Source organism: Amycolatopsis sp. NPDC101161 (assembly GCF_044768185.1).
Lineage (GTDB): Bacteria > Actinomycetota > Actinomycetes > Mycobacteriales > Pseudonocardiaceae > Amycolatopsis.
In genome coordinates this window covers 146,198-257,780 of the sequence record NZ_JBIWPI010000008.1, presented here as the reverse complement: position 1 = coordinate 257,780, position 111,583 = coordinate 146,198, and the positions used below count along the sequence as shown (strand labels likewise).

Annotated in this window: 106 protein-coding genes, 2 tRNA genes and 1 riboswitch (1 of these 109 only partly in view); of the genes, 53 read left to right on the top strand and 55 right to left on the bottom strand. The window is 71.2% G+C overall.

Annotated elements, in window-relative coordinates; genetic code table 11:
• Positions 1-598: the 3' end of a peptidyl-prolyl cis-trans isomerase gene (locus ACIRSS_RS47785; RefSeq protein ID WP_400908421.1), read on the top strand. Its footprint begins 635 nt before the window's first position; 598 of the gene's 1,233 nt are visible here — the last part of the coding sequence; its start codon lies off the left edge, out of view; it ends in the stop codon at positions 596-598.
• A complete protein-coding gene (locus ACIRSS_RS47780) occupies positions 595-804 on the top strand; it encodes a hypothetical protein (protein WP_400908418.1) in 210 nt (69 codons plus the stop codon). Before ACIRSS_RS47785 ends, ACIRSS_RS47780 begins: the two co-directional genes overlap by 4 nt.
• Before the next feature lie 67 nt (positions 805-871).
• On the opposite strand, the gene ACIRSS_RS47775 is transcribed toward ACIRSS_RS47780, so the two are convergent.
• Both ACIRSS_RS47775 and ACIRSS_RS47770 read right to left on the bottom strand, forming a co-directional pair.
• On the bottom strand, positions 872-2,032 hold the full coding sequence (locus ACIRSS_RS47775) for a LuxR C-terminal-related transcriptional regulator (protein ID WP_400908415.1): 1,161 nt from the start codon (positions 2,030-2,032) through the stop codon (positions 872-874).
• A 77-nt stretch (positions 2,033-2,109) separates the two neighbouring features.
• Positions 2,110-3,054, bottom strand: coding sequence for a 3-carboxyethylcatechol 2,3-dioxygenase (locus tag ACIRSS_RS47770; protein WP_400908413.1), 945 nt, complete (start codon positions 3,052-3,054; stop codon positions 2,110-2,112).
• A gap of 104 nt (positions 3,055-3,158) precedes the next feature.
• Here ACIRSS_RS47770 and ACIRSS_RS47765 point away from each other — a divergent pair, with 104 nt between their 5' ends.
• The gene (locus ACIRSS_RS47765) at positions 3,159-4,298 is read left to right on the top strand and encodes a lytic transglycosylase domain-containing protein (RefSeq protein WP_400908411.1); all 1,140 of its coding nucleotides are present in this window, start codon (positions 3,159-3,161) and stop codon (positions 4,296-4,298) included.
• 103 nt (positions 4,299-4,401) lie between these two features.
• Here ACIRSS_RS47765 and ACIRSS_RS47760 read toward each other — a convergent pair whose 3' ends face one another.
• The 8 genes from ACIRSS_RS47760 to ACIRSS_RS47725 form a co-directional block, all read right to left on the bottom strand.
• Positions 4,402-5,391, bottom strand: a complete 990-nt coding sequence (locus ACIRSS_RS47760) for a dihydrodipicolinate synthase family protein (protein ID WP_400908408.1) — start codon at positions 5,389-5,391, stop codon at positions 4,402-4,404.
• A 93-nt stretch (positions 5,392-5,484) separates the two neighbouring features.
• On the bottom strand, positions 5,485-6,360 hold the full coding sequence (locus ACIRSS_RS47755; RefSeq protein ID WP_400908405.1) for a VOC family protein: 876 nt from the start codon (positions 6,358-6,360) through the stop codon (positions 5,485-5,487).
• Between the two features lie 7 nt (positions 6,361-6,367).
• Complete coding sequence (locus tag ACIRSS_RS47750; protein ID WP_400908402.1) at positions 6,368-6,844, bottom strand: cupin domain-containing protein; 477 nt, start codon at positions 6,842-6,844, stop codon at positions 6,368-6,370.
• A gap of 10 nt (positions 6,845-6,854) precedes the next feature.
• Positions 6,855-7,619 (bottom strand): SDR family oxidoreductase, encoded by a 765-nt coding sequence (locus ACIRSS_RS47745; RefSeq protein ID WP_400908400.1) that lies wholly within the window; start codon positions 7,617-7,619, stop codon positions 6,855-6,857.
• Positions 7,616-9,094: a 4-hydroxyphenylacetate 3-hydroxylase family protein gene (locus ACIRSS_RS47740; protein ID WP_400908398.1), complete on the bottom strand. Its 1,479-nt coding sequence runs from the start codon at positions 9,092-9,094 to the stop codon at positions 7,616-7,618. The genes ACIRSS_RS47745 and ACIRSS_RS47740 overlap by 4 nt, the downstream gene beginning before the upstream one ends.
• Positions 9,094-9,951, bottom strand: coding sequence for an alpha/beta fold hydrolase (locus ACIRSS_RS47735; RefSeq protein WP_400908395.1), 858 nt, complete (start codon positions 9,949-9,951; stop codon positions 9,094-9,096). The genes ACIRSS_RS47740 and ACIRSS_RS47735 overlap by 1 nt, the downstream gene beginning before the upstream one ends.
• A gap of 149 nt (positions 9,952-10,100) precedes the next feature.
• Positions 10,101-10,730, bottom strand: coding sequence for a GntR family transcriptional regulator (locus ACIRSS_RS47730; RefSeq protein ID WP_400908393.1), 630 nt, complete (start codon positions 10,728-10,730; stop codon positions 10,101-10,103).
• Positions 10,731-10,969: 239 nt separating this feature from the next.
• Positions 10,970-11,368: an SCP2 sterol-binding domain-containing protein gene (locus ACIRSS_RS47725; RefSeq protein WP_400908391.1), complete on the bottom strand. Its 399-nt coding sequence runs from the start codon at positions 11,366-11,368 to the stop codon at positions 10,970-10,972.
• 167 nt (positions 11,369-11,535) lie between these two features.
• Between ACIRSS_RS47725 and ACIRSS_RS47720 the strand changes: the two genes are divergently transcribed.
• The 8 genes from ACIRSS_RS47720 (at position 11,536) to ACIRSS_RS47685 (ending at position 18,147) form a co-directional block, all read left to right on the top strand.
• Entirely contained in the window at positions 11,536-12,921 is a 1,386-nt protein-coding gene (locus ACIRSS_RS47720) for a Rieske 2Fe-2S domain-containing protein (RefSeq protein ID WP_400908390.1), read from the top strand.
• A 5-nt stretch (positions 12,922-12,926) separates the two neighbouring features.
• Positions 12,927-13,445, top strand: coding sequence for an aromatic-ring-hydroxylating dioxygenase subunit beta (locus ACIRSS_RS47715; protein WP_400908388.1), 519 nt, complete (start codon positions 12,927-12,929; stop codon positions 13,443-13,445).
• Between the two features lie 13 nt (positions 13,446-13,458).
• Positions 13,459-13,731: a dihydrodiol dehydrogenase gene (locus tag ACIRSS_RS47710; protein WP_290057904.1), complete on the top strand. Its 273-nt coding sequence runs from the start codon at positions 13,459-13,461 to the stop codon at positions 13,729-13,731.
• A 5-nt stretch (positions 13,732-13,736) separates the two neighbouring features.
• Positions 13,737-14,552 (top strand): 3-(cis-5,6-dihydroxycyclohexa-1,3-dien-1-yl)propanoate dehydrogenase, encoded by an 816-nt coding sequence (hcaB, locus tag ACIRSS_RS47705; protein WP_400908385.1) that lies wholly within the window; start codon positions 13,737-13,739, stop codon positions 14,550-14,552.
• Positions 14,553-14,640: 88 nt separating this feature from the next.
• Positions 14,641-14,898 (top strand): rubredoxin, encoded by a 258-nt coding sequence (locus ACIRSS_RS47700; protein WP_285994591.1) that lies wholly within the window; start codon positions 14,641-14,643, stop codon positions 14,896-14,898.
• Positions 14,895-16,682, top strand: a complete 1,788-nt coding sequence (locus tag ACIRSS_RS47695) for an electron transfer flavoprotein (protein ID WP_400908383.1) — start codon at positions 14,895-14,897, stop codon at positions 16,680-16,682. The genes ACIRSS_RS47700 and ACIRSS_RS47695 overlap by 4 nt, the downstream gene beginning before the upstream one ends.
• Before the next feature lie 25 nt (positions 16,683-16,707).
• Positions 16,708-17,271 carry a flavin reductase family protein gene (locus ACIRSS_RS47690; RefSeq protein ID WP_400908380.1) on the top strand — a complete coding sequence of 188 codons (564 nt, stop codon included), beginning with the start codon at positions 16,708-16,710 and terminating at the stop codon, positions 17,269-17,271.
• A 15-nt stretch (positions 17,272-17,286) separates the two neighbouring features.
• Positions 17,287-18,147 carry a 2-keto-4-pentenoate hydratase gene (locus ACIRSS_RS47685; RefSeq protein ID WP_400908378.1) on the top strand — a complete coding sequence of 287 codons (861 nt, stop codon included), beginning with the start codon at positions 17,287-17,289 and terminating at the stop codon, positions 18,145-18,147.
• Positions 18,148-18,224: 77 nt separating this feature from the next.
• Here the strand turns inward: ACIRSS_RS47685 and ACIRSS_RS47680 are convergent, their stop codons facing one another.
• On the bottom strand, positions 18,225-19,127 hold the full coding sequence (locus ACIRSS_RS47680) for an ArsR/SmtB family transcription factor (RefSeq protein WP_400908376.1): 903 nt from the start codon (positions 19,125-19,127) through the stop codon (positions 18,225-18,227).
• A 196-nt stretch (positions 19,128-19,323) separates the two neighbouring features.
• Here ACIRSS_RS47680 and ACIRSS_RS47675 point away from each other — a divergent pair, with 196 nt between their 5' ends.
• On the top strand, positions 19,324-20,517 hold the full coding sequence (locus ACIRSS_RS47675; RefSeq protein WP_400908374.1) for an MFS transporter: 1,194 nt from the start codon (positions 19,324-19,326) through the stop codon (positions 20,515-20,517).
• Between the two features lie 126 nt (positions 20,518-20,643).
• Positions 20,644-22,005 (top strand): M14 family zinc carboxypeptidase, encoded by a 1,362-nt coding sequence (locus ACIRSS_RS47670; RefSeq protein ID WP_400908371.1) that lies wholly within the window; start codon positions 20,644-20,646, stop codon positions 22,003-22,005.
• 294 nt (positions 22,006-22,299) lie between these two features.
• Here ACIRSS_RS47670 and ACIRSS_RS47665 read toward each other — a convergent pair whose 3' ends face one another.
• Both ACIRSS_RS47665 and ACIRSS_RS47660 read right to left on the bottom strand, forming a co-directional pair.
• Positions 22,300-23,406, bottom strand: coding sequence for a hypothetical protein (locus tag ACIRSS_RS47665; RefSeq protein WP_400908827.1), 1,107 nt, complete (start codon positions 23,404-23,406; stop codon positions 22,300-22,302).
• A 610-nt stretch (positions 23,407-24,016) separates the two neighbouring features.
• Positions 24,017-24,628 (bottom strand): TetR/AcrR family transcriptional regulator, encoded by a 612-nt coding sequence (locus ACIRSS_RS47660; RefSeq protein WP_400908369.1) that lies wholly within the window; start codon positions 24,626-24,628, stop codon positions 24,017-24,019.
• Between the two features lie 147 nt (positions 24,629-24,775).
• Between ACIRSS_RS47660 and ACIRSS_RS47655 the strand changes: the two genes are divergently transcribed.
• The 3 genes from ACIRSS_RS47655 to ACIRSS_RS47645 are packed head-to-tail and all read left to right on the top strand — an operon-like array spanning position 24,776 to position 26,897.
• Complete coding sequence (locus tag ACIRSS_RS47655) at positions 24,776-25,372, top strand: NADPH-dependent F420 reductase (protein ID WP_400908366.1); 597 nt, start codon at positions 24,776-24,778, stop codon at positions 25,370-25,372.
• Between the two features lie 4 nt (positions 25,373-25,376).
• Complete coding sequence (locus tag ACIRSS_RS47650) at positions 25,377-26,378, top strand: zinc-binding alcohol dehydrogenase family protein (protein WP_400908363.1); 1,002 nt, start codon at positions 25,377-25,379, stop codon at positions 26,376-26,378.
• Between the two features lie 57 nt (positions 26,379-26,435).
• The gene (locus ACIRSS_RS47645) at positions 26,436-26,897 is read left to right on the top strand and encodes a nitroreductase/quinone reductase family protein (RefSeq protein ID WP_400908362.1); all 462 of its coding nucleotides are present in this window, start codon (positions 26,436-26,438) and stop codon (positions 26,895-26,897) included.
• A gap of 200 nt (positions 26,898-27,097) precedes the next feature.
• Here the strand turns inward: ACIRSS_RS47645 and ACIRSS_RS47640 are convergent, their stop codons facing one another.
• Positions 27,098-27,535, bottom strand: a complete 438-nt coding sequence (locus ACIRSS_RS47640; protein WP_400908359.1) for a hypothetical protein — start codon at positions 27,533-27,535, stop codon at positions 27,098-27,100.
• A gap of 261 nt (positions 27,536-27,796) precedes the next feature.
• On the opposite strand from ACIRSS_RS47640, the gene ACIRSS_RS47635 reads away from it, so the two are divergent.
• Positions 27,797-28,414 (top strand): transcriptional regulator, encoded by a 618-nt coding sequence (locus ACIRSS_RS47635; protein ID WP_400908356.1) that lies wholly within the window; start codon positions 27,797-27,799, stop codon positions 28,412-28,414.
• Here ACIRSS_RS47635 and ACIRSS_RS47630 read toward each other — a convergent pair.
• Complete coding sequence (locus ACIRSS_RS47630; RefSeq protein ID WP_400908354.1) at positions 28,299-28,889, bottom strand: TetR/AcrR family transcriptional regulator; 591 nt, start codon at positions 28,887-28,889, stop codon at positions 28,299-28,301. The genes ACIRSS_RS47635 and ACIRSS_RS47630 overlap by 116 nt on opposite strands.
• A 145-nt stretch (positions 28,890-29,034) precedes the next feature.
• Between ACIRSS_RS47630 and ACIRSS_RS47625 the strand changes: the two genes are divergently transcribed.
• Both ACIRSS_RS47625 and ACIRSS_RS47620 read left to right on the top strand, forming a co-directional pair.
• Positions 29,035-29,985 (top strand): alpha/beta hydrolase, encoded by a 951-nt coding sequence (locus tag ACIRSS_RS47625; protein WP_400908351.1) that lies wholly within the window; start codon positions 29,035-29,037, stop codon positions 29,983-29,985.
• A gap of 26 nt (positions 29,986-30,011) precedes the next feature.
• A complete protein-coding gene (locus ACIRSS_RS47620) occupies positions 30,012-30,479 on the top strand; it encodes a cupin domain-containing protein (protein ID WP_400908349.1) in 468 nt (155 codons plus the stop codon).
• Positions 30,480-30,541: 62 nt separating this feature from the next.
• Here ACIRSS_RS47620 and ACIRSS_RS47615 read toward each other — a convergent pair whose 3' ends face one another.
• Positions 30,542-31,168: a TetR/AcrR family transcriptional regulator gene (locus ACIRSS_RS47615; RefSeq protein WP_400908346.1), complete on the bottom strand. Its 627-nt coding sequence runs from the start codon at positions 31,166-31,168 to the stop codon at positions 30,542-30,544.
• 61 nt (positions 31,169-31,229) lie between these two features.
• Here ACIRSS_RS47615 and ACIRSS_RS47610 point away from each other — a divergent pair, with 61 nt between their 5' ends.
• The gene (locus ACIRSS_RS47610) at positions 31,230-32,723 is read left to right on the top strand and encodes an FAD-dependent oxidoreductase (protein ID WP_400908343.1); all 1,494 of its coding nucleotides are present in this window, start codon (positions 31,230-31,232) and stop codon (positions 32,721-32,723) included.
• Between the two features lie 97 nt (positions 32,724-32,820).
• Here ACIRSS_RS47610 and ACIRSS_RS47605 read toward each other — a convergent pair whose 3' ends face one another.
• Complete coding sequence (locus ACIRSS_RS47605; RefSeq protein WP_400908341.1) at positions 32,821-33,276, bottom strand: MarR family winged helix-turn-helix transcriptional regulator; 456 nt, start codon at positions 33,274-33,276, stop codon at positions 32,821-32,823.
• Positions 33,277-33,373: 97 nt separating this feature from the next.
• On the opposite strand from ACIRSS_RS47605, the gene ACIRSS_RS47600 reads away from it, so the two are divergent.
• The 4 genes from ACIRSS_RS47600 (at position 33,374) to ACIRSS_RS47585 (ending at position 36,603) form a co-directional block, all read left to right on the top strand.
• Positions 33,374-34,243, top strand: a complete 870-nt coding sequence (locus ACIRSS_RS47600; protein WP_400908338.1) for an alpha/beta fold hydrolase — start codon at positions 33,374-33,376, stop codon at positions 34,241-34,243.
• Positions 34,244-34,314: 71 nt separating this feature from the next.
• Positions 34,315-34,479 carry a hypothetical protein gene (locus ACIRSS_RS47595; RefSeq protein ID WP_400908336.1) on the top strand — a complete coding sequence of 55 codons (165 nt, stop codon included), beginning with the start codon at positions 34,315-34,317 and terminating at the stop codon, positions 34,477-34,479.
• Between the two features lie 293 nt (positions 34,480-34,772).
• Entirely contained in the window at positions 34,773-35,642 is an 870-nt protein-coding gene (locus ACIRSS_RS47590) for a hypothetical protein (protein ID WP_400908334.1), read from the top strand.
• Positions 35,643-36,141: 499 nt separating this feature from the next.
• Positions 36,142-36,603 (top strand): hypothetical protein, encoded by a 462-nt coding sequence (locus tag ACIRSS_RS47585; protein WP_400908332.1) that lies wholly within the window; start codon positions 36,142-36,144, stop codon positions 36,601-36,603.
• A gap of 305 nt (positions 36,604-36,908) precedes the next feature.
• Here the strand turns inward: ACIRSS_RS47585 and ACIRSS_RS47580 are convergent.
• Positions 36,909-36,981, bottom strand: a tRNA-Lys gene (locus tag ACIRSS_RS47580).
• A gap of 166 nt (positions 36,982-37,147) precedes the next feature.
• Between ACIRSS_RS47580 and ACIRSS_RS47575 the strand changes: the two genes are divergently transcribed.
• Positions 37,148-38,326 carry an Ig-like domain-containing protein gene (locus tag ACIRSS_RS47575; protein ID WP_400908329.1) on the top strand — a complete coding sequence of 393 codons (1,179 nt, stop codon included), beginning with the start codon at positions 37,148-37,150 and terminating at the stop codon, positions 38,324-38,326.
• On the opposite strand, the gene proP is transcribed toward ACIRSS_RS47575, so the two are convergent.
• The 3 genes from proP to orn all read right to left on the bottom strand — a co-directional run bounded on the left by proP (position 38,323) and on the right by orn (position 40,680).
• Positions 38,323-39,747: a glycine betaine/L-proline transporter ProP gene (gene proP, locus ACIRSS_RS47570; protein ID WP_400908327.1), complete on the bottom strand. Its 1,425-nt coding sequence runs from the start codon at positions 39,745-39,747 to the stop codon at positions 38,323-38,325. The two genes, ACIRSS_RS47575 and proP, sit on opposite strands and share 4 nt — an antisense overlap.
• Positions 39,748-39,918: 171 nt before the next feature.
• Positions 39,919-39,994 (bottom strand) — tRNA-His (locus ACIRSS_RS47565).
• 77 nt (positions 39,995-40,071) lie between these two features.
• Complete coding sequence (gene orn, locus ACIRSS_RS47560) at positions 40,072-40,680, bottom strand: oligoribonuclease (RefSeq protein ID WP_400908325.1); 609 nt, start codon at positions 40,678-40,680, stop codon at positions 40,072-40,074.
• Positions 40,681-40,782: 102 nt separating this feature from the next.
• Here orn and ACIRSS_RS47555 point away from each other — a divergent pair, with 102 nt between their 5' ends.
• Positions 40,783-42,318: a helicase HerA-like domain-containing protein gene (locus tag ACIRSS_RS47555; protein ID WP_400908322.1), complete on the top strand. Its 1,536-nt coding sequence runs from the start codon at positions 40,783-40,785 to the stop codon at positions 42,316-42,318.
• Positions 42,319-42,385: 67 nt separating this feature from the next.
• On the top strand, positions 42,386-42,763 hold the full coding sequence (locus ACIRSS_RS47550) for a DUF3224 domain-containing protein (RefSeq protein WP_400908319.1): 378 nt from the start codon (positions 42,386-42,388) through the stop codon (positions 42,761-42,763).
• A 120-nt stretch (positions 42,764-42,883) separates the two neighbouring features.
• On the opposite strand, the gene ACIRSS_RS47545 is transcribed toward ACIRSS_RS47550, so the two are convergent.
• From ACIRSS_RS47545 to ACIRSS_RS47535, 3 genes are all read right to left on the bottom strand, one after another.
• Complete coding sequence (locus tag ACIRSS_RS47545) at positions 42,884-43,921, bottom strand: trypsin-like peptidase domain-containing protein (RefSeq protein WP_400908316.1); 1,038 nt, start codon at positions 43,919-43,921, stop codon at positions 42,884-42,886.
• A gap of 98 nt (positions 43,922-44,019) precedes the next feature.
• On the bottom strand, positions 44,020-45,342 hold the full coding sequence (locus ACIRSS_RS47540; protein ID WP_400908313.1) for a M20 family metallopeptidase: 1,323 nt from the start codon (positions 45,340-45,342) through the stop codon (positions 44,020-44,022).
• Between the two features lie 39 nt (positions 45,343-45,381).
• Positions 45,382-46,134, bottom strand: a complete 753-nt coding sequence (locus tag ACIRSS_RS47535) for a class I SAM-dependent methyltransferase (RefSeq protein ID WP_400908310.1) — start codon at positions 46,132-46,134, stop codon at positions 45,382-45,384.
• Between the two features lie 143 nt (positions 46,135-46,277).
• Here ACIRSS_RS47535 and ACIRSS_RS47530 point away from each other — a divergent pair, with 143 nt between their 5' ends.
• From ACIRSS_RS47530 to ACIRSS_RS47520, 3 genes are all read left to right on the top strand, one after another.
• The gene (locus ACIRSS_RS47530; RefSeq protein WP_400908307.1) at positions 46,278-47,180 is read left to right on the top strand and encodes a DNA-3-methyladenine glycosylase family protein; all 903 of its coding nucleotides are present in this window, start codon (positions 46,278-46,280) and stop codon (positions 47,178-47,180) included.
• Between the two features lie 361 nt (positions 47,181-47,541).
• Positions 47,542-48,309: a M50 family metallopeptidase gene (locus ACIRSS_RS47525; RefSeq protein WP_400908305.1), complete on the top strand. Its 768-nt coding sequence runs from the start codon at positions 47,542-47,544 to the stop codon at positions 48,307-48,309.
• A gap of 55 nt (positions 48,310-48,364) precedes the next feature.
• On the top strand, positions 48,365-49,597 hold the full coding sequence (locus ACIRSS_RS47520; protein ID WP_400908302.1) for an aldehyde dehydrogenase family protein: 1,233 nt from the start codon (positions 48,365-48,367) through the stop codon (positions 49,595-49,597).
• A 389-nt stretch (positions 49,598-49,986) separates the two neighbouring features.
• On the opposite strand, the gene ACIRSS_RS47515 is transcribed toward ACIRSS_RS47520, so the two are convergent.
• Positions 49,987-50,238 carry a hypothetical protein gene (locus ACIRSS_RS47515; RefSeq protein WP_400908299.1) on the bottom strand — a complete coding sequence of 84 codons (252 nt, stop codon included), beginning with the start codon at positions 50,236-50,238 and terminating at the stop codon, positions 49,987-49,989.
• Between the two features lie 86 nt (positions 50,239-50,324).
• Here ACIRSS_RS47515 and ACIRSS_RS47510 point away from each other — a divergent pair, with 86 nt between their 5' ends.
• On the top strand, positions 50,325-51,416 hold the full coding sequence (locus ACIRSS_RS47510) for a dihydrofolate reductase family protein (protein ID WP_400908296.1): 1,092 nt from the start codon (positions 50,325-50,327) through the stop codon (positions 51,414-51,416).
• Positions 51,417-51,427: 11 nt separating this feature from the next.
• On the opposite strand, the gene ACIRSS_RS47505 is transcribed toward ACIRSS_RS47510, so the two are convergent.
• The 9 genes from ACIRSS_RS47505 to ACIRSS_RS47465 all read right to left on the bottom strand — a co-directional run bounded on the left by ACIRSS_RS47505 (position 51,428) and on the right by ACIRSS_RS47465 (position 65,341).
• On the bottom strand, positions 51,428-52,636 hold the full coding sequence (locus ACIRSS_RS47505; protein ID WP_400908293.1) for a chitinase: 1,209 nt from the start codon (positions 52,634-52,636) through the stop codon (positions 51,428-51,430).
• A gap of 264 nt (positions 52,637-52,900) precedes the next feature.
• Positions 52,901-53,983 carry a sensor histidine kinase gene (locus tag ACIRSS_RS47500; RefSeq protein ID WP_400908290.1) on the bottom strand — a complete coding sequence of 361 codons (1,083 nt, stop codon included), beginning with the start codon at positions 53,981-53,983 and terminating at the stop codon, positions 52,901-52,903.
• The gene (locus ACIRSS_RS47495) at positions 53,980-54,636 is read right to left on the bottom strand and encodes a response regulator transcription factor (RefSeq protein WP_400908287.1); all 657 of its coding nucleotides are present in this window, start codon (positions 54,634-54,636) and stop codon (positions 53,980-53,982) included. Before ACIRSS_RS47495 ends, ACIRSS_RS47500 begins: the two co-directional genes overlap by 4 nt.
• A 35-nt stretch (positions 54,637-54,671) precedes the next feature.
• Positions 54,672-56,483 (bottom strand): ArnT family glycosyltransferase, encoded by a 1,812-nt coding sequence (locus ACIRSS_RS47490; RefSeq protein WP_400908284.1) that lies wholly within the window; start codon positions 56,481-56,483, stop codon positions 54,672-54,674.
• Positions 56,484-56,522: 39 nt separating this feature from the next.
• Positions 56,523-60,086, bottom strand: coding sequence for a cobaltochelatase subunit CobN (cobN, locus tag ACIRSS_RS47485; RefSeq protein ID WP_400908282.1), 3,564 nt, complete (start codon positions 60,084-60,086; stop codon positions 56,523-56,525).
• A gap of 49 nt (positions 60,087-60,135) precedes the next feature.
• A riboswitch (cobalamin riboswitch) is annotated at positions 60,136-60,207 on the bottom strand.
• A 72-nt stretch (positions 60,208-60,279) separates the two neighbouring features.
• Entirely contained in the window at positions 60,280-61,287 is a 1,008-nt protein-coding gene (locus ACIRSS_RS47480; protein WP_400908279.1) for an NlpC/P60 family protein, read from the bottom strand.
• Between the two features lie 7 nt (positions 61,288-61,294).
• Positions 61,295-61,777, bottom strand: coding sequence for a poly-gamma-glutamate biosynthesis protein PgsC/CapC (locus ACIRSS_RS47475; protein ID WP_400908276.1), 483 nt, complete (start codon positions 61,775-61,777; stop codon positions 61,295-61,297).
• Positions 61,777-62,955, bottom strand: coding sequence for a poly-gamma-glutamate synthase PgsB (gene pgsB, locus ACIRSS_RS47470; RefSeq protein WP_400908274.1), 1,179 nt, complete (start codon positions 62,953-62,955; stop codon positions 61,777-61,779). Before pgsB ends, ACIRSS_RS47475 begins: the two co-directional genes overlap by 1 nt.
• Before the next feature lies 1 nt (position 62,956).
• Positions 62,957-65,341: a HAMP domain-containing protein gene (locus ACIRSS_RS47465; protein ID WP_400908271.1), complete on the bottom strand. Its 2,385-nt coding sequence runs from the start codon at positions 65,339-65,341 to the stop codon at positions 62,957-62,959.
• Between the two features lie 157 nt (positions 65,342-65,498).
• On the opposite strand from ACIRSS_RS47465, the gene ACIRSS_RS47460 reads away from it, so the two are divergent.
• Positions 65,499-66,401 (top strand): hypothetical protein, encoded by a 903-nt coding sequence (locus ACIRSS_RS47460; protein ID WP_400908268.1) that lies wholly within the window; start codon positions 65,499-65,501, stop codon positions 66,399-66,401.
• Here ACIRSS_RS47460 and ACIRSS_RS47455 read toward each other — a convergent pair.
• Genes ACIRSS_RS47455 through ACIRSS_RS47445 form a run of 3 tightly spaced genes read right to left on the bottom strand, consistent with a single transcriptional unit; the run spans position 66,398 to position 68,402 of the window.
• Positions 66,398-66,631 carry a helix-turn-helix transcriptional regulator gene (locus tag ACIRSS_RS47455; RefSeq protein ID WP_086676495.1) on the bottom strand — a complete coding sequence of 78 codons (234 nt, stop codon included), beginning with the start codon at positions 66,629-66,631 and terminating at the stop codon, positions 66,398-66,400. The two genes, ACIRSS_RS47460 and ACIRSS_RS47455, sit on opposite strands and share 4 nt — an antisense overlap.
• Positions 66,632-66,633: 2 nt before the next feature.
• Complete coding sequence (locus ACIRSS_RS47450) at positions 66,634-67,479, bottom strand: ABC transporter permease (RefSeq protein ID WP_400908264.1); 846 nt, start codon at positions 67,477-67,479, stop codon at positions 66,634-66,636.
• On the bottom strand, positions 67,476-68,402 hold the full coding sequence (locus ACIRSS_RS47445) for an ABC transporter ATP-binding protein (protein ID WP_400908262.1): 927 nt from the start codon (positions 68,400-68,402) through the stop codon (positions 67,476-67,478). The genes ACIRSS_RS47450 and ACIRSS_RS47445 overlap by 4 nt, the downstream gene beginning before the upstream one ends.
• Before the next feature lie 109 nt (positions 68,403-68,511).
• On the opposite strand from ACIRSS_RS47445, the gene ACIRSS_RS47440 reads away from it, so the two are divergent.
• The 7 genes from ACIRSS_RS47440 to ACIRSS_RS47410 all read left to right on the top strand — a co-directional run bounded on the left by ACIRSS_RS47440 (position 68,512) and on the right by ACIRSS_RS47410 (position 73,454).
• Positions 68,512-68,826 (top strand): DUF6191 domain-containing protein, encoded by a 315-nt coding sequence (locus ACIRSS_RS47440; protein WP_400908260.1) that lies wholly within the window; start codon positions 68,512-68,514, stop codon positions 68,824-68,826.
• 5 nt (positions 68,827-68,831) lie between these two features.
• Complete coding sequence (locus ACIRSS_RS47435; RefSeq protein ID WP_400908259.1) at positions 68,832-69,905, top strand: precorrin-3B synthase; 1,074 nt, start codon at positions 68,832-68,834, stop codon at positions 69,903-69,905.
• Positions 69,902-70,525, top strand: coding sequence for a precorrin-8X methylmutase (locus tag ACIRSS_RS47430; RefSeq protein ID WP_400908257.1), 624 nt, complete (start codon positions 69,902-69,904; stop codon positions 70,523-70,525). Before ACIRSS_RS47435 ends, ACIRSS_RS47430 begins: the two co-directional genes overlap by 4 nt.
• Positions 70,522-72,012: a precorrin-2 C(20)-methyltransferase gene (locus ACIRSS_RS47425; RefSeq protein ID WP_400908255.1), complete on the top strand. Its 1,491-nt coding sequence runs from the start codon at positions 70,522-70,524 to the stop codon at positions 72,010-72,012. The genes ACIRSS_RS47430 and ACIRSS_RS47425 overlap by 4 nt, the downstream gene beginning before the upstream one ends.
• Positions 71,991-72,704, top strand: coding sequence for a hypothetical protein (locus ACIRSS_RS47420; protein WP_400908252.1), 714 nt, complete (start codon positions 71,991-71,993; stop codon positions 72,702-72,704). Before ACIRSS_RS47425 ends, ACIRSS_RS47420 begins: the two co-directional genes overlap by 22 nt.
• 94 nt (positions 72,705-72,798) lie before the next feature.
• The gene (locus tag ACIRSS_RS47415) at positions 72,799-73,128 is read left to right on the top strand and encodes a hypothetical protein (protein WP_400908250.1); all 330 of its coding nucleotides are present in this window, start codon (positions 72,799-72,801) and stop codon (positions 73,126-73,128) included.
• Positions 73,122-73,454 (top strand): hypothetical protein, encoded by a 333-nt coding sequence (locus ACIRSS_RS47410; RefSeq protein WP_400908247.1) that lies wholly within the window; start codon positions 73,122-73,124, stop codon positions 73,452-73,454. Before ACIRSS_RS47415 ends, ACIRSS_RS47410 begins: the two co-directional genes overlap by 7 nt.
• 42 nt (positions 73,455-73,496) lie before the next feature.
• On the opposite strand, the gene ACIRSS_RS47405 is transcribed toward ACIRSS_RS47410, so the two are convergent.
• Genes ACIRSS_RS47405 through cbiE form a run of 6 tightly spaced genes read right to left on the bottom strand, consistent with a single transcriptional unit; the run spans position 73,497 to position 80,905 of the window.
• Entirely contained in the window at positions 73,497-76,592 is a 3,096-nt protein-coding gene (locus ACIRSS_RS47405) for an arabinosyltransferase domain-containing protein (RefSeq protein WP_400908244.1), read from the bottom strand.
• 18 nt (positions 76,593-76,610) lie between these two features.
• Positions 76,611-77,270 carry a 5,6-dimethylbenzimidazole synthase gene (bluB, locus tag ACIRSS_RS47400; RefSeq protein WP_400908242.1) on the bottom strand — a complete coding sequence of 220 codons (660 nt, stop codon included), beginning with the start codon at positions 77,268-77,270 and terminating at the stop codon, positions 76,611-76,613.
• Positions 77,267-77,986 carry a cobalt-precorrin-6A reductase gene (locus tag ACIRSS_RS47395; RefSeq protein WP_400908240.1) on the bottom strand — a complete coding sequence of 240 codons (720 nt, stop codon included), beginning with the start codon at positions 77,984-77,986 and terminating at the stop codon, positions 77,267-77,269. The genes bluB and ACIRSS_RS47395 overlap by 4 nt, the downstream gene beginning before the upstream one ends.
• Positions 77,983-78,999, bottom strand: coding sequence for a Gfo/Idh/MocA family protein (locus tag ACIRSS_RS47390; RefSeq protein ID WP_400908237.1), 1,017 nt, complete (start codon positions 78,997-78,999; stop codon positions 77,983-77,985). The genes ACIRSS_RS47395 and ACIRSS_RS47390 overlap by 4 nt, the downstream gene beginning before the upstream one ends.
• A complete protein-coding gene (gene cobM, locus ACIRSS_RS47385; protein ID WP_400908234.1) occupies positions 78,996-79,757 on the bottom strand; it encodes a precorrin-4 C(11)-methyltransferase in 762 nt (253 codons plus the stop codon). The genes ACIRSS_RS47390 and cobM overlap by 4 nt, the downstream gene beginning before the upstream one ends.
• Positions 79,754-80,905 (bottom strand): precorrin-6y C5,15-methyltransferase (decarboxylating) subunit CbiE, encoded by a 1,152-nt coding sequence (cbiE, locus tag ACIRSS_RS47380; RefSeq protein WP_400908231.1) that lies wholly within the window; start codon positions 80,903-80,905, stop codon positions 79,754-79,756. Before cbiE ends, cobM begins: the two co-directional genes overlap by 4 nt.
• A 68-nt stretch (positions 80,906-80,973) precedes the next feature.
• Here cbiE and ACIRSS_RS47375 point away from each other — a divergent pair, with 68 nt between their 5' ends.
• The 5 genes from ACIRSS_RS47375 (at position 80,974) to ACIRSS_RS47355 (ending at position 86,309) form a co-directional block, all read left to right on the top strand.
• A complete protein-coding gene (locus ACIRSS_RS47375; protein ID WP_400908228.1) occupies positions 80,974-82,923 on the top strand; it encodes a putative cobaltochelatase in 1,950 nt (649 codons plus the stop codon).
• Positions 82,923-83,537 carry a cob(I)yrinic acid a,c-diamide adenosyltransferase gene (gene cobO, locus ACIRSS_RS47370; protein ID WP_400908225.1) on the top strand — a complete coding sequence of 205 codons (615 nt, stop codon included), beginning with the start codon at positions 82,923-82,925 and terminating at the stop codon, positions 83,535-83,537. Before ACIRSS_RS47375 ends, cobO begins: the two co-directional genes overlap by 1 nt.
• Before the next feature lie 5 nt (positions 83,538-83,542).
• On the top strand, positions 83,543-84,862 hold the full coding sequence (locus ACIRSS_RS47365; RefSeq protein ID WP_400908222.1) for a cobyrinate a,c-diamide synthase: 1,320 nt from the start codon (positions 83,543-83,545) through the stop codon (positions 84,860-84,862).
• Entirely contained in the window at positions 84,855-85,871 is a 1,017-nt protein-coding gene (gene cobC, locus ACIRSS_RS47360) for an Rv2231c family pyridoxal phosphate-dependent protein CobC (RefSeq protein ID WP_400908219.1), read from the top strand. Before ACIRSS_RS47365 ends, cobC begins: the two co-directional genes overlap by 8 nt.
• Before the next feature lie 81 nt (positions 85,872-85,952).
• Positions 85,953-86,309, top strand: coding sequence for a VOC family protein (locus ACIRSS_RS47355; RefSeq protein WP_400908217.1), 357 nt, complete (start codon positions 85,953-85,955; stop codon positions 86,307-86,309).
• Here ACIRSS_RS47355 and ACIRSS_RS47350 read toward each other — a convergent pair.
• The 4 genes from ACIRSS_RS47350 to ACIRSS_RS47335 are packed head-to-tail and all read right to left on the bottom strand — an operon-like array spanning position 86,293 to position 89,414.
• The gene (locus tag ACIRSS_RS47350; RefSeq protein WP_400908214.1) at positions 86,293-86,979 is read right to left on the bottom strand and encodes a helix-turn-helix transcriptional regulator; all 687 of its coding nucleotides are present in this window, start codon (positions 86,977-86,979) and stop codon (positions 86,293-86,295) included. The two genes, ACIRSS_RS47355 and ACIRSS_RS47350, sit on opposite strands and share 17 nt — an antisense overlap.
• A 32-nt stretch (positions 86,980-87,011) precedes the next feature.
• Complete coding sequence (locus ACIRSS_RS47345; RefSeq protein ID WP_400908824.1) at positions 87,012-87,725, bottom strand: adenosylcobinamide-GDP ribazoletransferase; 714 nt, start codon at positions 87,723-87,725, stop codon at positions 87,012-87,014.
• Positions 87,726-87,748: 23 nt separating this feature from the next.
• Positions 87,749-88,762, bottom strand: a complete 1,014-nt coding sequence (gene cobT / locus ACIRSS_RS47340) for a nicotinate-nucleotide--dimethylbenzimidazole phosphoribosyltransferase (RefSeq protein ID WP_400908211.1) — start codon at positions 88,760-88,762, stop codon at positions 87,749-87,751.
• Between the two features lie 13 nt (positions 88,763-88,775).
• Entirely contained in the window at positions 88,776-89,414 is a 639-nt protein-coding gene (locus tag ACIRSS_RS47335) for a bifunctional adenosylcobinamide kinase/adenosylcobinamide-phosphate guanylyltransferase (protein WP_400908209.1), read from the bottom strand.
• Positions 89,415-89,450: 36 nt separating this feature from the next.
• On the opposite strand from ACIRSS_RS47335, the gene ACIRSS_RS47330 reads away from it, so the two are divergent.
• Together ACIRSS_RS47330 and ACIRSS_RS47325 are read left to right on the top strand one after the other, a co-directional pair.
• On the top strand, positions 89,451-90,404 hold the full coding sequence (locus tag ACIRSS_RS47330) for a cobalamin biosynthesis protein (RefSeq protein WP_400908206.1): 954 nt from the start codon (positions 89,451-89,453) through the stop codon (positions 90,402-90,404).
• Positions 90,401-91,882 carry a cobyric acid synthase gene (locus ACIRSS_RS47325; protein WP_400908203.1) on the top strand — a complete coding sequence of 494 codons (1,482 nt, stop codon included), beginning with the start codon at positions 90,401-90,403 and terminating at the stop codon, positions 91,880-91,882. Before ACIRSS_RS47330 ends, ACIRSS_RS47325 begins: the two co-directional genes overlap by 4 nt.
• 3 nt (positions 91,883-91,885) lie before the next feature.
• Here the strand turns inward: ACIRSS_RS47325 and ACIRSS_RS47320 are convergent, their stop codons facing one another.
• From ACIRSS_RS47320 to ACIRSS_RS47310, 3 genes are read right to left on the bottom strand one after another with little or no spacing between them, the layout of a single operon-like run.
• A complete protein-coding gene (locus tag ACIRSS_RS47320; protein WP_400908200.1) occupies positions 91,886-92,521 on the bottom strand; it encodes a septum formation family protein in 636 nt (211 codons plus the stop codon).
• Between the two features lie 55 nt (positions 92,522-92,576).
• Positions 92,577-93,338, bottom strand: coding sequence for a CbtA family protein (locus ACIRSS_RS47315; protein ID WP_400908197.1), 762 nt, complete (start codon positions 93,336-93,338; stop codon positions 92,577-92,579).
• An 18-nt stretch (positions 93,339-93,356) separates the two neighbouring features.
• Positions 93,357-93,566, bottom strand: coding sequence for a CbtB-domain containing protein (locus ACIRSS_RS47310; RefSeq protein WP_286002977.1), 210 nt, complete (start codon positions 93,564-93,566; stop codon positions 93,357-93,359).
• A gap of 194 nt (positions 93,567-93,760) precedes the next feature.
• On the opposite strand from ACIRSS_RS47310, the gene ACIRSS_RS47305 reads away from it, so the two are divergent.
• Entirely contained in the window at positions 93,761-94,657 is an 897-nt protein-coding gene (locus ACIRSS_RS47305) for an ROK family protein (protein WP_400908821.1), read from the top strand.
• 191 nt (positions 94,658-94,848) lie between these two features.
• Here the strand turns inward: ACIRSS_RS47305 and ACIRSS_RS47300 are convergent, their stop codons facing one another.
• The gene (locus ACIRSS_RS47300; protein ID WP_400908195.1) at positions 94,849-96,246 is read right to left on the bottom strand and encodes a Dyp-type peroxidase; all 1,398 of its coding nucleotides are present in this window, start codon (positions 96,244-96,246) and stop codon (positions 94,849-94,851) included.
• 211 nt (positions 96,247-96,457) lie between these two features.
• Positions 96,458-97,090 (bottom strand): RICIN domain-containing protein, encoded by a 633-nt coding sequence (locus ACIRSS_RS47295; protein WP_400908192.1) that lies wholly within the window; start codon positions 97,088-97,090, stop codon positions 96,458-96,460.
• A 258-nt stretch (positions 97,091-97,348) separates the two neighbouring features.
• Between ACIRSS_RS47295 and ACIRSS_RS47290 the strand changes: the two genes are divergently transcribed.
• The 3 genes from ACIRSS_RS47290 (at position 97,349) to ACIRSS_RS47280 (ending at position 99,693) form a co-directional block, all read left to right on the top strand.
• Positions 97,349-98,335 (top strand): helix-turn-helix domain-containing protein, encoded by a 987-nt coding sequence (locus ACIRSS_RS47290; RefSeq protein WP_400908189.1) that lies wholly within the window; start codon positions 97,349-97,351, stop codon positions 98,333-98,335.
• A 130-nt stretch (positions 98,336-98,465) separates the two neighbouring features.
• Positions 98,466-99,386, top strand: a complete 921-nt coding sequence (locus tag ACIRSS_RS47285) for a hypothetical protein (RefSeq protein ID WP_400908187.1) — start codon at positions 98,466-98,468, stop codon at positions 99,384-99,386.
• Between the two features lie 22 nt (positions 99,387-99,408).
• On the top strand, positions 99,409-99,693 hold the full coding sequence (locus ACIRSS_RS47280) for a hypothetical protein (RefSeq protein WP_400908184.1): 285 nt from the start codon (positions 99,409-99,411) through the stop codon (positions 99,691-99,693).
• Positions 99,694-99,702: 9 nt separating this feature from the next.
• Here ACIRSS_RS47280 and ACIRSS_RS47275 read toward each other — a convergent pair whose 3' ends face one another.
• Entirely contained in the window at positions 99,703-100,275 is a 573-nt protein-coding gene (locus ACIRSS_RS47275) for a TetR/AcrR family transcriptional regulator (protein WP_400908182.1), read from the bottom strand.
• A gap of 81 nt (positions 100,276-100,356) precedes the next feature.
• On the opposite strand from ACIRSS_RS47275, the gene ACIRSS_RS47270 reads away from it, so the two are divergent.
• Positions 100,357-101,229: an SDR family oxidoreductase gene (locus ACIRSS_RS47270; RefSeq protein ID WP_400908180.1), complete on the top strand. Its 873-nt coding sequence runs from the start codon at positions 100,357-100,359 to the stop codon at positions 101,227-101,229.
• A 56-nt stretch (positions 101,230-101,285) separates the two neighbouring features.
• On the opposite strand, the gene ACIRSS_RS47265 is transcribed toward ACIRSS_RS47270, so the two are convergent.
• Together ACIRSS_RS47265 and gltB are read right to left on the bottom strand one after the other, a co-directional pair.
• Positions 101,286-102,734, bottom strand: a complete 1,449-nt coding sequence (locus tag ACIRSS_RS47265; protein ID WP_400908177.1) for a glutamate synthase subunit beta — start codon at positions 102,732-102,734, stop codon at positions 101,286-101,288.
• Positions 102,727-107,298: a glutamate synthase large subunit gene (gene gltB / locus ACIRSS_RS47260; RefSeq protein WP_400908174.1), complete on the bottom strand. Its 4,572-nt coding sequence runs from the start codon at positions 107,296-107,298 to the stop codon at positions 102,727-102,729. The genes ACIRSS_RS47265 and gltB overlap by 8 nt, the downstream gene beginning before the upstream one ends.
• 564 nt (positions 107,299-107,862) lie before the next feature.
• Between gltB and ACIRSS_RS47255 the strand changes: the two genes are divergently transcribed.
• Both ACIRSS_RS47255 and ACIRSS_RS47250 read left to right on the top strand, forming a co-directional pair.
• The gene (locus ACIRSS_RS47255; RefSeq protein ID WP_400908171.1) at positions 107,863-108,495 is read left to right on the top strand and encodes a YigZ family protein; all 633 of its coding nucleotides are present in this window, start codon (positions 107,863-107,865) and stop codon (positions 108,493-108,495) included.
• Between the two features lie 256 nt (positions 108,496-108,751).
• Complete coding sequence (locus ACIRSS_RS47250) at positions 108,752-111,463, top strand: GH92 family glycosyl hydrolase (RefSeq protein WP_400908169.1); 2,712 nt, start codon at positions 108,752-108,754, stop codon at positions 111,461-111,463.
• Positions 111,464-111,583: the final 120 nt, after the last annotated feature.

Sequence of the window (111,583 nt, the reverse complement as noted above, 5' to 3'; positions counted from 1 at the left end):
GGACGCCGACCGGGCGCTCGCCGACCTCCAGGCCGGGACCCCGTTCGAAACCCTGGTGGCCCAGCGCAGCCTGGACGGCGCGACGCGGGACAAGGGCGGTGACCTCGGCCAGGTGACCGCGGCCCAGCTCGAGGACGGCTACGCCAAGGCGGCCTTCGCGACCCCCGTCGGCGGGCTGTTCGGTCCTGTGCAGACCAGCCACGGCTGGAACGTCGGCCGGGTCCGCCAGATCCTGCCCCCGCAGCCGGCGGTCTTCGACCAGGTGAAGGACCAGCTCAAGCAGCAGCTGACCCTGGAGAAGGCCCTTGCCACGTGGCGCGGGTGGCTCGGGACGCAGCTCGCGGACGCGAACGTCCGGTACGCGGATGCCTACCGCCCGGCCGATCCGGCCGCGCCGCCGCAGCAGGCACCGGGGTGGTCGCCGGTGCCGGGGCAAGCGCCGGGCCAGGTGCCCGGGCAAGCGGTGCCGGGCCAAGCGGCCGGGCAACCGGCGCCGGGCCAGGTGCCCGCACAACCGGTGCCGGGCCAGGCGCCGGGCCAAGTGCCCGCGCAACCGGTGCCGGGCCAGGTGCCCGCGCCGCCCCGGCCGTCGCGGTGATCGCCGACTTTGCGGCGCTCGCGGTGGCGGGCGCCGCGCTGGTGGCGGTCGGCCGGTGGGGCGGCCGCGCGGCGGCCGGGCGGGTCAGCCCGGCCCTGCCGGAGCCCGAACGCCTGCGGCGCATCGGGAAACTGCGGGGGAGCGGACACGCGCTCCAGGTCGTGGGCGTCGTGTTCGTGCTCGCCGCGGTGTGGAGCCTCTGGTGAGAGTCAGGCGGGGTCGGGGATGCTGCGGCCTGCTGGGTCCGCAGGAACAGCGAGTTCTGGTGAGGAGTCAGGCGGGCTCGGCGGTTTCCCGGCCCCGCTGGGTCCGCAGGAACAGCGAGACCGCTTCCGCGCGGTTCGCGGCGCCGAGCTTGCGCAGGATCTGCTTGACGTGGGACTTGGCCGTGTCCTCGGAAATCGTCAACCGGCTCGCGATGGCGGCGTTGGTCCGGCCGTCGCCCATGAGCCGCAGTACTTCCAGCTGCCGCGGGGTCAGCTCCGACTCCACAAAGGACCGGGCCGGCACCGGCCCGGGCGGAGGGACCACGGGATCTCCGATGACCGGTGCCGCGGGGTGGCCGGTGCTCAGGATCCGGTCCATGGCGTCGGCGAGGTTCATCGTGAACCGGCCGACCTCGGTCCGCAGCGAGTGCAGGCGCTCGACCAGCACCGTCCGCCGGAACGCGATGCCCAGCCCCTGCGCGAAGGTGCCGAACACCTCGCGGTCGAACTCGTCGACCTGACGCCCCTGGCCGTGCCGGTCCGCGTGCACCAGCCCGAGCACGCCTTCGTCGCCGACCACGGGAGCGACCACATAGGACTCCAGCCGGGCGGCCTCGACCAGGCAGGCGAGCCCCCGCGCTTCGCGCTGTGCGTCCGTGACGAGCAGCGCGCGCCGCCTGCGCACGGCTTCGGTTTCGACGACCGTGCGGTCCAGGACCGGGGACTCCGCCCGCCCGATCCGCAGGATCTCCGCCGCCCAGGCGGCGTCACCCAGCACGGTGCAGGACTGGGGTACCCACACCGACTCCCGGATCTCCGAGAACAGGGCGCGGTCGAAACCGAGCCGGCACACCGCGTCCGGCACGCATTCGGCGAGCCGGGCCACCGAGCGGGCGTCCTGCAGCCGGGTCAGCGCCTCCTGGACCTGGGCGTGGACGCGCATCCGGAGGTCCAGCTGGGCCTGACGCAGCCGTTCGCGGACGTCGGAGAGCTCGATGAACAGGTCGAGGACGGCGCCGGCGTGGCCGGCGGTGGCGAGTTCGCCGACCCGTTCGGCGAGCTCGGCCAGCGCCGCTTCCGCGGCCGGGAACTCGTCCGGCACGTCCGGGCCCGGGGCATCGCCGAGCACGGACCGGGCGCGGGTGGTGACCGCCCGGACCTCGCGCAGGACGGCGTGGGGAACAGGGTGCCCGCGGCCGTTCCGGGGCGGAGTCAGCGTTGACTTCATGGTTTCCTCTCAAGCCGGGCGGGAACGCGCGGCGCCGGACCCGCTCGTCGGCCGGGTCCGGCGCCGCGTCCGGAGGATCAGGCGTCGGCGGAAACGGCGGTGGTGACGGCGAAACCCGCCACCCACTCGGGCACCGGCTCGTAGAACCGGTAGTTCATCACGTACTTCCCGCGGGCCGCCATCGCGGCGTACGCGGCGATCCAGGTCCGCACCTCGTGCGAGGAGTGGCCGGCCTGCTCGGCGAACCACTCGGTGCTCCAGCCGTCGACGAGCCGGAGTTCGCCCGCCGAAACCACATCGAGGAACTGCTGGTCCCACTCGGGGTTGATCGGCTGCATCGACGACGTGCCCGCGGCCAGGTCGAGGCCGGAGGCGATCACGCGGGCCTGTCGCCGGGCGCGCTCTTCGGGCGTCGGGTTGCGCCCGTCGATCAGCCGCGCGGCGACCTCCGCGGTCGCGTTTTCCAGCTGGGGCACCGGCGGGTCGTGCGAGAGGCCGCCCGAGCCGAGGAACAGCACGCGCTGCTCGTCGAGGTGGGCGCTCGCGTGGCCGATCGCCGTGCCGAGCTGCCGGACGCGGCCGACGGGGCAGAGCGGCGCGGCGACCGAGTTGATGAAGACGGGGACGACGGGAACGCGGTCGAGCCCGCCGAACAGGAGCTGCAGCGGCTGGGAGAACCCGTGGTCGACGTACATCCGCTCGGATAGCGCGACATCGATCCCGGCCGCCAGCACGTCTTTGGCCAGCGTCCGCGCGGACTCGGCGACCGAGAGCTCGCCGGCCGGGGTGTCGTAGTCCCCGAGCGCGGTCGCCTGCGTCCCGATGCAGAACGGCGGCATCATGTCGTAGAAGAACCCGTTGTAGTGGTCGGGCGCGAAGAGCACCACGAGGTCGGGCTCGAATCCGGCGATGAAGCGCCGCGCGTGGTCGAAAGCCTTCTCGACCCGCTCCTCAACGGCTTTAGCCGGTTGGTTGAAACCGATCAGCGGCGAATGGGACAGGGCGCACACGGCAACGGGCATCGACCCACCACCCTTTCTTTGCGGGCGTTCTTCCGGTAAGAAACATGCTAGAATCTTAGCATACCAGTCCTCGGTTTCGATGACGCGACGGAAAGGGACCTGGCATGACAGTGCCGATCGGCAATCGCAGCGAAGGCAGTCACCGAGCAGCGCGCAGGAGGACGGGGAAACGTCACCGGGCCCGTACCGCGGTCGCGCTCACGAGTGCGCTCGTGGTCGGTGGTGGGGTGCTGCTGGTCGAACCCGTGGCCGACGGGCGGCCCTTTCCCCTGGCCGCCGCGACCAGGCCGCCGGCGCAAGGGAAACCGGTCTCGCCGGCCGTGCCGGGGGTGGAGCTCCCAGCGACGCTGCCCAGCGTGCCGGTGCTGCCGCCGCTCGCGGTCCCGGCCGGCTACCGGCTCGGCGCCGCCGCCGGATCCGGTGCGAGCACGGGCATTCCGGCCACGGTGCTCGACGCCTACCGCCGCGCCGAAGCCTCGCTCGGTCGCGCGAACCCGGGGTGTCACCTGAGCTGGGCGCTGCTCGCGGGGATCGGCAAGATCGAGTCGAACCACGCCCGCCACGGCGATGTGGACGCGCAGGGGACGATGGTCCGGCCGGTCTACGGTCCGGCCTTGGACGGTTCGCCGGGCTTCGCCAGGATGGTCGACGCGGGGAGCGGGCAATGGGCGCGTGCCGCCGGCCCGATGCAGTTCATCCCCTCGACCTGGCAGAAATGGGGGACGGACGGATCCGGTGACGGCCAAGCGGACGTGCAGAACGTCTACGATTCCACCGAGTCGGCCGGCCGGTATCTCTGCGCCGCCGATCGCGATCTGAACACCGGCGCCGGACTGCGGAGTGCCATTCTCGGTTACAACAACTCCGAGGATTACCTGAACAAGGTCATGGCGTGGATGCGAACCTATTCCGCGGGTTCGTTCGCCGTACCGGACGAGCCCGGTTACGCCGGCGAAGATCCGACTTACGACGAAAGCGTGGCGTCCGTTCCGGCCCCGCCGGCGGCACCGCGCCCACCGGCCGCGGGTGCCGTGCCGGCCCCGCCCGCACCGGCCAAGCCGGCCCCCGCGCCGGCCGGCCCACCCGCGCGACCCGCCCCGGCACCGGCACCCGCGCCTGCGCCGGTGCCTGCACCGGCACCGATCGCCGGGTTGCCGATCAGCGTGCCCGCACCGCTGGACGGCGTCGTCGCGACCGCGGGGCAGGTGGTGGGTGGGCTGCTCGGGCCGCTCGGCACGCACTGAACCCCGGTGACGACTGATGGCGCCGCCCCGGCTGGCTGGGGCGGCGCCATCAGTTTCCCGCGGTCCCGGACGTGCCACACACAAGCACGGTGCCGGGCGGGTTTCAGGCGTCTCGGCCACGGACTTCGCCGACGAGCCCGCGCCAGCGCCGCCCGTTTTCCCGCGCGCCTTCGGCGTAAAGGCCGGGAACGACGTGGTATGGCGGGCGCGCGGGGCCGGCGGTGACGTAGCCGGCTTCGTCGAAGCGAAGCTTCTCGAGGGTGATGTTGTACTTCGAGAACTCGGGGAAGTTCGTCCGGGCGAGGAACGGCTCGTACGTCCACTCGATGCGCCGGGTGAGGTGGCGCGCCGCGTCGACGTCGCCGGCCCGGATCGCGTCACGCAGGGCGAGCACGGGCTCCGGGCCGCACAGGGCGCTGCTGCTCCAGCAGCCGAGCGCCGTCTCCGGGTGCAGCGTGTGCGCCGCGAGCCAGTCGCTCTCCAGCGGCAGCAACCGGAGCCGGCTGCCGACCGCAGCCATGTCCGCGCCGAACTTCGGCGTGATCGCGATGTACTTCGCGCCGATGATCTGGGGGACCTCCGACAGCGCGGCGTAGGCAGCCGACGGGATCGGGCCCTTGAACGCCTCGGGGTTGTCGTAGAGGACGATCGCCATGTCCGGGAACAGGCCGGCGACGCCGCGGTAGAACGCGAGCAGCGTGTCGGCGCCGAGTTCGCTCCACATCGGACGGCCGAGGATGACGCCGCGCACGCCGAGGTCCCGCAGGAAGCGGATCCGGTCGACCGTGTCCCGCGTGTTGGGGGTGGTGGCCCCGACGAACAGCGGGAGGTCCGGGGCGGTGTCCGCGACGGCGTCGGCGACGCACGCGGCGAAGGCCTGCCATTCGGCGAGCGTGAGGGTCGCCATCTCGCCGAGCGTGCCGTTGGTGATGATCCCGTCGACACCGTCGGCGACGAGCGCGCGGATCATGCGATCGGATTCGGCGAGGTCCACGGTGTCGCGTGCGGTGAGCGCGGCCGCGCCGGGCAGGGCCGGGGTGGGCGTCACGGCGATGACGCCGCGCAGGTCGTCGACACCGAACTTCTGCGCCATGGGTCTCCTCGCGTGCACCGGGAAGGGGCGGTCCGCCCGGCAGCCCAGGTGGGGGGCTGCCCTGCCTGCCGGGCGGACCGGTTCGGGGGATCTTCAGGAAGCGTGGCCGAACGACTCCGGCGGCTGCAGGCCCCACGGGCTGAACGCCTTCGGGAAGTCGTCCCACACCACCGGGTCGTTGCGCCGGACTCGCGGCATCTCGGCCGAGAGCTCGTAGCGGTTGCCCGCGGCCCAGAAGTAGGTGTAGACGTTGCCGCCCACGCCGTGGCGCCCCGGCCCGACCTCGATCGGCACGCCGTGCCGGCCGAGCTCGTCGGCGGCCACCTTGAGGTGGTCGAACGACTCCATCCCGAGCGCGTAGTGGTGCAGCGACTTCCCGGCCTCCGGGGTGGAGATGATCGCGATGTCGTGGTGCAGCGTGCTGGCCCGGCACCAGGCCGCGCCGATCACCCCGGGGGCCGGGGCGAAGATGTCGGACACCTGGAAGTCCAGCAGCTCGACCAGGAAGTCGACCAGCGGCTTGGGGTCCTGCGCCTGCACGGTGATGTGGTCGAAGTCCAGCGCGCGGATCCCGCCGCGGGCGGGGGCCTTGGCCGGGTGGATGTACTGCGGCCCGGTCGAGAGCACCGCGAGCTCCATGACGTGCCCGGACGGCGCCGCGAACTGCAGGGACCGGACCACGCCGGGGTGTTCGTCGGTGCGGGTCTCGGTCACGACACCGGCTTCGGCCAGCCGCTTCGCGTAGTGGTCGAGGTCGTCGACGTCGTCGACCCGCAGGGCGAACTTGCGGACGCCGGTCCCGCCGGCGGTCAGCACGAGGTCGCAGCCGCCGTCGATGCCGACGGAGAGCCGCACCGCGCCGTCGGCGCGGCCGAGCTCCCGCATGCCCAGCACGTCGGTGTGGAAGCCGATCGCCTCGTCGAGATCGGCCACGGCGAGTTCGGCGTGGGCCACCTGAGAAATACCCATCGGTGGGTCAGCTCCTGTCCATCTTGTCGTAGGGGATGTTCCCGGCGCTTTCCCGCCGGTTGATGCCGAGGGCGTCGAGCTGTCGCGAGTTCTCGACGAGGATCATGCGGACGCGTCCGGTGCCGTCGTTGTAGTGCCGGTGCCAGACCCACGGCGGGGTGTAGACGAAGTCCCCGGCCGACCACCGCAGGGTTTCCGGCCCGATTTCGGAGTAGCCGTCGCCTTCGAGTACACAATGGACGGACTCGTGCAGGTGGCGCTGGAGGTCGGTGGCCGTGCCGGCCGGGATCTCCTGGAGGTAGAACTCCATCGACTTCGCCGGCACGTCGGCCAGCACGCCGACCCGGCTGGGGTTGCCGGTCACGTCCTCCTCGAGCCACCGGGCACTTGCCGAGCGGGTGACCAGGTGCTCCGGCATCGACCGCTCCGGGTCGTAGTCCTTCATTTCGTGGAGCTTGTGCATCCACTGGCTGAAATTCGTCATGGTTCTCCCGCTAGGTCGAGGTCATCCCGCCGTCGACGACGTGGGTCTGCCCGGTCTGGAAGCCGGCGAACTCCGAGCAGAGGTGGGTCACGAGGTCGGCGATCTCCTCGGGACGGCCCCACCGGCCGACGGGCAGCTCGGTCGCGAGCTGCCGTCGTTCCAGCTCTTCGGTCGGGACTCCCGCGGCGGCCGCGCGCGCCGCGGCGAGCGAGCGCCGTCGCGGCGTGTCGATGTGCGCGGGGGCGATGACGTGCGTGGTGACGCCGTGCGGCGCCACCTCCGCGGCCAGCGACCGCGCCAGTGCCGCCACCCCGGCCCGCATCACGTTGGACAAGTGCAACAGGGGCAACGGCTTCACCACGCCGACCGAGGTGACGTAGATCAGCCGTCCCCACCCGGCCGCGGACATCCCCGGCAGCACCGCGTTGGTCAGCGAGATCGCACTGTCCAGCACGAGCCGGTAGGCCGAATCCCAGTCTTGCGCCGAGAGTTCGGTGGCCTTCGCCGCGCGGGTGCCGCCGGTGTTGGACACCAGGATGTCGATGTCCCCGAGCGTTTCGCGCGCGGCATCGGCCGCCGCGGCCGCGGCGCCGGGCTGGGTGAAGTCCGCGACCGCCCACCCCGCCGCCCCGATCTTCCGGGCGACCTCGCCGGTGTGCGGTCCGGTCCCGGTGATGAACACCTCGGCGCCGTCCGCGCGCAGCGCCGTCGCGATCGCCGTGCCGAGCCCGCTCGACCCGGCGGTCACCAGCGCCCGCCGCCCGTGCACCGTCATGCTGCCGCACCCTCCCCGGTACCGCCGGGCAGGAGCCCGGACTCCTTGATCGAGGTGGCCAGCAGCCCGTCGATCAGGCCCAGCGGCTCGGTCCAGTCGTACTGGTTGAACTGGGTGTTGATGCGGAGGAACAGGGGATCGCCCGCGTAGAACCGTTCGTAGAGCTCGTGTCGGCCGCCGAAGGCGGAGACCGCGAGATCGGCGGCGACCTTGTAGATCGCGATGCGGTCCAGGCTGTTCGTGTCGGGCCCGCGGTAGAACCGGGCGATGTCCGCGGCGATCGGCGAGTCGAACGCGCTCACGTCGGCCGGCTGGTAGAGCAGGCCGCCGGCGAGGATCTGCTGCAGGATCTCGCGGACGCGCGGGTACCAGCGGTTCGCGGAGTTGCGGACCGCGTACAGGGGCCGGACGTCGGGGAACAGGATGCCGTCGTCGTTGCGCTGCGCGCCGGCTTCGGCGGCGAGGACGGCGGCGCGGGTCAGCTCGATGTAGGTGGTGATCTCGCCGAGCGCGTCGCGGACCTGGGGGAACTGGTCGGTCTTGACGATCTCGGTCGCCCGCTTGGCGATGCCCGCGACGAACTGGAGCTTCGCCAGCAGCCGGACCGAGGTCTGGACGCCGGTGAAGGCGTTGGAGTTGATCGCCCAGATGTTGTTGACCCGCTCGAAGTCCTGGTTGATGAAGACCCGTTCCCAGGGGACGAGCACGTCGTCGAACACGACCACGGCGTCCATCTCGTCGAACCGGCTGGAGAGCGGGTGGTCGAAGCTGTTCCCGCCGCCGAACGGTTCGCGGCAGATCAGCCGGACGCCCGGGGCGTCGGCCGGGATGGCGAACGCGATGGCGTAGGGCTTTTCGTCGGCCGCGTACTTCCGGAGCGAGAAGGGCCAGACGAGGATCTCGTCCGAGTAGGGCGCGGCCGTCGCCAGCATCTTCGCACCGCTCACGATGATGCCGTCCGGGGTTTCGCGCTTCACGCCGAGGTAGGTGAAGGGGTCGGGCTGCTGCGACGGCGGCTTCGACCGGTCGACCGGCGGGTCCGCCAGGGCGTGCGACAGGAAGAGGTCGTTGTCCCGCACGTACTTGTAGTAAGCGCGCACCCGGTCGGCGCCTTCGCCGAAGAACTCGGCGTTGGCGTTCCACGCCACCAGCATCGCGCTGACGAAGTCCGTGCTGCGCCCCATCATGCCGAGGCTGGAGTCCGCCCACTGCTTGTGCATGACGCGGCGGAGTTCGAGGTCTTCGGCCGTGCGGGGCATCAGGAACTGCACGCCCGCCTTGCCGTCGCCGTCTTCGGGGGAGAAGAGCATGCTGTCGCTTTTGGACTGCAGGTCGTAGAGGCGGGCGATCTCGGCCGCGGCGCCGGACGTCGCCCGGTGCCCGGCCACGTCGGTGATCTTCTCGGCCCCGACCCACAGCTCGGGGCTGTGGGTGCGCAGCCGGTCGAGGTACGCGGCGCCGTTTCGTGCGGTCATCACTTTCCTTTCAAGAACCTGATGTGGGTCTCGTTGAACTGGTCCGGCTTCTCCCACTGCGGCCAGTGGCCCGCGCCCTCGATGACCTCGAGGCGGCTCCCGGGGATCAGCTCTTCCAGCAGCGCGGCTTCTTCGACCGAAGCCGTCGGGTCGTGGTCGGTCCACAGCAGCAGGGTCGGCGAGACGATGCGGCCGCACCACTGCGACGACCAGACGTACGGCCGCCGGTGTTCCCAGTCCTGCACCGCGAGGATGTTGCGCATCGCGTCTTCGAACCCCGGCTGGGTGTAGATCCGCAGCCGCAGGTCGACGAGCTCGTCGGTGACGAGGCTCTTGTCGTGGAAGAGCCACTCGACCCTGGTGCGCACGCTCTGCCGGCTCGCCTCGCGGACCGCCTTCATGCTCGATTCCTTCAGCCCGGCCATCACCTCCGGCTTGTTCGTGATGTTGCCCGGGGTGTTGAGCACCAGCCGGTCCACGCGACCGGGGTGGTGCGCCGCGGTCCACGCCGCCACCCAGCCACCGAGCGACTCACCGGAGAGGTGGGCTTTTTCGATGCCCAGCGCGTCCAGGACCGCGATCAGGTGGTCGCTGAGGAAATCGATCGTGTAAGGCCGGTCGGGCTTGGCCGAATGTCCGTGTCCCGCCATGTCGTAGACGACGATCCGGAATTCTTTCGCCAGGTCGCGGATGTTGCGGGAGTAGGCTTCCAGGTGGCCGCCGGTGCCGTGCACCATGACGAGGGCGGGCCCGCTTCCCGCTTCCACCACCCGGGTGGCGATGCCGGCCGCGTCCACGGTCCGCTGGCGCAGCTCGACGCCCGCCAAATCGCCCCAGATGCTTACGTGCTGCTCCACAGCGTTCCTTCCTGTCACGACGTCGTCCCATGTTGGCATACTAGAATCTCAGAGGCAAGCCGTGGTGGCGGCGAAATCGCCGCCACCGATGGGAAAAAGAAAAACGGGTGTCACGGCCGGAGGCATGACACCCGTTCAGGTGAATGTAGCTACACTTCCACGAACTTCCAGAACCGCGAAACGTGCTCCTCCATGAGCTTGCCGGCGCGTTCCGCGTCCCGCTGCTCGATCGCTTCCGCGATCTCGGTGTGCTCGCTCTGCGCCTGCTTCAGGTCCGTGCTCAACCGGTTCTTCTGCAGGTAGAAGTCGTTGAGGTCCCAGGTGTCCATCGCCAGGTCGGCCAGGCGCTGGTTGCCGCCGGCGGCCAGAACGGCGGAGTGGAAGTCCCGGTTGGCCCCGGCGAAGGCGAGGGCGTCGTTCCGCTTGGCCGGGCCGGTGCCCCGCACCAGCATGTCGTCGATCTCGGCCAGCTGGGCGTCGGTGGCGGTGAGTGCCGCGAGCCGGGCACCCGCTCCCTCGAGGATGCCCGCCACCGCGAAGTGGTCGCGCACCTTGCGTTCGTCCGGGACCGTCACCTGGCAGCCGACCTGCGGGATGACCGAGATGAACCCGGCGGCGGCCAGTCGCATCACCGCGTCCATGACCGGCCGGCGGCTCACGCCGAACTCCGTCGCGAGGTCGTAGGTGCTGAGGATCTCGCCGAACTGGTGACGGCCCTCGAGCAGCTGGGTGAGGAGTGCTTGGTAGATCTGGTCCGTTTTGGTGACTGACGCGATCATGGGCATGGACTATCCGGCCCTTCGGTGCGGAAGGTCGGCGTTGGGCGTATGTCGATCACGCCGAGATTCTAGCGTGTCAATGGCGCGCGGGGTGCGCCGAAACGGGAGTACCGGGTGCACTGATCGGCTCATTGGGCCGGGTGGAGCAGGGGCTCCCGCCGTCTGGTCGGCAGTGCCGAAGCCGGAGCGGGCGCCCGCTCCGGCTTCGGGCAGGTCGAGGCGGCCGCCCGCGACCCCGGTCAGCCCACCGACCAGTCGGTGTCGTCGATCTGGCCGAACATCTTCATCGCGGCTTCGAGGCCGGGCAGGTTGGCGAGCGCCACCGACATGGACCCGCGGAACTTGACCTTCCGGGTGACCATCGCCTTGGCGGCGGGCAGCTCGCCATCGCCGAGACGCTGCCAGGTCTCGACCTTCGCGGTCAGCAGGAAGTCCGGCTTCACGCCTTCGGCCGGGGCGCCGGCGCGCACGACCTCGCCCGCGTTGACCTCGATCTGGCCCGCGCGGCTCTCGTCCTCGGCGAGCCGGTACTCGACGACCATGCTCAGCTTCTTCAGGCCCTCGCGCGTCGCGTCCGTGGTGTTCCAGAGCTCGGCGTAGGACTTCATCCACTCCGGCGACAGGACGGGTGTTCCCATGGTGCGCTCTCCTTCGGTTCGCCTCCGCGGCGGATAACTGGGGTTTGACAACGACGCTGAAGATACTAGTATCTTAGAAAGCCAGTCAAGCTGTTGACGCGGCCCTGACCATTCCGGGCTCGCGATTCTTCGGAGGAGACAAAGATGTCCGACGCCAAGGCGGTCACATGTTGAGGGATGAACTCCGGCAGATCCTCGAGAAGGGTTTGCGTGACGTAGAGGCCGACTGGACCGTTCCGGCCGCGATCATCAACGACCCGGAGATGCACGACGCCGAGCGTGAGCGCGTCTTCGGCCGCTCCTGGGTTTTCCTCGCCCACGAGAGCGAAATCCCGGAGCGCGGCGACTACGTCGTCCGGTACATCTCGGAAGATCAATTCATCGTCTGCCGGGACGAAGACGGCGAAGTCCGCGGCCACCTGAACAGCTGCCGCCACCGCGGCATGCAGGTGTGCCGCGCCGAAATGGGGAACGCGTCCCATTTCCGCTGCCCGTACCACGGCTGGACCTACAACAACAAAGGCAGCCTCGTCGGCGTCCCGGCCGGACGCGAGGCGTACGGCAACAAGCTCGACAAGTCCCTGTGGCAGCTCAAGCCGGTCCCCAAGCTGGACACCTACAAGGGTTTGATCTTCGGCTGCCTCGACCCGGACGCCCAGTCCCTCGACGACTACCTCGGGGACATGAAGTTCTACCTCGACCTCGTGCTGGACCGCAGTGACGCCGGCCTGCAGGTCGTCGGCGCCCCCCAACGCTGGATCGTCGACGCGAACTGGAAGCTCGGTGCCGACAACTTCATCGGCGACGCCTACCACACGATGATGACCCACCGGTCCATGGTGGAGCTCGGGCTCGCCCCGCCGGACCCGAAGTTCGCGCTCTACGGCGAGCACGTGCACACCGAGCACGGCCACGGCCTCGGCATCATCGGCCCGCCGCCGGGCATCCCGCTGCCCGAGTTCCTGGGTATGCCCGAGAACATCGTCGAGCAGCTGCAGCGCCGGCTTTCGCCGGAGCAGGTCGAGGTGTTCCGGCCGGTGGCGTTCATCCACGGCACCGTGTTCCCGAACCTGTCGATCGGCAACTTCCTGATGTCGAAGGACCACGTCTCGCCGCCGACGTCGTTCCTGACGTTGCGGCTGTGGCACCCGATCGGCCCGGACAAGATGGAGATCATGTCCTTCTTCCTCGTCGAGAAGGAAGCGCCGGACTGGTACAAGGAAGAGAGCTACCAGGCCTACGTGCGCACGTTCGGCATCTCCGGGGCCTTCGAGCAGGACGACGCCGAGAACTGGCGCAGCATCACCCGGGTCCTGGGCGCCCAGTACGCCAAGACCATGGAGCTCAACTACCAGATGGGCCGCGGCGTCTACGAGCCCGACCCCGACTGGCCCGGTCCCGGCAAGGCGTTCCCGATGGACTACGCCGAAGCCAACCAGCGCAACTTCATGGAGTACTGGATGCAGCTGATGGTCACGGACCCGGCTTCGCACAGCGGGAACGGCAAGGTCTCCGACGCCGCGGCCGAAGCGCTCACGCGGGCGGAGGCGTAGCGAACATGACCACAGCAACGGAAATCACCGACGCCACGGTCCGCGAAGTCAGCGAGTGGCTCTTCGGCGAGGCCGAACTGCTCGACACGGGCAAGTACCGCGAGTGGCTCGACCTGGTGGCCGAGGACCTGTCGTACGTCGTGCCGCTGCGGGTGACGCGCGAACGCGAGGCCGACACGGACATCGTCGAGGGGATGACCCTGATGGACGATGACTGGGACTCGATGGAAATGCGCGTCCTGCGACTGGAAACCGAGTACGCGTGGGCGGAGGACCCGCCGTCGCGATCGCGGCACTTCGTGACCAACGTCCGGGTCGCCGCCGGCGAGGCGGAGGGCGAGCTGGCCGTCAAGTCGAACCTGCTGCTCTACCGCACCCGCGGTGACGTCGCGACGTTCGACATCCTCTCCGGCGAGCGCCACGACGTGCTCCGCCGGGTGGCCGGCGGCTACCGGCTCGCCAAGCGGGTGGTCGTGCTCGACCAGACCACCGTCATGACGCACAACCTCGCCCTGATCATGTGACGGAGGCAGTTCGGTGACCATCATCCACAACGAGGGCCAGGACCCGATCATCCAGATCGCCAACGAGTTCACGGTGATCCAGGTCAGCTACACCAGTACCGGCCAGCGTGAGCGCCTCCTGGTCAGCTCGCCCCGGCTCGGGTTCCAGACCCTGCTCGACCCGCTGCAGCTGGAAAGCCTCACCTGGCAGCCGCCCGAAACGTTTTCGAAGCTGCTCGACACCCCGTACGGCCCCGGCACGGAGCTCAACGCGCGCCCGCTGTCGGCTCTGCTCGGAAAGGACTGATTCCCATGGGTTTCCTGGACGGGAAGGTCGCCCTCGTCACCGGCGGGGGATCGGGTATCGGCCGGGCCGTGGTCGATCTCTACGTGCGAGAGGGCGCGAAGGTCGGCATCCTCGAGATCTCGCCCGAGAAGGCGCGGGACCTGCGGGAGAAACTGCCCGCGGACGCCGTGGTCGTGACGCAGGGCGACGCGACTTCCATGTGGGACAACGAGCGCGCCGTCGCGGACGTGACGAAGGCGTTCGGGTCGCTGACCACGCTGGTGTGCGCGGTGGGCGTGTTCGACTACTTCACCGAGATCCCGCAGCTGCCGAAGGACAAGATCGGCGAGGCGTTCGACCAGCTCTTCGGCGTCAACGTGAAGAGCAACCTGCTGAGCGTGAAAGCCGCGCTGGAGCAGCTGATCGAGAACCGGGGCCAGGTGATCCTGACCATTTCCAACGCCGGGTTCTACCCCGGCGGCGGCGGTCCGCTCTACGTGGCGTCCAAGTTCGCCGTCCGCGGCCTGGTGACCGAGCTCGCGTACGAGCTGTCGCCGCACGTGCGGGTCAACGGAGTGGCGCCCGGCGGCACGATCACGGACCTGCGGGGGATTCCCGCGCTGGCGAACGAAGGCCAGTCGCTGAAGGACGTCCCGGACATCGAAGGCCTGATCAAGGGGATCAACCCGCTGGGTGTCGTCGCCCAGCCGGAGGACCACTCCTGGGCCTACGCGTTCCTCGCCGCCAAGGAACGCGCCCCCGCGGTCACCGGCACGATCATCCACAGCGACGGCGGGCTGGGCGTGCGCGGGATGACGCGCATGGCGGGGCTCGAGCCCTGATCCGCCCGCCGCACCCAAGCGGGGAGACGGCCTCGGAAACCCCGAGTTCCGGGGCCGTCTCCTTTTCCACCCTCGAAAGGAGGCGTCGATGAAGACGCTGGTGGCCACCGAAGAAACCCAGGCCGATCCCGCCACCGCGCTGTGGATCTGTGATGTCTGCCAGGACGTGTACGACCCCCGCCTCGGCGACCCCGAAGGCGGGATCGAGCCCGGCACGTCGTTCGCCGACATCCCGGACGACTGGGTCTGCCCCGTGTGCGGGGCGCGCAAGAAGGAGTTCCGGATGCTCGCGCCGGGCGACGAGTACGACGTCGAGGACGACGCCTACGCGGGAGCGCAGGGGTGAGCACGCCGGGCCGCGTTCTCGTCTGCCTCAAGCAGGTCCCGGTGCCGGGGCGGGGCGCCTTCGACGAACGCACGAAACGGATCCGCCGGGACGACGACCAGGTCGTCACCAACCCGCCGGACCTGCACGCGCTGGCGCAGGCGCTGACCCTGCGGGCGGAGACCGGCTGGGAGGTGGTGGCCGTGACGATGGGGCCGCCGGCCGCCGCGTCGGCCCTGCTCGACGCGCTGAGCCGGGGCGCCGACCGGGCCGTGCACCTCGTCGACCGCCGGTTCGCCGGTGCCGACACCCTGGCGACGGCCCGCGCGCTCGCCCGGCTCGTCGAACGGGAGCGTCCGGACCTGGTGCTGACCGGCCGGTGGACGCTGGACGGCGGCACCGCGCAGGTCGGCCCGCAGGTCGCGGAGCTGGCCGGGTTCCCGCAGCTGACCCAGGCCACGAACCTGCGGGTCGGCGACGGCGTCCTCGCCGCCGACGTCGAAACCGACGTCGGCCGGGAAGCCTGGACCGTCGCGTTGCCCGCGGTGGTCTCCGTCGGGCGGGGCGCCGAACCGCCCTTCGTGACCGCAGCCGATCCCTCAGCCGTCGAAACGCTCACCGCCGAGGAGCTCGGCGGCGGACCGCGCGACTTCGGCACCCGGGGTTCGCCGACCTTCGTGGCCGAGATCCGGCACGACGCCCGCGAACGCAAGGCCGAGTACGTCGGGGCCGGGTTCGACACCGCCGCACTGCTGCGGGAGGCCTTCGGGCCGCTTGAGCCCGAGGCCGACGTCGTCGTAGCCGGCCCGTCGCGCGAGATCTGGGCGGTCGCCGAGCCGCTGCCCGGCGGTGGCCTCCACCCGACGAGTCTCGAAGCGCTGGCCTGCGCCCGCTCGGTCGCCGGCGACCTGCGGGCCACGATCGTGGCGGTGCTGCCGTGCGACCAGCCGCACGACCTCCCGCGCGTGCTCTACGCCCACGGGGCCGACCGGGTGCTGGTGCTGCGGGGAACCGAGCCGGCCGACTACCGCACGGACCTGGTCACCGACGCACTGAGCACGGCGATCGCCGCGCACGCGCCGTTCGCGGTGATCGCGCCGTTCAGCGCCCGTGGCCGCGACTACGCCCCGCGCGTCGCCGCGCGGCTCGGGCTCGGGTTGACCGGCGACTTCACCGCCCTGGAGGTCCGTGACGCGGACACCGACGAGCCGGACCTGCTGTGGCTCAAACCGGCGCTGTCGGCGGACGTGGTCGCGCCGGTGATCGCGCACTCCACCCCGTCGATGGGCACGCTGCGACCCGGGTCCTTCACGGCGCGAGCCGTTCGCGATCAGCGGGAGCCGGACGTCGAGTTCGCCGGTGGCACCGCGACCGGCGACGGTGCGTGCACCGCCGTCGAGCGCCGGGTCGAGCGTCCGGACGCCCCGAGGCTCGCCGCGGCGCGGCTGGTCATCGGGCTCGGGCCGGGGCTGGGCACCGGTGCCCGCCGCGTCGCCGAACGCGTCGCCGCGACACCGGGGATCGCGCTCGTCGCGACGGCCGCCGCGGTCGCCGCGGGGGAGGCGCCGCCGCAGCTCGAGATCGGGCCGCTCGCGCGCAGCATCGCGCCCGTGGTCTACCTCGGGTTCGGGCGCCACGACCTCGGCACGCTTCAGGCGGTCAAGGGCGCCGGCCGCGTGGTCGTCGTCGACCCGGGTGCCTGGCTCGACGCCTTCACCGGACTGGCCGACACCGTCGTCACCGCGAATGTCGAGGGCGTCCTGCTGGACCTGTTGCTGGCGACGGCGGGCGCGGTCGCCAGCTGAGCACCCGGAAACCCAAGGAGGACCCATGAGTACCGCCGCGCCGGCGGCGAACGTCGACCCTCGGCGGTTTCGCGACGCCATGGGCCGGTTCGCCACCGGCATCACGATCATCAGCACGCCGACCCCGGCGGGACCGCACCACATGACCGCGAACGGCTTCATGTCGGTGTCCCTCGAGCCCGCCCTCGTCGTGGTGTCCATCGCCCGTCGCGCCAAGATGCACGGCTTCCTCCTGGCCAGCGGCGTCTACGGCGTCAGCGTCCTCGCCGCGGACCAGGAACCCGTCAGCAAGCACTTCAGCGGCCGCCCGGACCCGGACCTGCTCCCACGCTTCGACGACCACGTCGGAGTTCCGCTCGTGGCCGGGGCGCTGGCGCAGGTGGCCGCGGAGATCGTCGACGCCCACCCCGCCGGTGACCACACGTTGTTCGTCGGCGAGGTGCGCCACCTCGCCGACGCCGCGGGCGAGCCACTGGTGTTCCACGCCGGCCGCTACCGCCACCTGCTCAGCCCCGCGGCGGACTCGGAGTACTCCGACGCCTGGTCCGGCTTCTGCCTGGATCCGTTCGGTCCCTCTGCCGGCCCCTGAAATCGGAGGTAACCCATGCCCCCGCCCCATCCGGTGGCTGCCGCCGTCCGTGAAGCCGCGGACCTGCTGCGGAACGCCGCCGACGCAGGCAAGCCGTGCCTGCCGATCCGCGACCGGTTCACCTTCGGCGACATCGAAGCCGCGTATGCGGTGCAACGGCTGAACACCGAGCACGCGCTGGCCACGGGCCGGCGGCCGGCCGGCCGCAAGATCGGCCTGACGTCGCCGGCCGTCCAGCGCCAGCTGGGTGTCGCCCAGCCCGATTTCGGCGCGCTGTTCACCGACATGGCCATCGCCGACGGCGCCACCGTGCCCGCCCACCGGCTGCTGCAGCCGAAGATCGAGGCCGAGGTCGCCCTGGTGCTGACCGACGACCTGCCGAACCCCGACAGCACGGCGGCGGACGTGGTGCGCGCCACCGGCTTCGCGGCGGCGGCGCTGGAGATCGTGGACAGCCGGATCGCCGACTGGGACATCACGATCGTCGACACGGTCGCGGACAACGCGTCATCCGGCCTGTTCGTACTGGGCGGCACCCGCGTGCCGCTCGACCGCGTAGACCTGCGAACGGTTCGGATGACGTTGTCCCGCAACGATTCGGTGGTCTCCCAGGGCACCGGCGCCGACTGCCTCGGCAGCCCGCTCGCGGCCGCCCGGTGGCTGGCGTCCACATTGGCCCGCCGAGGGGATCCCCTGCGAGCGGGGGACATCGTGCTGACGGGCGCCCTCGGCCCGATGGTAGCGGTCGCCCCGGGCGACGTCTTCCACAGCGAGATCTCCGGCCTCGGCTCGGTGCGAGTCGGCTTCGCACCGTGTGTAGCTCCTCGACGGTGGCCGCGAATTCCGGCAGTTGGCGGTGCCGGCGACCTTCGGTGAAATCCTGCCCCGGGGGTGCGAGATGCCCGAGTTCGCACGGGGCGCAGTCGTACGGCAGTCGTTCCGCGCCCGGTCGATCACAACGGATCGGCGCGGAGGAGTGCTGCGGCGAGCGGTGTCTGCTGGTAGAGCACTTCACGACCGCGTCGTGCGGCGGTGACCAGACCGGCCTCGCGAAGCACCGTGAGGTGCTCGGAGACCGTTGCCGGAGCGAGGCCGACTCGATGGGCCAGGCTGCTGGTGGTACTCGGGACCAGGGTCTCGGCCAGCACGGATGCGCGGCCGGAGCCGAGGAGCCGCGCGATGGCGGGTGATCGCGTGGCCGGTTCCCACAGCCGTGCCGCGCCGAGCATCGGGTAAACCAGCGCGGGAGGAGTGACGGAGGTGTCGTCGGTGGGCCCGATCCCGAGGTTCGGCCACCCGAAGGCCGTGGGCACGAGAATGAGGCCGCGGCCGCGCAGATCCACCGTGCCGTGCCGGAAGCCCGTGAGGTGCAGCTCTTCGTTCTTCCAGGTCGCTCGCCGGTGCAGGTCGGCGAACAGTCCTGCCAGGCCGCCGTCGGCCAGCTGCCGTGCCCGGGTGGTGATGTCGGCGTCGAGCAGGCCGCGGATCCGGTCCCACAGTGGCTCGACCAGTGCCTGCCAGGCCAGCCGTTGCTGGGTGACCAAGGTGTTCCTGGCGAGGACGGGGTCGCCGGTGAGGACTCGGCGGAGATCGTCGCGCAGGGCGTGGCGATCGATGCGACGAAGGTGCTCGGCGAGTTCGGCGGCGACGACGGCGGGATCGGTGGCCCGGACCTGAGCGAGGTCGTCCTCGATGGTGGTGAGCGCGCCGGTCGGGCTAGGCCAAAGAAAATCCGGCCCGTACCCGTTGCTCGGGGCGGCGGCGTCCAGCAGTCCCAGATCAAGCCGGGCGATGGCGGGCCGGACATCGCGCAACCACGGCAGGTACCAGCCGTGGCGACCCGGCTTCTTGAGCACCAGAAGTGCCGACATCGTTTCCTGCAGCGGTGAGATCGCGAACCGGCACCGGGCGGCGTCCCCGCGTCCGAACCTCAGCACAAGAGCCATTTCACGAAAACGCTACACGAGGATTCGGCCTGCACCGAACCTCAGCGGCCCCCGGCGCGGTTCCCGCACCCTCGTGCCCATGCTCGAACCATCACCTTCGGCCCCGGTGCCCAAGACTCGCCTCCTTTCCGGCAATCCCGCGTTCCGGTCGTTGTGCGCGTCGCGAGCGGTGTCGTTCGTCGGTGACGGGATCACCACGACCGCGCTCGTACTGCTGGTCGCCCCGCGAGACGGCCCCACGGGTGTGGGTTTGCTGTTGGCGGCGAACGCGCTGCCCCGGCTCGGCGGACCGCTGGCCGGAGTCCTCGCCGACCGAGTCCCGGCACGCCGGTTGATGATGCGGTGCGAACTGGCCTCGGCGCTGGTGATCGGACTGACCGCGATCACGCTGCCGCCCTCGCCGGTGCTGACCGCACTCGTGGCGGTCGCCGGGATCCTGGCGACCATCCGGAACCCGGCCGGTCGCAGCCTGGTCCCGGTCCTGGTCGACGCGGCCGACCGGGCACCGGCCAACGCCCTCTTCGGGCTGGGCCGAACCCTGACGCTCACCGTCGGGCCGGGCTTGGGAGGCCTGCTGGGAGCAGCTCCCGGAGGCGCCCACACCGCGCTGGCCGTCGACGCGGCCACCTTTCTCGCGTCGGCCTTGCTGCTGCGCGGACTCCCGGCCATCGAGCCGGCCCGGGACCCTGGTGCGGTCACGGGAGTGTGGGCCGAAGCGGGCGAAGGGTTGCGGTATGTCGTTGCGGATCGGCAGATCTCGGTCCTGGTTCTGAGTCTCTTCCTGCTCGTCGCCTTCGCCGCGGTGGACAACGTGGCGCTGGTTTTCCTCACCGGGGACGTGATCCACGCCGGCCCAGCCGGGTACGGCGTCGCTGCCAGCGCGTTCGGCGTCGGAATGGTCCTGGCCTCGCTCGCCTGTAGCCGGCTGGCCCGCGGGCGCAGACCGACCGCCCTGCTCATCGTCGCCGTGGTGGCCACCGGCGCCGGCACGGTCGTCAACGGACTGGCCCCGCTTCTCGAGGTGGTCGTCGCGGCACAGCTGGTGGCGGGTGCCGGCAATGCCGTCGAGAACATCGGGTACGACACTGTCGTGCAGGATCTCGTACCCCGCCCGTTCCTCGGCCGGGTGTTCGGCACCATCGGCACTGCCGCACAGCTGGGAGCCGCTTTCGCCTACGCGCTGGGCAGTTTCCTCGTCGGTGTGGTCGGCGCCCGTGCCACCTTCGTTCTCGCCGGCACCGGGACGTTCTTGGTCCTGCTTCTCCTGGTGCAGTCGTTGCCGCGTAAGGATGTGCCGTGAAACGCGTCGATTCCTTTGTGCCGGCAAGCGCGGCGCGTCCTCTGCCGATTCCCTACTCCAGTCGGTAACCGGGTGACTCCGCGGCGTCTACTCTTCGGGCCTAGCTGGCCACTTCAAGGAGGCACCATGCGGAACTCCCGCGTCGTCACCACGGTCGCCGCCGCGCTGCTGCTCGCGGCGGTGGGCCTGGCCACGGGCACGAGCGCCCAGGCGAACACCCCGCCGTCCGGTCACGGCCCGGTCGAGTACCGCGTCCACGACGCGCTGGCCAGAGCTCGGACGCTGGACGCCGTCGGTCTCGACATCGTCAAGCGCCAGGGCGGCGACCTGTTCGTCGTCGGTGACGAGACCACCGGTGCCGAACTGTCCCAGCTCGGCTTCGTCACCGAGGTGAGCAAGCGTTACCCCGCGGCCACCTGGGCGTCCCCGCGGCTGGCACCCGGCGCGGCACCGCAGGACGAGACCTACGACGGCGGCTACCACACGGTGAACGCGCACTACGCGAACCTGACCGCCGCCGCGGCCGCGCACCCCGACCTGGCCACCGTCGTCAACTACGGTCAGTCGTGGCTGAAGCAGCAGGGGCGCGGCGGCTACGACCTGAAGGCCATCTGCATAACGAAAAAGGTCAGCGGCGACTGCGCGCTGAACCCGAACTCGGCCAAACCGCGGTTCCTCCTGCAGGCGCAGATCCACGCGCGGGAGATCGCCACCGGCGAGCTCGCCTACAAGTACGTCAACTACCTCGTCAGCGGCTACGGCACCGACAGCACCGTGACGAACCTGTTGAACACCAACGAAATCTGGATCGTCCCGATTGTCAACCCGGACGGCGTCAACATCGTCCAGCAGGGTGGCAACAACCCGGTGCTGCACCGGAAGAACGCCGACTTCACCAGTGCGGACCTCGCGCGCTGCGGCGATTCGGCGGGTAGCCAGCCGGGCGTCGACAACAACCGGAACTTCGGCTACCACTGGCAGAGCAACACCAGCAAGTGCGATCAGACGACGTCGACGTCCACCGGCTCCGCCGATTCGGAGCCGGAGAACAAGGCGCTGGAACAACTCTGGAGCCAGCTTTTCGGTGACCACCGCGCGGACGGCGCGTCCGACCGGCCCGACGCGACCGCTCGTGGCACGGCGCTGATGCTGCACAGCTACGCCGGCATCATCATCCTGCCGTGGGAGTACTCGAACACCGTTCACACTCCCAGCGATACCCAGTTCCGCGCGATGGGCAAGGCGATGTCGGCGTTCTCCGGCTACCCGTACGGCCAGGCCGGCGACCTCCTCTACAACGCCGCCGGCGGCTCGGACGACTACGCCTACGGCAAGCTCGGCATCGCGTCGTTCACCATCGAACTCGAAGGCCCCGGCGCGTGCGACGGCTTCACGCCGAGTTACTCGTGCGTGAACAGCACCTTCTGGCCGTACATGGTCAAGACGTTCAACTACCTCGCGAGCAAGGCTCCGTCGCCGTACAAGTGAGGCTGCGTCCTGTCTCGTCGGAGTATTCTGGTGGACCGGGTTCGCGACGAGCTGCGCCGCGACGCCGACCGCGAGCGGGTGATGGGACCCGACCACCCCCATAGTCAGGATCATCCGCTCGAACCTCAATGGGGGCAGTCGGTGGGGAGATGCGCTGCTCGTGGACAGGCTCAGGGGGCGGTGACTGCGCGGACATCCCGGGCGACCACCTGATCGCCGCCCGGCCGAGTCCGCGCGGCAAGCGCGCGGACTCGGCCAGGAACCTCGATCGGTGGATCGAGGTTCAGCGCCGTACTAGGTGGTCGAGATCGGCAGCAGTTCATAGCCGACGGTGGACACCGTTCCATCCGGTGCGGTGAGCACGGCGGTGCCGACGATGTCTCCACCGTCGTTGATGCCGGTGGCGCCTCCCAGCCGCACGTTCGCGGTAGGTGCGATCAGCGAGTTGAGCTCGGTCGCGTGGCCGTCGCGGTAGACGAAGCCGTTGCCGATGCCCGACACATCGGGGAAGACGGCGTCGTCGCCGACGATCACGCCGCCGGTGTTGATCGCGGTGGCGTGCGCGGTGCCCTGGTTGACGCCACGCGGCACGTTCAGGTCGACCGCCTTGCCGCCGCTGAACAGCACCGCGTGGGAGTCGAGGAGCGAGTGCCCGGCGGGTGAGGCCGAACCCACCGCCTGGCCGGCGGTGTTGATGGCCAGCGCCTCGCTCCAGGCGCCGCCGTTGAGCTGGCCGAGCGTGCTGAGCTTTCCGTTGGACCACTCCAGGGCCACCTGGTTGCCGCCTGGCAAGGTGCCGCCCGGGACCGCGGCCTCGCCGACGACCACTCCGTTGCTGTTCTCACCGAGTGCCTCGGTGTCGTCGGAGCCACCGAGCGGCGGCAAGTTGGTCACCGTGGTGCCGTTCCGGAGCCACGGCGTGATCGAGTTGCGGCCGCCCTGCCAGCCCACGATCTGCTGGTGATCGTTGATGCCGAACGCGTCCGCCGACCCGGTGGGGTTCAGGCCGAGATCCGATCCGGCGCCGCCGGGCCCCGGCCAGATCGCCGGGCGGGTGATCTCTTGTGCCCCACCGGGGCTCACCACGTTCTTTTGGTAGTTCCCCACCACCATGCCCTGGTCGTTGATGGACCGCGGCCTGGAGTCCTGGTTGTTCGTGCCGGGGTCGGCCAGGAATAGGGGCGTCGTCGTACCGGCCTTGAGGACGAAGCCCTCCTCTCGCCCGAAGCGCGCCGCGTCGAGACCGACACCGATGATGTCGCCGCGCGCGTTGATCCCGCGGTATTCCAAGGTGTCCGCAGCGCCGAGCACGAGTCTGTACTGCGGAGCGGGCGCGGCGGCCGTGCCGGGCGCGGCTGTGCCGATTCCCGTGATCAACGCGGCTGCGGTCAAGACGGTCACCTGTGACAGCTTGCGCATCGAAACCCTCCCTCGATATTGATGTCAAGGCGTCGTCACGCAATACGCGCCGGGGTTACACACCGTGGTTCGCGCTTCCTACCCGAAAAAGGGGAAATGCTCAGAGCTTTCGAACATTGGTCGTAGGCGCCGCGACAGTGGTCGACGGCGGCGATGAAGGGTGCAACCACTGGCGGCGCGTACCGCGGGTCCGAGGACGTGTCGAGCGACCACGGTCCGATGGAGGCCGCCTACCTCGCCGCGGTGACGGCGTTCGCCGAGGACAGCGGCGTGACCCGGCTGATCATCCGCGATCCTGCGGTCAGCGGAGTCATCCGCATAGGACGCGGCGCCACTCCCTGCGTAGCTGCAGAACCTCGGCTCTCCGAGGCGGCGAGCGTTGGCAACGGTTTGGCACGTCACCCTCGACCGCGTGGCTGGCACCCCGGTCAGCAGATCTCGATCGGGACCGAGCTAGAGCACCGCCGGCGTACCGTCCGGCCACCGACATCGCAGAACGACCGAAGACGCGCCACTCGCGAACGGTTCACCGAGCGCGAGGTCCCACCGGGCAGCGAGTCTTCGGCTGCCGGGGCGGCGAGGACGACGTCGGTCACAGCTTCTTGAGCCGCCGGCGGTTGACCGTCAGTACCTCGTCCGACAGGTCCGGGGCGGCGTCGGCGATCGCCCGGGAGAGGAGCAGCGCGCCGACCATCTGGCTGAACAGCGCCACCGCGCGCTCGCGGGCTTCGGCGAGAGTGAGTTCGGTGCCGGACTGGCGGGCGCGGTCGAGCAGCATGTCGGTGATGGTGGCGAAATAGCCGTCGAGCCCGCGCCGGTACTCGGCCTGAGCGGCGGCTCCGTGGCGGCCGGCGTCGGAGACGAGGGCGGCCGAGGCGCAGCCGACCTCGGGGTGGTCGCGGTGCTCGGCGTTGAGGTACTCATCGACCATGTCGTGCAGGGCCGCGCGCGCCGAGCGGGGATGCGCTTCGCGGATGACGTCGAGCGCCTCGAGCGAGTCGGTGAAGCCCTGGTGGAGGACTTCGAGAGCGAGGTCGTCCTTCGAGGCGAAGTGGTTGTAGAACCCGCCGTGCGTCATGCCGGCCGACTTCATCAGCTCCTCGATGCCGACGCCGTCGATGCCGCGCAGCCGAAAGCCCACACCGGCCGCGTTGACGATCTTCTCGTGGTTGAGCCGCTTCTGCTCTTGCGTGATGCGGGGCACGTCGACCACCTTCCAAGCGGGCTACCGCTTCCGATGATACCCATCATCAAACTGAGTGTCCACGGAGGAGTCCTGCTTGACATTTAATGATGACGACCGCAATCATAAATTATGATGACGGACGTCATCGAAGACGGAGGGACCGGCATGAACTTCGGAACCATCGGCGCCGGGACGGTGGCGCGGGCGATCGCGGGCCACCTGGTGGCGGCCGGCCACAAGGTGACGCTCAGCAACAGCCGCGGCCCGGACACGCTGCTCGACGTCGTGACCCGGCTGGGGCCGCTCGCGAGCGCGGGGACACCTGCGGAAGCGGCCGCCGCCGACATGGTCTTCCTCACCGTGATGTGGCCGCAGGTCGGTGACGCGCTGGCCGGGTTGCCCGAGTGGGGCGGCCGCATCCTGGTCGATACCACCAACAACCTGGAGTCGATGCGGCCGGCCGTCGCCGATCTCGGGGTGGAGACGGCGAGTGAGTTCGTAGCCGATCGTGCGCCGGGCGCGCGCGTGGTCAAGGCCTTCAACACCCTCTACGCCCAGTACATCGCCGCCGATCCCCGGCACGCGGAAGGGCGGCAACTGCTGTTCTACGCCGGTGACGACGAGGCCGCCAAGGCGGATTTCCACACCGTCGCCGACGCCCTCGGATTCGCGCCGGTCGACGCCGGGACGTTGCGCGAGGGCGGCCGCCTGATGCAGATCGGCGGCCCGCTCTCGGCGCTGCACGCCCTGAAGCAGGACTGAAGCCGTGAAGGCACTCGCCTATGAGAAGGCCCACGCGCTGGACGCATTCGCCATCACCCTGACCGAAGTCGCCGAACCTCGGCTCCGGGACGGTGACCTGCTGGTCGAAGTCCGTGCGATCGGCATCAACCCGGGCGAAGCCGCGATCCGGCAGACGCGCAGCGCCGAGCGCGGCGGACGGGTCGTCCTCGGCTGGGAGTTCGCCGGGGTCGTAGCCGCGGCCGGGCCCGCGGCCACCGGATTCGCGGCCGGGGACCGGGTGATGGGCACGGGCGACTTCACCCGCGACGGCAGCTGGGCCGAGCGCGTCGCGGTCGACCACCGGGTGGTGGCCAAGATCCCGGACCGGCTCGCGTTCACCGACGCCGCATCGCTGCCCATCGGAGTCCTCACGGCCTGGGAGTCGCTGTTTCGCGACCAGGACGCGCTGCCTCCCGGCGTCGGCCGAGTGCTCGTCGTCGGCGGAGCCGGCGGAGTCGGATCGATGGCCACGCAACTGCTCAAGGCCAAGACATCGGCCTTCGTGATCAGCACGGCCTCGCGGCCCGAATCACGGAAGTGGGCGACGGCGATGGGGGCCGACCTGGTCGTCGACCACCGCGGCGACCTGGCCGGACAGCTCCGCACGGCGGGGATCGACCACGTCGACCTGGTGTTCTCGACCTCGGGCACCAGCGGCCACTTGGGGACGATCGCCGAGGTGCTGCGCCCCTTCGGTCACCTGGCCGCCATCGATCTCACCGGCCCCTTCGACCCGGGGGCCTTGACGGGCAAATCGCTGTCACTGCACAGCGAGATGGTGTTCAGCAAGATCGTGGCCGGCGGTGACGTCGGCAGCCAGGGCCGGATCCTCGCCCGGGCGGCGGACGACGTCGCGGCGGGCCGGCTCCGCCCGATCGTCACCACCACTCTCGAGGGCCTGACCGCCGAGACCATGAAGACGGCGCACGCCCTCGCCGAAAGCGGCCGGACCATCGGAAAGACCGTGATCCAGATAACCGGCTGAAGCCGGTGAACCACGGCGGCGCGTGAAAGCCGCCCTCGACGAAAGGAATTTCCTGACATGACAACGAATCTGCTCGACGGTGAGTACGTCCCCAGCGCCGACGCGACAACCCGCGATCACGTCGAACTCTACGAGCGCACCGACGGCCGCGAAGGCGCGACGATGGGGGGTGGCCCGGTGGTCGTGCTGACCATGCGCGGCGCCCGTTCGGGCAAGCTGCGCAAGGTCGCCCTGATGCGCATCGAGCGTGACGGCGTCTACGCCATCGGCGCGTCGGCCGGCGGCCAGGCTCGCAACCCGAGCTGGTTCCACAACCTCGTGGCGAACCCGACGGTGCAGCTGCAGGACGGTCCCGACCGCCGGCTGATGACCGCGCGGGTAGCCGAAGGCGCGGAGCGGGAGAACTGGCTGGCCTACACCGACGAGCTCTACCCGTTTTTCGCCGGCCTGCGCGCCCGGGCCGCCGAGGCCGGCAACCGCGAGGTGCCGCTGATCCTGCTCGAACCCACCGAGAGCTGACCGGACTCACCACGGGCGCCCGGGCCCACACACGGGCGCCCGCCACCGGAGCCGACGAGGCGCGGCGGGTCACGGTCCATGCGTATGCCTCGTCGGTTGAGCAGGACCGGGCCGTGATCTCGGTCGCCGACGGCTCGGTCGATCGCCCGTCCGACCGCGGCGCGCCGGGCCGGGCCGGGCGCTCCGTGCGCGGCGATCGTCTAGCTGAGAAGGTTGAACCCGTCGTAGAGCTTGATGTCACATTTGCTCGGGTTGCTGGTGTAGGTGCTGACCGAAGTGAACGTGTTGTTCATGGTGATGCCGTTGTTGTACGAGTAGATGCTCAGGTCGTACAGCTCATAGTCGTTGTTGCTGTAGGAAGGGGTGCACACGTGATCGCCGGACAGGATGTTGTATCCGCCGCCCTGGTTGTAGTTGACCCAGTCGTACACCGCCACCAAGTCGTAGTCGGCGGCGGCCGATCGATGTGCCTGCAGCTTCGACATCGAGTCGAAGCAGACCGTGGTGTGCCTGGTCAGGCTGGTGTTGCAGAAGCTTCCGGTACCGGTGCTGCCGACCGTGGCGGCGTTCGCCGAGGCCGGTTGGGCCACGATCGCCAGGGCAATCATCAACAGCGCAGCGAAGAACCTGCGTTTCATGATCTCTTCCTCCCTCAGGACGCGGCGCCGGACACACGGCAACTACGGAGCAGCCGACTCCTACCTACATCGGCGTACCTGAAGTTCAACGGTTGACAGCCTGGCCACCGCCCGGCCGCCGCCGACACCGGCCACCGCCCAGCCGTCGCCGTCTCGGACCGGCCGGGCTGGTGGCGGCGACGCAGAGAACTCGGGCCAGTCCGCCGTCGACTACTTGCCTGTCCGGTTTATGCGGCGGTCTTCGTGCTGGCCGCCGGGGGAATGGCACTGAACGACGTCATCAGTCTCAGCGGCTCGAAACTCGTCGCCGCCCTGGTTCTGGTGGTGCTGGCCGTGGTGTTCGCGACCAGTCGCGTCAACGGGCCCGCGCCGCTGGGTAGCGTGCGTGGGGTGCAGCGCCGTCAGTCGTTCGTCCCGTGGGTTTTCGGTGTCGTGGCTCTGGGCGCGTGGCTGATCTCCCGCTACGGCACCGATGTCACCCATGACCTCGCCGACGCTGTCGGGCTGCCCGGGTACCCCGACACCGTGGCCGGGCTGGACCGCCTGCTGTCGGACCCCACGCGGCTGGCGATCATGTCGGTGCTGTGCGCCGCACAGTGGTGCGATTTCGCCTTTTTGCGGGACGCGGTGTCCCTTTCGGACTCCGCGCTGTCCAAACAGCTGGCCACGCTTGAGAAAGACGGCTACGTCGAGCAGCGGCGGACGTACGTCGGGCGGGTGCCCAAGACTTCGGTGCAAGCAAGCAGCGAGGGTCGGCAACCGTTCAGCGGCCGGTGCGATTCAGGAGGCCCGCGAGGTAGATGTCGGCTTGGCGGCGGGCAGTGGGTTTCCAATCCGGGACGTGGGGGAGACCCTGCGCCAGCAACGCGCCGAAGCTGACGATGTCAGCCCTGGTCACGTCGGCGCGGATCGTGCCGTCGTCTCGGCCTTGTTCGAGGATCGAGCCCAGTGTCCGGTGGGCTTCGTCCCGGAGCGCGACGGTGGCCTCGTCGCCGGGTGTCGGGCCACCGTGCATCGGGAGCACGAGGTCCGATCCGTGCTCGATGGTGCGTTCGAGGAAGAAGCGGATCTTCTCGATCGGTGGTCCGTCGAGGGCCGCGGCCCGGCGGGCGGTCTCCAGCACCAGCTGGAAGGACCGGTGCGTCAACGCGCCGAGCAGCGCGTCCCGCGAGGGGTAGTGCCGATACACGGTCCCGACGCCGACCCCGGCGTCCGCCGCGATGGTGGCCATCGGGACCGCGGTCCCTTCCCGGCGGACCGCGACGGCGGCGGCCGCCAGGACCCGGTCGCGGTTGTCGATCGCGTCCCGCCGCAGCTCCCGCCGCCGCTCAGGTCCGCCTTTGCGCTCGCTCACGGCTCCGATCATCGCAGTTCTCGTTGACAGCCGATTAGACGGACGATATCGTCCGTTTATCGCGCCTGAGCGTCGCCGAGTCGCGTGTCCTGGCCCCGATCGCCGTCGATCCAGTCCGTGCGAATCCCCGGAAAGTAGGACCGTTGTGACGTTCACCGTCGATCCTCAGGTCGCCGCGATCCTGGCCCCGATGGCCGAAGCCATGGCTGCCGCGCCGCACCCCGCGGTGGGCGACATCGCGACGCGGCGCGTCGCGTTGGAAGCGATGATGGCCGAGACGGCGGCGCTGCAGCCCACCCCGGCCGACGTGACGGTCACCGACTTCCACGCGGTGGCCGGCGACGGCGCGAAGGTACTGCTTCGTTGGTACGCCAAGGACGGCGCCGCCCCGGGCTCGGCCGCGTTGTACCTGCACGGCGGCGGGATGATCCTGGGCAGCGTCGCGCTCTACGACGCGCCGATCGCCCGGTACGTGTCCGCGAGCGGCGTGCCGATGCTGGCCGTCGACTACCGGCTCGCGCCCGAACACCCCGACCCCACGCCGGTCGAGGACGTCTACACCGGACTGAAGTGGCTCCACGGCCACGCCGTCGACCTTGGCGTCGACCCGGCCCGGATCGCCGTGATGGGGGACAGCGCCGGTGGCGGCCTGGCCGCCGGGGTGACGCTGCTGGCCCGCGACCGCGGCGGGCCGGCGGTGGCGCGTCAGATCCTGGTCTTCCCCATGCTCGACGACCGCACGACGACGCCGGACCCGGAGCTGGTCCCGTTCGCGACCTGGACCTACGAGGACAACGTCACCGGGTGGTCGGCGCTGCTCGGTGACCGGGCCGGCGGCCCCGACGTCTCGCCGTACGCCGCCGCGGCGCGGGCGACCGACCTGTCGGGCCTGCCGCCGACGTACCTCGAGGTGGGCCAGCTGGACATCTTCCGCGACGAAGACCTCGACTACGCCCGGCGGCTCGGGGCGGCCGGGGTCGACGTGGAGTTCCACCTGCACCCCGGGGTGCCGCACGAGTTCGAAACGTTCGCCTGGGACACCGACGTCGCCCGTCGCGCGGTCGCCGATCGCTTGCGTGTCCTCGGTTCCCTCTGACCGTCCACTTCGAACGGAGCGACCCCATGAGCATGGCCTACCTCGCCCAGCCCGACCAGCAGCAGAAGCTGGAGTGGCTCGACGGCGGCACGCTGTCGATCCTGCTCGACGGCGCCGCTACCGACGGCCAGCTGATGGTAGGCCGGTTCGACGTCGCCAAGGGCGAGGCGCCGCCGTTCCACCTGCACACCAAGGAAGACGAAGTCTTCATGCTCATCAAGGGCACCGCGCTGGTCTGGGTGGGTGAGGAGGAGATGGAGCTGGCGGAGGGCGGCATCGTCTTCCTGCCCAAGAACATCCCGCACGCCTACCGCATCACGTCCGCGACGGCGGACCTGCTGATGATCAACACCCCGGCGGGCATCGAGGGCATGTTCCGCCACGCCGGCCGCGACCGGGCCGAGCCCCGGCCGGACGGTTTCGAGATCTCTCCGGCCCGGATGGCCGAGGCGGCGGAGAAGTTCGGGAACGTCATCGTCGGCCCGCCGCGCTGACCCCCACTCCGGCCCACCGACTTTGTCGCCAGGCCATGTTCGGGCCGCGGTCGATGGCCTGATCAGGAATCCCCGCCGAAGGTGTGGATCCCCGCGGCCAGCAGGTCGAATGCCTCGTCTATCACCCTTTTCTGATCCGTGGCGACGGTGACGGCCGGATCTCCGGCGATGAGGCGGCGGATCGCGGTGACCACGACGGTGGTCGCCGTGGCCAGGAGCAGCCGGGCGACCAGGTCGGCGCGGACCGGGTCGCCGGTTTCCTCGACCAGCAGGCGGGCCACGGCGGATTCCAGGGACTCCCGTTGTTCCCGGGCTCGCGAGAGCAGCGCGGGGCTTTCCGCCATCAGGCGTCCGAACCGTGCCGTGCCCGGCGCGACGCCGGACAGCGGATGCTTCTGGGCCAGCAGTCGGTGCATCAGCGCCCGGACCGCCTCGACCGCACTCTGACCGGGGGGACGTCCCCGGAGGGCGTCGACGAGCAGTTGTTCGGCCTCCGGCTGCAGATCCAGGAGCAGGTCTTCCTTGCGCGGGAAGTAGTTGGTGACCGTGGCCTTGGCGACGCCGGCCGCCTCGGCGATCTCCGCGACGGTGACGGCCTCGAACCCACGCTGGGCGAACAGGCGTGTCGCGGTATCGGAGATGTGCTGCCGTGCCTCCCGCTTCTTGCGGTCCCGCAGTCCCTCGCGCATGACAGAGTTATACCAGTACCAAACTTGACACGGTACTAAATTTAGGACGATGCTAAGTTTCATGAACACTGACGTGGTGGTGGCCGGTGGTGGTCCGGTCGGACTCCTGCTCGCGGCCGAGCTGAGACTTGCCGGTGTCTCCGTGGTCGTCCTGGAGCGCCTGGTCGAGCAGAACCAGGCCCTCAAAGCGGGCGGGATCGACGGGCGCAGCACGCAGCTGCTCGTCCGGCGCGGCCTGGGCGCGCGGCTCGCCGAGGAGAGCGCGGAGCACGGCGAGGGGTTCGCCGCGTTTGTCCGCCAGGGCCCGACGCCGGGTGCCGACGGCCGGCCCCGAGCCCGCTTCGGCGGGCACTTCGCGGGCTTGGTGCTGAACACCGAATCGTCGGCCGAGGTCCCGCCCGGCACGGTCCTGCCGCAGCAGGCGCTGGAGCGGCTGCTCGGCGCGTGGGTGGCCGAGCTCGGCGTGCCGGTGCTGACCGGCCACGAGGTCACCGGCCTCGTCCAGGAAGCGGACGGCGTGACCGTGCACGTGCGCACCGGCGACGGCGCGACGACCATGCGGTGCGCCTACCTCGTCGGCTGTGACGGCGGCCGCAGCACCGTCCGCAAGCTGGCCGGGTTCGCGTTCCCCGGCACCGACCCGTTGACCACCGGCTACCAGGCGATGCTCACCCTGGACCCCGCCGCGCCGCTGCCCACCGGATGGCACGCCACCGACGCCGGGCTGTACGCCCACGGGCCGAAACCCGGCCGGATCCTCACCGTGGAATTCGCCGGACCGCCCGCCGACCGCGACGCGCCGGTCACCCCCGCCGAGGTGCAGGACGCCCTGCGCCGCGTCAGTGGCACAGACGTGCTCGTCACCGACGTCGAGTCGGCGGCCCGGTTCACCGACAACACCCGCCAGGCGGCGACGTACCGGATGGGCCGGGTGCTGCTGGCCGGCGACGCCGCGCACGTGCACCCGCCATTCGGTGGCCAAGGGCTGAACACCGGTCTGCAGGATGCCGTCAACCTGGGGTGGAAACTGGCCGCGACCGTGCGCGGCTGGGCACCCGGCGGGCTGCTGGACAGCTACACGGCCGAACGTCACCCGGTGGGCGAGCGGGTGCTGGGGAACACCCGAGCGCAGATCGCGATCATGCGCCCGGACCCGCACAGCCGCGCGATGCGCGCGCTGTTCGGCCAGCTGCTCGACGCCGACGCGACTCTGACCGACCTGCTGGGAGCCCGGCTGCAAGGTCTCGACATCCGCTACGACGTGGGCCCGCGGACCCACCCCCTGGCCGGGCGCCACCTGCCCGACCTCCCCGGCTTGGTGGACGCCATGCGGCTGCCCCGGCCGGTCCTGGCCGATCGGACTGGCTCGCCCGAGTTGCGCGCCATCGCGGCCGAATGGAGCGACCGCGTCGACGTGCATCCGCTGGCCGAGACACCCGGCGTGACCGCGCTGCTGGTCCGCCCGGACGGCTACGTCGCTTGGGCCGCGGACGAAACTCTCAACGCGACATCCCTCCGCGACGCCCTGTCCACCTGGTTCGGCGACCCGCGCTGAGCGCGTCCCGTCCGACGATCAAGGAGAACGCTTGCCTGCCACGGTCGGCGGCGTGAGCGGATGGGGGCGAGGGTGGTTCAGGCGAGATCTTCGGGGATCAGTCCTGCAAGTCTTCGGCAGTGAACGAGCGGCGTTCGGTGAGCTGGGCCAGGTGTGCTTCCAGTGTCTCGAGCTGCTCGGGTCCGATTCGGGCCGCCCAGCGGCTGCGCACGTCGTCGAACAGGGCGCCGCCGATGGCCATCAGCTCGTGGCCTCGTGGGGTGACCCGCACGCGCTTGCGGCGCGCGTCGCTCGGGTCGGGCTCGCGGTCGACGTAGCCGAACCCCTCCAGTACGGCGATGGTCTGCGCGGCCGCCTGCTTGGTGACCGACAGTCGGCGACCGAGCTCCGAAGCGGTGTCCGCACCCGCGTCCACGGCGCGCAAGGCGAACTCGTGCACGGGGCGGACGCCTTCGTGGCCGCGTTTCGCGAGCTCCACGTTCACCTCGTCGACCATGGAGTGGAACCCGCCGAGCAGCAGAAGCGCGAGCTCGGCACCACTGGACTGCGCCATGCGGCCGATCATACGAGGCCCGACCATATAGACAAGTGACTTGTCTATCCTGTAGAGTTCGACAAGTGACTTGTCTATCGGCTCGAAAGGACCTCTCATGAGCCGCTTCGCCGCCACCATCCCCGGTATCGACCACCGCCGGGTCAGCCTCAACGGCACCGAACTGCACTACGTCGCCGCCGGCACCGCCGGATCTCCTGTCCTGCTGGTGCACGGCTTCCCCGAGACCTGGTGGGTGTTCCACAAACTGATCCCCCTGCTCGGCGAGCACCACAGAGTGTTCGCTGTCGACCTTCGCGGATTCGGCGACTCCGCCACCGCCACCCGCGAGCACGACAGCGCGACCGCGGCGAAAGACCTCAGCGACCTGATCGCCTCCCTGGACGTCGGCCCCGTCCACCTCACCGGCCAGGACATCAGCGGCGCCACGACGTTCCGGGTCGCCGCGACCCACCCCGAACTCGTCCGCAGCTACACCGGAATCGAGACCGGGCTCCCGGGATTCGGCGCCGAGATGCTCGCCGACGTCACCCACGGCGGTGCCTGGCACATCGGCGTTCTCACCGCCCCCGGCATTCCGGAAATGCTCCTGACCGGACGTGAGCGGGAGTTCCTCGCCGACTACGCGATCCCCTCGCTCAGCGCGAGCCCGGACGCGTTCACCGACGCCGACATCGACGAGCTCGTCCGCTCCTACGCCCGACCCGACGCCTTCGCTGGCGCCGCCGGCCTGTACCGGTCATTTCTCTCCGAGGGCGAAGAACTCCGCACGCTCGCGGCCCGCAAACTGGACGTGCCCGTCCTCGCGGTGGCAGGCCGCTCGGCGAACTTCACGCCCGACACGCTGCGGCAGGTCGCCACCGACGTGACGGCCGTCCACATCGAACGGATCGGCCACTACGTGGCGATGGAAGCCCCCGACCAGCTCGCGGCCACCCTCCACTCCTTCTACGCGGACATCGATTGAACATCCGGTTCTGCCGCTGATCGAACGGCCGGTCCCGAGGCACACCTGCTGAGCTGGGATCCGGCGCCTCAATGGCTGATCCGGTGAAACCGCAGCCGATCCCGGGCGCCACCATCGCCGACGTGAGCGGCGGCTCCTACGTCGCTGTCGAGGGCGAGAGCCACTCGGCCACTCTCGAACAGCCCGGCGAGGTCGGTGAGCGCCTCGTCGAGTTCTGCGCGAGCGCCAAGGCGTAGAGCCGCGCCCCGCGGCGCACTCGAGGACTCCGGTGCCGAATCCGGTGGTGGATCCCGAGCGCTCGGCCGGTTTCTCGGCCAGCGTCGCGATCTCGCGAGCGTCCGCTCGCGGGTCGGGGTTTCCCGCATCGGTGGGAGGGGTTGCGAAGCTGACCGGGGTTGTGCCCGTGGGGACAGAGCAGACCGGACTTTCGGGCAAGGCTGCGGTCCTGCGGCACCCATGAACAACCTGATTCCGTTTCCGGCGTCTTCGTAGACAAAGCTTCAAAAAAGGCTGCAGGAGGGGCGCCGAGATGGAATTCACCGCGAAGAAGACAATCAAAACGGCCATGGTGGCGGGGGCATTCGCCGCTACCGTTCTGCTTTCCGCGTGCAGCGGGAACAGTGTCGCGGGCAATGGTTCGCCCGCCAAAAACGAGACGTCGACGGCGGCCGCGGAGCAGGTGCCGGAAGGCGGCGGCCAGGGGGCTGCCACCGGAGGTTCCGGTGCTGGGGGTTCCGGTGCCGGCGACGTCGACTGCAGCAAGTACGGCGGCCAGGTCGGCGCACCCGGGCGGACGAAGATGGACCTGATCGCGGTGGCCGCCACCGACGGCACCACGCCGGGCTGCACCGAGGCGTTCAACGTGATCACCGAGTACTACGGGAAGCTGCCACAGGCCGAAGGCCCGGGCGAGCGGGTGCTCGACGTCCAGGGGAAGTGGACGTGCGCCCGCCAGGCGGGGTTCGCCGGCAACCAGGGCGCCGTCGTCTGCGGGGTGCCCAACAGCTCGCTGCAGCTGGAGACCAGGCTTTCGGCCGCGACTGTCCGCAAGTTCCCGAACACCACCCAGGAGGTGCAGTTCACCGGGTACGACGCCGGTGTGCAGATGGTCCGCTTCCAGCTGGTCACCCGCCAGAAGGGCGGTCCGGACAACAGCCACTGGGTGCCGCTCGACGACAAGACCTATCGCCTCCCGCTGCAGAAGGGCGGCAAGGTGTTCAGCGCGGCCACCCTGTGCCCCGGCGAATCGGTCACCATCGACGGTCAGGGCTACGGCAACGGGCCGTGCGGCCAGAATGAGCTGCTCCAGCACCTGAAGGACGGGAATTCCATCCTCGCGCAGATCACCGTGAACGGCGACGACCAGATCACGACGGTCAAGGAGATCTACCACCCCTGATCCAGTGAAATCGAAACCGGCAGCCGGGATTCGCCCGGCTGCCGGTTTTCAATTGTCAGCCCGGAGAATGATCCGCGGGCACGCTCACCCGCGATTGTCCGGCGCATTGCCACCCCGGGGTATCGAGCGCTACCAGGGATTCTCGAGGATCGGGCGGATGGTGCTTACGAGCCAGTGGTCGCCTGCTCGCCCGGCGTCAAGCTGAACTGCACCGCCAACTCTTTCCTGGGCTCGGGGCTTCCCCGAGTGGTGGTCGCAGCGCGAGTATCGGTCGGCGAGGAGCCCCTGGAGGGTGCGTGACGAACGAAGGGGAAGTCCTCAATGGCCGATGGGTCGGCCTACCGGCGGTGGCTGCAGCGTGTCTGGGACTTGCTCGGGATCGCCGAGGAGGGGGATGCCGAGACTTTGGGCAAGATCGGGGACCTGCTCGCGAGAGTGATCTCAGGGAGGGAGCCCCTGCCCGAGACTCGAGGGTTTCCTGGCGCGGAAGAAGCGCACGGTGAGCCGGAACATGTACCGCTCGTACGAGTCGCATGTCCCTCTGTACCTGCGTTCGCATCTCGGGGCGCTTCGTCGTGATCGGTTGCGGGTCGAGCATCTGGACGTCATGTTCGAGGCGATCGTGGAGCGCAACGAGCTGATCGGCGAGTACCGGGCCAGTGGTGACCCGCGGAAGGTCGCGGCGGTGAAATGGCAGCGGCCGGTCGGGCCGACGTCGCTGCACCGGATCAAGGAGACGCTGCGCGAGGTTCTGCGTCCGTTCGTCGCGAAGCTGGTCGAGTTGCCATTCGCGGGTGCGGCCGAAGCCGAAGTTGTGGACTCCGGAGCGGGTCGCGAAGTGGCGGTAGACCGGGGAGGTTCCTTTCCCGGTCATGGTGTGGACGGGGGAGCAGACCGGGCAGTTCCTGGACTCGATCTGAGGGGATCGTTTCGCTGGACCCGGACACCGTGCTGGTGCTGATCGCGCACTTGGCTCGTCAAGACGAGGCGAAGGCGCGGCTGGGTGGAGTCGGACGAGTTCGGCTGGCTGGTCAAGCTGGCCGGCCGGCCCCTGATCACACTGCACGATCTCCGGCACGGTGCGGCGACCCTGGCGGTGAGCGCCGACGCGGCCCGGAGGCGGGCTGGAGCGATCCCGCGAAGGCGCTGCACCCGGACTGCGCTCTCGGGCTCGCAGGAGACCACAGTGGACAGAGAGGAAGCGGACGAAACGCGTCCAGATGCCACAAAACCCCAGGCCGAAGAGAATCAGACCTGGGGTGAGGGTGCGCCATCAGGGACTCGAACCCCGAACCCGCTGGTTAAGAGCCAGCTGCTCTGCCAATTGAGCTAATGGCGCCGGTGTCTGCCGGAGGTTTCCCTCGGCGACGTGGAAAAGATTAGCACCCGGTTCAGAGCCCGTTTCACGGGGGGTCCCCAACCCGGGTTCGGGCGTTGCCGCACCCCTGTCCGGGCTGGTCGGGCACACTGTAGTCGGACATCGACGGCGAAACAGGCAGGTGGGCATGACGAGTTCGGGGGTGCGGCTGCTCGTGGCCGCGGGGGTGATCGGCCTCACGGTGGCCGGCTGCAGCACTAGCCCTTCGAGTGAACCGCCGGCGTCCTCTCGAAGCGAGACGTCTGTCCCGGGGAAGCCGGCCGCGCTCACGCTGACCCCCGCCAAGGACGCCAAGGACGTCGCGCCCGGGGAGCCCGTCAGTGTTGCCGTTGCCGATGGGAAGGTCGGGGCCGTGACGCTCACCGGGGCCGACGGCAAGGTCGTCGCCGGGAAGGCGCGTGCCGATGGCTCCGGGTGGGACTCCGCCGAGCCGCTCGGTTACAACAAGACCTACAAGCTGACCGCGACCGCCACCGGCACCGACGGCAAGCCCGTGACGCAGGAGTCGTCCTTCAGCACCGTCAAACCAGCGCGCCAGCTGGGCGTCTCGGTGAACCTCGACGAAGGCGAGACCGTCGGCGTCGGGATGCCGCTGATCTTCACCTTCAGCGGGAACGTCGCGGACAAGGCCGCCGCCGAAAAGGCGCTCAAGGTCACCGCCGAGCCGGCCACCGAAGGCGCTTTCCGCTGGTCCGGCGACAAGCAGGTGACCTGGCGGCCGAAGGACTACTGGAAGAGCGGCACCAAGATCAAGGTCGACGCCGCCGTCTACGGCAAGGCGCTCGGCAAGGGCAGCTACGGCCGCGAAGACAAGACGATCACCGCCGCGGTCGGTGACAAGCTCGTCGCGGTCGCCGACGGCCAGACCCACCAGATGACCGTCTCGATCAACGACAAGGAGGTCAAGACCATGCCGACCTCCATGGGCAAAGCCGGCCACAACACCCCGGCCGGCACCTACACCGTCATGAGCGAGCACACCGGCTACACCATGAACTCCGCCACCTACGGCGTCCCCGAGGACGCGCCCGGTGGGTACAGCACCTTCGTGCAGTACGCGGTGCGCCTGTCCTACAGCGGCATCTTCTACCACTCTGCGCCGTGGTCGGTGCGGCAGCAGGGCCACAGCAACGTCAGCCACGGCTGCCTCAACCTCTCGACCGACAACACGAAGTGGCTCATGGACACGTCCAAGAAGGGCGACATCGTGACCGTCCGGAACAGCGGCGGCCCGAAGCTCGAGCCCACCGACGGCTGGAGCGTCTGGCAGCTGTCCTGGGACGAGTGGCGGACGGCGGCCAACTAACCCGACTCGCGGACCAGCTCCCGCGCCTCGGCCTCCGTCGCGACCGACGGGCCCGAGCCCCACAGGGGCTGATTCGCGGTCTCGCGGCTGAAGTACACCGCGACGGCGCCGATCACGCCGGCCGCCATCATGTACCAGGCGGGCCAGAAGTCGTGCTTGGTCGACGAGATCAGCGCCTGCATCACCAGCGGGGTCGTGCCGCCGAACAGCGATACCGAGATGTTGAACGCGATCGACAGCGCGCCGTAGCGGATCGCCGTCGGGAAGAGCGCCGGCAGCGCCGCGGGCATCGACACCTCGAAGCAGAGCAACAGCAGGCCGAGGCCCATCAGGCCGAGGAACGTGAGCACGAGGCCGCCGTCGTGCACCAGCAGCATGAGCGGCCACGAGAAGACGACGAACCCGATGCAGCCGGCCATCATGACGGGCTTGCGGCCGACGAGGTCGGTGATCCGCCCGCCGACGAGGATGATCAGCATCATCACGACCATGACGACGATGATCAGCAGCAGGCCGTGGGTGGCGTCGAGGTGCAGCTGCTCGGACAGGTACGTCGGCATGTACGACAGCAGCATGTAGTCGGTGACGTTGAACACGAGCACCAGGCCGACGCAGATCAGCAGCGCGGACCAGTACTCGGTGAACATCTTCCAGAACGGCTCGCCGGCCCGGCCGCGCTTCTCCGCCTCCTCGGCGTGCTTCTGGAACGCGGGGGTCTCCTCGAGCTTGAGCCGCAGGTAGAGGCCGATGATCCCGAGCGGCCCGGCGACCAGGAACGGGATCCGCCAGCCCCAGTCGAGCAGCGTCTCGTGCGGGACCCACGCCTTCATGCCGGTGACGACCGACGCGCCGAGCACGTACCCGGACAGCGTCCCGAACTCGAGCCAGGACCCCATGAACCCGCGCCGTTTGTCCGGCGAGTACTCGGCGATGAACGTGGTGGCGCCGCCGTATTCGCCGCCGGTGGAGAAGCCCTGCACCATCCGCGCGACCACGAGCAGGATCGGCGACCAGACGCCGATGCTCGAGTAGGACGGGATCAGCCCGATGCAGAGCGTCCCGATGGCCATCATGATCATCGTGACGGCGAGGACCTTCTGCCGTCCGATCCGGTCGCCGAGGGGTCCGAAGACCAGGCCGCCGAGGGGGCGCATGAGGAACGCGGCTGTGAAGGCCCCGAAGGTCCCGATCAGCCGCACGCCGGGCGACACGGTGGTCGGGAAGAAGACCTCGGCGATGGTGTCGGCGATGTAGGCGTAGACGCCGAAGTCGAACCACTCCATGGCGTTGCCGAGCGCGGCGGCCCCCACCGCGCGCTTGAGCAGCGACTGGTCGACGACAGTGATGTCCTCGTACCGCAGTTTCTTCTTGCGCCTGAGTTTCGGTCCTGAACGTGCCACCAGGACACGGTGCACCGGCATTCGGCGGCTCGCACGCTGAGCCATCCGGTCGTGAGCGTTGCCACGGACGGACCACACGGGACGGGGGTCCGGGGGCGAGCCCCCGGCGGGGGCGTGGGGGCTCGGCCCCCACAAAAAGGCGAAACCCCGACATCGGGGAAGGGCCGCAAGGCCCTGACCGTGCCGGGGTGATGGGGTGAGCGACGGGTTTCGAACCCGCGACCTCCTGGACCACAACCAGGTGCTCTACCAGCTGAGCTACGCCCACCATCGCCAAGGGGATCCACTTGCGATCACCTTGCTGTCAGCAATCGTAGCGGGTGCCCTCGAGCGGATTGCAGGGGGTTACCTCTGGTGCTGTTCCTGCACTTCAGCGGCCGCGGCCTTGGCTTCGTCGCTGGTCGGGCCGGGTTGGGGCACGAACGCGACGCGCCGGTAGTAGTCGAGTTCGCCGATGGATTCCCGGATGTCGGCGAGGGCCCGGTGGGCGAGGCCCTTCTCCGGCTTGGCGTAGTAGATCCGCGGGTACCAGCGGCGGACGAGCTCCTTGACGGAGGAGACGTCGACCATCCGGTAGTGCAGGTGGGCGTCGAGGGCCGGCATGTCGCGGGCGATGAAGCCGCGGTCGGTGGCGATCGAGTTGCCGGCGAGCGGCGCGGTGCCCGACTCGGGGACGTGCTCGCGGATGTACTCGAGGACGCGGCGTTCGGCTTCTTCGAGGGTCACGGTCGAGCGCCGGACCTCTTCGGTGAGGCCGGAGTGGGCGTGCATCTCGCGGACGACGTCGGGCATGCCGGCGAGTTTTTCCTCGTCGGCGTGGATGACGATGTCGACTCCGTCGCCGAGCACGTTCAGCTCCGCGTCGGTGACGAGGGCGGCGATTTCGATCAACGCTTCCTTGCCGAGGTCGAGCCCCGTCATCTCGCAGTCGATCCAGACTAGGCGGTCGGTCACCTGGTGACCCTAACCCGACACGGGGATATGAGGGGCGTTACCTGTGCGTACGGCGCGTTACGCTCCGACTGTGGTGCAGGACACACGATCGGGGAGCTGCGAGTGACCGAACAGGGGTCGCCGGCGAGTGAGATCGCCGCCGGTTATGCGAGTGAGGGTGCCGCGCTGGAGCTGGGCGCGGTGGTGATCGACGGCCAGGTCGACGCCGCGGCCGCGGTGCGGCTGCCGTTGGCGACGCTGAACCGGCACGGCCTGGTGGCCGGCGCGACCGGGACGGGCAAGACGAAGACGTTGCAGCTGGTCGCGGAGCAACTGTCGGCAGCCGGCGTGCCGGTGGTGCTCGCCGACGTGAAGGGTGATCTGTCCGGGCTGGCCGCGGCCGGCGAGGCGAACGACAAGGTCGCGAAACGCTCGCAGGAGCTGGGCGACGACTGGGCCGGCGCGGCGTTCCCCGTGCAGTTCCTGTCGCTGGGGACCGGCGGGAAGGGCTCGCCGATCCGCGCGACGATCACGAGCTTCGGGCCGGTGCTGCTGTCGAAGGTGCTCGGGCTGAACGAGACGCAGGAGTCGACGCTCGGGCTGATCTTCCACTGGGCCGACCAGCGCGGCCTCGCGCTGCTGGACACCAAGGACCTCCGGTCGGTGATCACGCACCTGACCAGCGACGAGGGCAAGGCGGACCTCAAGGGCATCGGCGGGGTCTCGGCCGCGACGGCCGGCGTGATCCTGCGTTCGCTGTCCAACTTGGAGGCTCAGGGCGGCGAAGACTTCTTCGGCGAGCCCGAGCTGGACGTCCACGACCTCATGCGGCAGAACGACGGCAAGGGCGTCGTCACGCTGCTGGAGCTGGACAACCTGCAGTCGAAACCGGCCCTGTTCTCGACGTTCCTGATGTGGCTGCTCGCCGAGCTGTTCGAGGAGCTGCCGGAGGAAGGCGACCTCGACAAGCCGAAGCTCGTGTTCTTCTTCGACGAGGCGCACCTGCTGTTCAACGACGCGTCGAAGGCGTTCCTCGAGCGCATCGAGCAGACCGTGAAGCTGATCCGCTCGAAGGGCGTCGGCGTGTTCTTCTGCACGCAGCTGCCCACGGACATCCCGAACAACGTGCTTTCGCAGCTCGGCGCGCGGATCCAGCACGCGCTGCGGGCGTTCACCCCGGACGACCAAGCGGCGCTGGCCAAGACCGTGAAGACCTACCCGAAGACGAAGTTCTACGAGCTCGACACGGCGTTGACGTCGCTGGGCATCGGCGAAGCGATCGTCACGGTGTTGTCCGAGCGGGGCGCGCCGACACCGGTGGCGTGGACGCGGCTGCGGGCGCCGCGGTCGAAGATGGGCTCGATCGGCGACGAGGCCGTCGCCGCTTCGGTTTCTTCGTCCGACCTGCACGCGAAGTACGCCGAGACGATCGACCGGGAGTCCGCCTACGAGAAGCTGGCGGCCAAGGTTGCCGACGCTCCCGCCCCTGCGCCCGACGCTCCCGCCGCGCCGGCGCCGGCTCCGGCTCCCGACAAGGACGAGCCCGGGTTCATCGAGTCGGCGATGAAGAACCCGGCCGTGAAGTCGTTCATGCGGTCCGCGGCGAGCGCGCTGGGCCGGGAGATCACACGGGGGCTGTTCGGCAACCGGAGGCGCTGACAAAACCTGACGCAACCTGTCAGGTATGGCTGCCAAGCTGGCGCCACCAACGAGACAGGGGAAAGCCATGACCAGCACCGCGACCGCGTCGTTCGTCCTCGACAAGTGGGAGCCGCAGGCGACCGACGAGGCCGGCGGCACCGAGTTCGCCCGGGTGGCCATCGCCAAGACGTTCACCGGGGCGGTCGAGGGGACCAGCACCGTCGAGCTGCTCTCGGCGTCCAACGCGACTTCGCGCGCGTACGTCGCCTTCGAGCGTCTCGAGGTCTCGGTCGAGGGCCGCAAGGGCGGGTTCGTCCTGCACCACACCGCCGACGACTCGGGCCTGACGCTCAAGATCCTCACCGGCTCGGGCTTCGGCGAACTGGCTGGGATCTCCGGCACGGCGAACATCGAAATGGACGCCGAGCAGAACCACACGCTGGTCCTCAGCTACGACCTGTAGACAGCGCGAAGGCCGTTTCGAGAGCCCCCGATTGACTCTCGAAACGGCCTTCACGGTGTCCACCGCTCCCCGAAAGCGGGTGGACCGGGATGGACCGCCCCGACCACGGCCCATCGCGTCCTAGTTGTTCACGATCTGGTCGACGATCTTCTTGGCGTCGTTGATCGGGATGGCGAAGCCGATCCCGACGCTGCCCGCCGAGCCGTTGGCCGAGGCCGTCGGGCTGTAGAGGGCGGAGTTGATGCCGATGACGTTGCCCTGGGCGTCGACCAGCGCGCCGCCGGAGTTGCCCTGGTTGATCGAGGCGTCCGTCTGGATCGCGGTGTAGCTGGGCGAGCTCTCGGACTGGTTCGACGTGCGGCTGAAGGGCGACTGCTGTTGCTGCTGGCCCTGGCCGATGTCGGAGAGGTTCCGGTTGAGCGCGCTGACGATGCCGGTGGTGACGGTGTTCTGCAGGCCGCCCGGCGAGCCGATCGCGATCACCTGCTGGCCGACGACCAGCTTGCTCGAGTCGCCCAGCGTCGCCGCGGTCAAGCCGCTGGCGTTCTGGGCCTGGACCACGGCGATGTCCGCCTTGGTGTCCGCGCCGACCACGCCGGCCTGGTACTTCTTGCCGTCGGACGTCGTGATCACGACGTTGTGCGCACCGTCCACGACGTGCGCGTTCGTCAGGATCCGGCCGTTCGAGGTGAGGATGACGCCCGAGCCGATGGCCTCGCCCTGGCCGGTGGTCACGTTGATCTGGACGACGCTGGGCGTCACCTTCGCCGCGACGCCGCTGACGTCGCCGGAGGCGGTCGAGTTCGCGACCGTCTGGCCGCTCGCGGCCGGCGTGCTGACCGACGTCGTCGCGCCGTCGGCCGAGTTCGTGGTGAGCCCGACGATCGCGGCGCCGCCGACGCCGCCGACCAGCGCGGCGCCGAGGGCGGTCGCGCTGACGATCATCGCGACGCGGCCGCCCTTGCGCGGCTTGGTCTTCAGCGCCGTGGGCGCCTGCCCCGTCGGCGGCTGGTGCGTGAAGAGAGGGTTCGGCGCGGCCTGGTGCTGGTAGCCGTAGTGCGGCGGCTGCTGCGCGTACGGCCCGTACTGCTGGGTGCTCTGGTGCGGCTGGTGCCCACCGGGTGAGGCGGGGCCGGGCCGACTCTCGTTCTCGGTCATGGCACTAGATTCGCGCGCCCGCTTGTGAGCAACCTGTGGAAATACCTCAGGCTTTGCTGAGAAGAATCAGCTGAGAAAACTCAGCTGATTCTTAGGCGTCAGGCGAAGAACGACGGTACGTCCAGCGCTCCTCCCGCCGCCTCGAACTCGTCGTGCACCGCTTGCCGCAGCTCGGCGTCGCCCAGGTAGTCGGCGGCGGTCAGGGCCAGGCCCAGGGCGCCGTCCCGGACGCCGGCGTCGCCGGTCTCCGAACCGGCCGCGGCCGCGAACTCCTTGGTGTGCAACGCGACCGTCGGCCCGGAGACGGCGAGCATCGGGTGCAGCGCGGGCATCCGGTAGGACAGGTTGCCCAGGTCCGTCGAGCCGGTGAGCGACTCCGGCACGATGCCCGGCGGGAGCGGCTTGCGGCCGGTGCCCGCCTGGTTGACCGACCAGCGCCCGGCGAGCGCGGTGTTGAACCGGATCGGCAGGTAGGCGGCTTGGGCGTCCCAGATCAGCTCGACCCCGCAGCCGGTCATCGCCGCCGCGCCTTCGGCGATCGACGTCATGCGGGCGGCGAGGTCGCGCAGGGTGTCGGGGGACTGGGAGCGCAGGTAGAACAGCAGCGCCGCGCGCGCCGGGATGACGTTCGGCCGCGCGCCGCCGTCGGTGAACACGCCGTGGACGCGGTCGCTCTGCGGGAGTTGCTGGCGCAGCGCGGAAACGCCCTGGTAGGCCGCGACGGCGGCGTCGAGCGCGTTGCGGCCCATGAACGGCTGGGCGCTCGCGTGGGCGCCGACGCCGTGGAAGACCATTTCCAGCTGGCGGCGCCCGAGGAACGGGTGCAGCGCGATGTCGTGGCTGAACGGGTGCAGCATGATCACGGCGTCGACGTCGTCGAACACGCCCGCGCGGGCGAGGATCTCCTTGCCGCCCCCGCCTTCTTCGGCCGGCGTGCCGATCAGGCTGACGCGGCCGCCGAGCCGCTCGGCGACGGTGGCGGCGCCGAGGAAGCCGCCCGCGGCGGTGGTGCAGATGACGTTGTGGCCGCAGGCGTGGCCGAGCCCGGGCAGCGCGTCGTACTCGGCGAGGACGGCGATGTGCGGGCCGTCTCGCTCCGGCGTGCTGACGCGCAACGCGGTGTCGAGCCCGCCGACGCCGACTGTCGCTTCGTGGCCGTGGCGCTTCAGGAGGTCCGCCAGGGCTTGTACCGACCGGTGCTCGGCGAACCCTTCCTCGGGATGGGCGTGCAGATCTTGGCTCAACGCCACCAGATCGGGTGAACTGCGCTCGACGGCGGCGGTCACTTCGGCCCGCGTCGGCTCGTCCGCGCCGGTGTGCGGCGAGGACAGCGGTTCGGCGGCCGCGACGGCGTCGGCGGTGGCCTCGACCAGGGAACGCAGGTAGCTGTCGTCGGGCGGGACGGGCTCGTGGTGGGTCATGGGGCGATGCTAACCGGCGGTACCGACAATCCGCGGTGCTCAGCTCAGCCGGCCCGCCACGATCTGCGTGACGCCCGCGTACCGCTCGGTGATCCCGGTGAAGCCGCGGGCGCGCAGGCCCGCCGCGATCTTGCCGCGGTCGAACATCCGCTGCCCGCTCAGGATCCCGCCGATGGACTCCGCGACTCGCGCGGGTTGCCAGCCGCGCCGGGCGCTGGTGAGCAGCACGATCCGGCCACCGGGCTTCAGCACACGCGTGAAGGAGTCCAATGCGGTCTCGGGCTCGGCGAACATGTGGAGGGCGGCGAAGCAGCAGACGCCGTCCACAGTGGACTCTTTGAGCGGGAGGCGCACGGCGTCCGCGCGCAGGTAGGCGACGGAGTCCGGGCCGCCCTCGGCGACGGCCTTGTCGAGCATCGTGCGCGCGCCGTCGAGGCCGACGGCGAGTCCATTCGGGCCGACGGCCGTGCCGAACGCGCGGGTGAACCGGCCGGTTCCGCAAGCGACGTCGAGCGCGGTGTCGCCGGGTCGCAGGGCGAGGAGTTTCGTCGCGAGCCGTACTTCGCCCGCCATGCTCGGGCCGAGCGGGCCCTTGAGCGCGCGGCCGAGCGCGGGGCGCCAGTACCGCTCGTAGACCTGCGGCAGGAGGGTGGTGCGCATCAGCCGCTGGGTGAGGCCGGTCGGCGGACCGGCTTGGGACGCGGTGCCCAGCAGGTCGAGGTAGCCGTCGCTGGTCTTCGCGGGCGTTTCGAGCAGGGCTTCGAGGCGTTCGGTGGCGGTCTTCGTCGGCATGGGTCTCCTCTCGGATACCGGCAGTATGTCAAATCCGCTGCACTCGATCGAGTGAACACTGCGCGGGCTCAGGCGTTCGAGCCCCGGAATTGTCGGTGCCCCGGCCTAGCGTCGCAGGCGAGGTCCCGATCCGAGGAGGAGAGATGACGATTTCCATGCTGGCCAACGAGATCACGGTGCAGGGCGAGTTCGACCTGGCCGCGGCGGCGAGGTTCCTGACCGGCTTCGCGCCCGCCGGGCGGCCGGACGCGGAACCCGGCGCGCTCCGGGTGGCGTTCCCGCTCGACGGCGAGTGGACACAGGTGGGAGCGGTGCTGCGCCAGAGATCGCCGGGAGAGGTGGCGGTCGAGGTCCACGGCCCGCCGTCGTCGGCGGAGGCGGTGGTGGCGCAGGTGCGGAGGATGTGCTCACTGGACGTCGACGGCACCGGCTTCGGCGAGGTCGCCGACCGCGACCCGGTGGTGTCCCTGCTGCAGGGGCTGCACCCGGGGTTGCGCCCGGTGCTGTTCGCGTCCCCGTACGAAGCGGCGTGCTGGGCGGTGCTGAGTCATCGCATCTGGATGACGCAGGCGGTCCGCTTGCGCCGTCGCCTGGCCGAGCGCCACGGAACGGAGGTCGAGGTCGGCGGCAGCGTCCTGACGTCGTTACCGGCGCCCGCGGTGCTGGCGAAGCTGGAGTATCTGCCGGGCTTGTCGGGCGCGAAGATGCAGCGCTTGCGAGCGATCGCGGAAGCGGCGGCCGACGGCCTCCTCGACGCGGCATCCCTGCGCTCGATGCCGGCGGACGAGGCATTGAAACAGCTGCAGGTCCTGCCGGGAGTGGGCAGGTTCAGCGCGGAGCTGATCTTGATCCGCGGAGCCGGTCATCCGGACGTGTTCCCGAGGGCGGAGACGCGCCTGCACGAGATCATGCGCGAGGCGTACCACCTCCCGGACGCGGGAGTGGAGGAGCTGACGGCGATCGCCGAGACGTGGGCGCCGTTCCGGAGCTGGGCGTCGTTCCTGTTCAGGGTGGAGGGAGAGGCCCGGCTGAGGGAGTCCCGATGAGCGGCCGCCCCGCCCGGCGGCGCTGAATCAGGGAGTCGCCCGGCTGGGTGCCTCGGTGACCGGGCAGGCTCAAGCCGGTCGAGTGGGCCGCGAACCAGTGGCGGCCACCGGCCTGCGCCCGCCTACAGCCTGCGCTCGGCAGGGCGGCGCCTCGGCGTTGTCGAGGGAGCCCGAGCTCCGTGTCCGCGAGGGCCGTCGCTCAGTCGCCGGGGAGCAGAGCCCGCCGTCCGCGCACCGCGGAAACCCGTCGCGTCAACCACCCCCGAGGAAGGAGACCGTATCGACCCCTTACCCGAAGCCGCGGAACCGCGAGCCGTGGGGACTCACAGTAGCCAGATGTCGCCTGTGGTGAGGTGTTCGGGTGAGCTCGCCCGTTCAACTCGCTCTCGGTGACCCGGCCCGCGCCGGTGCTGCCCTCCGTGCGGCCGCCACCACTCCGTCGCTGCTCGAGCAGGCCCAGACGCCCGCCGTGATCACACTGGTCGCCGGTGGGGTGGCGCTGCTGGTCGTGCTCGTCGGCGGCAGGCTGTGGCGGACGGCGCGCAACGGCGTCACCATCGTGCACGAGGCCGGCCACGCGCTGGCCGCCGTGCTGGTCGGGCGGCGGCTGCAGGGCATCAAGCTGCACTCGGACACCTCGGGCGTCACCGTCTCGCGCGGCAAGCCCGAAGGGCCGGGCATGGCCTTCACCGCGCTGGCCGGGTACATGGCGCCGTCCGTACTGGGGCTGCTGTTCGCCAGCCTGTTGGGCGCCGACCTGGTCGGTACGGTCCTCGTCCTGATCGCGCTGCTGCTGCTCGGCGTGCTGGTGATGGTGCGCAACGCCTACGGGGTGTTCACCGTGGTCGTCAGCGCCGTCGTGCTCGCGCTGGTGGCGTTCGTCGCGCCGGTCGAGGTGCAGGCTCCGTTCAGCTACCTCGTGACGTGGTTCCTGCTGTTCGGCGGCGTGCGGCCGGTGGTCGAGCTGCAGGTCAAGCGGCGGCGCGGCCAGGCCCGCGACTCCGATGCCGACCAGCTGGGCCGGCTCACCGCGGTGCCGCCGGTGCTGTGGGTGCTGGTCTTCGCCGTCGCGACGATCAGCTGCCTGATCGCCGGTGGGCTGTGGCTGCTGGAGCCCGTGGCCGCCTAGCCACGCCCATGCGGCAAACTGGTCTCTCGCTGGTCCGCGCGGAGGGAGACGAACGATGGACGAGGTCGCCAAGGCCGTGGAGGAGTGCGCACGGGCGGCGAAGCTGGCCGCGCCGTCGCTCGCCGCCGCTTCCGCCGAAGCCGTCGACGCCGCGCTGACCGGGATGGCCGAGCGGCTGCTCGCGCACCGCGACGAGATCCTCGACGCGAACCAGGCCGACGTCGAGCGCGCGAAGGCCGACGGGATGAGCGCCGGTCTGCTCGACCGGCTCACCATCACCCCGGAACGCCTGACCGGCATGGCCGAGCAGCTGCGGCTGCTCGCCGGCGCCCCGCACCAGGAGCGCTCGGTCGACGTGTCCACGCTGGACGGCGGGCTCAAGCTGGTCGAGCGGCGACGCCCGGTCGGCGTCATCGGCGCGAACTACGAGGCGCGGCCGAACGTGACCGTCGACGTGGCGTCGCAGCTGGTCAAGTCGCGGAACGCGGGCGTGCTGCGCACCGGCTCGGCCGCGCTCGGCTCGGCGCAGCGGCTGCGCGAGGTCGTCATCGCCCCGGCGCTGACCGAGGCGGGCATCGACGCCGACTGCGTCCAGCTGGTGCCGCGGGTGGAGCGCGAGGCGGCGTCCGCGCTGGTGCGGCTGCCGAACCTGGTCCCGCTGGTGATCCTGCGCGGCAGCGGCGACAGCACCCGGGCGCTGGCCACCGAGGCGGCCGTCCACGGCGTGCGCACGCTGGCCCACGCCGACGGCGGCGGCGTCCTGTACGTCGACCGCGGCGCGGACGCCGAAAAGGTGCGTGACCTCGTGTTCGCGAGCCTCGACCGGCTGGGTGTGTGCAACCGGCTGAACCTGCTGCTCATCCACGAGGGCATCCACGACGAGGTCTGGCCCGGCATCGCCGACGCGCTGGCCGAGCGCGGGGTCACGCCGTCGCTGGCCCCGCACGAGCACGCGATCGGCTACGAGTGGGCGCTGGACTCGGACCGCGAGGCGACGGTGACGGTGGCCAAGGTCGGCGCGCTCGCCGACGCGGTCGAGATCGCCAACGAGCGGACATCGGGCCTGGCGGCGGGCATCGCGACCGAGGACACCTCGGCCGCCGACGCGTTCTTCGACGGCTACACCGGCACGGGCGTGTTCTGGAACGCCCCGACCCGCCTCCTCGACGGCTTCAAGCTGCTCGCGGTCCCGGAAACCGGCATCAACCTGGACAAGGTTCCCGGCCCCCGCGGCCCGGTGACGTACACGGACCTGTACGTCCGGCAGTACGCGGTCCTGCCCGCCTGACCCGCGCGCCCGGGCGCGGGGCCGGCGGCTGGGTAGCCGGAGGCGGCGCGGCTCGGTTGGCGACCTGCGGCCGGGCGGAGCGAAGGGCCCGGTGAAGCGGCGAGCCGCAGCCGGCCGGTTGGAGGCGGCTCGGCCTGCGGCCTGAGGTCAGACCGCCCGAAGGGAACCGGCCGGGCAGTGACCGGCGGGCGGCCGGCTCAATGCGACCCAGCTCGGCCTGCGCTCCGCGGCCTGCGCTCCGCGGCCGGAGCCCCGCGGCCGGAGCCCCGCGGCCGGCCAGCCGGGGACGAGCCCCGGCGGCCGACTACCCGGGGACGAGCTCCGGCGGCCGGCTACCCGGGTGGAGTGAGCCGGGTAGCCTCGGCGCCGCGAACGCTGCCGCCTCCCGGCTAGATCGTCGGCCCCATGCTTGCCAGCCGGCGGAGTTCCTTCACCGTGTCCGCCGTGTTCGTCACCAGCTCCGTTCCCTCTCCTACCTCCCCCGCGTAGCGGTAGATCGCCGTCGGGCCGTCGCTGATCGCTATGGCTGCCACCAGGCGGCCCTCCGGGTCTCGGGTGAGTCCGGTCGTCACCGACACCTCCCGGCCGACCGTGTCGACCGTGGTCAGCGTCCGCTCCTTGTACCAGCCTCGCGTTGTCATCTTCAGAAAGCTCCGGGGGATGGGCTCGACAGGGATACGTCGTGAGACGCCCGGATCGCCGAAGGCGTTACGGCATACTGGGCCGGGTGATCACCCGGCCGCACGTCCTGCTGTCCGCCGCGCAGTCGCTCGACGGCTTCCTCGACGACACCTCGCCCGAGCGGCTCGTGCTGTCCACTGAGGACGACTTCGCCGTCGTGGACCGGTTGCGGGCCGAGGCCGACGCGATCTTCGTCGGTGCCGGGACCGTGCGGGCCGACAACCCGCGGCTGCTCGTGCGGTCCCCGGACCTGCGGCGACAGCGGCTCGCGCGCGGGAAGCCCGAACAACCCGTCAAAGTCACGGTGACCACCCGCGGCCTCGACCCGGACGCGCAGTTCTTCACCGTCGGGGACACCGAAAAGATCGTCTACGCCCCGCCCGGGGCCGCCGACGCGCTCAAGCACGTCGCCACCGTCGTCGATGCCGGGAATCCGCCCGACTTCGGGCGCGTCCTGGACGATCTCGGCGCGCGCGGCATCGCAAACCTGCTGGTCGAAGGCGGCGGTGGGATCCACACCCGGTTCCTCGCCGACGGTCTCGCCGACGAGCTGCGGCTCGCGATCGCGCCGTTCTTCGTCGGGCAGCCCGACGCGCCGCGGTTCGTGGGCCCCGGCCTCTACCCGCGTCCGCTGGTTCTCACCGGTGTGGAGGAACTGCAGGGGATGGCGATCCTCCGGTACCGCGCGGCCGGCGAACCGACCGGCCGGGACATCGCGCGCCTGCGGGAAGCCATCGCGCTCGCCGCCGAATGCCCGCCGAGCCACACCTTCCGGGTCGGCGCCGTCATCACCGATGCCGAGGGCGAAGTCGTCGCGACCGGGCATTCCGGCGAGGGCGATCCGCTGAACCACGCCGAGGAAGCCGCGCTCGCCAAGTGCGCCGGCGATCCGCGGCTGGCCGGCGCGACGATGTACAGCTCACTCGAGCCGTGCAGCCACCGCAGCTCCCACCCGCGCAGCTGCACGCGGCTGATCCTCGATGCCGGGATCCCGCGGGTCGTCTTCGCGTGGCGCGAGCCGCCCGTCTTCGTCGACGCCCGGGGTACCGAGCTGTTGCGCGAAGCCGGGCGGCACGTGGTCGAGGTTCCCGCGCTGACCCCGGAGGTCCAGCGCGAGAACACCCACCTCGAATTCTGAAGGCCGAAACCTCAGCAGGCGCCGTTGTCGACCCAGACGCCCCATTCGCCGGTCGTGCCCGGCTCTTCGCCCTGGGTCCACCACTTCGCGGTGAACTTGTGGCTGTTGTGCGAGACGACGTCGTCCTTCACGTAGACCTTGGTGCGATCCCATTCCGCCGCGGTGCAGGAGCCGCCGCCCGGGGTGGTCGGGGTCGTCGTCGGCTGGGTCGGCGTCGTCTGCGGCGGGGTCGCGCCGGCGAACCGGACGCTGAACTTCGTGAAGTCCCAGTCGTTCTGCGGGACGTTGCTGCAGACGCCGTTGTCGGTCGTCCCGACGCAGGCGCGGTCGCGGTTGACCGACCAGAACGTGAAGCGGCCGAGGCCGTGGCTGGTCGCGTAGTCGTAGACCGTCTGGAAGTCCGCCGTGTAGAACATCTCCGCGGCGTCCGACTTGCCGTTCATGCCCGAGAAGCCCTCGTGCGAGTACGCGGTCGCGCTGTCCCAGCCCATGTGCGACGTCAGGAGGCCGTGGAACGCCTCGAGCGCCGACACCTGCGACGAGCCGCCGTTGAAGCCACCGTCGAACGGCATGATCGAGAAGTTGTTGGGGCTGAAGCCGATCGACTTCGCCTGGTCGAGCAGCTGCGTGCCGAACCAGCCGGTGCCGGCCGCGGTGCCCGGCATGGTCACCGACACGAACAGGCCGGGGTTGTTGGCCTGCAACGTCTTCGCCGCGCCGAGCTCGTTCGCGATGGCCGCGGTGTTCTCGTACTCCGGCTCTTCGAGGTCGAAGTCGATCGCCTTGAGCGAGTACTTGGCGATGACCTGCTGGTAGGCGTCGGCGGTCGCCGCGGCGGTGCCGCAGGTCTGGCCGAGCTTCGTGCCGCCGTAGCCGCCGACGGACACCGAGACGTCGCCGCCGTTCGACCGGATCCGCGAGATCACGTTCGCGACGGTGGTGTCCGACGAGACCGCGTTGGTGCCGTCCCAGGTCGGGCTGCAGCCGCCGCCGTTGGGCGCCAGGATGAACGCCAGCTGGAACGCCTTGAGCCCGGTCGCGTTCATCACGGTGATCGGATCGGGTGGGTTGTTGCTCACGGGCATCAGGTAGGGCGCTGCGGCGTACCAGTTGTTGCTCAACGCCGCGGTGGCCGACGGCGCACCGAGCACGAGGCTCACGGCGGTGGCGGCGAAAGTGGCGGCGGCGAGCCCGATGGCGGCCAGTCTGCTCCTGCGCATGATCTGTCCTCCCGGTGGGGTTCGAGGGTGGACAAACTATTGGACTAGACCATTAACGAAGTCAAGACACGAAGGTCGGATAGGGGGAAACGACGGGCGAAAAGCGCCGCAATATCCGATATTGGTCCGGGAAAAGGCAACGCGGGGGTGAGGGCGCGACGGATGGGTGCGGCAGAGGACCGGGAGAGTAAATCGGTGTGCGGCTTCGCGCGCGCCGAGACGCGGTTCGTTGCCCGCTCATCCGGTTGTGCTGCCCGCGAGTCCTCACCCCGCGGGCAGCGACACGACCACGACCAGTCCGCCCTCCGGCCGTGCCGTCGCCACGACCTCACCGCCGTGCGCGTGCGCCACCGAGCGCACGATCGACAACCCCAGCCCCGCGCCTTCCGCCGCGACGCGCGCCCGCCGGTGGAACGGGTCGAACAGCGCCGGCACCTCGTCCGGCGCGATCACCGGCCCGCTGTTCGCCACCTCCAGCTCCACCCGCCCCGGCAACGCCCGCGTCGTCACGCGCACCCAGCCGTCCGGCACGTTGTGGCGGATCCCGTTCTCCACCAGGTTGTGCGCCAGCCGTTCCAGCATCAGCGCGTCGCCCAGCGCCGTCGCCTCGCCGAGCTCCGCGAGAACCCCCGGCGGGACGACGTGCGCGACCACCGCCGCCAGGTCGACCGGGCAGCGCTCGGTCAGCGCGCTCTCCGACCGGGCCAGCAGCAGCAACCCGCTGATCAGCTTCTCGTGCCGCGCGTTGATCTCCAGTAGCTTGCCGCCGAGCTGCCGGACGTCGTCGGAGGCCGTGCGGCGGTGCATCGCCACCTCGACCAGGGACCGGTTCAGCGTCAACGGCGTGCGCAGCTCGTGCGACGCGTTCGCGACGAACCGGCGTTGCGCGTCGAACGAGCGGTCCAGGCGCTCGACCATCACGTCGAACGCGTCGGCGAGGTCCTTCACCTCGTCGTCCGGGCCGCGCAGCGCGATCCGCGCGTGGCCGCCCGGGTCGGCCGCCGCCGCGATGCCGCGCGCGGTGTCCGTGACCTGCCGCAACGGCGCCAGCGCGCGGCCCGCCACCAGCCAGCCCAGCCCGGCCGCCAGCACCGCCACCGCGCCGAGCGCGATCGCCCCCTGCGTCAGCAGTGACGTCACCGCCGCCGCACGCAGCTGCCGCGCCTGCTCGTCGAGCGCTTCGAGCGAAGGCAGCGTGGGCAGTCCGGGCGACGGACTGCCCGAGATGATCGTGACCCGCCGGCCGACCTGCTGGGTGAACAGCAGGTACGTCACGCCCAGCAGCACGCCGCCCGCCAGCAGGAACAGGCCGCCGTACAGGACGGTCAGCCGCAGCCGGAGGCTCACCGGAGCCGGTAGCCGACGCCGGTGACCGTCTCCACCAGCGGCGGGTCGCCGAGCTTGCGGCGCAGCTTGAGGATGGTGAGCCGGACGGCGCCGGTGAACGGGTCCGCGTGCTCGTCCCACGCCTTCTCCAGCAGGTGTTCGGCGGACACGGCGGCGCCGTCCGCGCGCAGCAGCTCGGCGAGCACGGCGAACTCCTTTTTGGACAGCGGCAGGTACCGCCCGTCGCGGAACACCTCGTGCCGCGCCGGGTCGAGCGTGACACCGGAGCGGCGCAGGACCGGCGGCGCGGCCGGCCGGCAGCGCCGCCCCAGCGACTGGATGCGCGCGGCCAGCTCGGGGAACGCGAACGGCTTCGTCAGGTAGTCGTCGGCGCCGAGGGACAGCCCGGCGACGCGGTCGGTGACCTCGACGGCCGCGGTGAGCATCAGCACCCGCGTCGCGACCTCGGACGCGACCACCCGCCGGCAGACGTCGTCGCCGTGCACGACCGGCAGGTCCCGGTCGAGCACGACGACGTCGTAGTCGTGCACGGCGAGCCGGTCGAGCGCGGCGCCGCCGTCGTGGACGATGTCGACCGCGTGCGACTCGTCGCGCAGCCACTCCGCGATCGCGTCCGCGAGCATCGGCTCGTCCTCCACCACCAGCACCCGCATGCCCCGATGATCGCCGCGGCCGTGTTTCCTCGCCGTTAGCGGCACCGGTAGAGCGTGTCCGCCCCGCCACCGCCGTACGCCGCGGGGTCGACGGCCGCGCAGTGCTCTTCGATCCAGCGTTGACGTTCGGCCTGAGCCGGGCTGCGCGGCGGTCCTGGCCGGGGCGCGGTGTTGCTCAGCACGAACCGCAGCTTGCCCTCGGCGAGCCAGCGGTCGAGCTGCGCGACCGACGGCGCGTCGTCACGGCCGCCGAAGCCGCCCATGCCGATCACGGTCGCGTCCGAGTCGATCAGGTACGGCGCCACCGCGCCGGCCTCGGCGTTCACGGCCAGGGTGATCTCGGTGCCGCTGCGGCGGGCGTAGTCGAGGATGCGCCGCTGCTCGTCCGACAGCGTGGCGGTGCCGTCGCCGCCGGACAGCATGATCCGTGGCCGGGGACCACCGGGTGGCAGCGGCGGCGGCGCGGCGGGACCGGTGGCGGGGCCGGCGGCGGGCAGCGTCCCGGCCGAGGTGCTCTGCGCGGCGGCGTACGACCACACGGCGGGCGTGAGCAGCAGGGGCACGAGCGCGGCGACGAGCGCACGTCGGTCCGGCGCGACGACCAGCCACGCGATCGCGGCGACGGCGGTGCCGATGACGGCCCAGCGCGTCCAGTCGTGGAACGCCGTGTCGCGCGAGGTCAGGACGAACGCCCAGGCCGCGCTCAGCGCGACGACCGCGGGGAGCAGGGTCCGCCGGTGCTGCCGCCACAGCAGCGCCAGGCCGGCGGCGGAGACCGCGGCGACGGCGGGGGCCAGCGCCGTCGTGTAGTACGGGTGCCAGATGCCGCCGGCGAAGCTGAAGACGACGGTGGTCACGAGCAGCCAGCCGCCCCAGAGCAGCCAGCCGGCGTCGCGCCACCGGCGGCCGAGGACGAGCAGGACGACGAGGGACAGCGGAAGCAGCCACGAGATCTGGCCGCCGACGAGGTCGTTGAACATCCGGCCCGGGCCGGGGTCGCCGCCGAACGAGGTCGTGGTCTGCTGCCCGTCGCGCATGATCATCATGCCGCCGCTCTCGCCGTCGCCGGAGAGGCGGCCGAAGCCGTTGTAGCCGAAGACGAGGTCCCACGCGGAGCCGTCTTCGCTGCCGCCCATGTAGGGCTTGGCGCCGGGCCACCAGTCGTACAGCGCGATCCACCAGAACGACGAGACGACGAGCACGAGACCGGCGGCGAGGACGTCGAGCAGCCGCCTTCGGAGCGGCCCGCTCGTCCCGGCGAGGTAGGCGGCGACGAGGGCGGGCACGATGATCCACGCCTGCAGCATCTTGGTCAGGAAGCCGCAGCCGACGAAGAAAGCGCACCACCACAACCACTTCCGGCCGTCGCGCAGCGAGCGCGTGAGGGCGTACGCGGCGGCGACGAGGAAGAGGACGAGCAGGGTGTCGGGGTTGTTGTCACGGTTGATGATGACGGTGACGGGCGTCAGCGCGAGGATGGCGGCGGCCAGGAGGGCGACGTTCTCGCCGGCCCAGATCCGGACGGTCCGGTGCAGGAGGAACACCGCGGCGACGCCTTCGAGGACTTGGGGGAGCAGCAAGGCCCAGCCGTGGAAGCCGAAGATCAGGACGGAAAGCGCTTGCGGCCAGAGGGCCATTGGCGGTTTGTCGACCGTGACGACGCCGTAGGGGTCGAAGGAGCCGAAGAGGAAGTTGGTGAAGCTGCCCGTCATCGACTTGACGGCGGCGGAGTAGTAGGTGTTCCCGAACTGGCCGTCGCCGATCTTCCAGGCGTAGAGGAGGGCGGCGGCGAGGCAGACGAGCGGAAGCGCCCAGGAGCGGGTCTTCGTTGGTGCGGCGGTGATCATGACCGCCACCCAACTCCGGCCCGCGTTTCCCGGGCGTTTCTACTCCGACTCGAGGTCGCCCTCCAGGGACAGGTACACCTCGCGCATCTTCGCGAGCAGCTCCGGGTCCGGCTCCTCCCACAGCCCGCGGTCCGCGGCCTCGTTCAGCCGCTCCACGATCCCGCGCAACGCCCACGGGTTCGCCTGCCGCAGGAACTCCTGGTTGACCTCGTCCAGCACGTACGACTCGGTCAGCTTCTCGTACATCCAGTCCCCGACCACGCCGGCCGTGGCGTCGAAGCCGAACAGGTAGTCCACTGTGGCCGCCAGCTCGAACGCTCCCTTGTAGCCGTGCCGGCGCATCGCCGCCAGCCAGCGCGGGTTGACCACCCGGGCGCGGAACACCCGGGCCGTCTCCTCGCCCAGCGTTCGCGTGCGGACCGCGTCCGGTGACGTGCTGTCGCCCACGTAGGACGCCGGGGCCGTGCCCGTCAGCGCGCGGACCGTCGCGATCATCCCGCCGTGGTACTGGAAGTAGTCGTCCGAGTCCGCGATGTCGTGCTCGCGCGTGTCCGTGTTCTTCGCCGCCACCACGATGCGCTTGTACGAGTTCTCCATGTCCTCGCGCGCCGGGCGGCCGTCCAGGTCGCGGCCGTACGCGAAGCCGCCCCAGACCGCGTACACCTCCGCCAGGTCCTTGTCGTCGCGCCAGTTCCCGCTGTCCATCAGGGGCAGCAGGCCCGCGCCGTACGCGCCCGGCTTCGACCCGAAGATGCGCGTGGTCGCGCGGCGGGAATCGCCGTGCGTGGCCAGGTCCGCGGAAACGTGCGCCCGGACGAAGTTCTCCGACAGCGATTCGTCCAAAGAGGACACCAGGCGCACCGCGTCGTCCAGCAACGTGATGACGTGGGGGAACGCGTCGCGGAAGAAGCCGCTGATCCGGATCGTCACGTCGATGCGGGGCCGGCCCAGCTCCGCGAGCGGGATCGCTTCGATGCCCGTCACCCGCCGCGAAGCTTCGTCCCACACCGGCTGGACGCCCAGCAGCGCCAGGACTTCCGCCGCGTCGTCGCCGGACGTGCGCATCGCCGACGTCCCCCACACCGAGAGCCCGACCGAGCGCGGCCAGTCGCCGGTGTCCTCGCGGTACCGCTTCACCAGCGAGTCCGCCAGCGCCTGCCCGGTCTCCCAGGCCAGCCGGCTCGGGATGGCCTTCGGGTCGACCGTGTAGAAGTTGCGGCCCGTCGGGAGGACGTTCACCAGCCCGCGCAACGGCGACCCGCTCGGCCCCGCCGGGATGTACCCGCCGTCGAGCGCGTGCAGGACCGCGTCCAGCTCGGCCGTGGTCCCCGCGAGCCGCGGGACGATCTCCTCGGCCGCGAACGAAAGCACGCGGGCGACCTCGGGGTCCGGCGCCACCGACGCGACCGCGGTGGCGTCCCAGCCCCGCATCTCCATCGTCTGGACGAGCTCGCGCGCCGTCTTCTCGGCAGCGTCCACTTCGGACATCGGAGCGTCTTCCTTCAGCCCCAGCGCGGACCGCAGCCCCGGTACCGCGCCCTGCTTGCCGCCCCACATCTGGGACGCGCGCAGCATCGCCAGCACCAGGTTGACGCGCGCCTCGCCGACCGGAGCCGCGCCCAGGATGTGCAATCCGTCGCGGATCTGGGCGTCCTTGACCTCGCACAGCCAGCCGTCGATGTGCAGCAGGAAGTCGTCGAACTCCGCGTCGTGCGGCCGCTCGTCGACGCCGAGGTCGTGGTCCAGCTTGGCGGCCTGGATCAGCGTCCAGATCTGGGCGCGGATCGCCGGCAGCTTCGCCGGGTCCATCGCCGCGATGTTCGCGTGCTCGTCCATGAGCTGCTCGAGCCGCGCCATGTCGCCGTAGGACTCCGCGCGCGCCATCGGCGGGATCAGGTGGTCGACGATCGTCGCGTGCGCCCGCCGCTTCGCCTGCGCGCCCTCGCCCGGGTCGTTGATCAGGAACGGGTACACCAGCGGCAGGTTCCCGAGGACGGCGTCGGGCGCGCACGACGCCGACAGCCCGGCCGTCTTGCCCGGCAGCCACTCCAGCGACCCGTGCTTGCCCAGGTGGACGACGGCGTGCGCGCCGAACTCCTCCTCCAGCCAGCGGTACGCGGCCAGGTAGTGGTGGCTCGGCGGCAGGTCCGGGTTGTGGTAGATCGCGACGGGGTTCTCGCCGAACCCGCGCGGCGGCTGGATCATGATGATGACGTTGCCGCTCTGCAGCGACGCCAGCACGATGTCGCCGTTGTCGACGTACAGCTCGCCCGGCGCCGGGCCCCAATGCTCCTCGACGCCCTCACGCAGTTCGGCGGGCAGCGCGTCGAACCACTCCTGGTACCGCGCGGCCGGGACGCGGATCGGGTTCCCGGACAGCTGTTCCTCGGTCAGCCACTCCGGGTCCTGGCCGCCGGCGGCGATCAGCGCGTGGATCAGCGCGTCACCGTCGGGCTGGTCGGTGCCGGTCGGGTCGACGCCCGGGAAGGCGTCCGGGCCCAGGTCGTAGCCCTGGGCGCGCATCCGCCGCAGCAGCTCGATCGCCGACGCGGGCGTGTCCAGCCCGACCGCGTTGCCGACGCGAGAGTGTTTCGTCGGGTACGCGGACAGCATCAACGCGATCCGCCGCTCCGACGCGGGCGTGTGCCGCAGCCGGGCGTGCGCCAGCGCGATGCGGGCGACGCGGGACGCGCGCTCGGCGTCCGGCACGTACCGGGGGAGACCGTCCTCGTCCAGCTCCTTGAACGAGAACGGCACCGTGATCAGCCGCCCGTCGAACTCCGGGACGGCCATCTGGTTCCCGGCGTCGAGCGGCGAGAGGCCGTCGTCGTTGGCCGCCCACGTCTCGCGGTCGCTGGTCAGGCACAGCGCCTGCAGGATCGGGACGTCGAGCGCCGCCATCTCGGCGACGTCCCACGCCTCGTCGTCGCCCCCGGCGCCCACCTCGGACGGCCGCGTGCCGCCCGCCGCGAGCACGGTGACCAGCAGGGCGTCGACCTTGCCCAGCTCGGCCATCATCTCCGGCGCGCGCGTACGCAGCGAAGCACAGTAGATCGGCAACGCGCGCCCGCCCGCCGCTTCGATCTCGTCGGCGAGCGCGTGGACGAAGTGCGTGTTCCCGGACAGGTGGTGCGCCCGGTAGTACAGGATCCCGATGACCGGGCCGTCACCCCGCGAAGGACGCTCGAGGACGCCCCATTCGGGCTGACGGGCGGGCGGCTCGAAGCCGTCGCCGGTGAGCAGGAGCGTGTCGGAGAGGAACCGGTGCAGCTGGGTGAGGTTCGCCGGGCCGCCCTGCGCGAGGTAGGCGTGGGCCTCGGCGGCGATGCCGGCCGGGACGGTCGAGAGCTTCATCAGCTCGGCGTCCGGCGTCTGCTCCCCGCCCAGGACGACGATGTGCGCGCCCGACGCGAGCAGCGTGTCCAGGCCGTCCTGCCAGGTCCGCGGGGTGCCGAGGATGCGGACGACGACGATGCGCACGCCCTCGAGCAGGCCCGGCAGTTCGGCGACGTCGAGGCGCGACGGGTTCGCCAGCCGGAACTCCGCGTCGGCCGAACGGGCGCTGAGCAGGTCGGTGTCCGAAGTGGACAGCAGCAGGATCACGAGGTTCCTCCTCGGGGTCCGCGCCCCGGGTAGACGGGCGCGTCGGCCGGAGTTCCTGGCTCCCGGGGATCATTCCCCGATGACAGTGGCGGGACCGCCCCGGACTCTCACCGGGTTCCTCCACCTGCCGACGCGTGGGTATCGCCCTCACTCTCCGGTGCCGGTGCGGGCGCGTCAAGGTGACGTACGCGGCTCAGAGCCGCTTCGCCGCGCGGAAGGCCTTCGCGTACGTCCCGGAGCCGTCGATCAGCGACACCCCGCCGGCGTCGCCGAAGGTCGGCCCGTTCGCCACCTTCCGGCTGGACAGCACGCGGTGGTGGCCGTCGCTGTCGATGCCCAGGTAGATGCCCGTGTGCGACACCTGCGTCCCCAGCTGGGGCTCGAGGTTGAAGAACAGCAGGTCACCCGGTTGGAGCGTGCTGTAGTCCGTCGCCTGCTTCTTCTCGTCGTGGATGACCTCGGCGCCCGGGCCCAGCTCCGACAGCGCCCACGCCCGGCGCGGCAGGCCCGGGCCCTTCGTGTTCGTCCCGAGCAGCGGGTAGCCCGACCGGTAGCCGTACACCATCCGCACGAACCCGGAGCAGTCCAGCGACCGCGCCCGCGCCGGCTCCGCCGCCTCGTGGACACCGCCCGGGAAGTCCCAGCCGACGCCCAGGTAGTCGTAGAAATCCGACTTCTCGAGCCGGCCCTCGGCGCTGTCCGGGCCGAAGTTGGCGTCCCCGGCGATCCGCAGCTTCTTCGCGGTCTGGTCGGCCGCGCCGTCGGTGTACTGCAACGCGATGGCCAGGACGTCCGGATCGGTGTCGCCGATCGCCTTCGGCAGCCAGTCGGTGAACCACTTCTCCTTCTCCGCGCCGGCGTGCCAGGTCTGCGGCGCGAGCCGGATCCAGGCCGTCGAGGTGATGCTGACCTTGGTGAACTTCGGTTCGGTGAACGTCCGCGAGCGGCCGGTCAGCATCGCCGTGCGGGCGCCGTCGGTGAAGGACGCGAGCTGCGCGCCCGCGGCGTCGCGGACCACCGTCCGGGGCGGGTTCTCCAGCCGTTCGTAGGTGTAGCCGCCGGTGACCGCCGCGCCCGAGGGCGCCGCCGACGCCGAGATGGCCGTGATGCCCTGCTGGTCCTGCGTGGCGACGTAGACCGCCGCCGTGCCGGACACGCCGATGACCGCGGCCAGCACGCCGATCCGGACCGACTTGCGCATCGTCACCTCACACCGTCGGGACCAGCCCGACCAGCACGCCGCTGATCAGGATCGCGTAGCTGGCCAGGCTCACCCCGCCGGTGGCGAGCATCGTGGCCACCGGCTTCTGCCGCACTAGCTGGTAGGCGACCAGGCCCGGCACGACGAACCCGAGCGTCTGGTGCACGAACAGCAGCGGGAAGTCGGCCTGCAGGACGATCAGCAACGTCGTCTGCAGCACGACGCCCAGCAGCACGACCGCCGCGAACAGCCGCTTGCCGTAGAGGATCACCAGGCGCTGCAACAGCTTCGTGCCGCCGAACGTCAGCGCCGTCATCAGCACGATGATCGCCGCGCGGCGGTAGTCCTCGACCATGGTCAGCGCGATCCAGCCGGGCGTGATCATGCCGCCGGGAGACAGGTTCGTCGTCAGGTAGCAGACCAGCGACAGCAGCAGGCCGATGGCCAGGCCGACGGTGGCGACCTCGGGGGCGAGGGACGTGGTGAGCATCAGGCGACCGGTTCCAGTTTGGCGAGTTCCTCGATGAGCAGTTCCCCCTGGCCGTGGATGTTGCCGATGGCGATCAGCGACGCGTGCCGCCCGACGCCGCCGACGATCCCGCGCAGCAGGTCCCGCGGCGACCGCGACCCGCCCAGGTCGACGACCCGGTCGTGCCACTCGCTCGGGATCGCGGCGCGGGCGCTGCGCGTCGGCTCGCCGATCAGCACCACGCGTTCCGGGGCGATCTTCGGGATGAGCGCGCCCATCTGGCCGTTGCGCTCGACGCGGTCGGGGCGGCAGTTGATGATCACGTGCAGCGGGTCGGTGATCGCGCCCTGGCGGCGGAGCTGGTCGATGTTCATCAACGTCGATTCGGGGTCGTTCGCGGCGAAGACGTTGGCGAACCGCAGGTGACGGCGGCCGGCGCGGTACTGGTGGACCTGCAGCACGCCCGGGTCGGGCGGCGCGGCCCACATGCCTTCGAGCGCGAGCTGCCGGTTGACGTTGAGCAGGTCCGCCACGGCCAGCGCGATGGCGACGTTCTCCTTGAACGTGATCCAGCTGAAGCGGCGCATCTCCGCGTCGGTGACCGATTCGGGGTCGACGGCGATGAGCTCGCAGTCCCGCTTGTCGGCCTCCTCCTGCAGGATGTGCAGCCGGTCCTTCTCCGCGGTGAGGCAGATTCCGCCGACCGGCATCGAGCGGGAGAGCGAGCGGGCGACGTCGTCGAGGGTGGGTCCCATCTCGGCGAGGTGGTCTTCGCGGACGTTGCACAGCACGCCGATGGTGGAGCGGATCAGCTTGCTCTGGTTGATCTCCTGCAGGTCCGGCATGACGGCCATGCATTCGATGACGAGCGCGTCGGGCCGGTAGGCGGCGGCGCGCCGGACGATGCCGATCTGTTCGACGACGTTGGCGATGCCGAACTTGCGGTAGACGGGTTCTTCGCTGCCGTCCGGGTGGATGAACCGGGCCGCGGTGCCGGTGGTCTTCGCGGTGGTGACCAGGCCGCCGCCGCGCAGGGCGCCCGCGCAGAGCCGGGTGATCGACGACTTGCCGCGGATGCCGTTGACCAGCACGCGCGTCGGGATGCTGTGCAGGTGCTTGTAGTGCTGGCGCTGTTCGGCGATCCCGGCGGCCAGCATCGCCGCCGACGCTGTGAGCAGCACGACGTAGAGGAACGTCACGTCAGACCCCGGCCCCGTCCAGCCAGCTGAGGTAGTCGTTCTTCGCCTTCTCCTCGGGCGTCCGGGCGGGCAGCCGCGGCGGCGTCTGCGGCCGGGGACGCGCCGGCCGGGCCGCGCGCGGGGGTTGCGGCTTCGCCGGGGGCTGTGGCTTCGCCGGCGGCCGCGGCTTCGGCTCCGGCGCGGGTTCCGGCTCGTCGACGATCTTCTGGAGCAGCTCGGTCTCGTCGGTCGCCGCCCCCGTCGGCCGCCGGACCTCGCCGAGCCGGTCGCGCCCGTCGGTCAGGGCCTGGCGGCAGATCTCGACGCAGGAGGCGACGGTGCCGATCTCGTCCTGGCGCTGCGGGTAGACGACGGCGCCGGTGTCGCCGGCCGCGATCCGCCGCGCCTCGTCGCCGACCCGCCGCAGCGGCCGCACGACCACCAGGAGGTGCCAGGCGAACAGCATCAGCGCGACGACGGCGGTGAGCAGCGCGGCGACCCGCGCGCCCGAGCGCACGGTGTTGTCCGCGACCCCGAGCGAGCCGATCGGCTGCTCGGCGACGACGACCCACTTCAGCGTCGCGGCGGTGCCCTTCTCGGCCAGGCGCTGCGCCGCGACGAGCGCGGACGACGTCGTCTCGCGGGCGTCCTTGCCGGACTGCGCCGCGTCGACGTTCTTGATCAGCGTCGCGTCGGACAGCGGGGAGAACGCGAGGTAGCCCTCGGTGTCGGCGATCGTGCGCTTGCCCTCGTCGACGACCCGGACGCGGCCGCTCGCGGAGCCGAGCAGCCCGGCCATCCGCGGCACGTCGTACTCGCCGACCAGGACGTTCTTCGAGTCCGGCAGCGGCGTGAAGGCGTAGACGATCGGGACGCGCCCGCTCGTGTTGTGCTGGCGCAGGCCTTCGCCGTCGGGCAGCTTCCCGGGGTCGCGCAGCGACTCACGCCCGGCCAGCAGCCGGACCGCGCCCTCGCCGTCGGTGACGTAGACGCTGCGGAACCGGCTCTCGGTGCCGGCGAGCCGGTCGAGCATCCCGCGCAGCTGCTCCGGCTCCTTGCCCTTGCCGAGCCGGGCGACGGACTGCAGGTCGCTGAGGCCTTCGGCGAGGCTGCGGCGCAGGGTGTCGGCCGAGCGCGTGACGCGGACGCCGTGCTCACTGAGCATGGTCGGCGACACCTCGGCGTGCTGCCGGCCGAGCGTCGCGGCGACCGCGCCCGACCAGCCGAGCAGGGCCAGCGCGACGGCCGCGATGACGAGCTGGGCGGAGACGACCGCGCGCACGTTCGGCGCGGGCTTGCGGCGACGCAGCTTGGCGCGCGACCGTTCGAGCGCCGCCGTCACGCGGTTGACCTCGCGGATCCGCGACTGCCGGACCGGCTTGCCGAGCACCCCGGCGGCGACCGCGAGGGCGTCGGTGCGCAGCCGCCGGATCGGCGCGACGACCGTGCGCCGCAGCAGGAAGAAGCCGACCACGGCCAGCGCGAGCAGCGCGGCGGCGGGGATCAGGCCGGGCCAGCGCACCGGCACGGCCTCGACCGGGAAGCGGCTGAACGTCACGACGGACAGGCCGAGGCTGCCGCCGATGCCGGCGGGGGAGACCGGCGCGTAGGAGACGACCGGGGCTCGCTCCTTGCCCTTCTCGGCGGCGGCCGGGCCGGTCAGCACGCCGGCCTGCCCGGCGGCGGCCGCCGTGGCGGCGCGCGACAGCAGCTCCTGGGCGTGGGTGTCGGTCGCGGCGACGTCGTAGCCGTGCGAGTACAGGACCGCGCCGTCCGCGGTGACCAGGCGGACCTGCTGCTGGGTGTCCTTGTCGAGGTCGCCGGCGGTGGTGCGCAGGGCCGTCGAGACGACGAGGAGCCGGCCGGCGCGGGTCCCGGTGAGCGGGAGCGCGGTCAGCACGAGCGGGGTGTCACCCGGGCGGGCGACCGGCCGGACGGTGAGGTTCGCGACGGCGACCCCGCGCAGCGTCTCGACCGGCACCGGCTCGCCGCGGGTGGTCAGGACCTTCTGCGCGGTGGGGTCGTAGACGACGACGCCGCGCCAGTCTTCGTAAGTCTCACCCAGGCGGGTGAGCAGCGCCGTGTCGTCCGCGGTGTCGAACACCCCGGAGCCGGACGCGACCTGGAGGTCGCCGGCGGCGGTCGTCGCCGACGTGGCGACGCTCTGCGCGAGACCGGCGGCGCCGCGCTGCTGGCCCGCCGTCACCTCGTCGGGGACGCGGCCGGCGGCGGCGTTCGCGCGGATCAGGGACAGCGGGCCCGCGGTGGACAGGTACAGCGCGGTGAAGGCGGCGATGAGCAGCAACAGGACGAACGCGGTCGCCGAGGCGACCCCGGCGCCGCGGGGGAACCCCGCTTCCGGGATCTGGGCGCGCAGCCGCGCTGTTCGAACTTCGTGCTGTTTCAAGAGGGTCTCCCCAGGCCCTTCCGGCCACCGCAGCCCACCCGATCGGGTTACGTGAAGGTATCAATGACGTCTTCGGTGACGTTACAACTGCCCCCATCGGGGGACAAATGGTGGCTAACGCTAACGAACGGGTGACATCAGTACACTCCGGGTGGTGATGAGCCGACCGCGGATGTTGCTCAGCGTGGCCGGCGTGGCCGTCGCACTGGCCCTGGTGCTCACCCTGGTGCTGACCCTCGGTGACGACGCACCGCCGAAACCCGCGCCGGAGGCCGGTTTGGATTCCCTGGTGACCGACTTCACCTCGAAGCTGTCCGCGGACCAGGAGTACCGCTCACCGAAATCCGACGAACGTCGGACGGCGGCGGCCGGTTTCGCGGCGGTGCTGGACCGCCGCGGCTCGGCGGACCTCGAAAAGCTCGGGTTCTCGGTGCACGACGGCGTCGACCCGGCGACCGGGCGGCCGTACACGATCGCCGTCAACGAACCCGGCACCGAGCGGGCGTGGGGGATGTACGTGATCGACCGGTCGGCCCCGCCGTCGCTGGCGGTCGAGGTGCCGCACCCGGCGTTCGACCTGCGGACGGAGCTGTTCGGCGTCGACCTGTTCCGCCGCACGCCGGGCGCGGTGCTGCTGGTGGCGGGCGCGCACCGGAAGGCCGACGACAGCAAGGCCGACGTCGCGCACGAAGAGGACTCGGTGTTCCACGTCGTGGCTTCGGCGCTGGCCGGGCGAGGCCTGGCCCAGGTCCAGCTGCACGGCTTCCACGACGAAAACCTGCCGTCGACGGACATCGTGCTGTCCTCGGGAGCTTCGGTGGCCGGCGACGCGGCCCGCCGCACGGCGACGCGCTTGACGGCGGACGGCTTCGCGGTGTGCCGCGCCTGGGAGGAGCGCTGCGGAGCGCTCGAAGGGACGAAGAACGTCCAGGGCAAGCAGGCGGCGGCGGACGACACGGTGTTCCTGCACGTGGAGATGAGCCGGACGGTCCGCGAGTCGCCCGAACGACGCGCGGGCGTCGTCCGGGCGCTCGCCGAGGCCGAGCTCACCAAGCCCTAGGCGGACTGCTCTCCCAGGCGGGGGAAGGGTTTCGTCGAGAACAGGACCTCCACCGGGACCTCGAAGAACTCCGCGATCCGCAGCGCCACGAACAGGCTCGGGCTGTACTCGCCGCGTTCCAGGTAGCCGATCGTCTGGTAGTGCACCCCCAGCGCCTCCGCCAGCTGGCGGCGCGAGATCGACCGCTCCGCGCGCAGCATCGCGATCCGGTTGTAGACGACCTCACTCATCACTACCCCACACGCTGCATGGCCTTCTGCCGCCGTTCGGCCACCGACGATCCCGCCTCGCGCCGGGCCATGCGGCGGAGCAGGACCGGGGCCAGCGCGAAGCCGAGCACCGCCCAGGCGAGGAGCACCGCGACCGTCGCCACCGGCCGCCACGACTGGCCGATCTCGACGACGACCGCGCCTTCCGGCAGCAGGGCCGAACGCATCCCGAGGCCGAGCCAGTACATCGGGAACACCTGCGCGATGCCCTGCACCCACACCGGTAGCGCGGTGATCGGGTAGAAGATCCCCGAGATCGCACCCATGGCCATGACCGGCAGGGTGATCAGCCCGATCGACCGGGCACTGTTGGTCAGCGACCCGAGCGCCGCACCGATCGGCATCGTCGCGGCCATGCCGAGCAGCAGCACGCCGAGCAGGTGCAGGTACGACCAGCCGCCGTCCGGCGCCAGCGCGGAGAAGGCGAACAGACACGGGATCAGGACCGCGGAGATGGACGTGAGCTGGGCGAGCGTCAGCGCTGTCGTCTTCCCGACCAGGTAGCCGAGCATCCCGTTCGGGGTCGACTTGGCGCGCAGCAGCGTGCCGTCCTCGCGGTCGATGGCCAGGTAGCCGGCCGCGCCGGTCAGGCCCTGGAACACGATGCCGGCGCCGAGCACGCCGGGTACGGTCGCCGCGCCGAGCGAGAGCGACGTGCCAGGCAGCGTGGCGTTGCGCATGAAGAACAACGTACCGAGGAAGAGCAGCACGAAGACGACCTGCCCGATCACGTCGTCGAGGTTGGTCCACGTCTGCTTGAACTCGATCCAGCCGCGGGCCACCCCGGCCCGCACGGCGACGGCGTTCATCGCGCACTCGCTTCCTGGAGGCTGATCTCGGTTTCGCCGCCGGCTTCCGCGCGGTGGACCAGCGCCATGTACGTGTCTTCCAGCGACGCCCGCCGGACCTCGAGGTCCGCGACGGCCTCGCCGTGCTGCTTGAACAGGTCGTGGACGTACTTCGTCGCTTCGGTCGTCAGGTGCACGAACCGCTGGCCGTCGATCGTCCAGCGCACCTCGGCCTCGCCGGAGATCTGCCGCGACAGCGCGTCGGCCGAGCCGTCGGCGACGATGCGGCCGCCGTTGAGGATGAGGATCCGGTCGGCCAGCTTCTCGGCCTCGTCGAGGTCGTGCGTGGTCAGCAGGATCGTCGTGTCCAGCTCGTCGGACAGCCGGTGCACCAGGTCGTGGAACTCCCGCCGCGCCTCCGGGTCGAAGCCCGCGGTCGGCTCGTCGAGGAACAGCAGCTCGGGCCGCCCGACGATGCCGATCGCGACGTCGAGCCGGCGCCGCTGGCCCCCGGAGAGGGTTTTGATCTTCTTCTGCCCGTGCTCGGTCAGCCCGACGGCCGCGATCAGCTCGGCGGTGTCCCACGGCCGCGGGTGGGACGCCGTCGAGTACGGCGCGTAGTACCGGCCGAGGTGCGCGAGCAGCTCCCGCACGCGCCACTTCCCGTGGTCACGCCAGGATTGCAGCACGACCCCCAGCCGCGCCCGCCAGTCTTCACCGCCGTGCGCCGGGTCGACGCCCAGGACGTCGACCTCGCCCGCCGACCGCATCCGGAACCCCTCGAGGATCTCGATCGTCGTCGTCTTGCCCGCGCCGTTCGGCCCGAGCAAGCACACGACCTCCCCCCGGTGCGCCTCGAACTCGACGCCGTGGAGCACGTCGTTCGCGCCGTAGCGCATCCGCAGCCCGCGCACGCGGACCGCGGGAACAGCTGGATCTCTCATCTCGCCAACCCCCATCGGACTGATGCGATCGAATGTAGCACACCTACTACATTTGATCAGAGTTCTGCTGCGCCGGGAACTTGACCCGCGGTCACCCGGTTCGCCGGGCATGGGTACCTGGCTGGGGCTGGCTCTTCCGGGCGGCGTCGTGATCCTGCTGGTCATGGCCGCGATCGAACTGCGGCCGCGCAAGAACGGCTCGCGCTTCAAGGCGCGGATGTCCGCGACGTACCTCGAAGAGACCACCGCGTTCCTCTACGGCACCAAGCGGCGTGAGCTGGAACACCGGGAAACGATGTCGATGCTCGTCGAGCAGGACGCCGACGGCGCGCCGCCCCTGCGTGACGTGGACCTCGAGGCCGGGATCGCCCGGATCCGGCCGCGTTCCGACCCGCCGGAGCCGGAAAACCGCCAGCTACAGTGACTCCCATGCCGACCCCAGCGCGTGTGCGAGCCGACGCGTGCCCGGGTGTTTTCGCACCCCACGACGCCGCCGACGGCCCATTGGCCCGCGTCCGGCTGCCCGGCGGTGCGGTTTCCGCGGCGCAGCTGCGCGCGCTGGCCGAGTGCGCCGAAGAGTGCGGCGACGGCGACCTCCATCTCACCTCGCGCGGCAACGTCCAGCTGCGCGGCGTCACCCGGCCCGGCCTCGCGGCGCGGCTGACCGACGCGGGCCTGCTGCCTTCGCCGTCGCACGAGCGGGTCCGGAACGTCCTCGCGTCGCCGTTGAGCGGGGTGCGCGGCGGGCTCGCCGACGTCCGCGGTCTGGCTGCCTCGCTCGACGTCCAGGTGTGCGCCACGCCGGAGCTGGCTTCGCTGCCGGGCCGTTTCCTCTTCGCCTTCGACGACGGACGCGGTGACGTCGCCGGCGAAGGCGCCGACGTCTGCTGGCGCGCTCTCGACGCCGACACCGGAACGCTCCTGCTCGCCGGCGGTGACACCGGACGCCGGGTGGCGCGTGCCGACGCCGTGGCGACGCTCGTCGAGGTCGCGCTGGAGTTCGGCCGGATCCGCGGATCCGCTTGGCGCGTCGCCGAACTCGACGACCCGGCCTGGCGCGGAACCCCCGTGCCGCGAACCGACGTCGAAGTCCCGGCCGGGCTGATCGAGCGGGACGGCGGCCGGGCCGCGGGTGTCGTGCCGCGCTTCGGGCAGCTGACCGCCCGCCAGGCCCGCGCCCTGGCGGAGTTCGGCCCGGCGCTGGTCACGCCGTGGAAGTCCGTGGTCCTGCCGGACGTCCCCGCCGACGTCTTCGAGCGGCTCGGCTTCGGCGGCGTCGCCTTGGGGACCACCGCGTGCATCGGACGGCCGGGCTGCGCGAAGTCCCGCGCCGACGTCCGGGCCGACGCCGTCTTCCGGCCGGGCCTGCGCGCGCACTTCTCGGGCTGCGAACGGCGGTGCGGAAAGCCCTCGCAGTCCCATGTGGACGTGGTCGCCGAAGCGGACGGATATCGGGTCGACGGCCGCTGGGTGCCGTTCGACGAGCTGAAGGGGAACCTGTGATCGACTACCTGCGGGACGGTGCCGAGATCTACCGGCACTCGTTCGCCACGATCCGCGAAGAGGCGGACCTGGCGATCCTGCCCGACGACGTGGCGGGCCTGGCGGTCCGCATGATCCACGCCTGCGGCATGGTCGATCTGGTCGACGACCTGCGCTACACGCTCGACGTCGTCGAGTCCGGCCGCGCGGCCCTGGAGGCCGGCGCGCCGATCCTGTGCGACGCGCAGATGATCGCCAGCGGCGTCACCCGGCGCCGGCTGCCCGCGGAAAACGAAGTCCTCTGCACGCTGTCGGATCCCAGCGTTCCTTCGCTGGCGGAGCGGATGGGCACCACGCGTTCGGCGGCGGCGCTGGAACTGTGGCGCGACAAGCTGCCCGGCTCGGTCGTGGCGATCGGCAACGCGCCGACCGCGCTCTTCCGCCTGCTGGAGATCCTCGACGAAGGCGTCGGCGCGCCCGCGGCGATCATCGGCGTGCCGGTCGGGTTCGTCGGCGCGGCCGAGTCCAAAGTGGAGCTCGCCAAGCGCGCCCCGGCGCCCTACCTGGTCGTGCACGGACGGCGGGGCGGCAGCGCGATGGCCGTCGCCGCGATCAACGCCCTCGCGAGCGTCGAAGAATGACGGGCACGTTGTACGGCGTCGGGCTCGGCCCCGGCGACCCGGAACTGATGACGGTCAAGGCCGCGCGGCTGATCTCCGAGGCGTCGGTGATCGCGTACCACTGCGCGCGGCACGGGCGCAGCATCGCGCGGTCGGTCGCCGAGCCGTACCTGCGCGAAGGGCAGATCGAGGAGAAGCTCGTCTACCCGGTCACGACCGAGACGACCGACCACCCCGGCGGGTACGAAGGCGCGATCGCGGACTTCTACGAGCTGAGCGCGAAGCGGCTCGCCGAGCACCTCGACGCCGGCCGCGACGTCGTCCTGCTCTGCGAGGGCGACCCGTTCTTCTACGGCTCGTACATGTACATGCACGAACGGCTTTCCGGCCGGTTCGAGGCGGTCGTCGTGCCCGGCGTGACGTCGGTGAGCGCGGCGTCGTCGGTGCTCGGCCGGCCGCTGGTCCAGCGGGACGAGGTCCTGACGGTGCTGCCGGGCACGCTGCCGGCGCCGGAACTGGCCCGGCGGCTCGCGGACACCGACGCGGCGGCCGTCCTGAAGCTGGGCCGGACGTTCGGCTCGGTGCGGGAGGCCTTCGAAGAAGCCGGGAAGCTCGACGACGCCGTTTTCGTCGAGCGCGCGACCTGGGAACAGCAGCGGGTCGAGCCCCTCGGTTCGGTGGATCCCGCTTCGGTGCCGTACTTCTCCTTGGCGCTGCTGCCTTCCCCGGCGTACGCGTCTCGCGTGTCGCCCGCTCCCGCTGGTTCTCCGGCACCGGCTTCCGGCGGCGAGGTCGTGGTCGTCGGCCTGGGTCCGGCCGGGCCGGAGTGGCTGACGCCCGAGGCCGCGTCGGAGCTTTCCGCGGCCGAGCACGTCGTCGGGTACGGGCCGTACGTCGCGCGGGTGCCGCAGAAGGCGGGCCAGCAGCGGCACGCGTCGGGCAACCGCGTGGAGGCCGACCGGGCTCGCGAGGCGCTGGAACTGGCGGCCGGCGGCGCGCGGGTGGCGGTCGTTTCCTCGGGCGACCCGGGGGTCTTCGCGATGGCGTCGGCGGTGCTGGAGCAGGTGTCCGCCGGCCACGGCGCGGGGGTGCGCGTCCGGATCGTCCCGGGCGTGACGGCGGCGCAGGCGGCGGCGTCCCGGGTCGGCGCGCCGCTGGGGCACGACTACTGCGTGCTCTCGCTGTCGGATCGGCTGAAGCCGTGGGAAATCATCGAGAAGCGTCTCGACGCGGCGGCCGCGGCGGACCTGGTGCTGGCGCTGTACAACCCGGCGTCGCGGTCCCGGACGACGCAGCTGGCGTCCGCTCGTGAAGTCCTGCTGCGGCACCGCGCTCCGGCGACGCCGGCGGTGGTGGCGCGGGACGTCGGCGGTCCGGAGGAGGACATCCGGATCACCACCCTGGGCGACCTCGATCCGTCCACTGTGGACATGCGCTGCCTGCTGATCGTGGGCTCGTCGAAGACCCGCGCGGAGAACGGGGTGGTGTGGACCCCGCGCAGCTACTGACGGCTGAGCTCGCGTTGCACCGCCGGGCGGCCCTGGCGGGCCGGGCGGCGTCGGCCGCGGGAGTACCCGGCCGCTTCCGCGCGTGGGAGCACGCGGGGTTGCTGGCGGTGCTGGCGACCGACCCGGCGCTGGCGTACCTGTCGACGGTGACCGGGGTGACACCGGAGACGCTGCCCGCGCTCCCGGAGCTGCTGAGTGCACCGGACTGGGACGGCGTCGACCCGGCGGTCGTCGCGCCGGCGGGTCTGCGGGTACCGGGCCTGGTACCGGCGGGCGAGCGGTTCCTGGCTGTGCGTCGCCTCGAGCCTGCGCCGTCGCGGCCGCCGGACGAGGCCGACGAGGAGGTCTTCCTGCGCGTCCTGCTGGCCGGCTTCGAGGCGAGGGGAGCGGTGGCCGCGTACATGGCCGCGGAACACCGGCTCCCGATCATGCGCCGGTTCCTGCTGGAGGACATCGCGGCCGCGGGCATGACGATCGACGCCGGGGTCGCGATCCTCGGCGCGGCATCGACTCTCCCGGAGTTCCGCGGCCGGGGAGCGCAGCCGACGTTGCTGCGCCGCCGCCTCGAAGCGGCCGCGGCGGAGGGCTGCACCCTGGCGGTGGCGACGGCCCGCCCCGGCTCACCGAGCGTGGCGAACCTGGAGCGGGCCGGGTTCCGCCTCCACCGCCGTCAGGCGTGGACCCGACCCTGACCTAGCGGGCGTGTGTCGTTCGTCGTAACGCCCACAGCTGGACGCTCGACTGTGAGGTCGCATTCTGCGTTCGGCTTGCCTTCGGGAGGTACCGATGTCCGACGCCGGTCAGAACCCTCTTGAGACCTCCGGCGACGACGAAGCGGCCGAGGTACTCGCCAAGGGAAACGTTGCCGAGGAAGACAGGATCGCCGCTTGGACTGCGGGCAAGGCGCTACTCAGCTTCCTTCCGGGGGGCGGCGCTGTCGTCGAAGTAGTCAACGGAATCCAGTTCGACAGCGACGAAGGCCTGGCCGATCTTGTCATGCGCGGGATGGACGCCGCGGCGAAAGCGAGATTCGAGGAAAGATCGCCGTCCTGGCTGCCATCGTCGCGAAATCAGTCGACGCGCCGAAGAACGAACGTGTCAAAGAGCGCATGCTGACCCAAGTCCTCGAGTCGATCGAGGAGGAACACATAGAGGTGCTGGTCAAGATCGAGGAGTGGCCAGCCGGCCAGCTCAGTGAGGAAGCCACTCAGGAGGACAAGGGCAGCGATGACTGCAACCGCGACAACCTCATCGCCAGTTTGCCCGACCTCGCACCAGTGGTGCGAATGCTCCTGAATTCGTTGGAATCCCAGCAGCTGATCGTCAATTCCGCCGAGGACACGGGGTTGTCCGTCTCCGGAGGGGCTCGCTACGCGCTGACCGACCTCGAGCAGGAGCTCATGGAACGTCTGCGCGATGAGTACGTTCGCCTGCGGTCTTGAGGCGGGGGCCGTAGTTGCCGCCCGCCCCAAGAAGCAGACAACTCAGCGAGTCGGGTCCTTGCCGTTGGGCTGGCTCGGTCCCGGTCCCGGCGACCACCACCCCGGCACGGTCTTCTCCCCGTGCACCACGGTCGGCGCGATGCCCTCCGTGAACGGCTCGATCTGCAGCAGCTGGCCCCACGACTGGCTCGGCTGCCCGATCAGGTAGCTCGGCACCTCGGGCTCCTCGGCCAGCTCCTCCAGCCACCCGATCGGCCCGCCGTTCGTCGACGACGCCCACTGGGCCTCGTCCGCCAAGCCGCCCGCCGTGATGCGGTACTCCGGGACCTGGGAGATCCCGTCGTGGGACGTCACCGGCTGGACGCACGGGTACACGAACGACGCCGGCCAGTCGACGTACACCGGCTTCGAGCCGATCTTGTCCGTCAGCGTCGTGAACGTCGGGACGCGCGGGGCGGACGCCGCGATCCAGCCGTCCTCCGTCAGGTCGTTGTCGACGATGTTGATGCGGACCGCGTTCGTCTCCGGCGGCAGGTCGCGCAGGTTGATGCGGGTGTCGTTCCAGCCGCCCGTGCCCGAGCCCGGCGGCAGCATGAACTGGCTGCGCAGGATCTTCACGCCCTCCGGCGTGTTGACGCCGTAGTCGAGGCTCACCGACGTCGGGCGGCGGGGCGCACCCGCCGTCGCCACCACGATCTGGCCGTCCGCCGGCTTCTCCGTCAGCGCGTACCAGTCGCTGCGCAGGCGACCCGCGCGCGTCTCCGGGTCGAGGTAGCTCGACCACATCGGCACGGTCTCCGGGGTGAACCCGTGCGGCGGCTCGGCCAGCGGGTCCTTGTCGTCGACCGAGCGGGTGTGGAAGCCGGTCTGGACGCGGCCGTTGTCCTGGTCGGGGTTCGGCAGCGGCGAGTTCTGCGGCTCCTTCGGCTTCTCCGCGACCGTCCGCTGCTCGGACTGCGGGCGCAGGATGCTCGTCGCCGCGTCGCGCTCGACCATCACGTGGTCGGACAGGTTGCAGCTCTTGCCGAACAGGTGCCCGACGTTCGCCGCGCCCAGGCTGTAGCTGCCGGACTGGTTGTGGATCGCCCACGCCATCGTGACGAACTCGCCCGCCGCCACCAGGCCGCAGACCACCACCAGCGACAGCGACCCGAGCCGCAGCGCGCGCAGCCGGCCTTCCTGGGGCTGGGTCGGCAGCCCCGGCCGGTGCGCGCGGACGTTCTCGACGAACGCGTAGATCCCGGCGACCGCGGCCGCGATCAGCAGGAGCGTCGACAGCGGGATGCCGCCGACCGAGGGCGCCACGTTCGTCCACTGGACGCCGAGGCGGGAGACGAACCAGTAGGTGTTCGGCCCGGTCGCGGCGAGCGCGGCGACCACCAGCAGCGCCGCGAGGAAGGCCGCGCGGTTGCGTTTGGACCGCAGCACCGTCGAACTGGTCGCGAGCGCGGCGAGGGCGGCCATCGACGCGCCGACCGCGGCGAACGCGCCGAAGTGGTGCGTCCACTTCGTCGGCGTCAGGGCCAGCAGCAGGAAGAACAGCGCCGTCGTGCCGATCAGGCGGCGGGCCGGGCCGAGCGACGCGCCGGGGATGCGGCCGCGGCGCAGCAGCACCACCAGGCAGGTGGCCGTGCAGAGCACGACCAGCAGCACCGGGAACCGGCGTGGCGCCGAGCCGTCCGGCAGGCTTTCGAACAGCAGCTGGTAGCGCGAAAGTTCCTGGAACCACGACAGGTTCGGGCCCACCTGGGTCCGGATCCGGGTGGCCTCCTGGACGGTCGCGAACGTCTGGTCGGCGAACACGACGACCAGCACCAGCAGCCCGGCCGCGGCGATCGGTGCGAGCACCGGCAGCCAGCCGTTTTCGTTCGCGCGCTGGCGGATCAGCTTGAACAGCGGGCGCGCGGCGACCAGGTACGGCGCCACCGCGATCAGGCCGGTCGGCGTCGCGGCGAGGGTGAAGCCGGCCGCGGTCAGGCCGAGGCACAGCGGCAGCAGCCGGCGGGTCACCAGCGTGCGCTCGACCGCGCAGATCGCCAGCAGCGAGCCGAGCGCGGCCACCGGCTCCGGGCGGACGCCGTTGTTGTAGGGCATCCACCAGATCAGGAACACCGTCGCGGCGGCCCAGCTGGCCGGGCGGCTGGTGCGGATCTGGGTGCCCAGGCGCGGCATCACCTCGCGGCTGATCAGCAGCCAGCTGAGCACGCCGAGCAGGAACGACGGCAGCCGGATCCACGGCGGCACCACGCTGACGTGCGCCATCAGCTCGAAGACGTGGTAGAACCAGCCGAACGGCGCCTCGGCGACGCCGAACCAGCGGTGGTAGTTCGTGAGGAACCCGGTCTGCTCGGTGACCCGGGCCATCGTGAGGATGTAGCCGTCGTCCGAGGTCACCGGCCCGATGAAGACCCACGCGCCGAGCGCGGCGATCACCGTGGCGTCGCGCATGGTCAGGCGCCACCAGCCGACTGGCGCCCAGCGCGGCGCGCGTCTCGCGGAGCCGGAGTCGCGGCGCCAGACCGCGATCATGCAGCCGATCAGCGACAGCACGGCGACCACGCCGACGCCGATCTTCAGCGCGGTCGGCGACGTCTGGTAGCGCGTGTCCGGCACGACCGAGACGTGCAGGCCGGCGATCGGGTCCTTGCTCGAGTTGATCGAGGAGTAGATGCCGATCACGCGGGGCCGGACGTCGCCGTTCGCGTGGAAGATCGGCGTCCCGGCCACGGCCAGGGTCATCTGCGTCGCGTCGACGTCCAGCTCGACGTCGCACTTCTCGGCCGGCAGCGGCTGCTGGGCGATCTGCTGGCCTTGGCTGGAGGCGATCAGCACGCCGTTGTCGACGCGCAGCTGCAGGCCGACGCCCTTGCCGGCGTTCGGGTCGGTGCGGCCGTCCGGCACGGTGGCGAAGAGCAGGCCCGGGCCGTTCGTGCGGGCGTCGACCGAGCGGATGGCCGCGCACGGCAGCTCGGCGCGCAGATCCTGGGCCCAGTACCCGGTCAAGGGCGCGTTGACGGAGCGGGTGTCGCTGCCGGTCGGCCAGACGACCTCCGCCGTGTCCTGCACCACCGGCAGGAAGGGGAAAGCCAGCGCGCACAAGGCCGAGAGCAACCCCAGCGCTACGGCAATCAGACGCATCGGCGCAACGCTAACGGGTCAGACGTCGGCGGCTGACGCAACCCCCGGGTCACGCGGGGTGAAGCGGCCATGGTGGAGGGCCTCGTTCAGGGGACGGCGGCTGCGCCAGCCGTGGCGCTCCAGGTCGGGCACGGTTTCCAGCTTGCTGACCGGCCCCACGCAGAGCCAGGCCACCGGCCGGATGCCGTCCGGGACGCCGAGCAGCTCGCCGAGGAACGGTTCGCGGTAGAAGCTGACCCAGCCGACGCCGAGGCCTTCGGCGGTCGCGGCGAGCCAGAGGTTCTGGATCGCCAGGCACACCGAGTACAGGCCGGCGTCGGCGATGGCGTGCCGGCCGAGGACGTCGGGCGCGCCGCGCGCCGGGTCGTAGGTGACGACGATGCCGAGGCTCGACTCGAGGATGCCCTCGATCTTGATGTTCGCGAAGGTGCTCGCGCGGTCGCCGTCGAGCTGCGCGGCGAAGACCTCGCGCTCCTCGTGGACGTGCTTCGCGAACGTCTCGCGCGTCGCGAAGTCGTCGACCAGCACGAAGTCCCACGGCTGGGTCAGCCCGACGCTCGGCGCGGCGTGCGCGGCCTGGAGGATCCGCATGAGCGTCGCTTCGGGGATCGGCTCGCCGGTGAACTCGCCGCGGACGTCCCGGCGCTTGCGAAGGACTTCGTAGAACTCTTCGATCATCGGTTGAGCACCCATTCGACGGCTTCGGTCACGGTTTCGGCGGTCTCCGTGCGCGGCCTCGGCGGCCGCCGGACGACGACGACGGGCTTGCCGAGTTCACGGGCCGCCGTCAGCTTCGCTTCGGTCTGCGGGCCGCCGGAGTCCTTGGTCACCAGGACGTCGACCTTTTCGAGCAGAGCGCGTTCGGCGGCCACCTCGTACGGGCCGCGGGCGAGGATCAGCTCGTGGTGCCGCGGCAGCGGCGGCTCCGGCGGGTCGACGCAGCGGATCAGGAACCACAGGTCGTCGAGGTGCGCGAAGGCCGGGAGACCTTGGCGGCCGCTGGTGAGGAAGACGCGTTCGCCCAGGCCGGGAAGTTGCCGGGCGGCGTCGTCGAGGTCGTCCGCCCAGTGCCAGACGTCGCCGGGGCCCGGCTGCCACCCCGGCCGGGCGAGCCGGAGAAGGGGGATTCCGGTGCGTTCGGCCGCTTTCGCCGCGTTCGCGCCGATGCGCTCGGCGAAGGGGTGCGTCGCGTCCACGACGGCCTTCACCTCGTTCTCGCTCAACCAGGCCGCGAGCCCGTCCGGGCCACCGAAGCCGCCTACGCGCACTTCGCCGACCGGGAGCCGCGGGCGAGCGACGCGTCCGGCCAGCGAAGACATGACGCTGACGTCGTTCTTCACGAGCTCTTCGGCGAGGTGCCGCGCTTCGCCGGTCCCGCCGAGGATGAGGATCACCGCGGACGTCCGTAGCCGACGGCCTCACGCCACCGGTCGAGGGTCCGCAGGTTGGCCAGGGTCTCCGCCCAGGTCAGCTCCGGTGCCTGCCGGTCGTCGATGTGCGCGGCGACGTGATCCGCTTCGCGCGCGAAGACGCCCTGCGTCGCTTCGACCTCGATGACCTCCGGCTCGCCGTCGGCCGGCGTGAGGATGATCTGCGAGATGCCGGGTTTGCGCAGCGGATGGATCCACGCGGGTTGCGGCACGTAGAGCTGCCCGCTTGACCCGTAGACGCGGATGCCGTCCTCGCGGGTGAGCCGGATGCCGCAGGAGATCGTCGCGAGGATGTCGCCGGGGAGGCGCAGCAGGCCGGTGGCGTACTCGTCGACGCCGCTCGCGCTCAGGTGCGCCATCCCGCTGACCTCGGTCGGCTCCACGACGTCCTGCCCGGTCGCGGCCTGGGCGACCAGCCGGGCCAGCGACGTGCAGTAGCAGCCGACGTCGAGGATCCCGCCGCCGCCGAGCGCGGGGTCGGACAGGCGGGCGGTCTCCTCCGGGTTGCTGTCGAAGGAGAAGGTCGTGTCGACCGCGCGGACCTCGCCGATCGCGCCGCTCGCGATGAGCTCGACCAGCCGCCGCGTCTGCGGGTGCAGGCGGTACATGAACGCCTCCATGAGGAAGACGTCGTGCTTGCGCGCGGCGGTGATGACCTCCTCGGCGTCGGCGGCGGTGATCGTCAGGGGCTTCTCGCACAGCACGTGCTTGCCCGCTTCGGCCGCCGCGATGGCCCACTGCTTGTGCAGCGCGTGCGGCGTCGAGACGTACACGGCGTCGACGTCGGGGTCGGCGAGGAGGTCTTCGTAGCTGCCGTAGGCCTTCGGGATCTCGAAGCGGGTCGCGAACTCGCGGGCGCGCCCGCCGTCCCGGGCCGCGACGGCGGTGAGCGTGCCGTGCTTGCTTTCGTCGACGCCCGCGGCGAAGTGGGCGGCGATGGTCCCGGCGGCCAGCAGGCCCCAACGCAGTTCGGTCACAACGACTCCGGTTGGTTCGCCCGGTCGCGGGCACTGGAATAGAGGAAGCTGTCGGGGAAGTCCGCGGCGGCGAGCACCCGGCCGACGAAGATGGTGGCGGCGCGGGTCATCCCGGCTTCCCGGACGAGTTTCGGCAGCTCACCGAGCACACCCCGCACGACGGTCTCGCCGGGTTGCGTGGCGAGCGCGACGACGGCGACGGGACAGTCGGCGCCGTAGTGCGGAGTCAGCTCGTCGGCGACGCGCTCGACGTGGTTGACGGCCAGGTGCAGCGCGAGGGTGGCCTCGGTGGCGGCGAAGGCGGCGAGGGTCTCCTTCGGCGGCATCTTCGTGGACCGGGCCTGGACGCGCGTGATCACCAGGCTCTGCCCGACTTCGGGCACGGTGAGCTCGCGGTTCAGCACGGCCGCGGAGGCGGCGAAGGCGGGCACGCCGGGAACGACGTCGTAGGGCACGTCCAGCGCGTCGAGGCGGCGCATCTGCTCGGCGACGGCGCTGTAGAGCGAGGGATCGCCGGAGGTCAGCCGGACCACGTCCTGACCCGCGTGGTGAGCCTCGGCCATCCGCGCGACGATCGCCTCCAGCGCGAGGTTCGCCGTGTCGACGAGAACGGCCTCCGGACGGCAGTGCGCCAGCAGGTCGGTCGGCGTCATGCTGCCGGGGTAGAGGCAGACATCGCAGCGGGCGAGCAAGTCGCGGCCCCGCACGGTGATGAGGTCCGCGGCACCGGGCCCGGCCCCGACGAAGTGCACGGTCATCGGCTGCTCCACTGCGTCACGACGCGAGCCGGCGTCCACCCGGTGAACCCGCCGAGCGTCCCGGCCCGCTCCACCCCGATCCGCACCAGCTCACCACCGTGCTGCGCATACGCTCGCGCCAGCACCTGCTCCGCCTCCAACGTCACTCCGTGCGCGACCACTCGCGCCTCCGTCGCCAGGCACGCGTCCAGCACGCCCGGCACCGTCACCCCGCCGCCGATGAACACCGCGTCCGGCGCCGGCAGCGCGCTCAGCGCGTCCGGCGCCTCGCCCGTCACCACCTCCAGTTCCGGTACCCCCAGGTCGAGCGCGTTCCGCCCGATCCGCTCCGCCCGCGCGGGGTCGCGCTCGATCGCGATCGCGCGGTTCAGCCCGTGCAGGCGTGACCACTCGATGCCGACGCTGCCCGCGCCCGCCCCGACGTCCCACAGCAGCTCGCCGGGGCTCGGCGCGAGCCGGGCCAGCGCCGACACCCGCAGGTCGCGCTTGGTCAGCTGGCCGTCGTGGGAGTACACGTCGTCCGGGATGCCGATCAGCGGCAGCGCCGGGCCCGCGCACCTCAGCCCGAACACCGTCAGCGGGCCGGGGTCGCCGGACCAGCCGTCGGAGATGCGCTCGTCGGGCCCGCCCAGGTTCTCCAGCGCGAACAGCTCGCTCTCGGCGTACCCGCGCACGGTCAGCAGGGAGCGCAACGCCGCCGCGTCGGCCCCCAGGACCAGCACCCGCCGCCCCGGCGCCAGCACCCGGGCGACGCGGGCCGACGACCGGCCGACGAGGGTCACCACCTCGGTCTCCTCGGCGGACCAGCCCAGCCGGGCCCGGGCCAGTGTCACCGACGAGACCGCGGGCAGCGCCTCGACCTCATATCCATGTGCCACGAGCGTAGTGCCGACCCCCGACAAAAACGGATCACCGCTGGCCAGGACGCAAATCCGCTCCCCTTCGTGCTCGGCCAGCAACGCGTCGAGCCCGGGCAGCAGCGGCGACGGCCACGGCTCGCGCACGACGTCTTCGGGCAGGTACGCCAGCTGCCGCGGCGCCCCGATCACGACGTCGGCGCCGAGCACCAGGGCCTGGGCTTGCTCGGACAGGCCGGACCACCCGTCCGCCCCGATCCCCACCACCGTCAACCGTGATTTTTCGCGCACGATTTCCCACCCTAAGCGAGCCGGGCGCTGTGCGATGATCGGCCGGTCGCCGACCCGGAGGAGTGCTGTTGAAGCCGTACCCGTTCACCGCCGTCGTCGGGCTGCCGGACCTGCGCCTGGCGCTGGTCCTCTCCTCGATCTCGCCCGCGGTCGGCGGCGTGCTGGTGCGCGGCGAGAAGGGCACCGCGAAGTCGACCATGGTCCGCGCGCTCGCGGGCCTGCTCCCGGGCGTGGACGTCGTGGACGGGTGCCGCTTTTCCTGTGATCCCGCGGCTCCCGACCCGCTCTGCCCGGACGGCCCGCACGACGGCGCGACGAGCCACCGCCGCCCGGCGAAGCTGGTCGAACTGCCGGTCGGCGCCGCCGAAGACCGCGTCATCGGCTCGCTGCACCTCGAACGCGCGCTCGCCGAAGGCGTCACGGACTTCCAGCCCGGCCTCCTCGCCGCCGCGCACCGCGGCCTGCTCTACGTCGACGAGGTCAACCTGCTCCACGACCACCTCGTCGACACCCTGCTCGACGCCGCCGCGATGGGCCGCGCGACCGTCGAACGCGAGGGCGTCTCGGTGTCGCACGCGGCCCGGTTCGTGCTGATCGGCACCATGAACCCCGAGGAAGGCGAGCTGCGGCCGCAGCTGCTCGACCGGTTCGGGCTGACCGTCGAGGTCGCTTCCAGCCGTGACCCGGAGCAGCGCGTCGAGGTCGTCCGGCGCCGTCTCGCCTACGAAGCGGATCCGGACGCCTTCGCCGCGCAGTACGCCGGCGAAGACGCGCAGCTCGCCGCGGACATCGAAGCGGCGCAACGGCTTCTGCCCGCCGTCAAGCTGCCCGACGACGCCCTGCGCCAGATCGCCGAGATCTGCGCCTCCTTCGAAGTCGACGGCATGCGCGCGGACATCGTCACCGCGCGCACGGCCGTCGCGCACGCGGCCTGGGCCGGCCGCGACGAGGTGACCACCGAGGACGTCCGCGTCGCCGCGCGGCTCGCGTTGCCGCACCGCCGTCGCCGCAACCCGTTCGACGCGCCCGGGATCTCGGAAGAGCAGCTGGAGCAGGCTCTCCAGGACGCCCAACCGGACCCGGGTCCCGAGGACGACGGCCCCGGCTCGGGGTCGACGCCCGAGGAAGCCCCGCAGGAAGTTCCGCAGGGGGACGCGCCGCAGGGACAGCCGCAGCAGAGCCAAAATGGTGGGCAGCAGAAGACCGTCGGCGCCGGCGAGACGTTCAAGGCGCGCGTGTTCCGCGTCAAGGGCATGGGTGAAGGCGAGCGCGGACGCCGGTCGCGCGCGATCACCGACAGCGGCCGCACCATCGGCGTCCAGCCCCCGAGCGTCCGCGACGGTCGTCCGCACTTGGTCGCGACTGTGAAAGCCGCGGCACCGCACCAGAAGTCCCGCGGCCGCGACGGCGCCGCGCTCAAGCTGCGTCCGGAGGACCTGCGGTACGCGCTGCGCGAAGGGCGCGAAGGCAACCTCGTGCTGTTCTGCGTCGACGCGTCCGGCTCGATGGGCGCGAAGGCCCGTATGCGCGAGGTCAAGTCCGCGGTCCTCTCGCTGCTGCTCGACGCCTACCAGCGCCGCGACAAGGTCGGGCTCGTGACGTTCCGCGGCAACGCCGCCGAGCTCGCGCTGCCGCCGACGATCAGCGTCGACGCCGCCGCGTCCCGCCTCGAAGGCCTCCCGACCGGCGGCCGGACGCCCCTCGCCGAGGGCCTCCTGGAGGCCGCGCGGGTGCTGCGCGTCGAGGAGATCCGCGATCCGCGGCGCCGTCCGCTGCTGGTCGTCGTCACCGACGGCCGCGCGACCAGCGGGCCCGACGCCGTCGCGCGCGCCCAGGCCGCGGCCGGGTTCCTCACCGGCGTCACGACGATCGTCATGGACTGCGAGAGCGGCAAGATGCGGCTCGGCCTGGCCGCCGATCTGGCCGCCCACCTGGGCGCGGAGCACGTTCCCCTCGCCGACGTCGCCGCCGAATCGCTGGCGAGCGCCGTCCGCGCCCGGACCGGAAAGGCCGCCTGATGCCGCAGGGAAAACCGTCAGTGGTGCCGGAAGACGGCTTGACCACCCGCCAGCGCCGCAACCGGCCGCTGCTCGCCGTGCACACCGGCGAGATGAAGGGCAAGTCGACCGCCGCGTTCGGGATGGCGTTGCGCGCGTGGAACCAGGGCTGGTCGATCGGCGTGTTCCAGTTCGTCAAGTCGGCGAAGTGGCGCGTCGGCGAGGAAGCCGCGTTCAAGGCGCTGGGGAAGCTGCACGACGACACCGGCCAGGGCGGGCCGGTCGAGTGGCACAAGATGGGCGAGGGCTGGAGCTGGGCGCGCAAGGCCGGCACCGACGAGGACCACGCCGAAAACGCGCGTGAGGGCTGGGCGGAGATCAAGCGCCGCCTCGCCGCCGAGACGCACGACTTCTACGTCCTCGACGAGTTCTCCTACCTGCTCAAGTGGGGCTGGCTCGACGTCGACGACGTCGTGTCCACCCTGATCGGCCGGCCCGGGCACCAGCACGTCGTCATCACCGGCCGGTACGCGCCGCCGGAGCTGGTCGAGGCCGCCGACCTGGTCGCCGAGATGACCAAGGTCAAGCACCCGATGGACGCCGGCCAGAAGGGCCAGCGGGGGATCGAGTGGTAGCGCGCGTGGTCGTCGCCGCGCCCGGGTCCGGGCACGGCAAGACGACCATCGCCGCGGGGCTGATGGCGGCGCTGCGCGAGGCCGGGCACCGCGTCTCGGGGCACAAGGTCGGCCCCGACTTCATCGACCCGAGCTACCACGCCCTGGCCACCGGGCGGCCGGCGCGGAACCTGGACCCGTTCCTGCAGGGCGAAGACCGGCTGATCCCGTTGCTGCGCCACGGTTCTCTCGGCGCGGACATCGCGGTCATCGAAGGCGTGATGGGACTCTTCGACGGCGCTCTCGGGACCGAGGGCTACGCCTCGACCGCGCACGTCGCCCGGGTGCTGGACGCGCCGGTGGTGCTGGTGGTGGACGCGTCGGCGGCGTCCCGCAGCGTCGCGGCGACCGTGCTCGGCTTCGCCCACTACGACAACCGCGTGCGGCTCGCCGGGGTGATCCTCAACAAGCTGGGCTCGCAGCGGCACCTCGACGAGATCGCGTCGGCGCTCGAAGCGACCGGCGTCCCGCTGCTGGGAGCGTTGTACCGCAACGAAGAGATCCACGCGCCGAGCCGGCACCTGGGCCTCGTGCCGGCGGCGGAACGCGCGGCCGAGGCGCAGCACGTGCTGCCGGCGCTGGCCGCGTGGGTGCGGGACGGCGTGGACCTCGAAGCGATCGTCCGGATCGCGGCCGCGGCACCGCCGCTTTCCGCGCCGGCCTGGGAACCGTCCGGAGTGGACGGCCCGCGGGTGACGGTCGCGGCCGCCGGGGGACCGGCGTTCACCTTCCGCTACACCGAGAACGTCGAGCTGCTGGCCGCGTGCGGCGTCGACGTCGTGGACATCGATCCGTTGCGGGACAAGGCGTTGCCCGACGGGTGTGCCGGGCTGTACTTCGGCGGCGGCTTCCCCGAGGTGCACGCGGCGGAGCTGTCGGCGAACACGCCGTTGCTGCGTGCAGTGGCTTCGGCCATCGCACGCGGGATGCCGGTGAGTGCGGAGTGCGCGGGCCTGCTGTACCTGTGCCAGTCGCTGGACGGCGTGCCGATGGTCGGCGCGGTGCCCGCGGACGCGAAGATGACCGCGCGCGGCAAGCTCGGCTATCGCCGCGCGGTCGCCGTCGAGGACAACCTCCTGGCGTCGGCCGGCCAGCGCGTCACCGGGCACGAGTTCCACCGCACCGAAGTGACGCCGTCGCACGGGACTTCGGCGGCGTGGGGCTGGGACCGGCAGCTGGACGGATTCGCGTCGCCGACGCTGCACGCGTCCTACCTGCACGTCCACTGGGCCGGGTACCCGGAGCTGGCCCACCGGTTCGCGGCGCGGGTCCGGGCTCATGCCTGAGTACGACCTGCGCCACCACGGCGATCGCGAAGTCGGGCCGGGGCTGGTCGACCTCGCCGTCAACGTCCGGTTGCCGCGGCCTCCGGCCTGGCTGCGGGACGAACTGGTCTCCGCTTTGGACTCTTTGGCGGCTTATCCGTCCACTGTGGACGCGGCTGCGACCGTCGCTGCCCGCCACGGCCGTCCGTTGCCGGAAGTACTGGTCACCGCGGGTGCGGCGGAGGCGTTCACGCTGCTGGCGTCCGCGTTTCGGCCGCGGCACGCGGTGGTCGTGCACCCGCAGTTCACCGAGCCGGAAGCGGCGTTGCGGGTGGCGGGTCATGCGGTTTCGCGGGTAATTCTGTCCGAAAAGGACGGTTTCGTCCTCGATCCGGCGCTGGTCCCGGCCGACGCCGACCTGGTCTTCGTCGGCAATCCGACAAACCCGACGTCGGTCCTGCACCCGGCGTCGTCGCTGCTTTCCCTGGTCCGACCTGGGCGGCTGCTCGTGGTGGACGAGGCTTTCCTGGACGCGATCCCGGGCGAGGCCGAGAGCGTGGCGTCCGGTGTCCCCGGCGTCGTCGTGCTGCGCAGCCTGACGAAGACGTGGGGGCTGGCCGGGCTGCGGGCCGGGTACGTGCTCGCTTCGCCGGACGTCATCCAGCGGCTGCGGGCGGTGCAGGTGCCGTGGTCGGTGTCCACGTTGGCCGGGGTGGCGACCGTGGCGTGCTGCCGCCCGTCCGCCCTGGAGGAAGCGGAAAAGCTGGCGATCGCGGCGGAGTCGGACCGCGAGTACCTGGCGTCCGGCCTGACGGCGGCGGGGGTGCCGGTGCTGGGCGACCCGCGCGGCCCGTTCGTGCTGGTGCGTGTTCCCGATGGTGCTTCCCTGCGCACGCGTCTGCGCGAAGCGGGTTACGCGGTGCGGCGAGGGGACACGTTCCCCGGCCTCGGCCCGGACCACCTGCGCTTGGCGGTCCGCGACCGCGCGACGACGGACGCGTTCTTGACCGCGTTGCGGAAACTTTTGTAAACACCGACAGGGGGTTGTCGCCACCGCGGCCGAAAGTGGGCGGAGCCGGGAAACGCCCGGTGTGGCAGCGGAAGGAACGACATGCCCCGATTCAACGACGTCGCCTGGTTCGAGATCGGCACCGACGACCCGGCGGCCGCCGAACGGTTCTACGGCGACGTCTTCGGCTGGAAGGTCGCGCAGGACGACGCGGCGAGCACCGACACCGCCTACCGCGTCATCGACACCGGCGGCTCGCGCGGCGGGCTGTTCACCGGCGAGGAGAACTACGCGATCTTCACCGTGCTGGTCGAGGACGTCGAGGCCACCTGCCGCCAGGTCGAGGAAGCCGGCGGGCGGGTGCAACGGCCGCCGAGCGTCAACCCGGTCGGCGTGACGTTCGCGCACGTGCTCGACCCGGCCGGCAACCACTTCTCCGTGTTCACCCCGCCAAAGTGAGCTGCTCGACGTCGCCGTAGGGGATGTCGAGGTCCTCGGGCCGCAGCCGGCGCAGCGGCGGAACCTCGGCCAGCACGGAGAAGGAGGCGATCCGGTCGGTGCGGAAGGCCCGGATCTCCTTCCGCAGCCGGCACCAGGCGATGAGGTACCAGTGCTCGGGCTTGCCGACGTAGCCGAGCGGCTCGACGTCTCGCCGGCTGACGGCGCCGCCCCGGTCGGTGTAGCGGAGGCGCAGGACGCGGCGGACGCCGAGCACGGGCGGCATCGGCGGGATGGGCCCGCTGCCGAGCAGGTGGACACAGGTGGCGAGGTTCTGCGCGGCCTCGACGTCCTCCCGCCGCATCGCCGCGACGAGCTTGCGCAGCGCCGAGCGCCCGTCCGCCTGGAAGGGGGTGCCGTCGAGGTGCCTCAGCGCGAGCGCCATGGCGACGGCCTCGCCGGGCGTCAGGTTGACCGGCGGCATCGTGTGCGCCTTGTCGAGGCAGTACCCGCCGGTGCGGCCCGTCTCGGCGTAGATGGGCACGCCGGACTGCTGCAGCGCGCTGATGTCCCGTTCGACGGTGCGGACGCTCACCTCGAACCGGGACGCGAGCCAGCGCGCGCTGCGGGGACGAGGGGCGACGACACGGAGCTCTTCGACGAGCGCGTACAGCCGATCGGTTCGGTTCACGCGTCGCACTCTAGGAAGGGGGTACGACAGTTTCAGGCGAGCGCGAGCAGGGCGGCCGCGACGGCGACCTCGACGCCCGCACCGAGGACGTCGCCGGTGACGCCGCCGAGGCGCCGGGTGCACCGCCACAGCAGCGCCCCGGTGACGGCGTAGGCGAGGACTACCGCGAGTGGTCCGCGCCACCACGGCAGCCCGGGCAGCAGGGTGGCGAGGCCGGCGGCAGCGAGGCCGACGGCGATCGCCGCGGTGCGGGGAACCGAGCCCGCGACGGTGGCGCCGAGGCCCTCCGGCCGGGCCGACGGGACGCCACGGGCGCACGCGAGCGAGAGCGTGCACCGGCCGACGAGGACTGCCGCGGCCGCGGTGACCGGGCCGGCGGCGGTCAGCGCGCCGACCTGGACGAGGAGGACGAACACGAGCGTCGCGACCCCAGTGGGCCCGGAGTCGCCGCGGCGCATGACGTCGAGGGCCTTGGCGCGGTCGTAGGAAGCACCGAGGCCGTCCGCGGTGTCGGCGAGCCCGTCGAGGTGCAGCCCCCGGCTGCCGAGGGCGACGGCGCCGAGTGCGAGAGCGGCAGTAGCGAGAGAGGGGAGGTGAACAGCTTGTCCGGCGGCGACGACCAGACCGGCGGCCACGGCGAGCGGAAGGGCGGCCAGGGGAGCCAGCAGCATGGCTCCGCCGGCCACCCGCCGGTCGATGACGCGGGGCGCCGGGACGGGAACGGTGGTCAACGTCCCGACGGCCATCCGCGCGGAGTCGGTCCAGCGGCTCACGTCAAGTCGGCCAGCAGACCCATGTCCGCCAGGATCGCGCGCGCCGCCCGGAGCGTCGGGACGGCCTGCACCGCGCCGCTGCCTTCGCCGAGCCGCAGCCCGAAGTCCAAGATCGGCTCCAGGCCCAGCGCCTTCAGCGCGAACGCTTGCGAAGGTTCGGTCGACCGGTGCCCGGCCAGCCACCACTGCTCCGCGCCCGGCGCGATGTCCCGTGCGACCAGGGCCGCCGCGCCCGAGAACACGCCGTCCAGCAGCACCGGGATGCCCCGTATGGCCGCCTCGACCAGGAACCCGGCCGTCGCCGCGACGCACGCGCTGCCCAGGGCCGTCAGCCGCTCGAACGGGTCCTCCGTCCGGCCCGCCGTCCGCGTCAGTGCCGCCGCGACCGCCGCCGTCTTGCGCTCGAGGCCGTCCGCGTCGACTCCGGTGCCGGTGCCGACCACCTCGGCGGCCGGCAGCCCCAGCGAGGCCGCTACCAAGGCCGCGCACATCGCCGTGTTGCCGATCCCCATGTCGCCCGGGATCAGCACGTCCGCGTCCGCTTCCTCGCCGGCGATGGCCCGGCCGGCCTCGAAGGCGGCCTGCGCTTCACCCGGCAGCAGGGCGTCCTCGACGTCGATCGAGCCCGAGCCGCGGCGGATCTTGTGCGCGGTGACCTCGGGCGGTACGTCCGCGCCGTCCCAGTCGACGCCCAGGTCGGCCACGCGCACCTTCGCGCCGACCTGCGCGGCCAGCACGTTGACGCCGCTCTTGCCGGCCAGGAACACCCGCACCATCGCCGCGGTCACCTCGCGCGGGTACGCCGACAGCGCGGACACGCCGTGGTCGCCCGCGAAGACGACCACCCGGACGTCGTCCAGCGGGCGCGGCGGCACGCTCCCGTGGGCGGCGGACAGCCAGGCGGCGATCTCCTCGAGCCTGCCGAGCGAGCCGAGCGGCTTGACCAGGCCGTCGAGCCGCTCCTGCGCGGCGGCGCGGGCGGTGGGGTCGGGGACGGGAACTTCGAACACGGGCGCCTCCTGGCTACAGGTCGAGCGCCCGGCCCGCGACGACCAGCACGACCCGGTCGGCGTCGGCGGACACCCGGTTGTTGAGTGCGCCCAGCACATCACGGAACAGCCGTCCGGACGACGTTGCGGGCACCACACCGCTGCCGACCTCGTTGCTGACCGCGACCACGGGCACCCGCGCCGCGGCCCAGGCGGCCAGGAAGTCCTCGAGCCGGTCGTCCAGCCGGTGCTCCCAGCCGGGCTGCTGCTTCCACGCGCCGACGTCGTCCAGCACGCGGGACAGCCACGTGCCGAGGCAGTCGATCAGCAGCGGCTCGGTCGCCTTCCGGAGGGTGCCCGCGAGGTCGGTGGTCTCGACGGTCTTCCAGTGCGACGGCCGCCGCGCCTGGTGCGCGGCCACCCGCGCGGCCCATTCGGGGTCGTCTTCGCCGGCGGGCAGGCCCGGTGCGACGTAGACGAGGTGCGAGTGGCCGGCGACGAGCCGTTCGGCGTGCCGCGACTTACCCGAGCGCACGCCGCCGAGGACCAGCACCTTGTCTTCGTCGCGGCCGTACCGGCGCAGGGCGCGGGCCAGGGTCTCGAGGTAGCCCGCGAGGCGGGCCGTCAGCCTCGCCGACGTCTTCTTCCCCGCGGAGGCGGTGGGCGCAGTCATACCCGGCATTGTGGTGCACGCGCTACCGTGCGCCACGTGCCACTCCGTCTAGGGACAACCGCTGCCGGACTCGTTACCGGATACGCCGCCGACACCCTGTTCGGCGACCCTCGACGGGGGCACCCGGTCGCGCTGTTCGGGTCGGCCGCCGCGCGCCTCGAACGCCTCCTGTGGGCGGACTCGAAGCCGCGCGGAGCCGTGTACGCGGGGTTGTGTTCCTTCGGTGCTGTCGGCCTCGGGGTCGCGCTTCAGACGGCGACGCGGCGAAGCCCCTTCGCTCGCTTCTCCGTCACGGCCGTGTGTACGTGGGTCGTGCTCGGCGGTCGCGGCCTCGCCGCCGAAGGCGCCGAAATGGCCAGACTGCTCGAAAGGGGCGAAGTGCCTTCGGCGCGTGCGAGGCTCTCGCACCTCTGCGCGCGCGACGCGACGGCGCTCGACTCCGCCGAGCTCACCCGCGCGGCGACCGAGTCGATCGCCGAGAACACGTCGGACGCCGTGGTCGCGCCATTGTTCTGGGGCGCGGTCGCCGGGCTGCCGGGCCTGCTCGGGTACCGGGCGCTGAACACGCTCGACGCGATGGTCGGCTACCGGTCGCCGCGGTACCGGCGGTTCGGCTGGGCCGCGGCCCGGGCCGACGACGTGGCCAACCTGGTGCCGTCCCGGGCCGGCGCGCTGCTCACGGCGTTGTGCGCGCCGCTGGCGGGCGGACGCGCGCGGGAGGCGTGGCGGATCTGGCGCCGCGACGGCGGCCGGCACCCGAGCCCGAACGCGGGCCAGGTCGAGGCGGCGTTCGCCGGAGCGCTGGACATCCGGCTGGGCGGAACGAACAGCTACGGGGGTGAGGTGGAGAGCCGCGCCCGGCTGGGAGATGGCCGCGACCCCGAGCCGGTCGACCTGCGCCGGGCGGTGCGGCTGTCGCGCTGGGTAGGGGCGGCCTCAGCCGCCGTCGCGGCCGTCGCGGCTTCCGCAGCAGCGGGAGCCGCCCGATGAGCGGTCTCCTCATCGCCGGCACGACGTCCGACGCCGGCAAGAGCCTCGTCACCGCCGGGGTCTGCCGGTGGCTGGCCCGCCGCGGCGTGCGCGTCGCACCCTTCAAGGCGCAGAACATGTCCAACAACTCCATGGTCTGCGCCGACGGGGCCGAGATCGGGCGCGCCCAGTGGCTGCAGGCCCGGGCCGCGCGCGTCGAACCCGAAGCGGCCATGAACCCCGTCCTGCTCAAGCCCGGCAGCGACCGGCGCAGTCACGTCGTCGCGCTCGGGAAGCCCTTCGGCACCCTCGAAGCCGGCGAGTACGCCACCGGGCGCGCCGGGCTGGCCGAGATCGCCTTCGGCGCGTTCCAGGACCTGAGCGACCGCTACGACGTCGTCGTCTGCGAAGGGGCCGGGAGTCCCGCCGAGATCAACCTGCGCGGCGGGGACTACGTCAACATGGGCCTCGCCCGGCGGTTCGGGCTGCCGGTGCTCGTCGTCGGCGACATCGACCGCGGCGGCGTCCTCGCCGCGATGTTCGGCACGCTCGCCCTGCTGTCGGCCGAGGACCAGGCGCTCGTCGCCGGCTGGGTGGTCAACAAGTTCCGCGGCGACGTCGGGCTGCTGCGGCCCGGCCTCGACAGCCTGGAGAAGGTGACCGGGCGGCCGGTGCTGGGCGTGCTCCCGTGGCTCGACCGCGTCTGGATCGACTCCGAGGACGCCCTCGCCGCCGCGGGCTGGCGCCGGGAGGCCCAGGGCCGGGGCCTGCGGGTGGCCGTCGCGCGGTTCCCGCGCGCGTCCAACGCCACGGACGTCGACGCGCTCGCCGCCGAACCCGGCGTCACCGTCACGCTCACCGCCGACCCGGACACCGTCGCGGACGCCGACGTCGTCGTGCTGCCCGGGTCGCGCGCCACGGTCACCGATCTCGCGTGGCTGCGCGACCGCGGCCTCGACACGGCGGTCGCGGCCCGCGCCGCCGCCGGGCGCCCGGTGCTCGGCATCTGCGGCGGCTACCAGATGCTCACCGAGTCCATTGTGGACGAGGTCGAGTCCGGGGCGGGTGAGGTGCCCGGGCTCGGCCTGCTCCCGGCCCGGGTGACGTTCGCCGAGGAGAAGGTGCTCGCCCGGCCGACCGGAACGTGGCGCGGCGCCCCCGTCGAGGCGTACGAGATCCACCACGGTTCGGTCACGGTCGAAGCGCCCCTGGAGTCCTTTTTGGACGGCGTCCGGCACGGCTCGGTCTGGGGCACGATGTGGCACGGAGCCTTCGAGAACGACGAGTTCCGCCGGGCGTGGCTCACGGAAGCGGCGGCCCAGGCCGGCATCGAATGGACCCCGGCGCCGGACGCCCCCGGCTTCGGCACCCTGCGGGAGGAGATGCTGGACAAGCTGGCCGACGCGGTCGACGAGCACCTGGACACGGCGGCGCTGCGCACCCTGCTGGAGCTGGGCGCACCGAAGGACCTGCCGTTCGTCCCGCCCGGCGCGCCCTGACGGTCAGGGCCGCACGGGCGCGGTGAGCTTCCCGCTGACCTGCCGCAAGGTGCAGACCGCCTCCCGGCCCCCGGCTTTCCAGGACGACTCGGTCGGGACGTGCGCGGCGAACCCGATGCTGGGCGGCGGGGTGCCCTCGGTGAAGAACGCGGCCGCCGCGATCCGGCACAAGGCCTGCGCCGGCTCCTGCAGCTCGGTGCGCCCAGGGTACGTCTCGTACCCGTTGCCGACGTCGACCCGCGCGGCGATCTGCTCGTCGTGCGGCAGGTCGCAGGCGACCGGGCTCACCTGCGCGCCGTCCGCGCCGGAGTCGAGGCAGTCGCCGATCGCCATGGCATTGATGGAGTCCGGGGCGGTCGCCGCGCCCGTGGCGTGCTGCGGCGTGATCGCCACCAAGCCGGCGCCGATCCAGAGCACGCTGAGCACCAGCCCGGCGATCGCCAGGCCGGTGCCGTCCCGGCCGTTGCGGCCGATCCGGATCAGGGCACGGGTCCCGAAGCCGAGGGCGAGCGGGACCACGCCGAGCAGCCCCATGACGAACGCCGTGATCGCGAACCCGTCGGTCCCGGGGGACTCGACGGGTCCGCGGACGGTCGTCTGGGCGTGATTGGACAGCGTGGAGCGTGTGTCGTCGAACAACAGGGTCCCCTCCGGAATCCCCCGACCCGGCCGGGAGAACTCTAGGACCCCATGATCACGATGCGGCGACGGTGGCGGTCTTCTTGGTGAGCGTCTTCTCCGCGAAGGCGCCGAAGGCGAGGCCGAGGGCCAGCCAGAGCGTCACCTGCGTGCCGACCGACGCCGTGCGGAAGCTCCACAGCGTCGAGGCCGGGAAGTCCGCCGGGACCTCGTCGACCACCGGCATCAGCCAGGCCACCACGCCGACCACGACGAGGTAGCCCGCCGCGGCCAGGAGGAAGCCGTTCCACGCTCCGAAGCGGTCCGCGAGCTTGCGGCCGAAGACCGTCGCGAGGATGCCGACCAGCAGCGACACCGCGACGAACCCGAAGTACAGCTCGGTGCGGGAGTCGATCGTGCCCGGCTGGCCCACCGCCGGCGGGTTGGCCGGGTACTTGAGGAACGGCACCAGGAAAACCACCGCGAACGCGCCGCCGGTGAGCAGCAGCGCCGTCACGCGGGGGCGGAGGTTGCCGAGGCGGCCTTGGGCGAACGCGAAGGCGAGCGAGAGCAGGCCACCGATCGCGACGCCGTAGACCAGGACGCCGGTCAGCAGCCCGACGGTGCTCTGGATGTCCCGGGGGACGAGCTCTTCCTCGTGTTGCTCGGCCGGTGCGGGCGTGGCGCCGGCGTCGTGGGAATGGGAGTGACCGCCGGAGTCTTCGAGGCCGATGGCGGTGTTGACCGACGGCTCACCGAAGGCGTAGGCGAACCCGAACGCGAGCACGCCGGCTATCAGGCCCGCGAGCATGCCGCGGACCAGCAGGGTCTTCATCATGGGAGTACGTGCCGCCGATCAGTGGCAGGGGAAGGCCAGCAGGTGCCGGCCGTCGTGCACGAACTCGTGGACGTACATGTTCGCGAACACCGCGGTGGCGCCCTGTTCGGCGCTGACGAAGTACAGCGCGATCAGGGCGAGGAGCACCACGAACACCGCCCACGGCACGATCTCACGGATCGGGATGCGGATCGGGAGCGGGACGGCGGGAGCTGCCGTGTGGGACATGAGCGTGGCCTCCTCGGGCTTTCGCGGCCTCATCGGGGTCGGTCACGACGGTCCGGGTCTGGCTTCCCCCTGGTGGGGGTCACAGTGGCGCGACCGCGCGGACTTGCACCGCGTTCCGGAATCCGTCGTCTGGCCGGTTGAGCGTAGGTCCGCCGTTTGGGCTGCGTCAATGTGACAATGCCGCGGTGACTCGAATGGTGGCGGCCCTCGATGTGGGCGGGACGACGATCAAGGCGGCGTTGCTCGACGAGCAGCTCCAGCCCAAGGCGACGCTGCGGGCGGAGACGGCACGCAGCGCGGACGGCACGGCGCTGGCGGCCCAGGTCGCGGAGATCGTGACGGCGCTGGCGGAGCAGGCGGGCACCGGCCGGCCGGCGGCGGTGGGCGTGGTGGTGCCCGGGATCGTCGACGAGGAGACCCGCGTCTGCCACTTCTCGGCCAACCTGGACTGGCGCGAGGTCCCGTTCGGCGAGCTGCTGGAGAGCCGGCTGGGCCTGCCGGTGGCGTTCGGCCACGACGTGACGGCGGGCGGCATCGCCGAGTTCCGCGTAGGAGCGGGCCAGGGAGCGACGAACGCGGCGTTCATCCCGGTCGGAACGGGCATAGCGGCAGCGCTCCTGCTCGACGGCCGCATCCACCGGGCGCACGGGCAGGCGGGCGAGGTAGGGCACATCGACGTCGGCCACCCGGGCAAGTGCGGCTGCGGAGCAACGGGCTGCTTGGAGGCAATCTCGTCGGCGGCGGCGATCGCGCGGAGGTACCGGGAGCGAACGGGCCGCCCGGCCGACGGAGCGCGCGAGGTGGTGGACCTGGCCCGCCACGGCGACGAGGTGGCGGTAGCGGTGGTCCAGGACGCTTTGGACGGCTTGGGGCACGGAATCCGAACGCTGCTGACGTTGCTGGGTCCGGAGGTGATCGTCCTGGGCGGCGGTTTGTTCACGGCGGCGGACTACGTACTGGAGCCGGTCCGCGACTGGCTGGCGGCGCATTTGACGTTCCAGCGGATGCCGGAGTTGAGAATCGCAAAACTGGGCGACGAGGCCGGCCGCCTGGGCGCGGGCCTGCTGGCGCTGGACTTGCTGAAGGAATGAAGGGAAGGCCACCGGCCGGGGAGTAAGCCGGGCGGGTCGGTGGGCGGCGGAAAGCCAGATGGTCAAGGCTTCACCGCCCCCCGGCCAACCCCCACCTCCCGGCCCACCCCACCGGCCCCGCCCGCCACCCCCCGGCCCCGGCCGGTACCCAACCCCGGGCCCCCAACCCGCCCGGCCCCCAGGCCTAAGCCCTAAAGTGCCCGCAAGAACGCCAGCGACGGCATGAAGAAGTACTCCCCACCTCGCAACGTCACCGCCTGCGGCACCGGCTCAGCCGTCCGCTGGGTCGACCCTCCCCACTCCACCGTGTACTCCGACTCGCCACGCACTCCCTGCCCGATCACCGGGTCCAGCCCCGGGGTCACGCCCTCGGCTATCGGGAAGCCGGGGTTGTCCGCCCACAGCGCCTGCGTGAACTCGAACTGGTTCCCCAGCACCGAATTGAACGCCATGAACAACAACCCCACGCCACCGCTCGGCCGCGCCGAAGGGGGGACCTCCGCGTTCGGGTCGTCCGGGCGCTCGCCGTACGTCACACCCCGGCGGGCCATCAAGTGCAGGCGCTCGGCGGACGGGTCTTCCGCTCCTCCCGAACCACGTGGGTTCGTCTTGCGGATGTGCGCCTGGAACGGGCACTTCAGCGCCGCTCGGTCGCTGTCGTACGTGAAGTTGTTCGATACCGGGCTCTCCGCGCCGTCCTCCCGTTGCGTCGTCAACGGGGTTCCGTCCTCGAACCGGCCGATCAGCATCGCTCCCGCTCGCTCGCGGTCGTCGCCCGTCAAGCCGAGCGTGTCCGCCAAGTCCGCCTCGGCCTGCTTGAACCGCCGGACGTTCTGCTCCAGCTTGCGGAACACGAAATAGCTGCCGAAGTGCACGCCCGGATCCGGGGCCGCGGGGTCCGGGACCAGCACCTGGGACAGCGGCGCCGCCGGGTTCCACACGTTGATGCCGTCCGTGTTGTTCTTCTCCGCGTCCACGTCCTCCGTGAGGAACAGCGGCTGGCTGCGGCCGTCGACGTACCCGAAGTGCTCGATGCCCTCGCCGCGCGCGTTGACGCGGCCGAGGCCCGTTTCCTCCGCCAGCACCGTCACCGAATCCGGCAGCAGGCCGAGGATTTCGTTGCGCCGCGCGGTCATCGCCTTGTCCGTCGCGTCGCCGATCAGCACGACCGCGTGGATTTCGTTGTGGTACCCCGGATCGAACGTCGAGCGCGGCGGGTCGTTCAGCTTCCGCCGGGTCGCCGGCGCCGCCATCCCGCGCCGGAAAGCCTCGTCATCCGGGAAGTTCTCGACGCCGAGAACCCCGTAACCCGCCGCCGTGAGCCCGACGCCGACGTACGGCGTGCCCGCCGCGCCGCCTTCCTTGAACGCGCCGACTTCCTCGAGGTGTTCCTTGGCGGACTTCATCTTCCCGGTGACCGAGACCAGGAACGCCCGCGCCTCCGCGGCGTCGCCGAATCCCAGCAGCAGCGCGGAAAGATGGTCCCGGACGTGGGCCTTGAGGATGTTCGGCTGCAGTTCGCCGAGCATCACCCCGGCGTCCCCGGTCGCGGTGGTCCAGGACAGCGTGGTGGACAGATCGACACTCATTTGCGGGCTCCCCTCCCGTGTGAACGGGCGCACGACCGACCGAAGCTCCCCCTCGCCGGTCGTGCCCCTGGTACCAGGCTGCCGTCGCCCCGGGGCCGCGTGCCACCCATTCCCCGGCATTCACACGAAAGATTAAGTTGAACGTAGAACCGTTCGCCCGCAACGAAAACGCGGGCCCCGGAGCGGGACCCGCGTTTCCGTCAGGAAATGGTCAGTACCACCACTGCGACTTGCCGCCCGCGATGTAGTCCCACAGCTGCAGGCGCGTGCCGTTGGAACCGACCGAACCCTCACCGGTCAGGTACCGGTTGTTCTGCGGGCTCTGCAGGCGCAGGTAGCCCTCCGGGTTCACGGTGTCGGCCCACCACTGGTTCTTGGCACCGGCCCGGTAGTCCCACAGCTGGACCTTGGTGCCGTTGGCGCCGGCCGTGCCGAGGTCGGCGTCGAGGTACCGGCCGCTCTGCACGTTCTGGAAGCGCAGGTAGCCCTCCGGGATGCTGGTGATGTAGAACGCCTGGTTCGCGGCGTACTCGTTGCAGTCCCACAGCTGCATCTTCGTGCCGTTGGCGCCGATCGTGCCGAGGTCCGCGTCCCAGCAGCGGCCGAAGGCGGCGGACTCGATCAGGTAGGCGTCGGCCTGGGCGACCTGCGCGCCCGCGACCCCGGGGGTGGACCGGTGAGCGGCACCGACCTTCGCCGGCCGCAGCTTGATCCCGCCGGCGAGCGCCGAGACCGCGGTGCCCTTGCCGTCGGCGGGCGCCGCGCCGGCCTGCGGAACGGCGACCAGGCCGAACAGGCCGGCCGCCGCGGCGACCGTCACCATCAGCCGCTTCATCTTCGTCATGCTTTCCCCTTGTCGTCGGTTCACCCGTGGTGACGAAAGGGCGCCAGCCGACTCCGGGTCCGCGTGGACCCGGCGCGTGGTCGTGCCGGCGAATCCCCCTCGTCGAGACCGTCAAACCCCCGAAAGCGATCTCTCGGACCATCATTCATCGCGCTCACGTCGTCGTCGAGGTCATTTCCGCGAGGGGCCAAAACGCACGTCAGGCGTGTAACGGAACGGAACCGGCGCCGATAGACGGGCAGACACGGGGGGAGAGGCGTGCGCATCGAGCTGACGTTGCCCGACCTCGTCCGCGTCGGGCTCGCCGCCGCGGCCGACCCGATGGGGGAGCTCGCCGGGAGCCTGCAGGTGCTGCAACGCCGCGACGGCGGCCGCACCGCGGCTTCGGCGGCGTTCACGCGGTGGCGGCACCGCGTGTGGCAGAGCCTGCCCGACTCGGCGGCCGTGCTGATGTGGCTGTGCCGGCCGGACGCGCCGCTCCCGGGGTTCCTGCTGCCCGCCGCGGGGCGCTACGAACTGGAGTCCGGGCTGGCGGCGGTGCTCAAGACGGACCCGCTGAGCCTGAAGACGACCTTGCGCACGGCGCCGCCCGGCCGCGACCTGCCGTCGTGGGCCGCCGCGCTCGCCGACGGCGACCCCGCGGGCCTGCCGCGACTGGTCCAGGCCATGCGCGACTACCACGACGTCGCGCTCGCCCCCGGCTGGGAGACGGTGTCCGGCCAGGTGGACGCCGACCTCGGGATGCGCACGCAGCTGCTGCTCCACGGCGGCGTCGACGCGCTGCTGACCGGTCTCCGCCCGCTGGTGCGCTGGGACGCACCGGTGCTGGAGACCGACGACCGCATCCCCGGCACGGTCCCGTCGGAGGGCACCGGCCTGCTGCTGGTCCCGACGTACTTCTCGGTGTGCCCGGCGCTGGTCCCGGCGGCCCCGGGCGGCACGCCGCGGCTGCACTACCCGTGCGTCCGCCAGGCCGCGCCGCCGGCGGGCTTCGGCCGCGGCGGCCACAAGGCGACGGAAAAGGCGCTGGCGGACCTGCTGGGCCCGACCCGCGCAGCGGCGCTGGCGGTACTGGCGGTGGGCTGTTCGACGTCCGAGCTGGCGGCGCGGCTGGGCGTGACACCGTCGGCGGTCAGCAAGCACACGACAGTGCTGCGCCGGGCCGGGCTGATCACGACGCACCGGGAGCGGAACACGGTGCTGCATTCGCTGACCCCGCTGGGAAGTGCTCTCCTCGACAGCTGACCGAGGGCGAATCACCTTTCGCCGAGGTTCCGGGAATGTGGTTACCGGCCAATTCCGCGACAGTTCGCCCGGACCGGTAGCGGAACTTCCGAGGCCGCCGACATCCGCTCCGAGAACGCGGGAGGCGGAGATGAAACAACTGATTTCGAGGTGGCCGGCGCTGGCCACCGCGGTCGTCATCGGACTGGTGGGCGTGGCGGGCTGCGCCACCGGCCCGGTGGACCGGAAGGCACTGTGCACCCAGTTCGACGAACTGGGAAACGACCTGATGTCGGCACACGGTTTCTTTGACAATTCGGTCTTCTCCGGCGCGGACGACCTTTCCGATCTGGCCCGGCGGTACCAGGGCGGCGGGCTGAGCCAGGACGCCGACGCGCTCGCGGGGATCGCGGACTCCGACTCGACGAGCGGCATGGCGCTGATGAACGCCACATCGGGGATCGCGGAAGTCTGCGGGCACCCGCTCGGCATCGGCACGACGAGCTACGCGGGAACCAACAGCGGGGGCGGGAGCACGCGGGCGGACGGCGGCTACGGGAGTTACGGCGGCTACGGGAATTACGGCGGCTATTCGACGCCCACGCCGTCGACGGCGTCCGTGCCGGACCCGACGTACGTGCCGGACACGACGACGTCGCCGGCCACATCGGCCGGTGGTGCGCCGTCGGACGAGGCGTCCGCGCAGGCCACGCTCCGGCAGCAGGTCGACACCGATCGTGCGCAGGTCGATGCGCTGGGCGACCGATGGGTGCCGCAGCTGTCGTCGAAGAACTACGGCCTGGTGGCCGACGGGACGACCTACGACTACCGCGCGATCTGGGCCGACTTCACCTCGAACAGGCATTCCTACCCGTCGGCGCTGCTGCTCTGGTCGGGCGACTACACGAGCTACACCAAGGGCGACTTCTGGGTGACGGTCGCGAGCACGTCGTTCGGCAGCGGCGCCGAGGCGAACGCTTGGTGCGTCGCCGAGCACCTCGATGCCGACCACTGCTTCGCCAAGCTCATTTCGCACAGCCACGGACCGAAGGGCAGCACGCTGCCCCGCTGAACCAATCGAGAAAGGAAATGTCATGAACTGGAGTGCTTACGAGGTCTTCAGCTTGATCAGCGGCGTCGTCATGGTCGGGGTCGCCTTCGCGCCCAAGGTCAAGGCGTCCGAACGGTTCTGGGCCGTCGTCAGCGGCGCCTTCCTCATCGGCTACGCGATCTACGTCGCCAACCAGACGAGCGGGACCTTCTACTTCCCGTGGATCATCTTCGTGATCCCCTTCGTCGCGGCGGGTTACCTCGTGGTGCAGGCCGTCTCGAGGAGCCGCGAGAGCGACGATCGGCAGAACGACGACCAGGCTTCGTGAGGCGATCCGTCAACCCAGCGCGCCGGCGGCTTTGACCAGTTCCTCCAACGCTTCCTGGGCCAGTTCGCCGAAAGCCCGTTCGTTCGCCGGTTCCACCCAGCGGGCGAAGGCCGTTGTGAACGCCAAGCCGCCGATTTCCGCCGCCAGGGTCGCCGCCGGGTCCGGGACGCCTCTCGCGCGCAACGCCGAAGCCATCGCGCCCCTGAGCTTCGCGCGCTTCAGCAGCTCTCGCTCGCGGAGGTCCGGCTGGCCCGCGACCACCCGCTGGACCTTCGCCGCCCACTCCCGGCGGTCCGCGTCCATCGCCGCTTCCGTGGCCGTCAGCGCCGCCGAGATCGCCTCGATCGGGGTCGCCGATTCGGGGGCCGCGGCGATCGCGTCCGCGAGGAGGCCGCTCAGGATGTCCTGGCCCGCGAACAGCACCTCGCGCTTGTCCTGGAAGTGCCGGAAGAACGTCCGCTTGGTCAGTCCCGCGCGTTCGGTGATCTCCGCGACCGTGACGTCGTCGTAGCCGCGCTCGAGGAACGACTCCACCGCGGCGCGCACCAGGCGCTCGCGGGCGTTCGGTTCCCAGCGGCTCATGCTCCCAGTCTAAGTTATGACACCCGGTGTCGTCAGACGTGCTACAGTGATGGCACCAGGTGTCATCACAGGGAGGTTCTCATGCGTGTCTTCGTCACCGGGGCGTCGGGCTGGATCGGCTCGGCCCTCGTGCCCCTGCTCCTCGAAGCCGGCCACGAGGTCGTCGGCCTCGCTCGGTCGGACGCCTCGGCTCAGGCCGTCGCGAAGATGGGCGCCGAGGTGCAGCGCGGCGACCTGACCGATCTCGAGACGCTCAAGACGGCCGCGGACCGCGCCGACGGGGTCGTCCACCTCGCGTTCGGCCACGACTTCGGCCGGATGGAAGAAGCGATCCGCACCGACGCGGCACTCGTGGAGACTCTGGGCGCGGTGCTGGACGGCAAGCCGTTCGTCGCCGCGTCCGGGACGCCGTCGGTGCCCGGCAGGGCGGCGACCGAGGAGGACGACCCCGCCGGGTTCGGCCCGGTGGCGGGGCGGATGGAGGTCGCCCGTGCCGTGCTGAAGACGGCCGAACGCGGCGTCCGCGCGTCCGTCCTGCGGCTCCCGCGCTCCGTGCACGGCGAAGGGGACGCGCACGGGCTCATCGCGCGCCTCGTCCAGGCCGGCCGCGAGAAGGGCATCGCGGCCTACGTCGGCGACGGAACGCAGCGCTGGCCCGCGGTGCACGTCGCCGACGCGGCGCGCCTGGCCCACCTGGCGCTGGAGCAGGCCCCGGCCGGTTCGGTGCTGCACGCGGTGGGCGACGAGGGCGTGGCCATCCGCGACGTCGCCGAAGTCGTCGGACGCCGCCTGGGCCTGCCCGCGACGTCGGTCGAGGCCGACGAGCTGGGCTTCCTGGGCGCGATCCTGGCGATCGACCAGCCCGCGTCCAGCGAAAAGACGCAAGCGCTGCTCGGCTGGCAGCCCACCCACCCGGGACTGCTGGACGACCTCGAAAAGGGTTACTACGGCTGAAAGTGGGACAGCGCCGGCGGAGGTGGCGACAGTGACACCCCCGCCGGCGCCGGGTCTTACGCGATCGGCCGGTCCGTCGGCGCGATCGGGGCGGGCAGGACGTCCCGCCCGGTCAGGTAGGCGTCCACGCCGGCCGCGGCGCTGCGGCCCTCCGCGATCGCCCACACGATCAGGGACTGGCCGCGGCCCATGTCGCCGGCCACGAACACGTTGTCCAGGCTCGTCTTGAACGCCTTGTCGCGGGCGACGTTGCCGCGCGCGTCCAGCTCGACGCCCAGGTCCTCGATCAGGCCCTTCTTCTGCGGTCCGAGGAAGCCCATCGCGAGCAGGACGAGCTGCGCGGGCAGCTCGCGCTCGGAGCCTTCGACCGGGACGAACTTGCCGCCCTCGTTGCGCACCTCGACCAGCTTGAGCGCCCGCACTCGGCCGTCCGCGTCACCCAGGAACTCCTGCGTGTTCACCGCGTACAGCCGCTCGCCGCCCTCTTCGTGCGCGGAGGAGACCCGGTAGATCATCGGGTACGTCGGCCACGGGTGGGCGTCCGAACGCGACTCCGGCGGCTTCGGCATGATCTCCAGCTGCGTCACCGAACGAGCGCCCTGGCGGTGCGACGTCCCGACGCAGTCCGCGCCGGTGTCGCCGCCGCCGATGACGACGACGTCCAGGCCCGCGGCGGAGTACGGCGACTCGGCAAGCTCGCCCGAAGCGACCCGGTTGGCCGGCGGCAGGAACTCCATGGCCTGGTGGATGCCGTCGAGCTCGCGGCCGGGGATCGGCAGGTCGCGCCAGTCGGTGGCCCCGCCGGCGAGCACCACGGCGTCGTGGGCCAAAAGCTCGGAGACCGGCAGGTCCACGCCGACGTTCACCGACGTCCGGAACTCCGTGCCCTCGGCCTCCATCTGCGCCAGGCGCCGGTCGAGGCGGGACTTCTCCATCTTGAATTCGGGGATGCCGTAGCGCAGCAGCCCGCCGATCTTGTCGGCCCGCTCGAGGACCACGACGCTGTGGCCCGCGCGCGTGAGCTGCTGCGCCGCGGCGAGTCCCGACGGGCCGGAGCCCACGACCGCGACCTTCTTCCCGGTCTTCGTGGTGGGCGGCTGCGGCGTCACCCAGCCCTCGTCGAAGGCGCGGTCGACGATGGAGATCTCGACGCGCTTGATCGTCACCGGGTCGTCGTTGATGCCGAGCACGCACGCGGTTTCGCACGGCGCCGGGCACAGCGTGCCGGTGAACTCCGGGAAGTTGTTCGTCGCGTGCAGCCGCTCGATCGCCTGCTGCCAGTCCTCGCGCCACGTCAGCGTGTTCCACTCGGGGATGAGGTTCCCGAGCGGGCAGCCCTGGTGGCAGAACGGGATCCCGCAGTCCATGCACCGGCCGGCCTGCTTCTGCAGCTTCGTCGTGGCGAAGTCTTCGTAGACCTCTCGCCAGTCCATCAGCCGCAGGTCGACCGGACGGCGCTTCGGCTCTTCGCGGGTGGTGGTCAGAAAGCCCTTGGGGTCAGCCATGTGCGGCCTCCATGATCGCCTCGTTCACGTCGCGCCCGTCCCGTTCGGCCTGGACCTGGGCCGCGAGCACGCGCTTGTAGTCCTTCGGCATGACCTTCCCGAAGCGGTCGACACCCGCGTCCCAGTCGGCCAGCAGCTCCCGCGCGACGGCGGATTCCGTTTCGTCGTAGTGCTTTTCCAGCGTCTCGCGCAGGAAGTCCGCGTCCTCGGAGTCGAGCGGGTCGAGGTCGACCATCTCCGGGTTGACGCGGTGCGCGGGCAGGTCCAGCACGTAGGCGATGCCGCCGGACATGCCGGCCGCGAAGTTGCGCCCGATCGGGCCGAGCACGACCATCCGGCCGCCGGTCATGTACTCGCCGCCGTGGTCGCCGACGCCTTCGACGACGGCCAGCGCGCCCGAGTTGCGCACGCAGAACCGCTCGCCGACCTTGCCGCGGATGAAGATCTCCCCGCTCGTGGCGCCGTAGGCGATGACGTTGCCGGCGATGATGTGGTCCTCCGCGGCGATCCGCGCCTCCTTCGGCGGGCGCACGATCAGCCGGCCGCCGGAGAGGCCCTTGCCCACGTAGTCGTTGCCGTCGCCGTAGAGCCGCAGCGTGATGCCCTTGGGCACGAACGCGCCGAACGACTGGCCCGCGGTCCCGGTGAAGGTGACGTCGATGGTGTCGTCGGGCAGGCCTTCGCCGCCCCACCGCTTGGTCAGCTCCGAGCCGAGCATGGTGCCGACGGTCCGGTTCACGTTGCGGACCGGCAGTTCCAGCCGCACCTTGTCACCGGAGTTCAACGCGCCCTCGGCCAGCTGGATCAGCGTGTTGTCCAGGGCCTTCTCCAGGCCGTGGTCCTGCAGCGTCTGCTGCAGGCGCAGGCCGGCCGGGGCCATGTCGGGCACGTGGAAGATCGGCGACAGGTCCAGCCCGGCCGCCTTCCAGTGGTCGATCGCCTTGCGCTTGTCGAGGAACTCGGCGTGCCCGACCGCCTCGGCGATCGACCGGAAGCCCAGCTCCGCCAGGTACTCGCGCACTTCCTGGGCGATGAACTCGAAGAAGTTGACGACGTACTCGGCCTTGCCGCTGAACTTCTCGCGCAGCTTCGGGTTCTGCGTCGCGACGCCCACCGGGCACGTGTCGAGGTGGCAGACGCGCATCATGATGCAGCCCGACACCACCAGCGGCGCGGTCGCGAAGCCGAACTCCTCGGCGCCCAGCAGCGCCGCGACGACGACGTCCCGGCCGGTCTTGAGCTGGCCGTCGGTCTGCACGACGATCCGGTCGCGCAGCCGGTTGGCCAGCAGCGTCTGCTGGGTCTCGGCCAGGCCGAGCTCCCACGGGCCGCCCGCGTGCTTGATGGACGACAGCGGCGACGCGCCCGTCCCGCCGTCGTGGCCCGAGATGAGCACGACGTCGGCGTGCGCCTTGGACACCCCCGCGGCGACCGTGCCGACGCCGACCTCGGACACGAGCTTCACGTGGATGCGCGCGTTCGGGTTGGCGTTCTTGAGGTCGTGGATCAGCTGGGCGAGGTCCTCGATCGAGTAGATGTCGTGGTGCGGCGGCGGCGAAATCAACCCGACGCCCGGCGTCGAGAACCGCGTCTTCGCGATCCACGGGTACACCTTCGCGCCGGGCAGCTGCCCGCCTTCGCCGGGCTTCGCGCCCTGCGCCATCTTGATCTGGATGTCGTCGGCGTTGACGAGGTACTCGCTCGTGACGCCGAACCGGCCGGACGCGACCTGCTTGACCGCGGACCGGCGCTCAGGGTCGTAGAGCCGCTCCGCGTCTTCGCCGCCCTCGCCGGTGTTCGACTTGCCGCCGAGGCGGTTCATCGCGATGGCGAGCGTCTGGTGCATCTCCATCGAGATCGAGCCGTAGGAGATGGCGCCGGTGGCGAACCGCTTGACGATCTCCGAGACCGGCTCGACCTCCTCGATCGGCACCGGCGCGCGCTTGCCGTACTTGAAGTCGAACAGCCCGCGCAGCGTCAGCAGCTTCTCGGCCTGGTCGTCGACGGCCTTCGTGTACTCCTTGAAGATCTCGTACTTGCCGGACCGCGTGGAGTGCTGGAGCTTGAACACGGTCTGCGGGTTGAACAGGTGGGGCTCGCCTTCGCGGCGCCACTGGTAGTCCGCGCCGGTCTCCAGCTCGCGGTGGGCCGCGCGGAAGCCGTCGGCCGGGAACGCGTACTTGTGCCGCTTCGCGACCTCGTCGGCGAGGGTCTCGAAGCCGACGCCGCCGAGGCGGGACGTCGTGCCGGTGAAGCAGTTGTCGATGACCTCTTCGCCGAGCCCGATCGCCTCGAAGATCTGCGCGCCGGTGTAGGACGCGACGGTCGAGACGCCCATCTTGGACATCGTCTTCCGCACGCCCTTGCCGAGCGCCTTGATCAGGTTGTGGGTCGCTTCCTTCGGCGTGACGCCCGGGATCAGGCCCTGGTGGGCCATCTCCTCGACGGTCGCCATCGCCAGGTACGGGTTCACCGCGGCGACGCCGTAGCCGATGAGCAGCGCGATGTGGTGCACCTCGCGCGCGTCGCCGGCCTCGACGATGAGGCCGACCTGCGTGCGCGTCTTCTCGCGGACGAGGTGGTGGTGCACCGCGCCGGTCAGCAGCAGCGAGGGAATCGGTGCGTGGTCTTCGTCGACCCCGCGGTCGGACAGCACGATCAGCCGCGCGCCGTCCTCGATCGCCTCGGACACCTCGGCGCGGATCTCGTCGAGCCGCTTGACCAGCGCCTCGCCGCCGCCGTGGACGTTGTAGCGGCCCAGGACGGTGACGGCCTGGAACTCGGGCAGGTCGCCGTCGTCGTTGACGTGCACCAGCTTGGCGAGCTGGTCGTTGTCGAGCACCGGGAACGGCAGCACGATCCGGCGGCAGCTGGCGGCGTTGCCGGTCAGCAGGTTCGGCTCGGCGCCGATCTGCGTGCCGAGCGCGGTGACGAGCTCCTCGCGGATGGCGTCCAGCGGCGGGTTCGTCACCTGGGCGAAGAGCTGGATGAAGTAGTCGAAGATCAGCCGCGGCCGGCTGGACAGCGTCGCGATCGGCGAGTCGTTGCCCATCGAGCCGATCGGCTCCGCGCCGGTGCGGGCCATCGGCTCGAGGAGGGCTTCGAGCTCTTCCTCGGTGTAGCCGAACGCCTGCTGGCGGCGGACGAGCGCGGCGTGCAGCGGCACTTCGCGGTCGCGCTCGGGCAGGTCCTCCAGGTGCAGGAGACCGGCCTCGACCCACTCGTCGTACGGGTGCGCGGTGGCCAGCTCGGTCTTGATCTCCTCGTCCTCGATGATCCGGCCCTCGGCGGTGTCGACGAGGAACATCCGTCCGGGCTCGAGGCGTCCCTTCCGGACGATCGTCGCCGGGTCGATGTCGAGCACGCCGACCTCGGAGGCGAGCACGACGAGGCCGTCGTCGGTCACCCAGTAGCGGCCGGGGCGCAGGCCGTTGCGGTCGAGCACCGCGCCGATCTGGCTGCCGTCGGTGAACGCGACGAGCGCCGGGCCGTCCCACGGTTCCATCAACGTCGAGTGGAACTCGTAGAAGGCGCGTCGCGCCGGGTCCATCTCCTGGTGGTTCTCCCAGGCTTCGGGGATCATCATGAGCACCGCGTGGGGCAGCGAACGGCCGCCGAGGTGCAGCAGTTCCAGGACCTCGTCGAAGGAGGCCGAGTCGCTGGCGCCGCGCGTGATCACCGGGTAGATCCGCTTGAGGTCGCCTGGGACGAGGTCGGTCTCGAGGAGGGCTTCGCGGGCGTCCATCCAGTTGCGGTTGCCGCGCAGGGTGTTGATCTCGCCGTTGTGCGCGACGTAGCGGTACGGGTGCGCGAGCGGCCACGACGGGAAGGTGTTGGTGGAGAAGCGCGAGTGCACCAGGCCGATGGCGCTGGTGACGCGCTCGTCGGTGAGGTCGGCGAAGAAGCGCTCGACCTGCGGCTCGGTGAGCATTCCTTTGTAGACGATCGTGCGCGAGGACAGCGACGGGAAGTACACGTCGTCGTCGACGAGCTCGTGCTCGGCGCGCTTGCGGACGCAGAACGCGCTGCGCTCGATGTGCAGCGGGTCCGAATGCTCCGGCTTCGGCCGGCGCGCGGTGAGGAACAGCTGCGTGAAGTGCGGCATGGTCTCGGCCGCGGTCGGCCCGCAGTGCTCGGTGTGCACCGGCAGCTCGCGCCAGCCGAGGACGCGCATGTCCTCCTCGGCGGCGATGCGCTCGATGGTCGTCATGGCCCGGCCGCGGCGCTTTTCGTCCTGCGGCAGGAAAGCCGTGCCGACGGCGTAGGTGCCGGGCTCGGGGAGCTCGAAGTCCACGACCTCCCGGTAGAACTCGTCCGGGATCTGGATCAGCAGCCCGGCGCCGTCGCCGGTGTCCGGTTCGGCGCCCCGCGCCCCGCGGTGTTCCAGGTTGCGCAACGCGACCAGGGCCTTGGCGACGATCGCATGATCTCGGCGGCCGGTCAGGTCGGCGACGAAGGCGACACCGCAGGCGTCGTGTTCGTAGTCGCTCCGGTAGAGGCCCTCGGCCTCGGCGTTGCTGAGCTGCTGCCCTGCGGGGGGCAGGGAACGGGCACGGTGGGTCACGGCTGGCCGCCTCCCAAGGCGTTGGCGCGACCGGTACTCACCTCATCGAGTGGTTCGAGCTGAACCGGTTAACGAAGTGGTCCGGGACCGCGATGGTCAGTCGAGAACAGTTGCTGTTGTCGGCGTTGGTGGTGCCGGCGTCGTGGACGTCGGCAGTGCAAGATGCCGCGGGGTACCGGCCGAGCGGCGATGCTCGGAAACCGGCCGCGGGTCATCCGGGAGGCCGCACAACACTGGGCAGCCGAACATGTCGGGTGCTGCGTGCGCGCACAGACCGGCCACTGTGGTGGGGGCCAGTCGGAGCGCGCGGTGTTACTCCCGGGTTCGCCGGGTCTTATGACGATAGTGTGAATTCGCTGTTATCGACATACGTCGTTGCGCCCGGGTGGGAAATGCCACGGTTGCGTTGACGGGACCCAGGGTAGTCCCATATGCCGGGCTGTTCCTCCCGAAGAACGGTCAGTATTGCCTCTGACCTGCGAAAACGTCTGTCTCAAGTGGTCTGGGGCACCTGCTGCGATGCCGTGCCGGGGTGGCAAGCTGGCTGCATGGCGGACTCGTCCGATGACTGATCGTTATCTCTCCGTGGCTCGCTCCGGCGTCCACGAGCTCGAGATCAAGCGCTCCCGGTTCCTCTGCGCGGTCGCCCCGGTGACGTCGGAGGAGGCGGCGCGCGAGTTCATCGCGGCCCGCCGCCGGGCCGATCCGGGCGCGCGGCACCACTGCCACGCGTTCGTTTTGGGCGCTGACGGGCGAACCCGGCGGTCCAGTGACGACGGTGAGCCGGCCGGCACCGCGGGCACGCCGATGCTGGAGGTGTTGCGGCGGCGTGAGCTGACCGACACGGTCGCGGTCGTCACGCGCTACTTCGGCGGGGTGCTGCTGGGGGCGGGCGGGCTGATCCGCGCGTACGGTCAGTCCGTTTCGGACGCACTGGAAGTGGTTGGTGTACTAGAACACCGGCGTCTCAGGCTGGTGGAGGTGGCGGTGGGTTACGACCGCGCGGGCCGGCTGGAGAACGACCTGCGCGCGTCGCCGTACCCGGTGCGCGCGACCCGCTTCGACGAGCTGGCCCGGTTCGAGGTCGGCCTGGCGCCGGGGGAGGGGCCGGCCTTCGAGGGGTGGCTGGCGGACCTGACGAACGGCGAAGCGACGACGACCGAGCTCGGCGACCACTGGGTCACCGGGGGTTCCTGAGCGATGCCGGGTGGTCCACCGCGGCCGCGTGGTCCGGTTGCGGAACCGCTTGGCGCGCAACGGATTTTCGGCGCTTCCGCCCGAGGGTTCTTCCGTGGCACCATGTCGTGCCACTCCAGTTCCGGCCCCACCTCGATCACCAGAACGTTGCCGCCGCCGCGCGAGCTGCGCTGACAACGTTGTCACCACCTGCTTCGCCCGCCCGACAACGTTGTCGCCCAGCGGAAAGCGCGTGCGGCAAGGAGAGGAAAGGTTCATGCCCGGACCATTCGCCAGACGGCTGCGCACCGCCGTGGTCGCCGCGTTCGTCGGGGGAGCGGGGCTCGTCGCGCTGCCCGCCACCCACGCCGCGGCGGACACGCTCGCCCTTACGCAGTACGTGAACCCCTTCATCGGCACGGACAACAGCAACTCCCCCAACCCCGTTCCCGGCGGGGCCGGCGGCAGCACCTACCCCGGTGCCGTCGTGCCGTTCGGCATGGTCCAGTTCAGCCCGGACACCCCGACCGCGTCGCCGTCCGGGTACCGCTACGGCGACACGAGCATCGAAGAGTTCAGCCTCACCCACTTCAACGGCGCCGGCTGCGCCAACAACGAAGACCTCGGCCTGCTGCCGATCACCGGCGCGATCGGGACTTCGCCGGGCACCGGCTGGACCGGCTACGCGGGCAGCTACACGAAGGCCAACGAGTCGGCCGCGCCCGGCTATTACAAGAACAAGCTGGACAACTACAACACGACCGTCGAGCTGTCGGCCACCAAGCGGACCGGCTCGATGAAGCTGACGTACCCGAACACGACGTCCGCGCGGCTGCTCGTCAACACCAGCCGCAGCGCCACCGGCAGCCGCAGCGGGTCGATCGCCATCAACGGCAGCCAGCTCACCGGATCGGTGACCGGCGGCGGTTTCTGCGGCTCCTCGAAGACCTACCAGATCTTCTACGTGATCCAGTTCGACCGCGCCCCCAGCGGGTTCGGCACCTGGCTCGGCGGCACGGTGACCGCCGGATCCGCGAGCACCAGCGGCACGAACTCCGGCGGCTACGTCACCTTCGACACCTCGAGCAACACGACGGTGCAGGCGAAGGTCGGCATCTCGTTCGTCAGCCTGGCCAACGCGCAGGCGAACCTCGCCGCCGAAAACCCCGGCTTCGACTTCGCCGGGATCCGCGGCGCGGCCGACTCGAGCTGGAACGGCGTCCTCAACCGCGTCCAGGTGACCGGCGGCGCGACCGCGGACCTGCAGAAGTTCTACACGGCGCTGTACCACGTCTTCCAGAACCCGAACATCGCCAGCGACACGAACGGCCAGTACCGCGGGTTCGACCAAGCGGTCCACACCGCGTCGCACACCGTCTACCAGAACTACTCCGGCTGGGACATCTACCGGTCGTGGTCCGCGTTGATCGGGCTGGTCGCCCCGAACGAGGCGAGCGACATCGCGAAGTCGATGGTGCTCGACGGCCAGCAGGGCGGGCTGCTGCCCAAGTGGTCGCACAACAGCAACGAGCACTTCGTGATGACCGGTGACCCCGGGCCGATCATCGTGGGCAGCATGTACGCCTTCGGGGTCCGCGGCTTCGACACCGCGGCGGCGCTGACGTTGATGGACAAGAGCTCCAACGGTGGCACCGCGCAGGGCCAGGCGATCCGCGGCCGCGAAAGCGGCTACCTCAGCCGGCACTACATCTACGAAGACCCGTCCGACTCGCTCGAGTACTCGGCGTCGGACTTCGCGGTGGCGCAGTTCGCGAAAGCCGTGGGCGACACGGCGAAGTACACCACGTACATGCAGCGCGCCCAGTGGTGGCAGAACGTGTTCGGCACCGACTCGGGCTACATCCAGCCGCGCGGCAGCGACGGGACCTGGGCGTGGCCGGTCGTGCCGTCGAGCAACAGCGGCTACACCGAGGGCAACCCGTCGCAGTACACGTGGATGGTGCCCTACAACTACCAGGGCCTGATCAACCTGATGGGCGGCCGCCAGACCGCCGTCCAGCGGCTGGACCACCACTTCACCCAGCTCAACGGCGGCCTCACCCAGCCGTACTTCTACATCGGCAACGAGCCCGAGCACGGCGTGCCGTGGGCGTACAACTACGCGGCCCACCCGCAGGGCGCCAGCTCGGCGGTGCGGCGCGTGATGACCGAGTCGTTCACCACCGGGCCGGGCGGCCTGCCGGGCAACGACGACCTCGGCGCGACGTCGGCGTGGTACGTCTTCGCGGCGCTGGGGATGTACCCGGCGACGCCGGGCGCGGACGTCCTGGCCCTGCACGGCCCGCTGTTCCCGTCCGCGTCGATCGTCCGGCCGAGCGGGACGATCCAGATCACCGGTTCCGGGGCGGGCCAGGGCTCGCAGTACGTCCAGAGCCTGAGCGTCAACGGGACCGCGACGACCAAGTCGTGGATCCGCTACGGCGACATCGCGGGCGCGTCGACGCTGAACTACACGATGGGCTCGTCGCCGAGCGCGTGGGGCACGAGCACCGCGGACGTCCCGCCGTCGTACAACGACGGGTTCACGCCGCCGGCCGCCGCGCCAGAGCTGGGCACGAACCTGGCCCAGGGCAAGGCGGCCACGGGCTCGGCGACCTGCAACTCGGCCGAGACTCCCGCCAAGGCCGTCGACGGCAGCCTCGCGAACAACAGCAAGTTCTGCAGCACCGCGGCGACGAAGTTCCTCCAGGTCGACCTCGGGTCGGCGCAGAACGTGTCGTCGTTCGTGGTCAAGCACGCCGGGCTGGGCGGTGAGACGACCGGCTGGAACACCGGCGCCTTCACGATCCAGACGTCGACCGACGGCAGCACGTGGACGACGGTCGCGTCGGTGAGCGGGTCGCGGGCCAGCCGCACGTACCACCCGATCACGACGCGGTCGGCCCGGTACGTGAAGCTCAACCTCACGACGCCGACCAACAACGGCGACGGCGCGGCGCGGATCTACGAGTTCGAGGTCTACCGCTGACCCGCCGGGGGGGGGGGGGGGGGGGGGGGATATAGCCGGTTAGCACACCCGCCCCCGCGGGGGGCGCCCCCACCGAGCGGGGGGTGGGGGGTAAGCCAGAGGCCGGTTGGGGGGCCCGGG

Bases quoted from the DNA above. Each gene is read 5' to 3' on its own strand.
- ACIRSS_RS47775 (WP_400908415.1), bottom strand. From the start codon at position 2,032: ATGAAGTCAACGCTGACTCCGCCCCGGAACGGCCGCGGGCACCCTGTT.
- ACIRSS_RS47770 (WP_400908413.1), bottom strand. From the start codon at position 3,054: ATGCCCGTTGCCGTGTGCGCCCTGTCCCATTCGCCGCTGATCGGTTTC.
- ACIRSS_RS47765 (WP_400908411.1), top strand. From the start codon at position 3,159: ATGACAGTGCCGATCGGCAATCGCAGCGAAGGCAGTCACCGAGCAGCG.
- ACIRSS_RS47760 (WP_400908408.1), bottom strand. From the start codon at position 5,391: ATGGCGCAGAAGTTCGGTGTCGACGACCTGCGCGGCGTCATCGCCGTG.
- ACIRSS_RS47755 (WP_400908405.1), bottom strand. From the start codon at position 6,360: ATGGGTATTTCTCAGGTGGCCCACGCCGAACTCGCCGTGGCCGATCTC.
- ACIRSS_RS47750 (WP_400908402.1), bottom strand. From the start codon at position 6,844: ATGACGAATTTCAGCCAGTGGATGCACAAGCTCCACGAAATGAAGGAC.
- ACIRSS_RS47745 (WP_400908400.1), bottom strand. From the start codon at position 7,619: ATGACGGTGCACGGGCGGCGGGCGCTGGTGACCGCCGGGTCGAGCGGG.
- ACIRSS_RS47740 (WP_400908398.1), bottom strand. From the start codon at position 9,094: ATGACCGCACGAAACGGCGCCGCGTACCTCGACCGGCTGCGCACCCAC.
- ACIRSS_RS47730 (WP_400908393.1), bottom strand. From the start codon at position 10,730: ATGATCGCGTCAGTCACCAAAACGGACCAGATCTACCAAGCACTCCTC.
- ACIRSS_RS47725 (WP_400908391.1), bottom strand. From the start codon at position 11,368: ATGGGAACACCCGTCCTGTCGCCGGAGTGGATGAAGTCCTACGCCGAG.
- ACIRSS_RS47720 (WP_400908390.1), top strand. From the start codon at position 11,536: ATGTTGAGGGATGAACTCCGGCAGATCCTCGAGAAGGGTTTGCGTGAC.
- ACIRSS_RS47715 (WP_400908388.1), top strand. From the start codon at position 12,927: ATGACCACAGCAACGGAAATCACCGACGCCACGGTCCGCGAAGTCAGC.
- hcaB (WP_400908385.1), top strand. From the start codon at position 13,737: ATGGGTTTCCTGGACGGGAAGGTCGCCCTCGTCACCGGCGGGGGATCG.
- ACIRSS_RS47700 (WP_285994591.1), top strand. From the start codon at position 14,641: ATGAAGACGCTGGTGGCCACCGAAGAAACCCAGGCCGATCCCGCCACC.
- ACIRSS_RS47690 (WP_400908380.1), top strand. From the start codon at position 16,708: ATGAGTACCGCCGCGCCGGCGGCGAACGTCGACCCTCGGCGGTTTCGC.
- ACIRSS_RS47685 (WP_400908378.1), top strand. From the start codon at position 17,287: ATGCCCCCGCCCCATCCGGTGGCTGCCGCCGTCCGTGAAGCCGCGGAC.
- ACIRSS_RS47670 (WP_400908371.1), top strand. From the start codon at position 20,644: ATGCGGAACTCCCGCGTCGTCACCACGGTCGCCGCCGCGCTGCTGCTC.
- ACIRSS_RS47655 (WP_400908366.1), top strand. From the start codon at position 24,776: ATGAACTTCGGAACCATCGGCGCCGGGACGGTGGCGCGGGCGATCGCG.
- ACIRSS_RS47645 (WP_400908362.1), top strand. From the start codon at position 26,436: ATGACAACGAATCTGCTCGACGGTGAGTACGTCCCCAGCGCCGACGCG.
- ACIRSS_RS47640 (WP_400908359.1), bottom strand. From the start codon at position 27,535: ATGAAACGCAGGTTCTTCGCTGCGCTGTTGATGATTGCCCTGGCGATC.
- ACIRSS_RS47635 (WP_400908356.1), top strand. From the start codon at position 27,797: ATGGCACTGAACGACGTCATCAGTCTCAGCGGCTCGAAACTCGTCGCC.
- ACIRSS_RS47620 (WP_400908349.1), top strand. From the start codon at position 30,012: ATGAGCATGGCCTACCTCGCCCAGCCCGACCAGCAGCAGAAGCTGGAG.
- ACIRSS_RS47615 (WP_400908346.1), bottom strand. From the start codon at position 31,168: ATGCGCGAGGGACTGCGGGACCGCAAGAAGCGGGAGGCACGGCAGCAC.
- ACIRSS_RS47610 (WP_400908343.1), top strand. From the start codon at position 31,230: ATGAACACTGACGTGGTGGTGGCCGGTGGTGGTCCGGTCGGACTCCTG.
- ACIRSS_RS47605 (WP_400908341.1), bottom strand. From the start codon at position 33,276: ATGGCGCAGTCCAGTGGTGCCGAGCTCGCGCTTCTGCTGCTCGGCGGG.
- ACIRSS_RS47600 (WP_400908338.1), top strand. From the start codon at position 33,374: ATGAGCCGCTTCGCCGCCACCATCCCCGGTATCGACCACCGCCGGGTC.
- ACIRSS_RS47595 (WP_400908336.1), top strand. From the start codon at position 34,315: ATGGCTGATCCGGTGAAACCGCAGCCGATCCCGGGCGCCACCATCGCC.
- ACIRSS_RS47590 (WP_400908334.1), top strand. From the start codon at position 34,773: ATGGAATTCACCGCGAAGAAGACAATCAAAACGGCCATGGTGGCGGGG.
- ACIRSS_RS47575 (WP_400908329.1), top strand. From the start codon at position 37,148: ATGACGAGTTCGGGGGTGCGGCTGCTCGTGGCCGCGGGGGTGATCGGC.
- proP (WP_400908327.1), bottom strand. From the start codon at position 39,747: ATGCCGGTGCACCGTGTCCTGGTGGCACGTTCAGGACCGAAACTCAGG.
- ACIRSS_RS47550 (WP_400908319.1), top strand. From the start codon at position 42,386: ATGACCAGCACCGCGACCGCGTCGTTCGTCCTCGACAAGTGGGAGCCG.
- ACIRSS_RS47545 (WP_400908316.1), bottom strand. From the start codon at position 43,921: ATGACCGAGAACGAGAGTCGGCCCGGCCCCGCCTCACCCGGTGGGCAC.
- ACIRSS_RS47540 (WP_400908313.1), bottom strand. From the start codon at position 45,342: ATGACCCACCACGAGCCCGTCCCGCCCGACGACAGCTACCTGCGTTCC.
- ACIRSS_RS47535 (WP_400908310.1), bottom strand. From the start codon at position 46,134: ATGCCGACGAAGACCGCCACCGAACGCCTCGAAGCCCTGCTCGAAACG.
- ACIRSS_RS47530 (WP_400908307.1), top strand. From the start codon at position 46,278: ATGACGATTTCCATGCTGGCCAACGAGATCACGGTGCAGGGCGAGTTC.
- ACIRSS_RS47520 (WP_400908302.1), top strand. From the start codon at position 48,365: ATGGACGAGGTCGCCAAGGCCGTGGAGGAGTGCGCACGGGCGGCGAAG.
- ACIRSS_RS47515 (WP_400908299.1), bottom strand. From the start codon at position 50,238: ATGACAACGCGAGGCTGGTACAAGGAGCGGACGCTGACCACGGTCGAC.
- ACIRSS_RS47505 (WP_400908293.1), bottom strand. From the start codon at position 52,636: ATGCGCAGGAGCAGACTGGCCGCCATCGGGCTCGCCGCCGCCACTTTC.
- ACIRSS_RS47495 (WP_400908287.1), bottom strand. From the start codon at position 54,636: ATGCGGGTGCTGGTGGTGGAGGACGAGCCGATGCTCGCGGACGCGATC.
- ACIRSS_RS47490 (WP_400908284.1), bottom strand. From the start codon at position 56,483: ATGATCACCGCCGCACCAACGAAGACCCGCTCCTGGGCGCTTCCGCTC.
- ACIRSS_RS47480 (WP_400908279.1), bottom strand. From the start codon at position 61,287: ATGCGCAAGTCGGTCCGGATCGGCGTGCTGGCCGCGGTCATCGGCGTG.
- ACIRSS_RS47475 (WP_400908276.1), bottom strand. From the start codon at position 61,777: ATGCTCACCACGTCCCTCGCCCCCGAGGTCGCCACCGTCGGCCTGGCC.
- ACIRSS_RS47460 (WP_400908268.1), top strand. From the start codon at position 65,499: ATGAGCCGACCGCGGATGTTGCTCAGCGTGGCCGGCGTGGCCGTCGCA.
- ACIRSS_RS47455 (WP_086676495.1), bottom strand. From the start codon at position 66,631: ATGAGTGAGGTCGTCTACAACCGGATCGCGATGCTGCGCGCGGAGCGG.
- ACIRSS_RS47450 (WP_400908264.1), bottom strand. From the start codon at position 67,479: ATGAACGCCGTCGCCGTGCGGGCCGGGGTGGCCCGCGGCTGGATCGAG.
- ACIRSS_RS47445 (WP_400908262.1), bottom strand. From the start codon at position 68,402: ATGAGAGATCCAGCTGTTCCCGCGGTCCGCGTGCGCGGGCTGCGGATG.
- ACIRSS_RS47440 (WP_400908260.1), top strand. From the start codon at position 68,512: ATGGGTACCTGGCTGGGGCTGGCTCTTCCGGGCGGCGTCGTGATCCTG.
- ACIRSS_RS47435 (WP_400908259.1), top strand. From the start codon at position 68,832: ATGCCGACCCCAGCGCGTGTGCGAGCCGACGCGTGCCCGGGTGTTTTC.
- ACIRSS_RS47425 (WP_400908255.1), top strand. From the start codon at position 70,522: ATGACGGGCACGTTGTACGGCGTCGGGCTCGGCCCCGGCGACCCGGAA.
- ACIRSS_RS47415 (WP_400908250.1), top strand. From the start codon at position 72,799: ATGTCCGACGCCGGTCAGAACCCTCTTGAGACCTCCGGCGACGACGAA.
- ACIRSS_RS47410 (WP_400908247.1), top strand. From the start codon at position 73,122: ATGCTGACCCAAGTCCTCGAGTCGATCGAGGAGGAACACATAGAGGTG.
- ACIRSS_RS47405 (WP_400908244.1), bottom strand. From the start codon at position 76,592: ATGCGTCTGATTGCCGTAGCGCTGGGGTTGCTCTCGGCCTTGTGCGCG.
- bluB (WP_400908242.1), bottom strand. From the start codon at position 77,270: ATGATCGAAGAGTTCTACGAAGTCCTTCGCAAGCGCCGGGACGTCCGC.
- cobM (WP_400908234.1), bottom strand. From the start codon at position 79,757: ATGACCGTGCACTTCGTCGGGGCCGGGCCCGGTGCCGCGGACCTCATC.
- cobO (WP_400908225.1), top strand. From the start codon at position 82,923: ATGCCGCAGGGAAAACCGTCAGTGGTGCCGGAAGACGGCTTGACCACC.
- cobC (WP_400908219.1), top strand. From the start codon at position 84,855: ATGCCTGAGTACGACCTGCGCCACCACGGCGATCGCGAAGTCGGGCCG.
- ACIRSS_RS47355 (WP_400908217.1), top strand. From the start codon at position 85,953: ATGCCCCGATTCAACGACGTCGCCTGGTTCGAGATCGGCACCGACGAC.
- ACIRSS_RS47345 (WP_400908824.1), bottom strand. From the start codon at position 87,725: ATGGCCGTCGGGACGTTGACCACCGTTCCCGTCCCGGCGCCCCGCGTC.
- ACIRSS_RS47335 (WP_400908209.1), bottom strand. From the start codon at position 89,414: ATGACTGCGCCCACCGCCTCCGCGGGGAAGAAGACGTCGGCGAGGCTG.
- ACIRSS_RS47325 (WP_400908203.1), top strand. From the start codon at position 90,401: ATGAGCGGTCTCCTCATCGCCGGCACGACGTCCGACGCCGGCAAGAGC.
- ACIRSS_RS47315 (WP_400908197.1), bottom strand. From the start codon at position 93,338: ATGATGAAGACCCTGCTGGTCCGCGGCATGCTCGCGGGCCTGATAGCC.
- ACIRSS_RS47310 (WP_286002977.1), bottom strand. From the start codon at position 93,566: ATGTCCCACACGGCAGCTCCCGCCGTCCCGCTCCCGATCCGCATCCCG.
- ACIRSS_RS47305 (WP_400908821.1), top strand. From the start codon at position 93,761: ATGGTGGCGGCCCTCGATGTGGGCGGGACGACGATCAAGGCGGCGTTG.
- ACIRSS_RS47300 (WP_400908195.1), bottom strand. From the start codon at position 96,246: ATGAGTGTCGATCTGTCCACCACGCTGTCCTGGACCACCGCGACCGGG.
- ACIRSS_RS47295 (WP_400908192.1), bottom strand. From the start codon at position 97,090: ATGACGAAGATGAAGCGGCTGATGGTGACGGTCGCCGCGGCGGCCGGC.
- ACIRSS_RS47285 (WP_400908187.1), top strand. From the start codon at position 98,466: ATGAAACAACTGATTTCGAGGTGGCCGGCGCTGGCCACCGCGGTCGTC.
- ACIRSS_RS47280 (WP_400908184.1), top strand. From the start codon at position 99,409: ATGAACTGGAGTGCTTACGAGGTCTTCAGCTTGATCAGCGGCGTCGTC.
- ACIRSS_RS47275 (WP_400908182.1), bottom strand. From the start codon at position 100,275: ATGAGCCGCTGGGAACCGAACGCCCGCGAGCGCCTGGTGCGCGCCGCG.
- ACIRSS_RS47270 (WP_400908180.1), top strand. From the start codon at position 100,357: ATGCGTGTCTTCGTCACCGGGGCGTCGGGCTGGATCGGCTCGGCCCTC.
- ACIRSS_RS47265 (WP_400908177.1), bottom strand. From the start codon at position 102,734: ATGGCTGACCCCAAGGGCTTTCTGACCACCACCCGCGAAGAGCCGAAG.
- ACIRSS_RS47255 (WP_400908171.1), top strand. From the start codon at position 107,863: ATGACTGATCGTTATCTCTCCGTGGCTCGCTCCGGCGTCCACGAGCTC.
- ACIRSS_RS47250 (WP_400908169.1), top strand. From the start codon at position 108,752: ATGCCCGGACCATTCGCCAGACGGCTGCGCACCGCCGTGGTCGCCGCG.